This window comes from Roseibium sp. (genome assembly GCF_965232425.1).
GTDB lineage: Bacteria > Pseudomonadota > Alphaproteobacteria > Rhizobiales > Stappiaceae > Roseibium.
Map to the genome: position 1 here is coordinate 3,808,863 of NZ_OZ246971.1, position 115,343 is coordinate 3,924,205.

Annotated in this window: 94 protein-coding genes and 1 pseudogene (2 of these 95 cut by a window edge); 45 read left to right on the forward strand and 50 right to left on the reverse strand. The window is 60.5% G+C overall.

Annotated features, from left to right (window positions below):
• From ACO08A_RS17380 to ACO08A_RS17410, 7 genes are all read left to right on the forward strand, one after another.
• Positions 1–1,293, forward strand: the 3' portion of a protein-coding gene (locus ACO08A_RS17380) for a sugar ABC transporter ATP-binding protein (protein ID WP_422037234.1). Its footprint begins 261 nt before the window's first position; the window shows 1,293 of its 1,554 coding nt (coding positions 262–1,554); the start codon falls outside the window, past its left edge; it ends in the stop codon at positions 1,291–1,293.
• The gene (locus tag ACO08A_RS17385) at positions 1,290–2,273 is read left to right on the forward strand and encodes an ABC transporter permease (protein WP_422037235.1); all 984 of its coding nucleotides are present in this window, start codon (positions 1,290–1,292) and stop codon (positions 2,271–2,273) included. Before ACO08A_RS17380 ends, ACO08A_RS17385 begins: the two co-directional genes overlap by 4 nt.
• Complete coding sequence (locus ACO08A_RS17390; protein ID WP_422037236.1) at positions 2,270–3,286, forward strand: ABC transporter permease; 1,017 nt, start codon at positions 2,270–2,272, stop codon at positions 3,284–3,286. The genes ACO08A_RS17385 and ACO08A_RS17390 overlap by 4 nt, the downstream gene beginning before the upstream one ends.
• Before the next feature lie 4 nt (positions 3,287–3,290).
• The gene (gene rhaM / locus ACO08A_RS17395) at positions 3,291–3,605 is read left to right on the forward strand and encodes an L-rhamnose mutarotase (RefSeq protein WP_422037237.1); all 315 of its coding nucleotides are present in this window, start codon (positions 3,291–3,293) and stop codon (positions 3,603–3,605) included.
• 3 nt (positions 3,606–3,608) lie between these two features.
• On the forward strand, positions 3,609–4,997 hold the full coding sequence (locus ACO08A_RS17400) for an FGGY-family carbohydrate kinase (RefSeq protein ID WP_422037238.1): 1,389 nt from the start codon (positions 3,609–3,611) through the stop codon (positions 4,995–4,997).
• 269 nt (positions 4,998–5,266) lie between these two features.
• On the forward strand, positions 5,267–5,668 hold the full coding sequence (locus ACO08A_RS17405; RefSeq protein ID WP_422037239.1) for a rhodanese-like domain-containing protein: 402 nt from the start codon (positions 5,267–5,269) through the stop codon (positions 5,666–5,668).
• 717 nt (positions 5,669–6,385) lie between these two features.
• On the forward strand, positions 6,386–8,767 hold the full coding sequence (locus tag ACO08A_RS17410; RefSeq protein WP_422037240.1) for a putative bifunctional diguanylate cyclase/phosphodiesterase: 2,382 nt from the start codon (positions 6,386–6,388) through the stop codon (positions 8,765–8,767).
• Between the two features lie 8 nt (positions 8,768–8,775).
• Here ACO08A_RS17410 and ACO08A_RS17415 read toward each other — a convergent pair whose 3' ends face one another.
• Entirely contained in the window at positions 8,776–10,782 is a 2,007-nt protein-coding gene (locus ACO08A_RS17415; protein ID WP_422037241.1) for an alkaline phosphatase family protein, read from the reverse strand.
• A 190-nt stretch (positions 10,783–10,972) separates the two neighbouring features.
• Entirely contained in the window at positions 10,973–12,025 is a 1,053-nt protein-coding gene (locus ACO08A_RS17420) for a polyamine ABC transporter substrate-binding protein (RefSeq protein ID WP_422037242.1), read from the reverse strand.
• A gap of 590 nt (positions 12,026–12,615) precedes the next feature.
• On the opposite strand from ACO08A_RS17420, the gene ACO08A_RS17425 reads away from it, so the two are divergent.
• From ACO08A_RS17425 to ACO08A_RS17435, 3 genes are all read left to right on the forward strand, one after another.
• Positions 12,616–12,939, forward strand: coding sequence for a hypothetical protein (locus tag ACO08A_RS17425; protein ID WP_422037243.1), 324 nt, complete (start codon positions 12,616–12,618; stop codon positions 12,937–12,939).
• Positions 12,940–14,247: 1,308 nt separating this feature from the next.
• Positions 14,248–14,475 (forward strand): helix-turn-helix domain-containing protein, encoded by a 228-nt coding sequence (locus ACO08A_RS17430; protein ID WP_422041773.1) that lies wholly within the window; start codon positions 14,248–14,250, stop codon positions 14,473–14,475.
• A gap of 658 nt (positions 14,476–15,133) precedes the next feature.
• Complete coding sequence (locus ACO08A_RS17435) at positions 15,134–16,921, forward strand: methyl-accepting chemotaxis protein (protein WP_422037244.1); 1,788 nt, start codon at positions 15,134–15,136, stop codon at positions 16,919–16,921.
• 110 nt (positions 16,922–17,031) lie between these two features.
• Here the strand turns inward: ACO08A_RS17435 and ACO08A_RS17440 are convergent, their stop codons facing one another.
• Both ACO08A_RS17440 and ACO08A_RS17445 read right to left on the reverse strand, forming a co-directional pair.
• Positions 17,032–17,292, reverse strand: a complete 261-nt coding sequence (locus tag ACO08A_RS17440) for a hypothetical protein (protein ID WP_422037245.1) — start codon at positions 17,290–17,292, stop codon at positions 17,032–17,034.
• 545 nt (positions 17,293–17,837) lie between these two features.
• Positions 17,838–18,203, reverse strand: coding sequence for a hypothetical protein (locus tag ACO08A_RS17445; protein ID WP_421979280.1), 366 nt, complete (start codon positions 18,201–18,203; stop codon positions 17,838–17,840).
• Positions 18,204–18,970: 767 nt separating this feature from the next.
• On the opposite strand from ACO08A_RS17445, the gene ACO08A_RS17450 reads away from it, so the two are divergent.
• Positions 18,971–19,198, forward strand: a complete 228-nt coding sequence (locus ACO08A_RS17450) for a hypothetical protein (protein ID WP_422037246.1) — start codon at positions 18,971–18,973, stop codon at positions 19,196–19,198.
• Positions 19,199–19,320: 122 nt separating this feature from the next.
• Here ACO08A_RS17450 and ACO08A_RS17455 read toward each other — a convergent pair whose 3' ends face one another.
• Entirely contained in the window at positions 19,321–20,667 is a 1,347-nt protein-coding gene (locus ACO08A_RS17455; RefSeq protein WP_422037247.1) for a methyl-accepting chemotaxis protein, read from the reverse strand.
• Between the two features lie 850 nt (positions 20,668–21,517).
• Between ACO08A_RS17455 and ACO08A_RS17460 the strand changes: the two genes are divergently transcribed.
• The 4 genes from ACO08A_RS17460 (at position 21,518) to ACO08A_RS17475 (ending at position 24,934) form a co-directional block, all read left to right on the forward strand.
• Positions 21,518–22,930, forward strand: a complete 1,413-nt coding sequence (locus ACO08A_RS17460) for a pilus assembly protein TadG-related protein (protein WP_422037248.1) — start codon at positions 21,518–21,520, stop codon at positions 22,928–22,930.
• Positions 22,930–23,499, forward strand: coding sequence for a TadE/TadG family type IV pilus assembly protein (locus ACO08A_RS17465; RefSeq protein WP_422037249.1), 570 nt, complete (start codon positions 22,930–22,932; stop codon positions 23,497–23,499). Before ACO08A_RS17460 ends, ACO08A_RS17465 begins: the two co-directional genes overlap by 1 nt.
• 7 nt (positions 23,500–23,506) lie before the next feature.
• Positions 23,507–24,079 (forward strand): TadE/TadG family type IV pilus assembly protein, encoded by a 573-nt coding sequence (locus tag ACO08A_RS17470; protein ID WP_422037250.1) that lies wholly within the window; start codon positions 23,507–23,509, stop codon positions 24,077–24,079.
• Positions 24,080–24,586: 507 nt separating this feature from the next.
• Positions 24,587–24,934 (forward strand): hypothetical protein, encoded by a 348-nt coding sequence (locus ACO08A_RS17475; protein WP_422037251.1) that lies wholly within the window; start codon positions 24,587–24,589, stop codon positions 24,932–24,934.
• Positions 24,935–25,235: 301 nt separating this feature from the next.
• On the opposite strand, the gene ACO08A_RS17480 is transcribed toward ACO08A_RS17475, so the two are convergent.
• The 3 genes from ACO08A_RS17480 to ACO08A_RS17490 form a co-directional block, all read right to left on the reverse strand.
• Positions 25,236–25,688: a hypothetical protein gene (locus ACO08A_RS17480; protein WP_422037252.1), complete on the reverse strand. Its 453-nt coding sequence runs from the start codon at positions 25,686–25,688 to the stop codon at positions 25,236–25,238.
• Positions 25,685–26,272, reverse strand: coding sequence for a TetR/AcrR family transcriptional regulator (locus ACO08A_RS17485; RefSeq protein WP_422037253.1), 588 nt, complete (start codon positions 26,270–26,272; stop codon positions 25,685–25,687). The genes ACO08A_RS17480 and ACO08A_RS17485 overlap by 4 nt, the downstream gene beginning before the upstream one ends.
• Positions 26,273–26,411: 139 nt before the next feature.
• A complete protein-coding gene (locus ACO08A_RS17490) occupies positions 26,412–26,984 on the reverse strand; it encodes a tyrosine-type recombinase/integrase (RefSeq protein ID WP_422037254.1) in 573 nt (190 codons plus the stop codon).
• A 316-nt stretch (positions 26,985–27,300) separates the two neighbouring features.
• Here ACO08A_RS17490 and ACO08A_RS17495 point away from each other — a divergent pair, with 316 nt between their 5' ends.
• Positions 27,301–28,509, forward strand: a complete 1,209-nt coding sequence (locus tag ACO08A_RS17495; protein ID WP_422037256.1) for a porin — start codon at positions 27,301–27,303, stop codon at positions 28,507–28,509.
• Positions 28,510–29,475: 966 nt separating this feature from the next.
• On the forward strand, positions 29,476–30,042 hold the full coding sequence (locus tag ACO08A_RS17500; RefSeq protein WP_422037257.1) for a hypothetical protein: 567 nt from the start codon (positions 29,476–29,478) through the stop codon (positions 30,040–30,042).
• A gap of 52 nt (positions 30,043–30,094) precedes the next feature.
• Here ACO08A_RS17500 and ACO08A_RS17505 read toward each other — a convergent pair whose 3' ends face one another.
• The 8 genes from ACO08A_RS17505 to chvE all read right to left on the reverse strand — a co-directional run bounded on the left by ACO08A_RS17505 (position 30,095) and on the right by chvE (position 40,489).
• Positions 30,095–31,054 carry a 2-hydroxyacid dehydrogenase gene (locus ACO08A_RS17505; protein ID WP_422037258.1) on the reverse strand — a complete coding sequence of 320 codons (960 nt, stop codon included), beginning with the start codon at positions 31,052–31,054 and terminating at the stop codon, positions 30,095–30,097.
• Positions 31,051–32,760, reverse strand: a complete 1,710-nt coding sequence (gene ggt / locus ACO08A_RS17510) for a gamma-glutamyltransferase (RefSeq protein ID WP_422037259.1) — start codon at positions 32,758–32,760, stop codon at positions 31,051–31,053. The genes ACO08A_RS17505 and ggt overlap by 4 nt, the downstream gene beginning before the upstream one ends.
• A gap of 141 nt (positions 32,761–32,901) precedes the next feature.
• Positions 32,902–33,825 carry a Gfo/Idh/MocA family protein gene (locus tag ACO08A_RS17515; RefSeq protein WP_422037260.1) on the reverse strand — a complete coding sequence of 308 codons (924 nt, stop codon included), beginning with the start codon at positions 33,823–33,825 and terminating at the stop codon, positions 32,902–32,904.
• Entirely contained in the window at positions 33,825–35,567 is a 1,743-nt protein-coding gene (araD, locus tag ACO08A_RS17520) for an L-arabinonate dehydratase (protein ID WP_422037261.1), read from the reverse strand. The genes ACO08A_RS17515 and araD overlap by 1 nt, the downstream gene beginning before the upstream one ends.
• Before the next feature lie 4 nt (positions 35,568–35,571).
• Positions 35,572–36,567, reverse strand: a complete 996-nt coding sequence (gene araD1 / locus ACO08A_RS17525) for an AraD1 family protein (protein ID WP_422037262.1) — start codon at positions 36,565–36,567, stop codon at positions 35,572–35,574.
• A 4-nt stretch (positions 36,568–36,571) separates the two neighbouring features.
• Positions 36,572–37,825, reverse strand: a complete 1,254-nt coding sequence (gene mmsB / locus ACO08A_RS17530; RefSeq protein WP_422037263.1) for a multiple monosaccharide ABC transporter permease — start codon at positions 37,823–37,825, stop codon at positions 36,572–36,574.
• A 9-nt stretch (positions 37,826–37,834) separates the two neighbouring features.
• On the reverse strand, positions 37,835–39,349 hold the full coding sequence (gene mmsA, locus ACO08A_RS17535; RefSeq protein WP_422037264.1) for a multiple monosaccharide ABC transporter ATP-binding protein: 1,515 nt from the start codon (positions 39,347–39,349) through the stop codon (positions 37,835–37,837).
• 75 nt (positions 39,350–39,424) lie between these two features.
• Positions 39,425–40,489, reverse strand: coding sequence for a multiple monosaccharide ABC transporter substrate-binding protein (gene chvE, locus ACO08A_RS17540; protein ID WP_421979260.1), 1,065 nt, complete (start codon positions 40,487–40,489; stop codon positions 39,425–39,427).
• 151 nt (positions 40,490–40,640) lie between these two features.
• On the opposite strand from chvE, the gene ACO08A_RS17545 reads away from it, so the two are divergent.
• The 4 genes from ACO08A_RS17545 (at position 40,641) to ACO08A_RS17560 (ending at position 45,747) form a co-directional block, all read left to right on the forward strand.
• Positions 40,641–41,588 (forward strand): LysR family transcriptional regulator, encoded by a 948-nt coding sequence (locus ACO08A_RS17545; protein ID WP_422037265.1) that lies wholly within the window; start codon positions 40,641–40,643, stop codon positions 41,586–41,588.
• A 125-nt stretch (positions 41,589–41,713) separates the two neighbouring features.
• Entirely contained in the window at positions 41,714–42,649 is a 936-nt protein-coding gene (locus ACO08A_RS17550) for a hydroxyacid dehydrogenase (protein ID WP_422037266.1), read from the forward strand.
• A gap of 113 nt (positions 42,650–42,762) precedes the next feature.
• Positions 42,763–43,713 carry a Bug family tripartite tricarboxylate transporter substrate binding protein gene (locus ACO08A_RS17555; RefSeq protein WP_422037267.1) on the forward strand — a complete coding sequence of 317 codons (951 nt, stop codon included), beginning with the start codon at positions 42,763–42,765 and terminating at the stop codon, positions 43,711–43,713.
• 78 nt (positions 43,714–43,791) lie between these two features.
• A complete protein-coding gene (locus ACO08A_RS17560; protein WP_422037268.1) occupies positions 43,792–45,747 on the forward strand; it encodes a tripartite tricarboxylate transporter permease in 1,956 nt (651 codons plus the stop codon).
• Positions 45,748–45,802: 55 nt separating this feature from the next.
• Here ACO08A_RS17560 and ACO08A_RS17565 read toward each other — a convergent pair whose 3' ends face one another.
• A complete protein-coding gene (locus ACO08A_RS17565; protein ID WP_422037269.1) occupies positions 45,803–46,684 on the reverse strand; it encodes a polysaccharide deacetylase family protein in 882 nt (293 codons plus the stop codon).
• Between the two features lie 212 nt (positions 46,685–46,896).
• Here ACO08A_RS17565 and ACO08A_RS17570 point away from each other — a divergent pair, with 212 nt between their 5' ends.
• The 5 genes from ACO08A_RS17570 (at position 46,897) to ppk2 (ending at position 52,003) form a co-directional block, all read left to right on the forward strand.
• A complete protein-coding gene (locus ACO08A_RS17570) occupies positions 46,897–47,979 on the forward strand; it encodes a TRAP transporter substrate-binding protein (RefSeq protein ID WP_422037270.1) in 1,083 nt (360 codons plus the stop codon).
• Positions 47,980–48,053: 74 nt separating this feature from the next.
• Positions 48,054–48,560 (forward strand): TRAP transporter small permease subunit, encoded by a 507-nt coding sequence (locus tag ACO08A_RS17575; RefSeq protein ID WP_422037271.1) that lies wholly within the window; start codon positions 48,054–48,056, stop codon positions 48,558–48,560.
• Positions 48,560–49,885: a TRAP transporter large permease gene (locus tag ACO08A_RS17580; RefSeq protein WP_422037272.1), complete on the forward strand. Its 1,326-nt coding sequence runs from the start codon at positions 48,560–48,562 to the stop codon at positions 49,883–49,885. Before ACO08A_RS17575 ends, ACO08A_RS17580 begins: the two co-directional genes overlap by 1 nt.
• A gap of 195 nt (positions 49,886–50,080) precedes the next feature.
• Entirely contained in the window at positions 50,081–50,695 is a 615-nt protein-coding gene (locus tag ACO08A_RS17585; protein ID WP_422037273.1) for a GntR family transcriptional regulator, read from the forward strand.
• Between the two features lie 297 nt (positions 50,696–50,992).
• A complete protein-coding gene (gene ppk2 / locus ACO08A_RS17590; RefSeq protein ID WP_422037274.1) occupies positions 50,993–52,003 on the forward strand; it encodes a polyphosphate kinase 2 in 1,011 nt (336 codons plus the stop codon).
• 62 nt (positions 52,004–52,065) lie between these two features.
• Here the strand turns inward: ppk2 and ACO08A_RS17595 are convergent, their stop codons facing one another.
• The 5 genes and pseudogenes from ACO08A_RS17595 to ACO08A_RS17615 form a co-directional block, all read right to left on the reverse strand.
• Positions 52,066–54,498, reverse strand: a complete 2,433-nt coding sequence (locus tag ACO08A_RS17595; RefSeq protein ID WP_422037275.1) for a GcvT family protein — start codon at positions 54,496–54,498, stop codon at positions 52,066–52,068.
• Between the two features lie 8 nt (positions 54,499–54,506).
• Positions 54,507–55,382: a phosphotransferase gene (locus ACO08A_RS17600; protein WP_422037276.1), complete on the reverse strand. Its 876-nt coding sequence runs from the start codon at positions 55,380–55,382 to the stop codon at positions 54,507–54,509.
• Positions 55,383–55,385: 3 nt separating this feature from the next.
• Complete coding sequence (locus ACO08A_RS17605) at positions 55,386–57,371, reverse strand: ABC transporter permease (protein ID WP_422037277.1); 1,986 nt, start codon at positions 57,369–57,371, stop codon at positions 55,386–55,388.
• Positions 57,368–58,381, reverse strand: a complete 1,014-nt coding sequence (locus tag ACO08A_RS17610) for a quaternary amine ABC transporter ATP-binding protein (protein WP_422037278.1) — start codon at positions 58,379–58,381, stop codon at positions 57,368–57,370. The genes ACO08A_RS17605 and ACO08A_RS17610 overlap by 4 nt, the downstream gene beginning before the upstream one ends.
• 117 nt (positions 58,382–58,498) lie before the next feature.
• Positions 58,499–59,431, reverse strand: a pseudogene (locus ACO08A_RS17615) (ABC transporter substrate-binding protein).
• A 209-nt stretch (positions 59,432–59,640) separates the two neighbouring features.
• On the opposite strand from ACO08A_RS17615, the gene ACO08A_RS17620 reads away from it, so the two are divergent.
• Complete coding sequence (locus ACO08A_RS17620; RefSeq protein ID WP_422037279.1) at positions 59,641–60,414, forward strand: inositol monophosphatase family protein; 774 nt, start codon at positions 59,641–59,643, stop codon at positions 60,412–60,414.
• Here the strand turns inward: ACO08A_RS17620 and ACO08A_RS17625 are convergent.
• Positions 60,401–61,327, reverse strand: a complete 927-nt coding sequence (locus ACO08A_RS17625) for a phosphotransferase (protein ID WP_422037280.1) — start codon at positions 61,325–61,327, stop codon at positions 60,401–60,403. The two genes, ACO08A_RS17620 and ACO08A_RS17625, sit on opposite strands and share 14 nt — an antisense overlap.
• Positions 61,328–61,338: 11 nt before the next feature.
• Positions 61,339–63,756, reverse strand: coding sequence for a GcvT family protein (locus ACO08A_RS17630; protein WP_422037282.1), 2,418 nt, complete (start codon positions 63,754–63,756; stop codon positions 61,339–61,341).
• A gap of 137 nt (positions 63,757–63,893) precedes the next feature.
• Between ACO08A_RS17630 and ACO08A_RS17635 the strand changes: the two genes are divergently transcribed.
• The 3 genes from ACO08A_RS17635 (at position 63,894) to ACO08A_RS17645 (ending at position 68,150) form a co-directional block, all read left to right on the forward strand.
• Positions 63,894–64,655, forward strand: a complete 762-nt coding sequence (locus ACO08A_RS17635; RefSeq protein WP_422037283.1) for a DeoR/GlpR family DNA-binding transcription regulator — start codon at positions 63,894–63,896, stop codon at positions 64,653–64,655.
• Between the two features lie 209 nt (positions 64,656–64,864).
• On the forward strand, positions 64,865–66,022 hold the full coding sequence (locus ACO08A_RS17640; protein WP_319387699.1) for a 6-phosphofructokinase: 1,158 nt from the start codon (positions 64,865–64,867) through the stop codon (positions 66,020–66,022).
• A 244-nt stretch (positions 66,023–66,266) separates the two neighbouring features.
• A complete protein-coding gene (locus tag ACO08A_RS17645) occupies positions 66,267–68,150 on the forward strand; it encodes an SLC13 family permease (protein WP_422037284.1) in 1,884 nt (627 codons plus the stop codon).
• Positions 68,151–68,202: 52 nt separating this feature from the next.
• Here ACO08A_RS17645 and ACO08A_RS17650 read toward each other — a convergent pair whose 3' ends face one another.
• On the reverse strand, positions 68,203–69,057 hold the full coding sequence (locus ACO08A_RS17650; RefSeq protein WP_422037285.1) for a LysR family transcriptional regulator: 855 nt from the start codon (positions 69,055–69,057) through the stop codon (positions 68,203–68,205).
• 105 nt (positions 69,058–69,162) lie between these two features.
• Here ACO08A_RS17650 and tmpA point away from each other — a divergent pair, with 105 nt between their 5' ends.
• From tmpA to ACO08A_RS17665, 3 genes are read left to right on the forward strand one after another with little or no spacing between them, the layout of a single operon-like run.
• The gene (gene tmpA, locus ACO08A_RS17655) at positions 69,163–70,302 is read left to right on the forward strand and encodes a 2-trimethylaminoethylphosphonate dioxygenase (protein WP_422037286.1); all 1,140 of its coding nucleotides are present in this window, start codon (positions 69,163–69,165) and stop codon (positions 70,300–70,302) included.
• Positions 70,299–70,895, forward strand: coding sequence for a (R)-1-hydroxy-2-trimethylaminoethylphosphonate oxygenase (tmpB, locus tag ACO08A_RS17660; protein WP_422037287.1), 597 nt, complete (start codon positions 70,299–70,301; stop codon positions 70,893–70,895). The genes tmpA and tmpB overlap by 4 nt, the downstream gene beginning before the upstream one ends.
• Before the next feature lie 4 nt (positions 70,896–70,899).
• On the forward strand, positions 70,900–71,787 hold the full coding sequence (locus ACO08A_RS17665) for an alkaline phosphatase family protein (protein ID WP_422037288.1): 888 nt from the start codon (positions 70,900–70,902) through the stop codon (positions 71,785–71,787).
• A gap of 362 nt (positions 71,788–72,149) precedes the next feature.
• Here the strand turns inward: ACO08A_RS17665 and ACO08A_RS17670 are convergent, their stop codons facing one another.
• Entirely contained in the window at positions 72,150–72,596 is a 447-nt protein-coding gene (locus tag ACO08A_RS17670; protein ID WP_421979240.1) for an Lrp/AsnC family transcriptional regulator, read from the reverse strand.
• A gap of 123 nt (positions 72,597–72,719) precedes the next feature.
• Between ACO08A_RS17670 and ACO08A_RS17675 the strand changes: the two genes are divergently transcribed.
• Positions 72,720–73,559: a PhzF family phenazine biosynthesis protein gene (locus tag ACO08A_RS17675; RefSeq protein ID WP_422037289.1), complete on the forward strand. Its 840-nt coding sequence runs from the start codon at positions 72,720–72,722 to the stop codon at positions 73,557–73,559.
• Between the two features lie 102 nt (positions 73,560–73,661).
• Here the strand turns inward: ACO08A_RS17675 and ACO08A_RS17680 are convergent, their stop codons facing one another.
• The 13 genes from ACO08A_RS17680 to ACO08A_RS17740 form a co-directional block, all read right to left on the reverse strand.
• The gene (locus ACO08A_RS17680) at positions 73,662–74,753 is read right to left on the reverse strand and encodes a fatty acid desaturase family protein (RefSeq protein ID WP_422037290.1); all 1,092 of its coding nucleotides are present in this window, start codon (positions 74,751–74,753) and stop codon (positions 73,662–73,664) included.
• Positions 74,754–75,052: 299 nt separating this feature from the next.
• Entirely contained in the window at positions 75,053–76,231 is a 1,179-nt protein-coding gene (locus ACO08A_RS17685; protein ID WP_422037291.1) for a helix-turn-helix domain-containing protein, read from the reverse strand.
• Between the two features lie 174 nt (positions 76,232–76,405).
• A complete protein-coding gene (locus ACO08A_RS17690) occupies positions 76,406–78,169 on the reverse strand; it encodes a serine hydrolase domain-containing protein (RefSeq protein WP_422037292.1) in 1,764 nt (587 codons plus the stop codon).
• Positions 78,170–78,534: 365 nt separating this feature from the next.
• Complete coding sequence (locus tag ACO08A_RS17695; RefSeq protein ID WP_422037293.1) at positions 78,535–79,287, reverse strand: DUF1028 domain-containing protein; 753 nt, start codon at positions 79,285–79,287, stop codon at positions 78,535–78,537.
• 15 nt (positions 79,288–79,302) lie between these two features.
• The gene (locus ACO08A_RS17700) at positions 79,303–81,090 is read right to left on the reverse strand and encodes a gamma-glutamyltransferase family protein (RefSeq protein ID WP_422037294.1); all 1,788 of its coding nucleotides are present in this window, start codon (positions 81,088–81,090) and stop codon (positions 79,303–79,305) included.
• Positions 81,091–81,126: 36 nt separating this feature from the next.
• A complete protein-coding gene (locus ACO08A_RS17705) occupies positions 81,127–82,008 on the reverse strand; it encodes an ABC transporter permease (protein ID WP_422037295.1) in 882 nt (293 codons plus the stop codon).
• A complete protein-coding gene (locus ACO08A_RS17710) occupies positions 82,005–82,952 on the reverse strand; it encodes an ABC transporter permease (protein ID WP_422037296.1) in 948 nt (315 codons plus the stop codon). The genes ACO08A_RS17705 and ACO08A_RS17710 overlap by 4 nt, the downstream gene beginning before the upstream one ends.
• A gap of 61 nt (positions 82,953–83,013) precedes the next feature.
• On the reverse strand, positions 83,014–84,519 hold the full coding sequence (locus tag ACO08A_RS17715; RefSeq protein WP_422037297.1) for an ABC transporter substrate-binding protein: 1,506 nt from the start codon (positions 84,517–84,519) through the stop codon (positions 83,014–83,016).
• Position 84,520: 1 nt separating this feature from the next.
• Positions 84,521–85,648: an ABC transporter ATP-binding protein gene (locus tag ACO08A_RS17720; protein ID WP_422037298.1), complete on the reverse strand. Its 1,128-nt coding sequence runs from the start codon at positions 85,646–85,648 to the stop codon at positions 84,521–84,523.
• On the reverse strand, positions 85,645–86,670 hold the full coding sequence (locus ACO08A_RS17725) for an ABC transporter ATP-binding protein (protein ID WP_422037299.1): 1,026 nt from the start codon (positions 86,668–86,670) through the stop codon (positions 85,645–85,647). Before ACO08A_RS17725 ends, ACO08A_RS17720 begins: the two co-directional genes overlap by 4 nt.
• On the reverse strand, positions 86,663–87,373 hold the full coding sequence (locus ACO08A_RS17730; protein WP_422037300.1) for a FadR/GntR family transcriptional regulator: 711 nt from the start codon (positions 87,371–87,373) through the stop codon (positions 86,663–86,665). The genes ACO08A_RS17725 and ACO08A_RS17730 overlap by 8 nt, the downstream gene beginning before the upstream one ends.
• A gap of 229 nt (positions 87,374–87,602) precedes the next feature.
• Positions 87,603–87,857 (reverse strand): hypothetical protein, encoded by a 255-nt coding sequence (locus ACO08A_RS17735; RefSeq protein ID WP_422037301.1) that lies wholly within the window; start codon positions 87,855–87,857, stop codon positions 87,603–87,605.
• Positions 87,858–87,859: 2 nt separating this feature from the next.
• A complete protein-coding gene (locus ACO08A_RS17740) occupies positions 87,860–88,648 on the reverse strand; it encodes an aldo/keto reductase (RefSeq protein ID WP_422037302.1) in 789 nt (262 codons plus the stop codon).
• A gap of 97 nt (positions 88,649–88,745) precedes the next feature.
• On the opposite strand from ACO08A_RS17740, the gene ACO08A_RS17745 reads away from it, so the two are divergent.
• On the forward strand, positions 88,746–89,669 hold the full coding sequence (locus tag ACO08A_RS17745; protein WP_422037303.1) for a LysR family transcriptional regulator: 924 nt from the start codon (positions 88,746–88,748) through the stop codon (positions 89,667–89,669).
• A 72-nt stretch (positions 89,670–89,741) separates the two neighbouring features.
• Complete coding sequence (locus tag ACO08A_RS17750) at positions 89,742–91,076, forward strand: MFS transporter (protein WP_422037304.1); 1,335 nt, start codon at positions 89,742–89,744, stop codon at positions 91,074–91,076.
• 41 nt (positions 91,077–91,117) lie between these two features.
• Here the strand turns inward: ACO08A_RS17750 and ACO08A_RS17755 are convergent, their stop codons facing one another.
• On the reverse strand, positions 91,118–92,071 hold the full coding sequence (locus ACO08A_RS17755; protein WP_422037305.1) for a LysR family transcriptional regulator: 954 nt from the start codon (positions 92,069–92,071) through the stop codon (positions 91,118–91,120).
• Positions 92,072–92,482: 411 nt separating this feature from the next.
• On the opposite strand from ACO08A_RS17755, the gene ACO08A_RS17760 reads away from it, so the two are divergent.
• The 3 genes from ACO08A_RS17760 to ACO08A_RS17770 all read left to right on the forward strand — a co-directional run bounded on the left by ACO08A_RS17760 (position 92,483) and on the right by ACO08A_RS17770 (position 98,858).
• On the forward strand, positions 92,483–95,662 hold the full coding sequence (locus tag ACO08A_RS17760) for a beta strand repeat-containing protein (RefSeq protein ID WP_422037307.1): 3,180 nt from the start codon (positions 92,483–92,485) through the stop codon (positions 95,660–95,662).
• Positions 95,663–95,751: 89 nt separating this feature from the next.
• The gene (locus ACO08A_RS17765) at positions 95,752–97,491 is read left to right on the forward strand and encodes a type I secretion system permease/ATPase (protein ID WP_422037308.1); all 1,740 of its coding nucleotides are present in this window, start codon (positions 95,752–95,754) and stop codon (positions 97,489–97,491) included.
• On the forward strand, positions 97,488–98,858 hold the full coding sequence (locus ACO08A_RS17770) for an HlyD family type I secretion periplasmic adaptor subunit (protein WP_422037309.1): 1,371 nt from the start codon (positions 97,488–97,490) through the stop codon (positions 98,856–98,858). The genes ACO08A_RS17765 and ACO08A_RS17770 overlap by 4 nt, the downstream gene beginning before the upstream one ends.
• 100 nt (positions 98,859–98,958) lie before the next feature.
• Here ACO08A_RS17770 and rbsK read toward each other — a convergent pair whose 3' ends face one another.
• The 3 genes from rbsK to ACO08A_RS17785 all read right to left on the reverse strand — a co-directional run bounded on the left by rbsK (position 98,959) and on the right by ACO08A_RS17785 (position 101,491).
• The gene (gene rbsK / locus ACO08A_RS17775; protein ID WP_422037310.1) at positions 98,959–99,888 is read right to left on the reverse strand and encodes a ribokinase; all 930 of its coding nucleotides are present in this window, start codon (positions 99,886–99,888) and stop codon (positions 98,959–98,961) included.
• Positions 99,885–100,337 carry an RbsD/FucU family protein gene (locus ACO08A_RS17780; RefSeq protein ID WP_422037311.1) on the reverse strand — a complete coding sequence of 151 codons (453 nt, stop codon included), beginning with the start codon at positions 100,335–100,337 and terminating at the stop codon, positions 99,885–99,887. Before ACO08A_RS17780 ends, rbsK begins: the two co-directional genes overlap by 4 nt.
• An 83-nt stretch (positions 100,338–100,420) precedes the next feature.
• Positions 100,421–101,491 carry an ABC transporter ATP-binding protein gene (locus tag ACO08A_RS17785; RefSeq protein ID WP_422037312.1) on the reverse strand — a complete coding sequence of 357 codons (1,071 nt, stop codon included), beginning with the start codon at positions 101,489–101,491 and terminating at the stop codon, positions 100,421–100,423.
• Positions 101,492–101,754: 263 nt separating this feature from the next.
• Between ACO08A_RS17785 and ACO08A_RS17790 the strand changes: the two genes are divergently transcribed.
• The 3 genes from ACO08A_RS17790 (at position 101,755) to ACO08A_RS17800 (ending at position 105,460) form a co-directional block, all read left to right on the forward strand.
• Positions 101,755–103,368, forward strand: coding sequence for an extracellular solute-binding protein (locus ACO08A_RS17790; protein WP_422037313.1), 1,614 nt, complete (start codon positions 101,755–101,757; stop codon positions 103,366–103,368).
• A gap of 66 nt (positions 103,369–103,434) precedes the next feature.
• Positions 103,435–104,541, forward strand: a complete 1,107-nt coding sequence (locus ACO08A_RS17795; protein WP_422037314.1) for a carbohydrate ABC transporter permease — start codon at positions 103,435–103,437, stop codon at positions 104,539–104,541.
• 1 nt (position 104,542) lies between these two features.
• The gene (locus tag ACO08A_RS17800; protein ID WP_422037315.1) at positions 104,543–105,460 is read left to right on the forward strand and encodes a carbohydrate ABC transporter permease; all 918 of its coding nucleotides are present in this window, start codon (positions 104,543–104,545) and stop codon (positions 105,458–105,460) included.
• A 31-nt stretch (positions 105,461–105,491) separates the two neighbouring features.
• Here ACO08A_RS17800 and ACO08A_RS17805 read toward each other — a convergent pair whose 3' ends face one another.
• Genes ACO08A_RS17805 through ACO08A_RS17815 form a run of 3 tightly spaced genes read right to left on the reverse strand, consistent with a single transcriptional unit; the run spans position 105,492 to position 108,846 of the window.
• The gene (locus tag ACO08A_RS17805) at positions 105,492–106,979 is read right to left on the reverse strand and encodes an FGGY-family carbohydrate kinase (RefSeq protein ID WP_422037316.1); all 1,488 of its coding nucleotides are present in this window, start codon (positions 106,977–106,979) and stop codon (positions 105,492–105,494) included.
• Positions 106,976–108,046 carry a M42 family metallopeptidase gene (locus ACO08A_RS17810; RefSeq protein ID WP_422037317.1) on the reverse strand — a complete coding sequence of 357 codons (1,071 nt, stop codon included), beginning with the start codon at positions 108,044–108,046 and terminating at the stop codon, positions 106,976–106,978. Before ACO08A_RS17810 ends, ACO08A_RS17805 begins: the two co-directional genes overlap by 4 nt.
• The gene (locus ACO08A_RS17815) at positions 108,043–108,846 is read right to left on the reverse strand and encodes a BtpA/SgcQ family protein (RefSeq protein ID WP_422037318.1); all 804 of its coding nucleotides are present in this window, start codon (positions 108,844–108,846) and stop codon (positions 108,043–108,045) included. The genes ACO08A_RS17810 and ACO08A_RS17815 overlap by 4 nt, the downstream gene beginning before the upstream one ends.
• Positions 108,847–108,935: 89 nt before the next feature.
• On the opposite strand from ACO08A_RS17815, the gene ACO08A_RS17820 reads away from it, so the two are divergent.
• Positions 108,936–109,958, forward strand: coding sequence for an aldo/keto reductase (locus ACO08A_RS17820; protein ID WP_422037319.1), 1,023 nt, complete (start codon positions 108,936–108,938; stop codon positions 109,956–109,958).
• 22 nt (positions 109,959–109,980) lie between these two features.
• Here the strand turns inward: ACO08A_RS17820 and ACO08A_RS17825 are convergent, their stop codons facing one another.
• Genes ACO08A_RS17825 through ACO08A_RS17835 form a run of 3 tightly spaced genes read right to left on the reverse strand, consistent with a single transcriptional unit; the run spans position 109,981 to position 112,522 of the window.
• Entirely contained in the window at positions 109,981–110,829 is an 849-nt protein-coding gene (locus ACO08A_RS17825; RefSeq protein WP_422037320.1) for a PfkB family carbohydrate kinase, read from the reverse strand.
• Positions 110,826–111,797 (reverse strand): sugar phosphate isomerase/epimerase family protein, encoded by a 972-nt coding sequence (locus ACO08A_RS17830; protein WP_422037321.1) that lies wholly within the window; start codon positions 111,795–111,797, stop codon positions 110,826–110,828. The genes ACO08A_RS17825 and ACO08A_RS17830 overlap by 4 nt, the downstream gene beginning before the upstream one ends.
• Positions 111,794–112,522, reverse strand: coding sequence for a GntR family transcriptional regulator (locus ACO08A_RS17835; RefSeq protein ID WP_422037323.1), 729 nt, complete (start codon positions 112,520–112,522; stop codon positions 111,794–111,796). Before ACO08A_RS17835 ends, ACO08A_RS17830 begins: the two co-directional genes overlap by 4 nt.
• Positions 112,523–112,774: 252 nt before the next feature.
• On the opposite strand from ACO08A_RS17835, the gene ACO08A_RS17840 reads away from it, so the two are divergent.
• Together ACO08A_RS17840 and ACO08A_RS17845 are read left to right on the forward strand one after the other, a co-directional pair.
• A complete protein-coding gene (locus ACO08A_RS17840) occupies positions 112,775–114,157 on the forward strand; it encodes an FGGY-family carbohydrate kinase (protein ID WP_422037324.1) in 1,383 nt (460 codons plus the stop codon).
• A gap of 181 nt (positions 114,158–114,338) precedes the next feature.
• Positions 114,339–115,187: an alpha/beta hydrolase family esterase gene (locus tag ACO08A_RS17845; protein WP_422037325.1), complete on the forward strand. Its 849-nt coding sequence runs from the start codon at positions 114,339–114,341 to the stop codon at positions 115,185–115,187.
• Between the two features lie 113 nt (positions 115,188–115,300).
• On the opposite strand, the gene ACO08A_RS17850 is transcribed toward ACO08A_RS17845, so the two are convergent.
• On the reverse strand, positions 115,301–115,343 hold the end of the coding sequence (locus tag ACO08A_RS17850; RefSeq protein WP_422037326.1) for a YceI family protein. It continues 533 nt past the right edge of the window; 43 of the gene's 576 nt are visible here — the last part of the coding sequence; its start codon lies beyond the right edge, outside the window; it ends in the stop codon at positions 115,301–115,303.

Sequence of the window (115,343 nt, forward strand, 5' to 3'; positions counted from 1 at the left end):
TTCCCGACCGCGCAGGATGCGGGCAGGGCCGGCGTGACGGCGATCCATCAGGAGACAGTGCTTTTCGACGATCTGTCGGTCGCCGAAAACATCTTCATCGGGCACGCCCCCAGGACGCGCTTCGGCCTGATCGACAAGGCCTCGATGGTCCGGCAGGCGAGGGATCTGCTTGCACGGATCGGCGCGCAGATTGATCCGTCTGTTCTCCTGAAGGAACTGGGCATTGCCAACAAGCACCTGGTCGCCATTGCGCGCGCGCTTTCGATCGACGCCAGCATCGTCATCATGGACGAGCCGACGGCATCGCTGTCGCACAAGGAGATCGAAGAAACCTACGAGCTGGTCGAGCGGCTCAAGGCCGAGGGCAAGGCGATCCTCTTCATCAGCCACAAGTTCGACGAGATTTTCCGCATCGCCGACCGCTACACCGTTTTCCGGGACGGAGAAATGGTCGGCGCGGGCAGAATCTCCGACGTATCGGAGCCGGATCTCGTGCGCCTGATGGTCGGCCGTTCCGTCGACCAGGTGTTTCCGAAACGAACGCCCGAGCTCGGATCCGAGATCCTGCGGGTGGTCGGCTACAGCCATCCGACCGAGTTCGAGGATATCGGCTTCACGCTGCGGCGCGGAGAAATACTCGGCTTTTACGGACTGGTCGGTGCCGGGCGCAGCGAGTTCATGCAGGCGCTTTTCGGAATAACCAAACCCTCGAAGGGGGCGATACGGATCGACGACACCGTTGCCGTGATCCGAACGCCCGACGAGGCGATCAGCCACGGTATCGTCTATGTGCCGGAAGACCGCGGCAAACAGGGCGCCATCAAGGGGCTGCCGATCTTCCAGAACGTGTCGTTGCCGTCGCTCAGATCCACGTCGCGGAACGGGTTTCTGCGTCTTGCGGAGGAATTCAGGCTGACGCGCGACTATACCCGGCGCCTCGACCTGCGCGCAGCTGCGCTGGATCAGGACATCGGCGAACTGTCCGGCGGCAACCAGCAGAAGGTGATCATCGCCAAGTGGCTGGCAACGCAGCCAAGGGTGATCATCCTCGACGAGCCGACCAAGGGTATCGATATCGGTTCCAAGGCGGCCGTCCACGAATTCATGGCGGAACTGGCCGCGCAGGGGCTCGCGGTGATCATGGTGTCGTCCGAGATCCCTGAAATTCTGGGCATGTCCGACCGGGTCATCGTCATGCGGGAAGGGCGTATCGCGGCCGAGTTCGAGGGTGCGGACCTGACGCCGGAACGCCTTGTGCGGGCCGCGGCCGGTCTGTCCGGGGGGACGTCATGACAAAGTCGTTCCTGAAGTCGCGCGAACTGGTCCTTGGGATAGCGATCCTGGCGTTGCTCCTGGCCATTGCCAGCCGCTTTCCGGCCTTCATAGGACCGTCCAACCTTGCCAACGTGTTCAACGATACCGCGCCGCTGATCATTCTCGCGCTCGGTCAGATGGCCGTGATCCTGACGCGCTGCATCGACCTCTCCGTCGCAGCCAACCTGGCCCTGACCGGGATGGTCGTCGCGATGCTCAACACGCTCTATCCAGGTCTGCCGATCCCAGTCATTCTGGCGATCTCCATTCTCCTCGGCGCGATCATGGGACTGGCGAATGGATTGCTGGTCTGGAAACTCGATATTCCGCCGATCGTCGTGACGCTCGGGACGATGACCATTTTCAGGGGCATCATCTTCCTGATTTCCGACGGTGCGTGGATCAACGCCCACGAAATGAGCGATAGTTTCAAGGCCTTTCCGCGCGCTGTCGTTCTGGGGCTTCCGGTTCTTTCCTGGATTGCCATTCTTGCAGTCCTGGGTTTTACGGTTCTGATCGGCCGCACCGCGCTCGGACAGGCGTTTTATGCCGTCGGCGGAAATCCGCATGCGGCCGTCTATACCGGGATCAATGTGGGCCGGACCCAATGCGCCGCCTTTGTCCTGTCCGGCGCACTCGCCGGCCTTACAGGGTATCTCTGGGTTGCGCGTTACGCGGTCGCCTATGTCGACATAGCCGGCGGGTTCGAACTTGAGGTGGTCGCGGCCTGTGTCATCGGCGGTATCTCGATTGCCGGAGGCATAGGTTCCGTCGGTGGCGCCCTGCTCGGCGCGCTGTTCCTCGGCATCGTCAAGAACGCGCTTCCCGTCATCAACATCTCGCCGTTCTGGCAGCTGGCGATTTCCGGCAGCGCGATCATCATCGCGGTCGCCTTCAACGCGACGTCGAACAGGAGCAGAGGCCGGGTAATCCTCAAGAAAGCGGAGCACGCACAATGAGCGTATCGCGGGCCGACGAAACAGCACCCCTCCGGCAGGTTCCGGACCGGCTGCGCAGCCCGTTGCAGCGTCTCCTGGCGAGCTGGGAAATCCTGCTCCTCGGCGTGGCTGTCGCGGTGTTCATCCTGAACAGCTTCGCCTCGCCCTACTTTCTGGACCCCTGGAACCTGTCGGACGCCACGTTCAACTTTACCGAAAAGGCGCTGATCGCCTTCGCGATGGCGCTGCTGATCGTCTCGGGGGAAATCGATCTTTCCGTTGCCTCGATCATCGCGCTCGCGTCAACCGCCATGGGCTTTGCGGTGCAACTCGGCGCGGACACCCCGATGCTGGTTCTGGTCGGGCTCGGTGTCGGCCTCCTGTGCGGCGCCTTCAACGGAGCTCTGGTGACGGGTCTTGGCCTGCCGTCCATTGTCGTGACCATCGGCACGATGAGCCTGTTCCGGGGCATTTCCTACATCGTTCTGGGCGACAAGGCCTATACCGGTTACCCGGCCGATTTCGCCTTTTTCGGACAGGGCTATGTCTGGTGGGTGATTTCCTTCGAGTTCGTCCTCTTCGCACTCATGGCGGTGGCGTTCGGGGTTCTGTTGCACAAGACGAATTTCGGACGGGCCGTCTATGTCATCGGCAACAACCCGGTTGGTGCGCTGTTTTCTGGCATTCGCGTTCCACGCGTCAAATTCGCCCTTTTTCTCCTGACCGGCGTCATGTCCGGCGTCGCGGCGATCTGCCTGACGTCCCGGCTTGGCGCGACAAGGCCCTCGATCGCGTTCGGCTGGGAGCTTGAAGTGGTGACCATGGTGGTCCTGGGCGGTATCAATATCCTCGGCGGATCAGGAACGATACCCGGCGTCGTCATTGCCGCATTCGTGATGGGCATGGTCACGTTCGGCTTCGGTCTATTGAACGTGCCGGGGATCGTCATGTCGATCTTCATCGGTCTGCTCCTGATCGGGGTGATCGCGCTGCCGCGGATTGCCAGGCGCATGCTGGCGGCGAGAAGAGGGTGAAGCCATGGAAAAATTTGCCTTCAAGATGAAGCTCCATCCCGGGATGGAAGCGGAATACAGGAAGCGCCACGACGACATCTGGCCGGAACTGGTGGAGCTCCTTAAAGAGGCGGGGATCCGTGACTATTCGATCCATCTGGATCGTGAGACCGGGACGCTTTTCGGTGTGCTTTGGCGGGAGGATGGCCATCGCATGGACGATCTGCCGGAGCATGCGGTGATGCAGCGCTGGTGGGCCCATATGGCAGACATCATGGAGACCAAGCCGGACAACGAACCGGTCGCAACAGCTCTTGAAACCGTCTTTCACATGGACTGACCCATGCGCGGCGCACGACATGCCGGGATCCTGGACATCGGCAAGACAAATGTGAAAGTGGCAGTTGTCGACCTGCAGTCAGACCGCGAAGTCGGCGTGCTGACCTGTCCCAACGTGGTCTTGCCGGGGCCGCCCTATCCGCATTTCGACACGGCGGCACACTGGGATTTCATTTGCGATGCGCTCGGCCAGCTCAACGAAACACATCCCATCGATGCGCTGTCGGTGACGGCTCACGGCGCGTCGGGCGTGCTTCTGACCACCTCCGGTGATCTTGCGGCTCTGGTGATCGACTACGAGTTTGCCGGTCCGGACGACCTGGCGGCTGAGTACGAAGCACTTCGCCCCGGTTTTGCCGAAACAGGGTCGCCGCGGCTCGGCATGGGTCTCAACGTCGGGGCACAGCTGTACTGGCAATTCAGGTCGGACCCCGGTCTTCTGGAACGAACCGATGTGTTCCTGACCTATCCCCAATACTGGGCGTTTCGCCTGACGGGGGTGAAGGCCAACGAAGTCTCCTCGCTCGGGTGCCATACGGATCTCTGGGATCCGCACGAGAACCGGTACTCCACGCTTGTCGGCAAGCTGGGGCTTTCGGGAAAGATGGCCCGCTTGCGTCCTGCGAACGACTGTCTCGGCACGCTCGAGCCATACGTTTCCAAGCGAACCGGTCTGCAGCCCCGAACGCCCGTCTATTGCGGCATTCATGACTCCAACGCCTCGCTGCTGCCCCATCTTCTGAAGCGGGATGCGCCATTCTCGGTGGTCTCCACCGGGACATGGGTCATAGCGTTTTCGATCGGCGGACACCGGGTCAAACTCGACCCCGGACGCGATACGCTGATGAATGTGAATGCGTTCGGGGATCCGGTCCCTTCCGCCCGGTTCATGGGTGGCCGTGAGTTCGAAATCATCATGAAGGCGCGCAAGCATGCATTTGCGAAGCGTGATGCCGATACGGTCATTGACCGTCAAATCATGCTGTTTCCCGCCGTGGAGCCGCGCTCAGGCCCTTTTCAGGGTAGACAGGCACGCTGGAATATCGAAGAGAGCGGTCTGAGTGACGGGGAACGCTTTGTTGCGGTCTCATACTACCTCGCCCTCGTCACTGCCGAAATGCTGACGATGATCGGCGCAGATGGCCCGATCATCGTTGAAGGTCCCTTCGCGCAAAATGACTGTTTCCTGGCCATGCTGCAGGCCGCGTGCGGCAGGCGCGTCGAAGTCCAGGGCGCTGCGGCGACGGGTACGGCCATCGGAGCAGCCATGCTCATCTCCGGCGCGCATAGCGAGCGCGGTGCACCGGCGCACCAAGCGAAAGCGTACACCTTCTGCGAACCGTCTCTCAAAACCTATGCGGAAGCCTGGGGGGATCTGGTCCGCAAAGCGTGACTGTAAGGTCTGCCGGCCGGGTTCCTGGCCGTTCGTTCCAGTTCAATCGTTCTTCATGAACGGGTTGCTGCGGCAGGCGACGGTATGGACACGGGCGATGAGCGGTGCAACGGCAACAGCCGCGCGACCGGCCTTCAAGAGCGTTCGACCAATCCGGGTGGTCTCCCCACCCAAAGGGCCCGTGCGCCCCCCGGACGGAGCCACTTGCAAGTGTCCGCGCTGGCGGTCAACATGGGTGCGATCCAATTCCCGTTGAAGCATCAGGTATCATGAAGAAGCTCAAGAAGAACGCAGCTACGATGGTCGCCGAGGCCCGGAACCGCATAGAGGAAGTCGAGATCGGGGATCTGATCCGCCAGATGGACGACCCTGCCGTCGTCATCGTCGACATTCGCGACATTCGTGAGCGTCAGAGGTCAGGCTTCATTCCCGGAAGCGTCCACGCTCCACGGGGGATGGTGGAGTTCTGGGTCGATCCGGAGAGCCCGTATTTCAAGGAGGTTTTCGGCGAAGACAAGAAGTTCGTCTTTCATTGCGCGTCGGGATGGCGCTCTGCGCTGACGGTTGCGACCCTCCAGGACATGGGGTTCGAAGCAGCACATTTGCGCGAAGGCTTTTCCAAATGGGCCGAAAAGGGCGGTCCCGTCGAGATGCCGGCAGCAGACAGCTGAGCAGTCATCGAGACTTTCCACGGCCATAGCTGAATTTTGTTTCCAAGTAAGTGTTACAAGGATTGATAGAAATATTTTATATTTTATGCTCGTATTGCGGGTGGTCGGCCGTTTCCTTACTCGAATTAAATCTAGTCTATAAGCAACATGGCAATAATTTTATTGATTAGCGTCATCTCAAGTCGCGTTACATAGATGATCTGAAAGTAAATAAATCAAAGAAAAATGCAAATTAATTTTGCGAAAAATTCGATATTTCAGTATTTTGCTATCATGTTGCTGCAGTTTATTGATTTCTCCGCAATAATCGCCAAGTGGATAGATATCCTAGAGTAAGAATTTACTTTACATTCACAAATCTCGGATATATCAAAACCACGTGTGGGGGACGTCCAAACAGAGACGTCCAATGATGCCGAGTGCCGGTCTCCAGCATCCGCTGACGAATGTGTCAGTACTTTCTTTGTGTTTTACACAACCCACGCGGTTTTCTGCCCGCAATTCACGCTTGCCGACTGGTGACTTCTCCGGTCGCGCCGACTGTGTTTCCCGCCTCACCACATCCATCGTTGCCGGGTGCCTGATCACACGGACAGGAGTGGACGCGGATACACCCGGTCCGGCGGGTGCTTCAGTTGGAGGTATGGCTCAGTTCCTTGGCGGTCGCGGACGAGCGGCGGGCCGAGGCAACCAGCGAGACAGGCAAGGGAAAAGATAATGAAAACGAACCCGCCCAGACCGGATCTCCTTCCGGCAGCCGATGTGCCCTCCTGCTTCCCCGCCGGTGAACTCAAACGCTTCTTCCTCGACAGCAAGCCGACCAGCCTGGAATACGCGCGCGTGGTCGCGAAGGAGACCTTTTACGAGCTCGGTGTCGATCGCCTGAGTGTCTGGCTGTTTCCGCAGGACAGGGCACGCCTTGATTGCGTGGTGGGATACCCTCAGAAAACGTTTGATGAATTGCCGGTCCGACAGCTTTGCGCCGCGGACTGCCCGGATTTCTTCGAGGCCGTGCTTGCGGAGCGGGTGGTTGACACCTGCGATGCCGCCCAGGATGCACGGGTGTCGGCCTTCTCGATAGCGTGCCGCCGGCCGGCACCTGCGGTCTCGATGCTGGTTGCCCAGATCAGATCTGCCGTTGAACCGATCGGCATCGTCTGCGCGGAGACCGTTCAGGCGCAGAGGGACTGGTCCAGCGGTGAAATTGCGTTCATTGCCTCCATCGCGGAGCTGCTCGGCTTTTCCATAGACCGGAAAAACAGGCTGCCGATTGCCGGCAGAGAGGGACGCAGCGTAAGCAATCTTGACGAAGCCGCCCATCACACATTCGTCTCCAACCAGCGATACGACCTTGCGATCAAGGCTGCCTATGACGGCGTCTGGGATCTCGATTACAAGACGGGACAGGTATATTTTTCGGATCAGAATTTCGACCTGTTGGGGGAAAGCTACGATACCCCGCCGACGGAATTCGAGTGGTGGCAGGAACGGGTGCACCCGGAAGACATCGACGGCGTCCTCGCCTACTATGATGCATTGCTGCAGAATGACAGCCCTTACGATGTCACCTATCGCATGCGGCACAGGGACGGAACATGGCGCTGGTGGCGCTCGCGCGGCAAGGTCATCCGAAATCCCAGCTACGAACCTGTCCGGATCGTCGGAACGAACTCGGATGTCACGGATCTGATCGAGACGAAGATCGAGCTTGAAAAGCGTAATCAGGAATTGCTGCTCGCCAAGAAGAAGGTCGAACACGCCGCCCTGCACGACAGCCTGACCGGTCTTCCGAACCGCAGGTTCATGGAGCTGGTATCGGCCAAAAAGGCGCGCGGCAAGCCTGCCAGGAACAAGGCGCTCGCGTTTCTGCACATAGATCTCGACAACTTCAAGGAGGTGAACGACCTGCTCGGTCACGCGGCAGGCGACGAAGTGTTGTGTAGGCTCGCGGAAACCTTGAAAGACCTCTCGATCGAGGAGGACTTCATTGCGCGCAGCGGGGGCGATGAATTCATTGCCATCCTTCAGGACGACAGCACTGCGGAAAGGTCCATTGGCTTCAGCGAGGGGCTCATCAGGAAACTGGAACATCCGATGATCGTCGAGGGCCGCTCGATCAGCCTGGGAGCGAGTATCGGAATCGCGCTTTCGGAAGAATCGACAAACGATGCGTCGGATCTTCTGAGAAACGCCGATCAGGCCCTCTACAAGGCCAAGCGTGCAGGCAAGAACACCTACATGGTCTACGACCATCAAATGAGCCTGCAGGCGGCCTCGATTCGCAAAACAAAGGAAGAAATCCAGTTCGCTCTGGAGGATGGCGGATCATTCGTCCCGTTTTTCCAGGCGCAGTTTTACGCTGGCAGCCTGGAACTGGCCGGTGCAGAGGCGCTGGTGCGATGGCATCATCCGAAGAGGGGGATTCTGTCTCCGGGTGAGTTTCTTCAATACGCGGAGGAAATGAACTGCGTCGCCGAAATCGACAGGCAGGTGCTCCTGAAGTCTCTCGCCACGGTGAACGAGTGGCACGAAACGGGACTGGCCCTGCCGCGCCTTGCGGTCAACGTCTCGTCCGACCGTCTGGCAGATCCCAGCCTTCTGTTTTCACTTGAGAATTTTGAAGACAATGTCCCCAGTCTGTCGTTCGAGCTGATCGAGTCAACCTTCCTCGACGATACGAGCGAGCAGGTCAAGAAGACGCTCAGTCAGCTGCAGGATCTCGGCATCGAAATGGAAATCGATGATTTCGGCAGCGGCTATGCGTCCATCGCCAGTCTGGTGAACATTCGTCCGAAACGTCTGAAGATCGACAAAACCCTTGTGTCGAACGTCGATACCGACATGGCCATGAAGAGCCTGGTGCAGTCGATCATCGACATCGCCCGGACCCTTGAGGTGGAGGTGATCGCCGAGGGTGCGGAGACGCCGTCGCAAATCAAGACCTTGACCGCCATCGGGTGCGACATCCTGCAGGGCTACGGCCTTGCACGTCCCATGTCGGCGGAGGCGTTCTTCGAGACGTTCAGGCGCAACGGGATGCGGAAGGGTGCCGGGCACGGTGCAAGACCCCTTGGCGGGACGCTGGCACACAAGACTTGAGCGTTTTCTCAGTCCAGCCGGGCTTCTGCCTCCCTGCGTTCGAATGCATGGCTTTTTCCGTCGGCCGTGACCTGAAGGATCTGTGTCGGCGCACCCTGGTTGTCCAATTCCACGACACCAATGCCCGACGCATTCAAAATCCTTCTGCCGCCAGGCGTTCCGTGCGGCTTCCTCGGAATGATCCGCATGCCGCGGCGCTTCGTCAGCCAATTGAGCGGTGACCTTGGCGAAAAAGCCAGCCGGTTTCCACGGTCCAGTACCGCGATCAGCCTGTCGGGCCACTTGTTCTTGATCCCGCTGGAGCAGATCTGCCAGATCTTCGGACCAACTGGCGCAGTGCGATGACGCGCGGAATGGCCATTGCGCAGCTCCACGTCATAGACAAAGGAATAGTGCACATCACCGGACAGGATCACGAAATGCTTCGGCGTGTCGCGGTGCTGAAAGATGTTCAGGATCGCGCTGGCGGTGCCCGGGTGCGCCATCCAGTATTCCGCATCGACCATGAGGGGTTTGCCGATCAGGGTGAAGAACTTCTGCACCACCTCGATCAGCTTCACACCGAAGATGGGGGCCGCCGATACGAGCAGGACCGCATCCTGTCCCTTCAGGTGGGTCTGCAGGTCCGTTGCCGCCTCCCAGTCGAGAAGACCGGACGGGTAATGCGCGTTTCGTTCGGATCGCCAGCGCCGGGTGCGCGTGTCCAGCGCGATAAGCGGCGGGTCGGTCGGCCAGACGAAGTCCCATTTCTCGTAACCGAGGATCTGGTCGATCACTGCCTCGTGCGCGCCCGACCCGGGTTGTGCAAGCGCTGTCTCGAAGAGATGTTCAAGGTCCTCGCGGATCCTTGCAGGCCGGTTTCCCCAACCCTGATTGATCCCGTATGCGATCAGCGCATTGCCGATCACACGCCGCGACAACGGGTGTGCATAGGCGGCGTCTTCCCAGGCCAGCGACAGGTTCCAGTCATCCGTGACATCGTGATCGTCAAAAATCATTGCGGTCGGCAAATGGGCGAGCAACCGGCGCACGCCGGACAGGCCTTCGACAAAATCACGCAGGGTGTCCTGCTCCCGGGCATACATGTCCCTGTCCTTGTCGTCCAGGCTCTCGGGCACCGTGAAGCCGGGCAGGATCCGCCAGGCTGCCGGTGACCAGACCAGAAGATACATGCAGAGCATTTCGCCGAGTGTAATCAGATGATTGCGCGCATGCGCCGAGGTGAAGACCGGCTTGTTGGTGCCGCCAAAAAGGACGTCGAACACCGTGCTCTTCTGGTCGATCCTGGGCAGCAGCCGGTCCCGGTGATAGAGACATCCGCCGGTTTCGCGGAGCTGCGTGCCCGAGTTTGGCAGCCCCTCTTCGGGCCCGTCAAAGGTCTCGTCGGGCAGGCCGAGGGCTCCGGTAAGAAACATGATCGCCTGCAGCATCGGACCGGCGACGTCGTCGACGTAAACCTGGTCGCCACTCAGAACGAGCAATTCGGGCAGGGTGTTCGCGATGCGGTCGGCGGCATCCGGCGAAGTCAGGAGGCCGGCGACGAGACGGTCGGCTGCAACAAGTCCGTCCGAGCACCGGCTGTGAGGTTTCCGGCAAGACCCGTGCATGACGGAAGACACCTTGTCGGGAACCCGAAGGAAGGGCGTATCCCATCCCGGGTAACAGAGATCTTCCGCCCAGGCCTCGTGGTCCTGCCAGGCGCCGGCAGGATCGTCGCTCAGCTTCAGGCTCAGCCGGTAACCGACCAGCGTTTCCTTCGGTAGCGCCGTTTCGAGGTGCAGGTCGATCATGAGGTAGCAGAGCTGCTCCCCGGCCTTCAGGCACGCCAGCTCCTGCGAGTGGGGCTCCAACTCGTGGGTCTGTACCGGAGCGTCCGGAGGGAAGAGTTCCAGCCTGACAGACGCGGGTGCGCGCACCGCCAGCCAGAAGCACAGCCGGTCGGGGAGGGTCTTCCGCAGGATAGGTCCCGCCAGAACAGCCGGGACCTGGCTTTCAGCGGAGGTCGCAGTTTGCATCGAAAGTGCCGTCCTCTTTCAACAAGTCGTTCAGACTTATGTGCGCGCAATTTCCTTTCAAGTGCCCGAAATGTCGCAAATTGTCGTCGTCCTGCAAAACGGATTCCGAACGGTCCGCCCGCATCGCCTCCGGCGAGGAGACTGGCTATGGCCCTGAACCCAACGGCAGCGATCAGGGCCCGCCAAACACCTAGCTGCCCGTCTTGAACCGCGTCCAGCTCCTGGTCAGCAAGCGCAGGGTCCTGTGGTCGCGCGGAAGGTTGGGGAACAGTTTGTCCATCAGCTCTTCCGGCGGATAGACATTCGGGTCGTTCCTGACCTCCTCGGCCACGTATTCGAAAGCGGCCCTGTTGCCGTTGGGATAGAAGTACTGATTGGTGACCTCGGCGATGGCTGCCGGTTCCATCATGTAGTTCATGAACGCGTGCGCATGTTCAGGGTTGGGCGCATCCACCGGGATTGACAGGAAGTCGAAGAAGACTTCGGTTCCCTCCACGGGGATGGAATACGCGACTTCGACGCCGTTGCCGGCTTCGAGCGCGCGCGCGTGGGCAAGACCGGCATCACCGCTCCACCCCAGAACCAGGCACAGGTCGCCGTCCGCCAGATCATTGATGAGTGCACCGGTCCGGAAGTGCCGAATGTATGGTCTGACCGACGTCAAGAGGGCTTCCGCCTTTTCCAGGTCGGCAGGGCTGTCGGTGAAGGGATCAAGTCCCAGATAGTTCAGCGCGATCGCGACGACCTCCTCGGGAGAGTCGATCATGGCGATACCGCAATCGGCGAAATGTGCCGCAATCGCCGGATTGAACAGAATGTCCAGGCTGCCGACAGGCGCATTTTCCAACCGGTCGGACACGAGCGCCGGATTATAGAGTATGCCCGTCGTGCCCCACAGATAGGGAACGCCGTACCGGTTGCCTTCGTCGTGTTTTGCCAGAAACGCCAGAATGTCCGGATCCAGGTTCGCATGGTTGCCGAGCTTTTCCCTGTCCAGCTTCTGAAGCGCGCCCGCCTGGATCAGCCTGTTGGCAACGAGGGCGGACGGCAGGACCAGATCGTATCCGGAGCCACCTGTCAGGAGTTTCGTTTCCAGAATTTCCAGAGAGTCGAACGTGTCGTAGACGACGTCGATCCCTGTTTTTGCTTCAAAACCGGAAATGACCTCCGGCGGGATGTAGTCGGCCCATGCGGCAATCGTGACGGTTCTGTCCTGTGAAGCCGCTCCGCCGATTGCGGACAAGACTATGCATGCCGAGGCAATCAAGCCGTGCGCCAGCCTGGCGCAAACAGTTGTAGGGCGAAAGCGCCCGGGGGTGTGGATGGTCACGTCGTTTCCTCAACAATCGAGCCCGAGGGCGCCGAACTTGCTGTCTGCAAATTCCGGAATCCAATCGAGCCGGTCCGGTCCCACACCTTGCGTGCAGGATGTAACCGGGTTTTTGCGCGAGTAAAAGGCCTTTTCCCCGTTTCCCTCAGAAACGCAGACGTGGACGGGCCTGCCGGCCACACTGTGAACGTTTCGTGTCCGAGCAGATACTGCGCTTCTGCACGCAAGAGCGTGACCTGCCTTCTCTTACCGGTCCGTCCTGAATGAGCCGGTGCCGCCTCTGCCTGGCCCGCACGATTCACGCTCACGAAACGCGCTCCTGAGCATCGTTAATGTTGTGTTAATCTCAGAATTTCGCAATTCGCTCACGATAATTCTCAAGCTATTGATTTTAAACAATTAAGCTCAAGTGATGGCAGCGTGAGGCATTCGGTTTCTGCATAACGCTTCAACGCCGGAATCCCGTAAAACTTGGTCAACGTTTCACGAACTGGAGAGTGATCTTGTTGACGGCAGATGGCGCATTATCGCTGACGGTGGCAACAGTCGGGACGCCCTTCCGGATCCTGTCACCCAAATACGGAATTTTCGTCAACGCCGACGCCTGTGCCTTTCAAAGCTTGCTGGAGAAAGCAGTTCTTTCAGGCAGGCGGGAGAGATTTCAGGACAATCAAGGTCTCTCTCAGGGGCAGGCAGCCGCGAGCCGCGATGCGGAAAGCCTGCAGGCCTCGGAGCCGGAAACCTCGTCTTTTGTCTGTCGCGGATTGTCCGCCTTTCGGGCCAACGAGAAGGATCCCGTTTGGCGGGTTCTGGATGCTGTGGACTAGAAACACTGGTGCCTCTGCTCGCAACAAAGGCACCCAGCGTCAGTTCGTGTCGCGCCACTTGTGACGCGAACTGACGAAACTGCTCAAACGCGTGTGTTGCGGATGAGTGGTCAAAGACTTCCGGTGCGCCGGTCGCAATTGTCAGCAAGGTGCTACCCCTCGCTGACTTACGGTGATCGATCGTGTCGGACGAACCCACCCGCCCAGGAGTAACACGGGGTCTGGCGCAAAAGGTCCCCCACACCTGTTCAGCGCCGTGCCACCTGGGTGGGTGGCCTTATCGACCTTGGCACATCCTGGTTGTATTGGCAACATGATGTCGGGGGAGCGATGATGCCAAACGGCAGTGTTCCGGTGCGTTCGTCGTTCAACTTCTCCTTGTTTGCCAGATACTTGCAGATACGCGTTTCGTCAGCTGAAGACGCTGACGTGCGGCATCTCGTGCAAGATCCCAGTCGGAGTTGTGTCGCGATAACCAACTGACGCGGAAGAACGGCGATGAATGATCTGGTCATACAGGAAAACATGGGCTCTCTTGAGAGGATCGACCTGACGGACTTGACTGCCGAACGTTTCGAAACTGACGACTTCGACCATCATGCAAGCCTCTACAGTGGCATCGGCGCCAGATTGATGCAGCTGAGCGAAGGTGGTTTCAAGGGCCAGCTGGTACGGGTGGTGTCCGGAAAAGTGGCCGTTCAGCTGTCGGTTTGCAATCAAACCGTCGAGCAGCACATTGTCGCCGATGCAAACAACTTCGTCTTTTGCATCTGTCCGGACAGCGCCGGCGCGCATGCGGTTTTTGGACAGGCGGCAGAGGCTTCCTGGGTGTTCGTGTTGCCGCCACGCGGAGAGGCGGTTGCCGTTTTGCCGGCAAAATTTCCGCTGTTGATCGTGACTGTGGACCGTGAGACGCTGTTGCGGAGCGACAGTCTTCTGCCTGAGATCGCTGTCTGGTTCGAGACCCTTGCCTCCAACGGTGAAACAATCTGCTCGCAGGTTCTGGCCAGCCGGTTCGTGAGCGACGCGTTGCTGAAACTGCGCAATGACGCAGAGCAGTGCGCTCAGAAACACCTCCAAACCCTGGATCATCTTGCCGTCTCGAACATTGCAAATTCCCTGTCTCTTGAATGGCTGAAAAAGGGGAGCTTCCACGTCCCGAGAAGATCGGCTGCCCTCGAACGCTTTGCGAAAGCGCATCGTATCGTCCGGCAAAATCCACACAACCTGACTGGCAACAATCAGCACGCGATCTTCGAGCTCGGCTCGAAGCGGTCCGTTGAACAGGCCTTCGCTGAACGGGTCGGCATGGGACCGCTGTCTTATGCGCGCCTTGTTCGGTTGCACAACGCGCGGCAAAAACTCAGGGATGGAAAGTTTGATCGCGAGTCCATCGGAAACATTGCGGCACAGGAAGGATTTTGGGAGTGGAGCAGATTCACGTCCTACTATGGCAAACACTTCGGTGAACTGCCCTCGCAGACGCGCGAACATGCCACCCGGCTGACCGGGCCGCACCAAGCTCTTGCAGGATAACTGGCCGGCCGGCCTGAACAATCGACTGACCGGACCCGCAGCCGGTTCGAATGGGCCGGCCCGGAGCGAATGGGTGCCCCGGGCCGCAACGCTTTCACCGCCGCGGGAGCACGCTACATGGACCGGTCTGTTCCGCGTTCACGTAATGTTTTGCCGGCTTATTTTCACACGCGGCTGTCTAATCTTCCTGTTTCGAGACGAACGATGTGCTTCGATTCTGTCAACGGAACGGTTGCCGTTTCGCGCCGGACCTGGCCGGGCCCAAAGTGTTTACCCTATTTTCAGTATTCAAACGGTAGCGTGAATCCTGTGTGGGGGACGTCCAAGATACGAGACGTCCGGGAATGATCAGCGACAATCTGCTTCCTCCAAATGACCTGGTGTTCCAAGGGCGGCTGCGGGTACCCCCAGCAAATGCTCCATTGCAACCAGCACGTTTTTCCGGTTCCAACCCGATTCGAGAGCCAAGGCTGAGTGCCCGGTCGCACCGGTTGCCCTCCGGTTGCGCCAGCCCTTGACGGTCTCTTGTCACTTTCGCCCAGTAAGGCTCCCCGGCAAATGCTGCGGGGGCCGCTCGGAAATGTCTCATGCCTCCATCCCGTCCCTTCCAAAGTCCCGGTGATACCGCGACTTCTTCCAGAATTTTTCGGAGCGGCACATGCAGCAGTCTTCTGTTTCAAATCAGCCAGGTCACCTCGCACATAAATCGTCCTTGAGCATCGGAGCCAAGATCGTCGGGCTTGTCGCCATGTGCCTCGCGGGCCTGGTTCTCGTGTCCGGGATCTCGTTGTGGCAGCTCGTCAACATTGGCTCGTTGATCGACGACGTCGCAAACAGGGATGTGCCTCTGACGAATGCCGTGACTGAAATCACGACACATCAGTTGGAACAATCCATCAGCCTGGAGCGTTCGCTGCTGGCGGGATTCAGTCTTGAGCGAAATCTTGAAGCGCGGCAGGCGTTCGATGACGCGCGCAGGTCTTTCCTTGCATACGCTGTTGATGTGCATGAGGAGATCTCCCAAGCGCAAAAGCTTGCAAAGGCAGCCGAAGAATCGGCGATTTCGGACAAATCAAAACGCGAATTCCGGAGGATCCAGGTTTCCTTCGATGCAATCGCGGACGAACACAAGACCTTCAACGAACGGGCGCTACGTGCCTATGAATTGATCGACGCCGGACAGTTGGACGATGCCCTGAGCCTTCACAAGGACATCGAATCGATCGAGGACAACCTGAACCATGCGCTTGAAGCCATGGTCGCGGACCTCGCCGTCTTCACCCTTGAAGCGGCTCAGAGCGCACTGGAAGCCGAACGATTCGCCGTTCAAAGCATTCTGCTGATTTCGAGCATCGTCCTTCTTGCGTCGCTCGGCCTGGCGATGCTGCTGAGCAGGCGGGCAATCACCGGTCCGCTGAGCGAAGTTGTCGCGGGGATAGACGCCCTGATCGAAGGTGATTTTTCGAGGGAGGTCGCGGTTCGCCACCGCGACGAGATCGGCGCCGTCGCCACGGCTTATCAGACTTTCCGCGAGCGGATGATCCGGACCCGCGAACTCGAGGAGGCACAGGCGCAGGAGCGCGAGAACGAGGCTGCCCGACAGAAAAAACTTGCAGAGGCTTCGAACCGGTTCATTGCGAAAGTCGGTACGATCGTCGACACCTTGTCGCTTGCATCAGCGGAACTTGAAACGACAGCGCAGTCCATGTCGAGCATCGCGGAAGAAACCGGCAACCAGACAACCTCCGTCGCAGCCGCAACAGAAGAAGCAACGACAAATGTTTCTGCCGTCTCCGGCTCAACGGAAGAACTGTCCAGCTCCATTGCAGAAATAAGCGCGCGGATTTCGCGAGCATCGGAGATTTCCAGGCAAGCTGTCGACGAAGTCTCCAAAACAGAGGCACAAATCGATCGCCTCGCGCAGACTGCAGAAAAGATCGGTGAAGTGATATCGATGATTTCCAAGATCGCAGGACAGACGAACCTGCTCGCGTTGAACGCGACGATTGAATCGGCGAGCGCCGGTGATGCCGGGAAGGGGTTCGCGGTGGTTGCCAGCGAAGTCAAGGCGCTGGCAAATGAAACAGCGAAAGCCACGGACGGTATTGCCGGCCTGGTCAGGGAGATACAGGACCAGACGCGCGCTTCGGTCACCTCGGTAGCGGACATCGGTGGCACGATCTCGACCATCAATGAAACGACGCTCGAGATTGCCTCAGCCCTGGATCAGCAGAACACGGCAACGCGGGAAATCGCTCAAAACATCACCGAGGCTTCCAGGGGAACGGATGCCGTGTCCGAGACCGTGTCAGGGATCAGCATGGCCTCTCTGGAAACGGGGGCCGCGGCGAATGAGGTCACGATGAGGGCTGCCGAGCTCTCCGGCCAGGCGGCTCAGCTGAAGGTGGAAGTGGACGCGTTCCTGGAAGAAATCAAAGCGGCGTAACGGGCTGCTCTGGCGGATGCGCTCCGCCCCTAGTGCAACGGGACCCTGAACCCTGCGCAGAGCCGACGGGGATGTCCTTCCGGCTGCGGTTTCGGTGGTAAACCCGCGCATCACCTTGTTGCGGGTGTCTCCGTGTCGAGAGCAACGATTGGAACCATGGCAAATTCGGGGTGCTCTTCCTTGAAACGCTGAAACGCATTTTCCCGCGCCCGGTCTTTTTCGTGGGCGGAGACACCGTAGACACGTATGGCTGCCAGCTTGTCCATTTCGTTCTGACGGATAATGAACCAGAACAGAAGGTGGGCGTCCCGGTCTCCTTCGCGCTTGTGCGGCTGGAAAATACAGGTCGAAAAAATTTCAACGTCGCGCATCGGCGCCTTCCCTTGTCTCGTCCTGATCAAACATCCCTGCAAGCCGATGTCTGTCTGTGGCTGAACACCCGATCGGTTCACAAGTATGCAAGGCAGCTCAGTTGCATGCAGGGGCGCGGTGGGCACCCTGGAAACTGTGCTGCCAATGCCCGTTCTGGTGCGACAGTAGTTGGAAGAAATTCAGCCGGTTATGCGACTTGCGCAACAATTGGTTGCTGCCCGGTTGTGTCGAGATCTGTGGTGTTTTGGGAAAGTGATTCTTCATTCGCAGAGAGACAGGCTGACTTTCCGAGGCGTCCGCCACCCAGGTCGCACCCGATACGCAAGATCCGGCGCTGTGGCGAGGCGGACGAGCGGCAACGGATTCGGCGATCGCGTTTTGCCGGATGATTGCGCTGAATATCGTTTGCGGGCCGCACAGGCGCATCAAGGAGCTGCGCCTTTCAAATCAAGGGCGGTGAAAAAAACACCGCGTGCAATACATCGCGTATTGAATTTTCCGCCGTTTATCGTGAGGACCGGTTCCACCCGTGCAACTGACGGGGTTAGGCGACCTTGAGCCGTCTCATTGCCGCAAGCAGCGTCCTGTGCTTGTTCTTGGGCCTGTAACTGACTGATATTCCAGCTGTATAGGGTGGAAACTCTCCCATGACCTCATACTGTGCCTTTGTCGGGTCGAGGATCGCATCATTCGAACTGGCCACCCAGTAATGCGGCACGTTGTGCTGGTCGACGGCGCGCATCAGCCTGTAACCGCGTTTCTTTCCTCCAAGGTAATCGAGAAGCGCCCGCGCGGCGACATAGGATTTCCCGCGCGTCGGGTTTCGTGCTGATGCGAACCTTGCATCCGCGTTTGCGAAGTGGAGGCATTCAATGCACTTGCGGAGTGCGATAACTTCGGTTGCCTGCATATTTTGCTTTGGAAGTTTTCCATTCAACATTTGAATATCCAATAGTCATCATCGCCAGAGTTCTCAGGTCCGGACGAAGCCCTGAGAATGTCCGTGTATGCAATCATGGATAAATCACTGGTTGTTAATGCAGGTTGCGCAATATTATGTTGCGAATCCCCTGTAAAAACTGCGGGCGCTCCCGGCGATGCAAAACACAGCATACGTGTCCAGAATCCGGTGTCTCAAAATGCGTCCGCTGCTGCCGTCTCTGTTTCCGCAATCCGTTCACGTACCGGATGAACCGTTCGATTTTTCCGGTTCCATTTCATCCAATCTTAATCGCAGTCGACTATCCAGACCCTGTGTGGGGGACGTCTAAACGAAAGACGTCCATTGATGATCTGTTCATGTTGGCTGCTTTGGTGCCGTCCGCACAGAACGCGAAACCGCCGGCTCTCAACGAAGACCATTCCTGGCGAACCCGTTCCGGATCTGGATGCCGCTCGCCGGTTTCGCGTCCGGCCGGTTCCCTCTGTTTTCCCTTTTACAACCGCATGGGGCGCTGATCGAACAGCGAAGCGTTTGGGCCCGCTGTCACAACAGCGTTTTCCGCCGCCGGCCTCCGCAGTGGCAACCCAGCCCGGTCCGCCTTTCTGCAGCCCGGACGGCAAGCTCATCGCGAGGCGGGCTCATGACCCGCATTCCGCGTCTGCGCCGCGACCTGCTTTGCAGATGTCCGGTTCCCGAAAGCCTGCTTCCCCCGACAGCGTTGAGGAAAGACAATCGTGACCTACGCAAAAGGAATTTACGCTTACTGGGCGGCATGCTTCGGCCTTGCTGTGCTCAAGGCAGTCGGCGTCGTCAGTATCTCGTTCTGGTGGCTGGTCCTGCTCGGGGCTGCACCACTGCTGTCCTATCTGGTCTTTGTCTTCGGGGCGGTGTCCCTGGTGGCCCTGGCACAGGGACAAAAAGCAAGACAGGGAACTCCGCGCCGACCACGCGAACGGCCTTGAAACGATTGGGGAAGCGGCCGGGACGTTTCGAAGGAGGTGCAGACTGCCCGATCGGGTCTTGTTGGTCCGCGCGCGGTTGCGCATCCGGCAGAGAACGGTCCGCGGGTCGGGCGGCGTGAACCTCAGGCGGATCGAACCGATTTCAGGAAATTGTCGACCTCCACCTTCAGACTGCCGGACTGTTCCGACAATTGTGCGGCGGAGCCGGAGATCTGGCTGGAAGACATGCCGGTGGTCTCGGCGGCCTTGCTCACGGCCGAAACGTTGCGGGACAGGTCCTGCGTCCCCTTGGCGGCTTCCTCAACGTTTCGCGCGATCTCCTGCGTGGCCGTGTCCTGCTCCTCCACGGCCGAGGCGATGGCCGCGGAGATCACATGCGTTTCCTCGATGATCTTGCTGATGGATGAGATCGACGCGGCCGCATCGGTGGTGGCTCCCTGAATGCTGGCAACCTGTGTCTCGATCTCGGCTGTTGCCTTGGCCGTCTGTTCCGCCAGCTGCTTGACTTCCGAAGCGACGACGGCAAACCCCTTGCCGGCACCGCCTGCGCGGGCTGCCTCGATGGTCGCATTGAGCGCGAGAAGATTTGTTCTTTCCGCAATATCGCTGATGAGACTGACGATTTCGCCGATCACCTGCGATGACGACGTCAGCAGGTCCACCTTGCCATTGGTGGCCCGCATGCCTTCCACGGCCTTGGACGACAGATCCGTCGAGTTTGCAATCTGCCGGGTGATCTCGGTCACGGACGCGGCCATTTCTTCCGTCGCAGCCGCCACGGTCTGTACGTTCGACGCCGTTTCTTCGGCTGCGGCGGAAACAGCGGCAATGTTTCCCGAGGTTTCCTGAGCTCCGTCCTGGAGCTCCCGGGACGCGTCCGACAAGCCGCCGGCGGCACTGGCAACGCTCGAGGCGATTCCGCCAACGGACTCTTCGAATTGTGCTGCGAGGCGCTCCAGCGTTTCGTGCCGATCCCGGATCCCGGCCTTGAGGTAGACGTCGATGGCATAGTCCATGTCGAGCATGGATGCCCGGATCACAGCGGTCTGCAGCCGGCGGAGGTACGCCCGCCGTTTTCCCGCTGTGTATCCCACCGGCATCGTCCGTGAAATCGCGTCAACGACGCCGGTGACCAGGAAGTTGTAGCCGCCGATGTACCAGCGCGGTTCGAGGCCCAGCTGATTGTGGACTTCTCCGATGCGGGTCACGGAGGCAACATAATCGCTGTCGAACCGGCCTTCCGCGATGATTTGCCAGTGTTCCAGCTGCTTCTGTTTGGCATGCCGCATGTGTGCTTCATCACGAAAGAACGCTCTCGTTTCGGAAACTTCGCCGATATGGACGTAGAAACCGTCCAGCACGCCGGGGAGAATGCACAGGATTGTCGCCGCGTTCTCCCTGAGCAGTGTAATCGTTCCTTTGTCGATCCTGTTGAAGGCCAAACGTTCTTCCAGTGTTTCGTCTGTCATGTCGGTGCTTCCGTTGAGGCTGATGTCAGCAAAGAAGACCGTTTGTCGGTAAACAAATATATAAATCAAACTAATGATAATATAATTTTCGTTTATAACATCAGCATAACTTGCAGGATTAGCTTGTCCGGGCGGCTTTTGCGGAAAAAGTGGGCCAGGTACCTGGATATCGGCGAATCAACAACCGGTTCATTCGTGCGTGTCGGAGCGCCGGGGCTGCGCCGATGCGTGCGATTATCGTGTTCCGTTTTCTGCGGGAACCAGGTGGTGGGGCAATTCCGCGGCCTCCGCCATCAAGTTGCGCAAACGACATACCTGAATCGGCAATTTGCATGTTATCCGATGCAGCCAACCGGTTTCGATGGCGATGCGCCCGTCAGGCCTTCTGCCGGTGCCGGGAAGACTTTTTCTGCATAGATCAAGCGTATGCATTGCAGGTTGTGTTTTCTTCAGGCGTAAGCAAAATGAACTAGAACTCCTGAACGAAAGCTTAAGCGTCTTTCCGAACTCAGCCCCCCGAATGACCCTTGCGGGAGCGTGTTTCTCTGCCGGAAACATTGCAAGTGACTGAAAAAAATCGCGAAAACTTCAGCATTTCAGAAGCTTACCCTCGCATGGTGATCATGTCGCGGAGTGCAAGCCTCAGGATGATTTTCAGTGAGCGTATGAATACAATGAGGTAAGTTACTTGAAATTAGGATATTATTAATCAATTTATTTTGTTTTGTTTTTCAGGATTGATTTTTAATTCCATTAATCGACTTTTAATGTAATAAAAGTAAGAGTTATATTACAGGCGTTGAATGGGGTCTTCATCTGTACTTGGCAATACAATGCTGGTGAGATTGAGATGGCTCCATTTGCGAATTTTGCGCCGCGACTGGCACGGTTTCGTCGTGATGATTCCGGCAATGTCGCGATTCTGACGGCGCTTTGCGCCCTGCCTTTGATCGTTGCGGCCTGCGGCAGTGTCGATGTCCTGCGAATGACATCGACGCAGGAGCGTTTGCAGATCATGCTCGATTCCGCGACCCTCGCTGCCGCCGCGCTCTCGCAAAGCGGTGACATGGAAGATGTCGTCGATGCCTATATGGACGCCAACCTGCCGGACGGCACGGCTTGGAACACGCTTTCCTACACGACCAAAGTGCTCGAGGACACGGAGAGTTCCAGGGAGCTCGAAGTCACGGCGAGCGTTACCCTCAAGACGCCGTTCCTGTCGCTGATCGGCATGAGTTCCCAGACCGTGAATGCAAAATCGGTTGCCGTGCAGTCGCAGACCGATATCGAGATTTCCATGGTTCTGGACATTTCGTCTTCCATGAGCGGTGCAAAGGTCGCCGATCTCAGAAGCGCATCCAAGTCTTTCATTGACCTCATGCTGGCCGGCGATCTGGTCGATCACACCTCGATCAACCTGATCCCGTTCGGCGGGACAGTGAATATCGGCGCGGATCTCTTCGACGAACTGGCCGTCCCGGTTGCGTCCGATTCCTCCAACGTCGACCCGAGCGATGTGAATTATGCGCCGGCAGACACTATTCCGCATTCGGTTTTCAGGTTCACACACGGCAACACCTGCATCGAATACACGAACAGCGACTACAATCTTCTGGCCATCCCGTCCGGGTCACGGCCCCAGGTGCCGAATTTCACCCGGTACGGGGCGAAGAACGACTGGTGCCCGAGATCCGATACAGAAGCGCTTTTCAATTCCAACAGTGCATCCGATCTGAAAGACCGGATTGACGACATGACCCTGTCGGACGGCACGGGTTTGGACATCGGTGTCATGTGGGGAGCGAAAGCGCTGTCCCCCAGCCTGAAGGGCGACCTCGGTGGGGATTTCACCGACCGCCCCGCGGACTTCGACGATGATGGCACGATGAAGGTCGCGATCATCATGACCGATGGGGCGATAACCGGGCAGGATCGTCCGGTTTCGCCGGCGAGCGCAGAAAAACCGCACATATTGAATAATGCAGACCGTCAAAAAATCGTTGTCGGGGGAGGAACTGATGTCGATTCCTCAACGTCTTACAACGCGACCGCCTATTTCAAGAGAATCTGCGAGGCTTTGAGAGCCAACAGCGTCGTTGTCTATACGATCGGGTATCAGATTGCAGGCGGATCCGATCCGGATACCCTCATGAAATATTGCGCAAGCACGCCGAGCAACTACTATCACGTCGACGCTTTCGACCTCGACAGCGCTTTCAACGGCATTGCGGCGTCGATCAACAGCCTGAGGATTTCGGGCTGATGCGCGGGCGCGGGTCATGGCGGGGCAGGCGGGGGCTGTTCAGGGCGCTGAACCGTGACCGGGCCGGCGCGACCGCCGTGGAGTTCGCGCTGCTGGCACCCGTCTTCTTCGCGATGCTGTTTTCGCTGTTCGAAGTCGGGCTTCTGCTCACCCGCATGGCGATGGTCGATCATGCCGTCAATGTGGTTTCCAAGCAGGTTTATACGGGGGCAGTGTCGGCGGGCGTCGCGGATGGATCCATCACCCAGGCCGACATCGAAGCGGCTGTCTGCGGCGTGACGGCGGACGTGATACCGAACTGCACAAACGAAATCACGGTCGAACTCACGGAGATAACCTCGATGTCTTCCCTGCCGACCAGCGATGCGGCGTGCCGGGATTCCACGCTGGAACTGACGCCTGCCGTTAGTTTCAATCCTGGGGTGGGCAACAGCATCGTCTTCATGCGCGTCTGTCTGACGGTGGATCTGTTGACCCCGGGGCTCGGGTTTGGCCTGAACCTTGCGAAGACGACCAACGACCGCTTCGAGCTGATCTCCTCGACAGCTTTCCTGAACGAGCCATTCTGACATGTCCATGAACACGCTTTTCTGGTCCAAATCCTTCTGGCGCGACTGTGGCGGTCTAGCCGCCGTCGAATTTGCGCTCGTGTTTCCCTTTCTGATCCTGGTCCTGATCAACGTCGTCTCGTTCTATGACGGGTTCAGAGGCGACAAGACCCTGTCCAAGGTCACGGGGGTTGTCGTGGACCTGGTCACGCGCGACCGGGGCTCGATCGACGACGGTGACTTTGACGAGCTGGTTGCCATCGGTGAAGCGCTTGCGGGCAAATACTCTGTCAATTCGGAGTTCACCGTGGTGGTCGCGAGCATCCGCAACATTTTCGATGTCGACGAGGACGAGGATTTCGAACTCGTGTGGAGCCGCAGCAACGTGGACGAAGCCGTACTGGATCAGGCAGATCTGGATGAGCTGGATCTTCCGGACATCGGGGAGGGCGAATCCGTCATTTATGCCATGGTAAGCGCTGAATATACGCCGATGCTCATCAACGAGCTTATCGGCACTTTCACGCTCAGCGACAACCAGGTGAGACGTCCGAGGTTTGTTGCCGAGGTGACCTGCGAGAGCGACTCCGGCGCGTGTTGACGGCTTGGATGCGCAAAGCAGGTGCAGTGGCCGGAAACGCCCGAGATGTCCGTTAAGGGGTGCTTGCCCTGGCGGGGTTCTCGCTGTGTCGCGTGTTTTCATTCAATGCTTGCCTTGAGCTGTTGTGCTCGGCAGACACCTTTCTTTGCCCGGCACACTGCTTTTGCTTCAGTCAAACGGGATGGCGTTTGCGCAAAATGCGTAATCGTTAATTTTTGTTCATGAATTCAATGGGTTTCCTAAAGATTTCGTAAACCACCTTTTTCGGTTCAGGCATAACAGCGCTCTCCGTGCGTGTGCACATAATATGTATCGTCAGGTTTAGACGATTGGATTTGGAGTCTGCGCGTGCCCGATGATCGGCGGGCATTAAGGAGGATGTTTCGGCAACCTTTTATTCAAGGACTTGGTTGCCGGGTCAATCATCCCGGTCAATCAAGGAAAAGCTGCCTTGGGGTGTGATTCTGATCCGGGTATGCAGGCGTTGTGGTGTAAGGATTGATGAGAATGATTAGCCGGCTCCTTAAAAGCCTCGCGAATTCCAGGTCTTCTTCCTACGTGTTCTCGACCATGATGAACGCCCGGCCCGGCAGAGATGGCGACTTCGGATGTGGCCAAAGGGGTGTTTCTCAAGACACGCCCGGTATCTTCTCCGGCATTGTGACGCTTCCGTCTGCACATGCAAAAACGTCAAACGACGCCGTGCTTGAGGCGTGGCGCAAGGAATTGGGAACCGCGCCAAAGCACAATAACGGCAATGGCGACCTCCATTTTCTGCTGCTGAAGAACTTTCTCTACTGGGGTTCCGTCGCCTTGAGCCTGTATCTCATCTTCACCGTTTTCAGCTTTTTCTGAACACCTCCTGACGTCCTTTTTCAGGTTCGTTCTTTTCCAGATGAGCCCTCTGGCGGACAAGGTTTCTCGGTTCCAAAGCTTTCCGAAGTCCGCCATCCCAGCGCCCCAGCAGGACTGAATTGCGCCCGAACATCGCGCGCGGTGCTTCGCTGCAGCCGGGCAGGCCGGGAGCTCGACACCGCGAAAGTGATCAGGTCCCCTTAAATTTTCCGGCCGTTGGCTTTTGCAAGGCGTTTCAAGTGTAACGCCGCGAACCGGGCGGTTCGGCTGAAGTCCGGATGTGACGGTTTGTGCGCCCCGGTCACTGTGACCGGCGCATGGCGTAGGCAACCAGGTGAACGGCCACGAACATCTCAAGCCAAGCAAGCGGCAAGGCGACCAGCAGAACGCCGGGTGTCGCCAGGTTCATGTTGAAAAGGCCAAGCCAGAGAATGACAAAAATTCCGGCCCAGATGCCGGTGGCGATCCTGAAGATGTTTTTCGGCGAACCGCCCAGCCGCTCGAGCGCGAGTACGGCGACCAGGGTCACGGCAATCACCAGGATCGTGTCCCAGACCCCCCAGATCAGAAACACAGATACGCTCATCGGCGCGACATCGGGCAGCGTCGGGAGTGCTTCCTGCATCATCGGTCTTACGAAGACGAAATACCTGAACACCTCGGAGAGGTTGATCCAGACGAAGTTCAACAAAATGGCGAACCCTATCGTGCCGCCATCCGATTGCGCGGCCTGCAGCCTGCCTGGGAGATTCACTTGAGTGCTCCTTTCATCAGGGACAAAAAGGTGGTTGCGACCCGGCGCAATTGCTGCGCGTCCGAGGTCACGCGCGACAGCGACCAGAGGCCAGTGGCAAATACGAGGACGGTTTCTGCGAGGTGCCGCGACCGGCGGACCGACAGACCGTCTGCCGAGTTCCTGATTGCGGACGCAAATCCCTCCAGGAGACGCGTGTTGTGTGCATCGACCTTGATTCGGACGTCCGCGTCGTGCGGGGCGACCTCGGTCGCCGCGTTCGCGACAAGACAGCCGGGGCCGGGCAGCCCGTTCGCTTCGGCGAGCGAGATCTGGTGTTCGAAATAGGCCGCAATGTCTTCCAGCGTCGCGGTCCTTTTCTCGACCCGTTCGAAAGCCGGACTGACGATCGATGTCCGGTAAAGGTCGAACGACTTCAGGAACATGCCTTTCTTTCCGCCGAATTCCTTGTAGATCCCGTGGCGGCTGACCCCCGTGGCGTGCACCAGATCGTCCATCGATGTCGTGTGGTAGCCGCCCTGCCAGAAGGCATTGAGGGTTCTGAGGGCGAGCGTCTCGCTGTCATAAGTTCGGGGCCGTGCCATTTCCATAAATTACAGAACGTTCGTTCTGTAATCAAGGCCGATCCTTTGCGCGGCGGTTTTGATGACCTGGAAGCAAGTTGCATTTTGCCGGAGCAAAGCGGCGGATCCATGCGCAGTGCCACGGTGACATGTGCGCCACTCACGACCACATGCGCCCGGCGAATTCCATCTCTTCCTTGCCGACGGCATTGGTGTAGATGGCGGTGGTTTCGATCGAGGCATGACCCATCCATTTGCGCAGCATCGTCAGGGGGACACCGCAGCGGAGGGCGTAGACGCCATACCCGTGCCGGAGCCCCTTGGGGGACGCCTGGGCGCCGGAGATACCGGCGGCCGTCATCACCTTCTTCACCCAGCGATAACCGGTGATCCGGCAGACCGGACGGTCCGGATTCTCCGGCCAGAGGAAGCTCTCGCCGGCGCGGGCGTCCATCAGCGCGGCGAGGGTACCGGTCAGCACCGGGGGAATCGGGATCTCCCTCACGTGGTGCCTGTCGCGCTTCTTCAGGGTTCGGATCGAAACGAGGTGGCTCATCGTGTCGACTGCTTCCGACGTGAGCACAAGGGCTTCCGACAGCCGGCATCCGGTATGCAGGAGAGTGAGACAGAGGGCCTTTTGCGGCAGGCCCTGATCGTTGGCGACGGCGATGAAACGCCGGCGTTCTTCCGCGTTGACGTAGAGCCTGCGGTTGGTCTGGTCGTACAGCCGCATTTGCGCAGGCTGCTGATTGCACAAGGAGGTATTCATAAGACTAACACACCCATTCTCAGTCGTGTTTCTTTTCTGCAACACTATTATTCATATTGTTACAGTCAGAAATACTCAGCGAATTTCAGCGGTTAGAAGCGGCTGACCAAATGACTACTCAATTTTACCGGGGTTGACAAGCGCAGCGTCCTGCTAATTTCCTGCGTTTGTACAAAATGAATAATTTTGTTGCATCCCGGAGTTCGGAAAACCAGGCAAGACCAGCATTTCATCGGTTCCAGGAAGTGGGCAGCTGACCCCTTTCGAGGAGAATCTTTAAATGTCTGGAATGAAATTCAAAACACTCTTGCTTGGTGCGGCAGCGGCAGCCGCTGCCGCCACCGCACAGGCAGCCGACCTTCCGGTCGCTCCGGAGCCGGTTGACTACGTTCGCGTCTGTGACGCCTACGGCTCGCGCTTCTATTACATCCCGGGCACGGAGACTTGCCTTCGCGTAGGTGGTCGTCTGCGGACGCAGTTCGTTGTGAACAATGTGATGGATGACGGCGACTGGGCTGACCGTGGCGAAGATGGTTACACTTGGCTGACCCGCGGATACGCCTATCTTGATGCGCGGACTGCCACCGAATTCGGAACGCTACGTGCCTATGTCGCTCTGCGTATGCAGATCGAGAACGGCGCCAGCGGCTACAAGCTGGATGCCGGCTATATCCAGTGGGGTGGCCTTACGGCCGGTTATCTCGCGTCCAACTTCAACATCTACACTGGTCAGGTTTATGTGGGTGTCGTCACGCGTGATTGGTCCGACGCGTCGATGAACCAGATCGCATACACGGCGGCATTCGGTGATGGGTTTTCTGCTACGATCGCTCTTGAGGACCGCACTGCACGCGACGTAAGCTTTACCGATGCTGATGGCGACGCTTCCGTCGGTGGGACACGCGTTCCCGATCTGGTCGCGGCACTTGGTGTCTCGCAAGGCTGGGGTTCTGCACAGATTTCCGGTGCGCTTCACCAAGTCTATCCTGACTCGACTAGGAATGGCTTCTTTGGAGGTGGTGTAGATGCCTTGGGCTGGGCGATCGGCGCGGGTGTGAATGTCAATCTGCCGTTCGCAAACTCCGGCTCCAACGTCTATTTCCAGGGTTTCTATGCTGATGGCGCTCTGTCCTACATCGGCAACGGCATCACAGGCCTTACAATCGGCGACATCGGCTACATCTCCGATGCGACGGATGGCGATACAAATAGTGGGTTTTCACTGTCTTCCGGCGTCTACCTTCAGGCGACACCAACCGTTGGTTTGGCAGTCGATGGATCTTATGCGCGAATCGACATGGAGTATGCTGGCCTCATGGATGACGCCACATTCGAACGCTGGGCAATCGATGGCTCAGTCGTTTGGGAGCCTGTTTCAGGTTTCGGTATCGGTGCTGATGTTGGATATTCCAACTCCAGCGTGGATATCGACGGTGTTGATGACCTCGACGAGCTCCTCTTCGGTGTTCGCATGCAGCGGACCTTCTAAGGTCAGCACAACAACAAGTTCTGGCTGAGACCTCCAAAAATTTCAGTCAGTCAACGGCCCGGCTTTCTCCAAGTTGCCGGGCCGTCCCCCTTTGCAGATCTTGTTGCGCAAACTGGTGTAACAGTGCGTTCAAGACCTGTGTTTTCTATGCCGCTGCGGATGGGAGCGGCTAAATTCTCAATCCACATCAACGGACCTGTCCGGGCAATCGTCTCCGGTTGAGCCGGCTAAAGGTGCGCCTTGCAGATCGAGCGCAGACCCTTGCGCATGAACCAGCGATGGCAGGGCGGAAAAGGACCTGCCCGGTGGGCGGCATGCTTTCAGGGGTGGGGCGATTTCGTCCGAGGGATCAGGTGGTGCGCGTCAGACCCATGGTCCGGGGCCCAAATTCGGATACCTGGTTCCCGGCTGCCTGTTGTCGTCGGGAAGACTGAGGGTGCGTGATCCGGACAACTGCCCCGGAAAAGACGTCCTGTGCGTTTCGTGCGCCCCGCCGACAGCACCGGAAACAGGATTTGCCGGTTGCCGGCCGCCAAAACAGCCGCATATGTAGCAATCTCCGAAGTTCTTGTTGTCTGGGTTTTCGCGTTATGCTGCGCTAAACGTGCATCTTTTGCGCGGGTACTTCGTTTTCGCACCATCAGGGAAGCAGAGAGGAAACCGAAATACGTTCGGTTTCTGCATAACACTTCGCTCTCTAAAGTTTGTATCAATTAGGTGTTGCTCAGACACCATTGCCTTGACGCGAACGCATCAGTGATTTGAGCGCGGGTAGTCGATGCCCGGGATGCATGAAGAGCTGGTGCTGAACAACAAGCATGGAACCGTCGTCCCCTAATCGGAAACGGACATATCGCTCGGCTACCTAACACACTCTGCGCCGAGACAACTGCAGTCAGCATTGCTTCAACCCACAATGCTGACTGCATTTTTCTTTCCGAAATCAGAAAGTCCGTCAAAACCACCATGACAGTGCCGTTCAAACTCGTTTGCCAGAGATCGCCTGAAAGCCGGATCTGGCCGATGCTGCTGCGCGCATGTGCGCAGGCGGGCGTGCGCCCAGGCCAAGGGCCTGGCAAGTGGACGGGATTGTCGCTGCCGATGTGGCGAATCGACTGCGCTGGTTTTCTCGTGCGCGGGTTTGCAGTGCTGTTCCTGACTGCGTCCGCGTCACTGGCCGGGACCTGGCAAGAAACAGATGTCCCCGCCTATGCGAAGTCAGCGGAAATCCTCGCAATCGGAAATGACGGTGCGTTCTATTCCGTGAGTTCGAACAGGCACGGGTTTTTCTTTCAGGTCTTGCTGGAAACTTACAGGTTCGAAAAGGTCGACAGTGAGGGTCGAACCGGCGGGCTGCTCAGGCGGCAGAACGTGGTGTTCCTGGCCGAAAGCTGCGATGGCTACACGGCAGATGCGTCGGGCCGCTGGTCACTAGGCGCGGGAGGCAAGACCTACAGGCTGACCGTTGCAGGCGGTGAGGTCACGACCTTCCATCTTCTTTCCGGTGACCCGGACCCGCGCCATTCGTGCTGAGCGCCGGTCAATCCAAGGGCCCACGACCGCAGCGCGGCGGCTTTTCAGGCGCTCATACCACGACATCCCGGTCCGGCGGTTCACGGCCTTCGTGGAGGGCAAGCAGGTTGCCGATCATTCGCTTCACGGTCGGTTCGAACGTGTCGGCGGAGACGGCCGCAATATGCGGCGTGTTGATCGCCGTCTCCAGCCCGATCAGGGGATTGTCCACCGGGACCGGCTCCTCCATGTAGACATCGCTGGCGGCACCGCGCAGGTGGCCGGATGTCAGGGCGTCGGCGAGGTCCGCCTCCACGACGATACCGCCGCGCGCAACGTTCACCAGTAGCGCGCCGGTTTTCATCAGCGCGAGCGTGCGCGCGTTGATCATTCCGCGTGTGTCGTCGGTGAGCGAACAGTTCAGGCTGACGACATCTGCACGGGCGAGAAGGTCCTCAAAGGATGTGAACCGGACACCAAGTGCGGTTTCCGTCTCCGCGTCCTGACGTGTGCGCCCGCAATAGAGGATGTCGCAGCCGAAACCGCCGAGCAGGCGGGCCAGCGCCTTGCCAACATGCCCGAGCCCTACGATCCCGACCGTCTTGCCGGACAGGCGCATCGACGTCGCACCGAGCTCCGACTTGAGCCAGTGACCTCCCAGAACGGCGGTGTGCCCGCGAACGAGATTCCTGTTGAGGGCGAGGATCAGGCCGAGCGCTGTCTCGGCCACCGACACGGCGTTGGACCCCGTCGTGCGCAGGACGCGGACGCCGTGTGCCTTTGCAGCATCGCAGTCTATGTTGTCATAGCCGACGCCCCATTTGTGGACGGCGCGCAATCCGGGCACTGCCATCATGTCTGCGGTCACGGGAACGTCCGCGGTGATGGCAAAGCTGGCCCCTTCAAGAGCCGCGGTCTGATCCGCCGGCGCACGGGAGACCGCGTTCGCCAAAAACCAATCGTCCGGTAGATAGCCGGCAAAGCGTTTCAGCCGGTCTTCGGAAACGGGATCTAGAATGACCAGGCGGATCACGGTCTGGCCTCGCTGCTGTCCGTGCCCGGAGTACCGGCGTCGTCGTCATCAGGGGCCTTGTCCGGCCAGAAGCGGACGCCGGGACGAGCCAGGCCGCCGCCGATGCCCATTGCCGTTCCGTCCGCGCGCCAGCAGGCGGCACCGGTCACGCCGTTCTCTTCGAAGCCGATGGCATTCATGCCGCCGCCGATATGCGGGACGACTTTCACGTCGTGCCCGGCCTCTGCAAGCCCTTCGGCCATCGGTGCGTATGGTTTTTCGATTTCCACTTCCTGCCCCTGGGTCCATATCCGCGGTGCCTCGACAGCTTCCTGCAGGCTCATGCGGTGATCTATGAGGTTGACGATCGCCTGCATCGCGGAGGGGAAAATCCTGAGACCGCCCGGAAGACCGAGCGCGAAGCGCGGCGTTCCGTCCCGCGTGACGATCATCGGCGCCATCGACGTCGGCACGCGTTTGCCGGGGGCGATCGAGAGCGCCCGGCCCGGATGTGGATCGTAGTTCATCATGTAGTTGTTGGGAATGATGCCGGTTCCCGGCACCATGATCCGCGCGCCGAAAAGACCGTTGATCGTGTGCGTGGCGGTGACAATGTTGCCGTCCCTGTCGGCAACGGTGACATGCGTCGTGTCCGCGCTCTCGGGATAAGGAGCTGATTGTGGGTTGCTGCCGAGGCGCGTGCGGCAGTCGGAGGCATAGTCCTTCGACGTCAGACGTTCGACAGGAACGTCGACGAAATCAGGATCTCCGGAAGCGGCGCGCCTGTCTTCGAAGGCAAGCGTGATCGTGCGCGCCAGAAGATCCAGCGTTTCGACGCTGCCGAAGCCAAGCTCCGACATGTCGTAGGCTTCCAGGATGTTGAGCATCTGGACGATGTGAACGCCCGACGAGGCCGGCGGAGGCGGGCCGACGATCTCAAAGCCGCGATAGGTGCCGGTGATGACCTCACGTTCAACCGGGCGGTAGGTCCTCAGATCATCCTGCGTCACCCATCCGGCATCCGGTCCGCCGGTTGCGAGGCGCTCGGCCAGTGCAGCGCCGAGCGCGCCGCCGTGAAGCGCAGCGGCGCCTTCCTTTGCGATCAGCCGGAGGCTGTCGGCATAGTCGTGCATGAAGATCCGCTCACCGAAACGCGGTGGGCGCCCTTCCGGCATCAGGACCCTGGCGCAAGCGGGATCCTTGCCGAGATCGTCCTGGAATTCGTTCACGGCACCGCTGAGATAATGGGTTGCCAGAAACCCCCTGCCAGCAGCGCGAATGGCCGGCTCGACAAGGTCTGCAAAGGACAGTTTGCCATGGGATTCATGCAGGCGGCACCACCCGGCGAGATTGCCGGGAACGGCGACCGCCGACGGACCGACCGTGTTGCGCCGGTCCTTCACGTCCATGTGGTTCGGCGGCGTATCCGAGACAGGCTCGTATATCCCGGCATGCATGTCCTTCGCGGCGCAGGCGAGCGCATCCATGACGACATGCGTTCCGTCCTGAAGGCGGACATGCGAAAGCCCGCCGCCGACGATGCCGACCATCATGGGCTCAACCACGGTCAGGGTCAGCAACGCGGAGACGGCGGCATCAATGGCATTGCCGCCCGCTGCGAGCATCTCGGTTCCGGCGGCCGTTCCGAGCGGATGGTTGGTCACGACCATGCCGATGGAACCGGAGGCGGGGCGTTTTTCGCAGATAAAGGGGAGGGGACGAGCCATCAGTTTTCCATTCGCGGGGCGTGCATGTGCAGGTTAGCTGCAGGTGTACGGAACCGCCACAAGGGAATCGGTATCTGGCCGCTGTTCGCAGCCCCTCCGTCCGCATGACAGACGTGCGATTGGTTTCGATGCGCGGTCAGATCAGTAATGGAAAGGTGACGTTGTCACCCTGCGGCCAAGCGAACAGGCATCGCAGACATGTATGAAGGGGGAAAGGTCCATATCGCTGGACCGTGTCCGGATCAGATCCGACATTCTGGCATAAAGGTTCGGGTATTCATTGTCGGTGCCTTGCCTGATCAGCTCGCCATCGATTTCAAGCCGGCTGCCTCCAAGGGACAGCCGGGCGTTGCCGTCGGTGGTTTCAACTTCGATGTCCCAGGTCTGAGGCCCTTCCTGACGCCAATCGAACTGGGCGGACACATCGGCTCCCGCCGGATCGGTGAAGCTGAGTTCGGCAGCGATCGGGGTCGCGCGGTTTTCCGGATATTCGAGCGTTGCCTCCCGGACGTGAACGGCATGTGGCAGGATTTCCGTCATGATCGACAGCGCGTTGATCCCGGGATCAAACACGCCCATGCCGCCCGGCTCCCAGATCCATTCCTGTCCGGGATGCCATTGCCGGACGTCCTCCTTCCAGACAATGCGCAGGCGTCTGAGCTCACGCGAGGCAAGCCAGGATTTCAGGTCCGGAACGCAATCGGCGAAACGCGAGTGCCATGTTGCGAAGATCGTGACGCCCATCTCCCGTGCCAGGGATTCAAGCGCGAAACACTCCGCGAGGCTCTGACCCGGGGGCTTTTCGAGCATGACGTGCCTGCCGGCCCTGAGGGCTGCTTCCGCGTAGGCAAACCGGGGCTGCGGCGGGATGGCGAGCGAAATTGTCGAAATGTCCGGCCGTGCTTCCAACAGCGATTGAAGCGTTTCAAACGACTCGATGCCGTCGACTGAGGCGTGGCGGCTGACGGTGGCCTCGAGCGACCAGTCGGGGTTGGCGGAAATGGCCGGGATGTGCTGGTCCCGGGCTATCTTGCCGATGCCGACCAGAGCCAGTTTTTCAGTCATCAGTGGGAATCCTTCGGGACAGCGGAGCCGCGGCAGCCTATCAGAAAATCGAAATCCGCGCCTGTGTCCGCTCCCTGAACGTGATCGTGAAAGAGGCGGGCATAGCCGCTATCCGGGACCGCGTGGCTGGGTGTCCAGGCTTCCAGCCTTCGTTGCAGTTCCTCCTCGGAAACGTCCAGGTGCAGCCGGCGGTTCGGCACATCCAGTTCGATGAAATCGCCGGAGCGCACCACTGCCAGCGGTCCGCCGGCTGCTGCTTCCGGTGCCGTGTGCAGAACCACCGTTCCGTAGGCGGTTCCGGACATTCTGGCATCGGAAATGCGGATCATGTCGGTAATGCCCCTGCGCAGGACTTTCGGCGGCAGGCCCATGTTGCCGACTTCCGACAATCCGGGGTATCCCCTGGGACCGCAATTCTTGAGAACCATGATACAAGTCTCGTCGATGTCGAGATCCTCATCGTTGATCTTGCGCTTGTAGTCATCAATATCTTCAAAAACGACCGCACGGCCGCGATGTTTCAGGAGATGCGGTGAGGCTGCCGAGGGTTTCAGGACCGCGCCGTTCGGGGACAGGTTGCCCTTCAGAACGGCGATCCCGCCTTGCTCCGTCAGTGCCCTTTCAACCGGCCGGATGACCTCCTCGTTCCAGTTCTTCACATTCCTGACCTCATCCCAGATCGTCTTGCCGGAGGCGGTAATCGCATCCCTGTGGAGCAGTCCGGCCTCGCCGAGACGCTTGACCACGACCGGGAGACCGCCGGCGTAGAAAAACTCTTCCATCAGGAATTGCCCCGAAGGCATCAGGTTGACGATCGTCGGGATGTCACGTCCGAGCCGGTCCCAGTCGTCAAGGGTGAGATCGATACCGGCCCGTCCGGCGATCGCGAGCAGGTGGACCACCGCGTTGGTCGAGCCGCCGATTGCGCCGTTGGTTCGGATTGCGTTCTCAAAGGCATCTTTCGTAAGGATGTCCGATGGCTTCAGGTCGTCCTTGACCATCTGGACGATCCGGCGGCCACTCAGATGTGCCATCACGCGGCGCCGGCTGTCGACAGCAGGAATGGCGGCATTGCCGGAAAGCGCCATGCCGAGAGCTTCCGCCATCGAGGCCATGGTGGAAGCCGTGCCCATCGTGTTGCAGCTTCCGGGCGAGCGGCTCATCGACACCTCGGCTTCCAGAAACTCCTCCCGGGTCATCTCGCCGGCTTTCACGGCTTCGGAGAACTTCCACAGGTGTGTGCCCGAGCCGACCCGTTCCCCCTGAAACCAGCCATTCAGCATGGGTCCGCCGGAGACGACGATTGCAGGCAGATTGACGGATGCCGCCCCCATGAGCAGGGAGGGTGTGGTCTTGTCACAGCCCACGAGCAGAACAACACCGTCCAGCGGCGCTCCGCGAATGGCTTCTTCCACGTCCATGCTTGCGAGGTTGCGGAACATCATGGCCGTCGGCCGCAACGTGCTTTCACCCGTGGAGAAAACCGGAAACTCGACGGGGAACCCGCCCGCTTCGTAGATGCCGTGTTTGACGCGCTCTGCAAGATCCCGGAGATGGGCGTTGCAAGGCGTCAGCTGTGACCATGTGTTGCAAATGCCGATGACAGGACGGCCATCGAAAAGATCATCCGGCAAGCCCTGGTTCTTCATCCAGCTGCGATGATAGATATTGTCCCGGCTGGTGCCGCCGAACCACGCCGCCGATCTCAACTTCCGGGGCCAATTTGCCGGTTGGAAGGCCATCGCGTCAAAGCACCCTGACCGCGGTCATGCCGTCATTTTCCGCTTCGAAGGAAAGGCGGTTTCGCAAGGGCACGCCGAAGCCGCTCGCCGCAATCTCGACCACGTCTCCTTCCTGGCAGGAAATGCCGTCGGCAAAGGAAAGCGTCGCCGTTCCGAACATGTGAACATGCACGTCACCGGGCTGACAGAACAGATCATACTTGAAGTGATGATGTTCCAGATTGGCCAGGGTGTGGGACATGTTGCTTTCGCCGGACAGGAACGGCTTTTCCCACAAGACCGATCCGTTGCGGATGATCCGGCTGCTGCCTTCCACGTGCTCGGGGAGGTCGCCGACACGCAGTTCCGGCCCGAAGGATGCCGGGCGGAGCTTGGAATGGGCCAGATACAGATAGTTCTGCCGTTCCATTACGTGGTCGGAATACTCGTTTGCGAGCGCGAACCCGGCGCGGTGCGGTGTTCCATCCGGGCCGATAACATAAATCCCGGCGATCTCCGGTTCTTCACCGCCGTCGTCACAAAAGCCGGGACTCACCAGATCGCCGCCTGGGGCGACAGCGCTGGTGCCGTTGCCCTTGTAAAACCACTCCGGCTGAACACCGGCGTGACCGTTGGCGGGCTTGCCGTTCTCCAATCCCATGCGGAACATCTTCATTGAGTCGGTGAGTTGGGTTTCTTCGGTCTCCGTCTTGGCGTGCATGGCATCGCGTGTTGCCGCCGACCCCAGATGGGTGAGACCGGTTCCCGTCAGATGCATGTGCGCCGGATCGGGATGGTGGAGAGGCAGAAGCAGCCGGCCGTCCTCGGCAAGTTTCTCCAGGTCCACGGCAGGACCCAGTTCGTGGGCACGGATGCGTTCAGTCAGGCTCTGACCTCTCCTGATCGCGTCCATGACAAGTTCATAGGTCGAGGAGACCCCTTTCAGGACACCTGCTTCACTGCCGTTGCGCACGACGACGGCGCAGTTTCCCTGAGCGTCCAGGATCTGAGAGAGCAACATGTGACTATCCTTGCTTGTTCTTGTTGTAGACGTCGAAGATTACGGCTGCGAGCAGGACAAGGCCCTTGATCATCTGCTGGTAGTCGATGCCGATGCCCATGATGGACATCCCGTTGTTCAGGACGCCCATCAGGAAAGCCCCGACGACCGCGCCGATGATCGTGCCGACACCGCCGGACATGGACGCGCCGCCGATAAAGACGGCCGCGATCACATCCAGTTCCAGAGCAAACCCGGCCTTGGGGGTTGCCGTGTTCAGGCGGGCGGCGAAAACAAGGCCCGCCGCGGCTGCCAGAACGCCCATGTTCGTGAAGGCGAGGAAGGTCAGCCGTTCCGTCTTGATGCCCGACAGCTTGGCGGCCTTTTCATTGCCGCCGAGCGCATAGATGCGGCGGCCGACGGTGGTCGATTCGGTGATGAAGGCGTAGATGATCGTCAACACGCCCATGGTGATCAGCACGTTCGGCAGTCCGCGGAACAGCGACAGCTTGTACATGACGAAGATGAGTGCGGCCGCAACGATGACGTTTCGGGCGATGAAGAAGAGCTTCGGCTCATCCTCAATGCCGTAGAGCCGGTTTTGGGCCCGTTGACGCAAGCCGATCCAGACAATCATCGCCGCTGCAGCTACACCGGTGAAGAGCGCCAGCATGTTGACGTGCTTCACGCGCCGCATTTCGAGCATGTTTGCAAGGGAGTCGCCCCAGCTCATCGGAAAGATGTCCGGCACGAAGCCTGTGGCAAGGATCTGGAATTCTTTCGGGAAAGGACCGACCGACTGGCCTTCCAGCAACCAGAGCGACAGGCCCCGGAACACCAGCATGCCGGCGAGGGTGACGATGAAGGACGGAATTTTCCAGTAGGCCACCCAATAGCCCTGGGCTGCGCCGATGAGACCGCCGACGACGAGGCACACGACAATGGTCAGCGGAACCGACTGGTCCATGTTGACGATCATCACGGCCGCCAGCGCCCCTATGAAGCCCATCACCGAACCGACCGAAAGATCGATGTTTCCGGACACGATCACGATCAGCATGCCAAGCGCCATGATGATGATGTAGGAATTCTGCAGCAGCAGGTTGGTGACATTGACGGCCCGCAGCAGCGTGCCGTCGGTGACGATCTGGAAGAACGCCATTACCGCAATGAGCGCGAACAACAGGCCGTACTGCCGCAGATGCGAGGAAAGGTACTGGCCGATGCTCTTGGTTTTTGCCTGTGCGGCGGGATTGGTATCGCTTTGTGCCAAGTCCATGTTGAAACTCTATTCGTTGACGATGAGCGACATGATGCGCTCTTGGCTTGCATCCGCGGCATTCAGTTCACCGACAAGCGCGCCTTCGTTCATGACGTAAATCCGGTCGCACATTCCGAGCAGTTCCGGCATTTCGGACGAGATCATGACGACACCTTTGCCCTGGTCCGCCAGGTCGTTGATGATGGTGTAGATCTCGTATTTCGCACCTACGTCGATGCCCCTGGTCGGCTCATCGAGGATCAGCACTTCTGGCTCCGTGAACAGCCACTTTGCCAGCACGACCTTCTGCTGGTTGCCGCCGGACAGGTTCATGGTTTTCTGGAACACCGACGGTGTGCGGATAGCCAGGGCCTGCCGGAACCGTTCGGCAATCCGGGTTTCCTCGTTCTTTTTCAGGACGGCGCCCGAGGAAACACCGTCCAGGTTTGCCAGCGTGGTGTTGAAGCGGATGCTCTCATCGAGCACGAGGCCAAGCGACTTGCGGTCTTCGGTGACGTAGGAAATACCGGCACCGATCGCCTTGTCGACGGTGCTGATATCGATTTCGTTGTCGTTGAGCTTTGCCGTTCCGGAGATATTGCGGCCGTAGGACCGGCCGAAGATCGACATGGCAAGTTCGGTGCGGCCGGACCCCATGAGGCCGGCTATGCCGACAACCTCGCCGGCACGGACGCTGAGCGCGGCGTCGCGGATCACCTGGCGCCCGGTATGTTCGGGATGCCAGACATTCCAGTTGCTGATTTCCAGAAGGATTTTTCCGGGGGTGCGCCGATGCTCCGGGAACCGGTGCGTCATGTCCCGGCCGACCATGTCGCGCACAATTTCATCTTCGCTCAACCCGGCCCTGGCATCGAGGCGCGAAACGGTAAGGCCGTCGCGAATGACGGTGACCGTGTCGGCGACGTAGCGGACCTCGTTGAGCTTGTGCGAAATGATGATGCTGGTGACGCCCTGTGCCTTGAGTTCCAGCATCAGGTCCAGCAGCTTGCGGCTGTCGTTTTCCTGAAGCGCGGCCGTCGGCTCGTCGAGAATGAGCAGCTTGACGTCCTTGGACAGCGCCTTGGCGATCTCGACGAGTTGCTGTTTTCCGACACCGAGCGTGTCCACCAGCGCGGAGGGCGCTTCGGAAAGGCCGACCTTCGCGAGAAGCTCTTCCGTGCGCCGGTTGGTTTCGCGCCAGTCGATCACCCCGCTTCTGGCGCGTTCATTGCCGAGGAAAATGTTCTCGGCAATGGAAAGCTGGGGCACGAGCGCCAGCTCCTGATGAATGATGATGATCCCCTGGCGCTCACTGTCCGAAATGCCGGTAAACCGTGCCGGTGCACCGTCAAACACGATTTCACCATCGTAGGTTCCATGCGGATAGACGCCGGAGAGGATTTTCATGAGGGTCGATTTGCCCGCGCCGTTCTCGCCGACGACGGCGTGGATTTCACCTTGCTGAACATCGAGGTTGACCTGATCAAGCGCCTTGACGCCCGGAAAGGTCTTGCTGATGTCTTGCATGGACAGGAGTGCCATTTACCCCGATCTCCGTAATTCCAAAAACCCGCCCGCAACTGGAGTGTCGTGGACGGGTCTTTCGCTGGACCAGGCTTACTTGACTTGATCAGCCGTGTAGTAGCCGCTGCCGATGAGGACATCCTCCCAGTTGGAAGCATCGACCGCGACAGGCTCCAGCAAATAGGACGGAACCACCTTGATACCGTTGTCATAGGTCTTGGTGTCGTTGATCTCGGGTTCACCGTCGTTGAGGATGGCCTCGACCATGCCGACTGTGACGCGGGCCAGTTCCCGGGTGTCCTTGAAGACGGTCGAATGCTGCTCGCCCGCAAGAATGGATTTCACGGACGGAATTTCGGCATCCTGTCCGGACACGATCGGCATCTTGAGATCGCCGGATCCGTAGCCGACACCCTTGAGCGACGACAGGATGCCGATGGACAGGCCGTCATAGGGGCTGAGTGCGCCGTGAAGCTGTTTGTCCGTGTAGTGGGCGGACAGGAGATTGTCCATGCGAGCCTGCGCGACCGCACCGTCCCAGCGAAGGGTCCCGACCGTGTCCATGCCCATCTGTCCCGAGACGACATTGATCGTGCCGGCATCGATCATCGGCTGGAGGACCGACATTGCGCCGTCATAGAAGAAATAGGCATTGTTGTCGTCCGGCGATCCACCGAACAGTTCGACATTGTAGGGACCGTCGCCGAACCGCTCTTTAAGTCCGTTGACCAGCGAGGTTGCCTGCTGAACGCCGACCTTGAAATTGTCGAAGGTCGCATAGTAGTCGACATTGGCGCTGTCGCGGATCAGCCGGTCATAGGCGATGACCTTGATTCCGGAGGCGGCAGCGTTTTCCAGGGCGTTGGAAAGCGTGGTTCCGTCGATTGCCGCGATCACAAGAACATCGACACCCTTCGTGATCATGTTCTCGATCTGCGCAAGCTGATTTGGAATGTCATCTTCCGCATACTGCAGATCGGTCGAATAGCCTGCGGCTGTGAATTGCTCGACCATGGAGTTTCCATCGGAGATCCAGCGGGCGGAGGACTTGGTCGGCATGGCGATGCCGACCGCTCCCTTGTCTGAAGCGAAAGACGTGCCGGACATGAGCGTTGCCGTTGCGGCGACTGCAATCAGTGCCTTGGAAAAGAAATTCATGTGTTCCTCCCTGGCCGGTATAGGTCCGACCGCAAAATTGATGAGGCATCCGGGGATGCCGCCTTCAAATTTGCGAAAAGACACATGACCGTCAAATCATTGTTTGCTATCAATACTTACCGAAAACGGTATGTATTCGTGAGGAAGCGATTTGACCCTGGACCTTTTGCGGCGCGGCATGAAGATTTCACATCTGCGGCTTCTTGCGGAACTCAACCGGCACAGCCGACTGACAGACGCGGCCACTGCACTGGGTATCACCCAGCCGGCGGCATCGCGCCTGATGGCTGAAGTCGAGCATGTTGCGGATGCCGAAATCTACGTGCGCAGCGGGCGCGGTATCGAACTGACGGAAGTCGGCCGGACCCTGGCAGAACGATGTGTCCGGGTGCTTCAGGAGCTGACAGATGCCGCGGTCGACATCGAGCATCATGTCTCGGGACAAAGAGGACACGTGAATATCGGGTCGGTCACGGGACCGGCGGTGGAATACGTCCTGCCGGCCATTCGGCATATCCGCTTGAGTTACGCGGAAATCTCCGTTTCGGTCGAAATCGGGCCAAGTACGGTGCTGGCGCCGATGCTCGAGGACGGGCGGCTTGATTTTTCCCTCAGCCGCGTGCCCCTCGACGCGGATCCGGACCTTTTCGACGAACAGCCCCTGCGGCGGGAACCGGCATGCATGGTCGCGCGGCTGGACCATCCGCTGACCCGTCACCCGGTGCCGATCCCGGCGCATGCGCTCCTGGGCTTTGACTGGGTGTTTCCTCCGGTCGGTGCACCCATTCGCACGACCGCGGAAAGCGCGCTGCGTGACATGGAACTTCAGCTTCCCTCGAAGATCCTCACCACGTCCTCATTCCTGTTTACACTTGCGACCATACAACGGTCGAACGCCATCGGGCCTGTTGCCCGGTCGGTCGCAGACAGTTTTGCGCTCCTGCCGGACGGATCTCCGGGCTCTCTGGCCATATTGCAGACCGACCTGCCCCTGTCCGTGGAAACCTATTCCTTCCTGACCCGCAAGGGTCAGGTACAGACGGCGGCAGCACGGGTGGTGTCACGCGAAATTCTGCGCCGGTTCAACGGCGAACAGTAGCAGGACCGGGGTCACCGGCACCTGCTTAGGGTGTCCGATCGAGTGAGCAGTTCGGCTTGGCCGGTGCGGATCTGCAGGTTTAGTATGGACAACACTTGAACGGGATGCCGGGGGGAGGGGCGTAATTGGCGAAAAAAGTCATCGTATCGGAGTTCATCGCCGAAGCGGCGCTGGAGGCATTCGGACCGGCCTTCGAAATCCGGTATGATCCGGCGCTCGTCGACGACCCGGAACGCCTGCGGCTGGAACTCGCGCAGGCGGATGCGCTGATCGTGCGCAATCGGACGCGTGTCGATCTCGACCTCCTGAAAGCGGCGCCGCGGCTTCGCGTTGTCGGCCGTCTCGGGGTCGGACTTGAGAATATCGACCTCGACGCCTGCGCGGAAAAGGGCGTTGTGGTCAGGCCTGCGACAGGTGCCAACACGCAGTCGGTCGTGGAATATGTCATCGGGGCAATGCTGGTTCTGCGGCGGGGCGTGTTCGCATCAAGCGGAAACGTTTTGGCAGGCGACTGGCCGCGGGGACCGCTTGGACGCGGCGGAGAAGTCCACGGCCAGGTGCTCGGGCTCGTGGGGCTCGGAGCGATTGCCCAGGCGGTCTCGAAAGCCGCCCGCGCGCTCGGCATGAGCATCGCAGCCTTCGAACCCTATCTCACGCCAACCGATCCGGCTTGGTCGGACGTCCGACCCTGTGGCCTGGAAGAGCTGCTTGCGCTTGCAGACGTCCTGTCGCTGCACGTGCCGCTCACACAGTCCACGAGGAACCTGATCGATGCGGCTGCGCTTTCGAAGATGAAACCCGGTGCGGTGCTTATCAACACGGCGCGCGGCGGTGTCGTTGACGAGGCCGCGCTTGCGGCGGCGCTCAGGACGGGACGGCTGGCGGGTGCAGCGGTGGATGTTTTCACGGCCGAACCACTTGATGCCGCCGCCGCAGCCGTCTTCAAAGGGTGTCCCAATCTCATTCTGACGCCGCATATTGCAGGCGTCACAGAGCCTGCGAATGCGCGCGTAAGCCAGGTCACCGTTGAAAATGTCCTGCAGGTTTTAACGGACGACTAAACAGGAACTCAGGCGCATTATTGCGCAAAACGCGTGACGAACGCGGCGCGGAATGCCTAAGATCAGAAAAAAGACGACAAAAAAACATGCATTTCAACCGGGAGGAGACAAGCATGAAATTGAAGTCCGCCATTTTGGCTATGACACTGGCCGCATTTGCCGGCACCGCGACTGCAGAAGATTTTCCGAAAGGCAGCGTCGACTACATCATTCCGTTCGGACCCGGCGGCGAGTCCGACATTACCGCCCGCTTTCAGCAACCCTTCTTCGAAAAGCTCTTCGGCGAACAGATGGTGGTGAACTACCAGCCGGGCGGCGGCGGAGCCGTGGGCTGGTCCCAGCTGAATAACATGGCAGGCGACGGTTCGGTGATCATGGGGATCAACCTGCCCCACATCATCATCAAGCCCGAGCAAGGGGATGTCGGCTTCAAGACCGAGGATCTGGCAGCCGTCTACATGTTCCACTACACGCCCGATGCCATCGTGGTAACGGCGGACAGTCCGTACATGACGCTGCAGGACCTCATCGATGATGCCAAGGCCAACCCGAAGCAGGTGATCTTCTCGGGCTCCGGCAAGGGAACCGCGAACCACCTGGCGCAAGTCCAGTTTGACGACATGGCGGATATCGAGAGCACCTACGTGTCGTTCAAGGGCACCGGGGCTTCTGTAACGGCGCTTCTCGGCAAGCAGGTCAAGGCGGCGTGGGGCTACACCACGGTTGGAGCAGCGCAGGGCGACAAGGTCCGGCTGCTTGCTGTCGCCATGGAGGAGCGCCACCCGGCTTTCCCCGACGTTCCGACCTTCCGCGAGCTGGGCTATGACATGGTGTCCGGTGCCTATCGCGGGATCGCGGTGCCGAACTCCGCATCCGAAGAGGTGAGAACGCAGGTTTCCGACGCAATCAAGGCCATCAACGCGGATGCCGAGTTCCAGCAGAAAATGCTGGATGGCGGTTTCGCTCTTGTCGACGTGGGTTACGGCGATGACATGAACGCCTTTATCGCCGAAAAGGCCGAGGGATACCTGAACGCCGCACGCTCGGCAGGTATCATCGAGTAACACAGCGGATAGAGGCGCGCTGCGCGCCTCTATCCTCGCATCCGTGACGCGCTTCGCCGTCTCTCCCGGGAGGACCTGATGCTCGATTTTGTGGTCGGTGCCCTGTCACCGCTGAACCTTCTGCTTGCCCTGTTGGGCGTGGCGGCGGGCACGATCATCGGCTCGATCCCGGGTCTGACCGCAACCATGGCGGTGGCCGTTCTGGTGCCGCTGACGTTCACGATGTCTCCGGACAGCGCCCTCATCCTCATGGGGGCGATCTATACCGGGGCAATCTACGGCGGCGCCTATGCCGCCATTTTGCTGAATACACCGGGCACGCCGTCGGCTATCGCGACCACTTTCGACGGCTATCCGATGGCCAAGCGCGGCGATGGTGATCTGGCCGTGTCGGTGGCCTGTATCTCGTCCGTCATCGGTGGGCTAGTCGGTGCCCTGGCTCTTCTACTCCTGGCGCCGCCGCTGGCAGAGGCCGCCCTGGCCTTCGGCCCGGTGGAGTATTTCTGGCTCGCGGTCTTCGGTCTTTCGCTGATCGCCGCGCTGTCCACGGGCGACTTTCTCAAAGGGGTGATCGGCGCCTGCTTCGGACTGCTGCTCGCGATGATCGGGATATCCGAGACCAGCGCGGAGGTCCGTTTCACGTTCGGGTCAAACGTGCTCCTGGGGGGCATTGAGACGGTGTCCGCCCTGATCGGGCTCTACTGCATTCCGGTTCTGATCGATCTCGTCGCCACCCCCGACCGGCATTTGAAGGCGCCGGAACAGACCCGCGGTTTCCGGCTGCCGGAAGCCTTTGGCCTGTTGCTCAAGAACAAGATCAACGTCATGCGCAGTTCCGTGGTGGGCACCATGGTCGGCGCACTTCCAGGAGCAGGCGGTTCGATCGCAGGTCTCGTCGCCTATTCCGAAGCCCGACGGACCAACAAGGGCAAGCCGCCCTATGGCGAAGGCAACCCCGGCGGGATCGTTGCAACGGAATCGGCAAACAACGCAACGGTCGGCGGCGGCTTCATACCCACGCTTGTCCTCGGAATTCCCGGAACGCCGCCTGACGCGGTCATTCTCGGTGCCCTGCTGGTTCAGGGGGTGCGCACCGGCCCGAGCCTTTTCGCAGACGGGGCCAGCATCGTCTACACGTTCATCTTCGGGCTTTTGCTGGCGACCGTCCTGATGCTGCCCGTCGGGCTGATGATCGGGCGCTTTGCCTACGGGGCCATCGTGCGCGCGCCGAAGGCGGCGCTTGTGCCGGTCGTGGCCTTCATGACCGTGATCGGTACCTTCGCGATCCGCAACAGCCTGTCGGACATCACGATCATGATCGTCCTTGGCGTGGTTGGATGGATCGCCGGCAAACGCGGCTTTTCGGTTTCACCCATCGTGCTCGGCCTGATCCTCGGACGCATTGCCGAGCAGGGCTTCGTTCAAAGCTGGACGATCGGTGACGCGATCGGCAACCTCTGGGGACAGTTCTTCGGGCGGCCCCTGTCCATGGCGATCATTGCGCTGACGCTGCTGACGTTCTTCTACCCGTTCCTGCCGCGTCTGAAGCAGATCGTGTCCCGAAGCACGGACAAGCCCGCGACCCCGCGCGAACATGCCCCCAAACCTGCCATCCTGCGCGACGGTATTGCGCTTGTGATCGCCGGCGGGATCGCGCTACTGGCCCTGCAACAATCGGCACATCTCAATCCGGAGGCGGCCGTTTTCCCGCGTACCATCGCGATTGCGATGGCTGTGCTCGTCTGCCTGGCGTTCGTTCGTCTGGCGCTGACCAGACATGTGACCGAAATATCCGTCGAAGGCTCCTGGCTCCGCATGAGCGCACTGCCGCTGGTCATGCTGGCCGCCGTATCCGCTTTTCCCGTTTTCGGATTTGCGGCAACCGCCGTCGCACTCGGGGTCGCTCTGACGGTCATCGCGCAGCACGACAGGTACTCGGCGAAGAACTGGGCGATCCTGCTCCTGAGCGTCACCGGCGTCATCGTCGCCTGCACGCTGCTTTTCAGCGAAGTTCTGTCGGTGCCCCTTCCGTAGCGTGAAACATGTCGCCCGCTGGGCCGCAAGAACGCGCGAGCCCGTCCCGGAACCCCTAGAGATTCACGGAATTGCGGATGTGGTCATTGATCGCGCCCGCGGTCGTCCACCAGACCAGATCAGCGGACCTGGTTTTCATGTAGGCCAAGGCGCGCTCCAGATGCTTGATCCTGTGCGGGTGCCCCATCAGATAGCCGTGGAGTGCAATACCCATTACGAGAGGCCGCGTCTTTGCCTCCTCAAGCATGACGTCGAACGCGTCGGTGATCATGTCGGCAAACTCATGCCCCTCACGCTTGCGGCCGACGATCTGGGGGATGTCGTTCAGTTCCTGCGGATAGGGAACCGACAGAATGCGGCCCGAGCGCGTCGTCATCCAGGTCGGCTGGTCGTCGTGACACCAGTCTAGAAGATACTCGTAACCGGCTTCTTGCAGCAGGTCCGGGGTGACATGACTCTGGGATATCCAGGGCCCGAGCCAGCCTTTCGGCGACTGGCCGTGGCGTGCTGCCAGGACCCGGGTTGATTGCTGGATGAGCGTCCTTTCTTCGTCTTCAGGCAAGATCCCCTGCCTCTCGGCATTTGTGCGTCCATGGCCCGCAATCTCGTCTCCGCGGGCGGCGAAGGCCTCGGCCAGTCCCGGAGCTTCGGTGTAGATCTGCGAATTGACGAGTGCCGTGCATGGCACGTCCAGCCTGTCGAACAGCGCGAGCATGCGCGGGGCGCCTACCCGATTGCCATAGTCCCGCCAGGCGAAATTGAGAATGTCGGGTTGCGGGCCGCCCGGCGCGAGTTCCGCACCCAGACCCTCGCCGAAAGAGAACACCTCCAGGTTCATGCCGAGGTAGACCGCAAGGCGCTTACCGTCGGGCCAGTCATAGTCGGCCCGATCATGAATCGCGCTGAACCCGTAACGGCCGTGACGGTTGATCTTCATCCCGGTTACTCCTTTTCGAGACTGCCTCTGCTGCCCACCGGCCGATCATCTCATGCAAATTTTGCTCAAATAAATAGCAAAACAAGCCTGCCGCCAAAAAATAGGCAAAAATCTATTGAAATGAATTGCATACAATTTATGTCAATCCCAGAGCTCAAACTCATAAAAATCATCTATTACGCCAAATTTTGTATACAAACAGGAGACAGCACATGGATAGACGTTCGTTTCTTACAACTGCCGGTGTGGCCGGTGCCGCCACACTCGCCGCACCCGCCGTTGCGCGGGCCAACACCGTTGAATGGAAGATGACAACGGCCTTTCCAGCCGGTCAGCCGTTCTACTCGACGGGGCCGGGCTCGCTGTCCGACTTTGCCGACCGGGTGCGAGCAATGTCCGGCGGCCGGCTCGATATCCAGGTCTATAACGGCGGTGAACTTGTCCCTGCCTTCGAAGGGTTCGACGCCGTGCGCCAGGGGATCGTGCAGATGAACGGCTGGGTGAGCTATTTCGGTGCGGGCAAGGTGCCGGCCGCCCAGTTCTTCGGCGCTGTCCCGTTCGGCATGTCGACCCAGGGCCAGAATGCCTGGTTCTATATCGGCGACGGCATCAAGCTGTGGAACGAGGTTTATGAACCCCTCGGCCTGGTTGCGATGCCAATCGGTGCGACCGGCGTGCAGATGACCGGCTGGTTCAACAAGGAAATCAATTCAATCGACGACATGAAGGGTCTACGGTTGCGCATTCCCGGTCTTGCCGGCAAGGCCTATTCGCGTATCGGCGTCGACGTGAAGGTGTTGCCGGGCGGCGAAATCTTCCCGGCTCTGGAACGCGGCGTAATCGACGCGGCCGAGTGGGTCGGCCCGGCACAGGACAAGATCCTGGGTCTGAACAAGGCGGCGAAATACTACTACACCACCGGCTGGCACGAGCCGACGACGGTGACCGAACTCACCATCAACAAGGCTGCATGGGAAACGCTGGACGCGGAATTGCAGGCAATTGTCACCAACGCCGCCGCGGCCTGCAACGTGATCTCGCACAGCTGGGGAGAAGCCAACAACGCGGCGGCGCTGAAGGAGTTCGCTGCATCGGGAACCGAACTTCGCACGCTGCCGACGGAAGTCGTGGAATCACTTCGTGTCGAGATGGATGCCGTCTACGAAGAAATGGGTGCTGCCGATCCGCTCTTCAAAAAGGTCATGGACAACTACTTCGCCTTCAAGGCGGAACATGATGTCTGGGCGGACGGTTCGGAGAAGGTCTGGCACTCCGAATTGCGCACCGCATCGTGACTCTCGTTACGTGATCAACCGGACCCGGCCGCGCCGCGCGGCCGGGTCATCTCCCTCTCAAAACAAGTATTCCAATGACGTTCGTTCTCAAGTTTGCCGATCTCATCGACGGCATGACGCGCATCATTTCGCGGGTCGCATCGGCTTTGCTGCTCTTCATGGTGGGCCTGGTCTTTTTCAACGTGGCGGGCCGCTATGTCTTCGGCAATGCCACGGTCTGGATGCAGGAGCTGGAATGGCACCTGCTGGTGCCGATTGCGCTTCTCGGTATCATCGTGCTGATGCGCGAGAACGGTCACGTGCGCGTCGACATGGTCTACGACAAGCTCGGTACGCGCGCCCGCCGCTGGATCGACCTTGTGTCGATGCTGCTCGGGGCTGCGGTCTCCGTGCTGTTCATCAAGTATTCAATGGGCTTCGTCGACAGCTCCTTTTCGCTCCTGGAAGGGTCGCCTGATCCTGGAGGGTTGCCGGGCCGATGGCTGCTGAAGGGTTTCATTCCATTCGCCTTCGGACTGCTGGCCCTGCAATGCCTCGCAAATGCGGCCCGACACGCAGCCAGTCTGAGGAGTGGCGCCTGATGCCCCTGATGGAACTTCTCGCAATCGGGCTCATCCTCGGTTTCATGCTCCTACTCCTTGCCGGTATCCCCGTCGGTATCGGAATTGCCGTCGCGGGTTTCGTCTTCGGCTGGATGGGGTTCGGTGATTTTCTGTTCAACCTGACGCCATCGCGCATCTACGGCGTCGTCACGAAGTACGAATTCATTGCGATTCCGCTGTTCGTCTTCATGGGTGTCATGCTCGAGAAATCGCGCGTGGCCGAAGACATGCTGGAAGTGGTCGGGCGTCTTTCAGGCCGGCTCAATGGCGGGATGGCGATCGCGCTCATCATTGTCGGTGTGCTGATGGGCGCCTCGACCGGCATTGTCGGCGCAACCGTTGCCACCCTCACGATGCTCACGCTTCCGGTGCTGCTGCGCCGCGGCTACGACGGCGGTCTGGCGTCCGGTGCCATTTGCGCGTCGGGCACCCTTGGCCAGATCATCCCTCCGTCCCTGGTGCTGATCCTGCTGGCGGATATCATGGGCGAGAGTGTCGGCACACTTTTTGCCGCTGCAATGATGCCGGGGCTGATGCTGGCAGGCCTCTACGTGGCTTTCATCCTGCTTTATGGAAAAATGCGTCCCGACCTGATGCCGGCCCTGCCGGCCGACGAACGATCCGACCTGACCGGCTGGCCGCTCGCGCTGAAGGCAGTGCAATCGCTTGCTCCTCCGCTCGTTCTGGTCGGCGGCGTTCTGGGGTCCATCATCGGAGGCATTGCCGCGCCAACCGAGGCTGCCAGCGTCGGTGCGGTTTTCGCGATCCTGATCGCCGCGCTCTACGGTCGCCTGCGCCTTTCCATGATCTGGGACGCCGCACAGGGCACATTGCGGATTTCCGCCATGATCTTTTTCATCCTCGTGGCTGCGCAGGTCTTTGCCATCGCCTTTCGGGGCCTGGACGGGGAAGACCTCGTCAAGGACATGCTCTACGTCCTGCCCGGGGGCGAATTCGGCGCGCTCCTGTTCCTGATGGTTCTGCTGTTTATTCTGGGTTTTTTCCTCGAGTGGATCGAGATCAGCTATATCGCGCTGCCGCTTCTGCTGCCGTTCTTCGTGGAACAGGGGACGGACATGGTGTGGCTGGCCGCACTGATCGCGCTGAACCTGCAGACCTCGTTCCTGACGCCTCCGTTCGGCTGGGCCCTGTTCTTCCTGAAAGGCGCCGCGCCCCCCGGCATTTCCACGGCCATGATCTACCGGGGCGTCCTGCCGTTCATAGCCCTTCAGGCGGTGGCACTCGTGTTGCTTTTCAGTTTCCCGGCCATCGCAACGTGGCTGCCGCAGGCGATCGGCTGGTGATGCAACGGATTGGGCCGCGCTCGCTCGGACTTGGTCATCGGGCGGCGACGTCAAACCGGGGCATATGACTGCCGCGCATGAATCGGTATGCTATGGGTTGAAGGATACGGACCGAATTGCGGTTTCCGGCAAGGGGGGCGCCCGGGCGGGTGCAGAACAGGGGATGATCAGACATTGAAGGGTGTGCACAGCGCCATGATATCCGAAACCCTCGAAGACGAGATCGTCCGGGGCAGCCTGGCTCCCGGCACGCGGTTGAGCGAGGCCGCCATCGCGGAGCGGTTCGGAGTGTCCCGGACACCGGTACGCGAGGCGCTTCAGACGATCGTGTCCCGTTCCCTTGCAGAACGGTCGCCCTACAAGGGGGTCATCGTCCGCAGTTTCGACACCGTGCGCCTGGGATCGATGTTCGAGGCCATGGCGGAAATGGAAGCCGCATGCGGCGGCCTCGCGGCCCAGAGGATCTCGGAAAGTGACCTTGCCCGCTTGCAGGCCATGCACAGCCGCATGACCGACTTCGCCGGCAACAAGGCCTTCCGGGAATATGAGGCGATGAACCTCGACTTTCATTCGCTCATCTATGAGGCGAGCGGCAATGTCGATCTGGCCCAGATGGCGTCCGACCTGCGATTGAAGCTCGCCCCCTATCGCAGATCGCAGCTGTTTCAGATCGATCGTCTCAGAGCGTCAAACCTTGAACATGAACTGATTGTGCGCCTGCTTGCCGCCGGAAACAGGCCGGGTGCCGAAGAAGCGCTGCGCACGCATCTGAACGGCGCTCGCCATGCGGCGCTGAAGGTGCGCGAGTGATCGCGTACGCCGATTTGAGGCATGGTCACGGTTTGTGATTGCGGCCGCGCTGCCATCGAAAAAAGAACAATACGAGGCATCGCAATCGGGCTGTGCGATCTGGCGCACAAGCGCTGCGAGCCGCAGGTGACAATGCTTGCAAGTCTGCAGAAATCGCTGTGCCGTTTGTCTGAGGTCAATGCGCGATGATCCGTCTTGGGCTTGGGTCGTGTCCGGGCGCGCTCCAGAGACCGGACCGGTTCCGGGATCAAGGGTGCGTTTCGGCAGAATGCTCACTTTACCGACGGAAAGCACACCATGGACCAGACACTGAACCAGGCCCGCGCATCAGGCCGGACGGCGGCGACTTCCGGCGCTGAACCTTCCCTCCCGGATACGTCCGAAACGGCTCGCAAGAGTCCGGCGAAAGCCAAGGCCGGTCACAAATCGGCAGTCCACAAGAGCCATTCCCTGCTGCTGCACGAGCGTTCGATTTCCAAGGGCAACAGCGCACGCCTGCCGGCGAATTATCCCTACAAGCGGCGCATGAACCGGTCGCAATACGAGGCGCGCAAGCAGGAACTCCAGATCGAGCTCTTGAAGGTGCAAAACTGGGTCAAGGACAGCGGTCAGCGTATCATCGCCATTTTCGAAGGCCGGGATGCGGCCGGCAAGGGGGGCACGATCAAGCGGTTCATGGAACACCTGAACCCGCGCGGTGCACGCGTCGTCGCCCTGGAAAAGCCGACGGAAGAAGAAAGGGGGCAGTGGTACTTCCAGCGCTATGTGCGGCACCTGCCCACCAAGGGTGAGATCGTTCTGTTCGACCGCTCCTGGTACAACCGTGCGGGTGTCGAAAAGGTCATGGGTTTCTGCTCACCGGCCGAATACATGGAATTCATGCGCCAGGTTCCCGAATTTGAGCGCATGCTGGTCAGAAGCGGCATCCGGTTGTTCAAATTCTGGTTCTCGGTCAGCCGGGAGGAGCAGTTGAGACGGTTTCAGTCGCGCAACAGCGACCCGCTGAAACACTGGAAGCTCAGCCCGGTCGATGTCCAGTCGCTGGATATGTGGGACGACTATTCCGAGGCGAAGGAGAGCATGTTCTTCTATACCCATACCGCGGACGCGCCCTGGACCGTCGTGCGTTCCGACGACAAGAAACGCGCCCGGCTGAATTGCATGCGGTACTTCATCCGTTCCCTGTCCTATCCGGCGGCGGACACGGAAATCAATCTCGACGCGGATCCGAAAATCGTCGGTCCGGCGGACACGTTTTATCAGACGTTGCAGGACTTCGACGCGAGCCGGCAGTTCAAGGTTGAATAGGTGCGATGCCGGGCGGCGGGGCGCGTAACCGGATCTCTTTCAGATCCGGTCGCGCCTTAATGTCAGCTTTTGACCCGCTCCATTTTCGGATCGTAAAGCGGTGCGAGCGTAACCTCGGCCCTGACCCGTTCGGTGCCGACTTCAAGTTCATAATCCGCGGACAGCACGTGGTCCTTCGTGACGCCGTCCGGATGGCGGACATATCCGATCCCGATGCTCTTGCCGAGCGTGTGGCCGTAGCCGCCTGAACTCAGCCATCCGCACCGTTCGCCGTTGCGGTAGATGGTTTCACGGCCGGACAGGATGACGTCGCCGTCGGTGGTGAAGGTTGCGAGCATCTTCTTCACGCCGCTCTCGCGCTGGGCCTGTACGGCGGCGCGGCCCTTGAAATCGGCATTCGTCTTCATCTTGACGGCCCAGCCGAGGCCGGCCTCGTCCGGTGTGTGGTCCGGTCCGATATCGGATCCCCAGGCGCGATACCCCTTTTCCAGGCGCAGTGTCTCGATTGCCCGGTACCCGGCGTTGCGCAGGCCGTGCTGTTCCCCGGCCCTGTGCAGGGCGTCATAAACCGTCTGCGCGTATTCGGTCGGAAGGTGCAGTTCCCAGCCGAGCTCACCGACATAGGTGATGCGCAGCGCGAGGACCGGACAGCCGGCGATCCCGATCCGGTGCGCCTGTGCGAAGGGAAAGGCCTCATTGCCGACATCGGCACGGGTGCAGGCGGACAGAATGTCGCGCGCTTTCGGTCCGAACAGCGACAGCACCGAGTTTGACGAGGTGACGTCGACGAGCTGGGCGTTGAGACCGTCCGGAATGTTCCGCCTGATCCAGTCGAAGTCGTGGGTGGCAAAGCCGGTTCCGGTGACGATGTAATATTCATCGATGGTCGTGCGCACGCAGGTCAGGTCGCACTCGATGCCGCCGCGGTCGTTCAGCATCTGGGTATAGATGATCGAGCCGACCGGCTTGTCGACGCGGTTGGCGGCAATCCAGCTCAGCGCGGCCTCGGCGTCCGGTCCCTTGAGGATGAACTTCGCGAAGGATGTCTGGTCGAACAGGACGGCCGCTTCGCGCGCGGCCGTGTGTTCCCGGCCGACCGGACCGTGCCAGTTCGGCCGCTCGAACGTGTAGATGTCCCGCGCCTCTTCACCGGCGTCGGCGAACCAGTTCGGCCGCTCCCAGCCGAGCTTTTCGCCGAAGACCGCGCCGGACGCCTTCAGCCGGTCATAGAGCGGCGAGCGGCGGCAGGGGCGGCCGCTGTCATGCTCTTCCGACGGCCAGGCCATCGTGTAGTGTTTGCCATAGGCTTCCAGCGTGCGGGTGCGCACCCAGTCCGTATCGGTGTGCGGCCGTCCGAAGCGGCGGATGTCGACCGGCCAGAGGTCGTAGGGCGGCTCGCCCTTGGCGACCCATTCGGCCAGGGCCATGCCCGCGCCGCCACCGGCCGCAATGCCGAAGGCGTTGAAGCCTGCGCCGACGAAGACATTCTCCATTTCCGGCGCTTCACCCAGAATGAAATTGCCGTCCGGCGTGAAGCTTTCCGGTCCGTTGACCAGCTGCTTGACGCCGACCTTTTCCAGATCGGGCACGCGCGGCAACGACAACTCCATCAACTGCTCGAAATGATCGAAATTGCTGTCCAGAAGCTGATAGTCGAACGGGTCCGGGACACCGTCGACGGCCCAGGGAATGCCATTCGGCTCATACCCGCCCATAACCAGTCCGCCGACTTCTTCCTTGTAGTAGGTCAGCCGGTCCGGGTCGCGCAAGGTCGGCAGGTTGGACGGAACACCAAAGGCCTCCGTGATCATGTACTGGTGCTCGACGGAAATCAGCGGCACGGTGACGCCGATTGTCGCGGCGAGTTCGCGTGTCCATTGCCCGCAACACAGCACAAGTTTTTCGCAGGCGATCTCGCCCTCAGCCGTCCGCACACCGGTCATCCGGCCGCGTTCGGTCAGGATCTCGAGCACCGGTGTGTTCTCGACCAGTTTGGCACCGGCAGCGCGCGCACCCTTGGCGAGCGCCTGGGTGATGTCGGACGGACTTGCCTGGCCGTCCGTCGGAAGATAGGCCGCGCCGACAACATCGCTGATGTCCATCAGGGGCCACAGCTCCTGCGCTTCCTTCGGTGTCAGCAACTGCATGTCGAGGCCGAAACTGTGCGCTGTCGTCGCCTGGCGCTTGACCTCCGTCCAGCGTTCCTTGTTGCAGGCGAGCCGGAGACCGCCATTCATCTTCCAGCCGGTTGCCTGACCCGTCTCTGCTTCCAGCCTGTCATAGAGCGAGATCGAATAGCCCAGAAGCTGGGTGATGTTGGCGTTGGAACGCAGCTGGCCGACAAGACCCGCGGCGTGCCAGGTGGAGCCGGATGTCAGGGCGGCCTTTTCCAGAAGCAGTACCTCCTGACCCATCTGCGCCAGATGATAGGCCGTTGAACAACCGACGATACCGCCGCCGATGATGATGATCTTCGAAGAGGAAGGCAGTGTCATGAGAACTCTCACAATTCACGGAATTCGGACAGGGCGGCGTTCAGCCGGTCCATGTTTTCTCGGGTGTAGGCGGCGTAGTCGAAGTCCAGATCGGAATGAATTTCCGATGTCATCGACCAGAGGGTTTCGCGCATCAGGGAGGCGCATTTCATGGCCTTGTAGGCGCGCCAGCGGGTCTTTGCCGGCGCTTCGAAATACTGTTCGAGCATCGACAGTTCCTGCGCCTCGCTGAGGCCATTGTTCGAGGCAAGGCCGGCCAGATCGAACAGCGGCGAATTGAAGCCGCCATATTCCCAGTCGATCAGCCATAGCCTGTCGCCGTCATCGAGCAGATTGGCGGCGAGCAGATCATTGTGGCCGACGGCAAGATCGACGGGACCGACCGCCTTTTCCAGGTCGGCCAGCGTGTCCATGAGACCGGGCAGGGCGTCCGAATGCGCCGACCCGTCGGCTTTCAGCCGCGTTGCGTAGGTGCGGTTCACCTGAAACGGCCAGAAGGCGAGGACTGGTCCGGTGAGATGGCAGCCCAGATCCCGGTGCGCCCTGGCGACCAGCTCGATGATTTTCGCCAGGTTTGACGGATCACGGACATCGGCTTCCTCGAAGGTTCTTGCCTCTATGAAATCCAGCACGAGAACGCCGGGTTCCTGATGAAAAACCGCCGGGGAAATGCCCGCCATCTCGGCCGCCCGGCTCAAGGCGAGCTCGTTCCAGCGCAGGACCCCGTGCTCGGGAATGTCGTCACCCAGGCGCACGACAAAGCGGCGGCTGCCGTCGCGAACGAGAAGATTGACGTTGGTGATGCCGCCTCCGAGCGGGGTTATGTCCTCAGGATCGGAAAAGCAGGCAAGCGCGGCAGCGCGGGCAATTGCGGTTTCGCTCATGTGTCACATCCCCAACCTTTGACGCTGGCCCGAAGCCAGCGCGTTGATGACCCTGTCCGCGATGATCGCGATGAAAGCGACGGAGAGACCGGCAACGATGCCCTGTCCGGCATTGGCCTTGGTCAGCGCGATATAGACTTCCTGGCCAAGATCCCTCGTCCCCACGAGGGCCGTGATCACCAGCATGGACAGCGCCAGCATGATGGTCTGGTTCAACCCCAGGAAAAGATGCGGTGTCGCCAAGGGCAGCTTGATGCGCCAGAGCAGCTGCCGCCTGGTGCAGCCTGACATCAGCCCGGCCTCGATCAGGGGCGGCGGAACCTCCTTGAGACCGTGCGCCGCATACCGGACTGCAGGGGCGAGGGCATAGAGGATCACCGCAATCATGGCGCTGAAGTCTCCGACGCGGAACAACATGACGACCGGGATCAGGTAGACGAAGCTGGGCAGCGTTTGCAGCGTGTCCATCAGACCGAGAATGATCCGCCCGGCCCGCGGGCTTTCCGCAGCCCAGATGCCGAGCGGGATGCCGATCAGCGTTGCGATCAGCACCGAGACACCGCACAGGTAGATCGTCACCATCGCCTTGGGCCACAGGCCCGATGCGGCAATGAAACTCATCAGGAGACCGGCGAGCAGGCCGATTTTCCAGCCGCCGACGCGCCAGGCCATCAGGGCGGTGGCGACGATGCCCCAGGCCCAGGGAATGCCGGTGAAAAACTTCTTCACCGGGAGAAGCAGCCATTGCAGGATGACGGTCTTGATGGCCTCGAACGTGTCGAAGAAGTTGACGTTGATCCATTCCATCGCGTTCGACCAGAACGGGCCGGTCGTGATCGTCAGGGCGTCCGGGTAGGTCTGGATCGCCGGGACGAAGCGGCCGAGGATCAAAGTCGAGGCAATCATCAGGAAGACGGTTCCTGACCAGGGATGGCGCTGCAGAACATTGCCTTCCAGGGGGTGACGTGCGCTTCGCTCCGCGAAGGCCTGGCTCGCCCGGTCAAGCGCGATCGCCATGGCCACGATGCCGAGACCTGCCTCGATGCCTCCGCCGATATCAAGCCGGCGCAGACTGGACAGGACGTCGAAGCCGAGGCCACCCGCGCCGATCATGGACGCGATGATCACCATGTTCAGCGTCAGCATGATCACCTGGTTGACCCCGACCATCAGGGTCGGAACCGCAGAGGGCACGAGAACCTTCCACATCATCTGCCGGTTGCGGCAACCGGCCATGCGGCCCGCCTCGATCACCTCCTTCGGCACCGAGTTCAAGGCAACGATGGTCACGCGCACCATGGGCGGCATGGCGTAGATCACCGTTGCAACAAGCGCGGCGACGGGGCCGAAGCCGAACAGGATCAGGATGGGAACGAGATAGGCAAATACCGGAACGGTCTGCATCAGGTCGAGAACCGGGCGCATCATCCGCTCGACCCAGCTGACCCGATAGGCCAGGATACCGAGCAGTAGCCCGCCAACGACGCCGATCGGAACGGAGATCAGCACGGAGGCGAGCGTGACCATGGCGCTTTCCCATTGGCCGAAAACGGCGAGATAGAGAAAACACGCACCCACGAGGACGGACAGGAACCAGTCGCGGGCATAATGCCCGATTGCCATGATCGTCACGATCACGGCGATCCAGCTGAGCGCTGGCGCGACCTGCACGGCCGCATCCCCGACACCGCTCGTGAACCCCTCGACAAGCAGGTTGCGCAGGACCTGATAGGGGGCTTCGATCAGCGCGGAAATGGCGCGGGTCAGGTCGCGGAACGTGAAGAAATAGAAGCTGGCGCTTTCGACCAGCCAGTCGAGAAACGCGCTGATCCGATCTTCAAGCGGCAGCTCCCAGCCCTTGGGGTAGCGGACGATCCAGCGGGCGTCGAGCGCCTTGTACAGCTGGAAGGAATAGGTGGACAGCAGCCAGGTTGCCGCGAACAGGGCTCCCCAGAACATCCAGCCCGACCTTGCCGCCCGTGCGATCATCTGCGGCCCACCAGCACGTCGATGACCGCCTTGCGGGATATCTGCCCGACGGGTTTTTCGCCCTCCATGACCTTGTGGGGAAGGTCAGAGGCTTCCACCGGATCGGCAATCGCTTCGATCACCGCATCATGGGAGACCTCGCCGGCAAAACTGTCGCCGTTGATCGGCTCCATCACCGATGCGGCACGGATCACCTTCGCGCGGCTGACGTGGCGGGTGAATTCAGCAACGTAGTCCGTTGCAGGCTGCAGGACGAGGTCTTCGGGGGTCGCCACCTGTTCGATGATGCCGTCCTTCATCACGGCGATCCGATCCGCGAGACGGATGGCTTCGTCGAAGTCATGGGTGATGAAAACGATCGTCTTGTGCAGGATGTTCTGAAGGCGCAGGAACTCGTCCTGCATCTCGCGCCGGATCAGCGGATCGAGTGCGGAGAACGGCTCGTCCAGGAACCAGATTTCCGGTTCCGCCGCCAGGCTGCGGGCAATGCCGACGCGTTGCTGCTGGCCACCGGAAAGTTCACGCGGGAAATAGGCTTCACGCCCCTTGAGGCCCACCAGTTCCACGACTTCCCGGGCCCGGGCTTCGCGTGTCTTCTTGTCGACACCCTGAATGTCGAGCGGGAATGCGGCGTTTTCCAGGACCGTCAGATGCGGCAGCAGGGCGAATTGCTGGAACACCATGCCCATCTTCTTGCGCCGGATCTGGATCAGTTCCTCTTCGCTTGCGCTGAGCAGGTCCTTACCCTCGAAGCGGATCTCGCCCGCCGTGGAGTCCACGAGACGTGACATGCATCGCACCAGCGTCGACTTGCCGGAGCCGGAAAGCCCCATGATGACGAAAATCTCTCCCTTCCGGATCTGCACGTTCACCGCGCGCACCGCCCCGATGAGATTCGCAGCTTCCAGATCGGCAGAAGAGGGGGCGGGGTTGGAGGTCAAAAACGTATCGGCCTGCGGTCCGTAAAGCTTCCATACGTTCCGGCAATCGAGAATTACGGGCGTCGTCATCCAGTCCTCGGTGGAGGTTCTCTTCCCGGTATCGGGAAACTGTCTTGCCAGTCATCCGGACTGGTGTCCTGCACGCATCAAGATCGGATTGCTGCGTGCAGGAAGTATGGAACGGCCTTACTTGGCAATCCAGCCCGACCATGTGTCCTTGTTGTCGGCCATCCAGGCGGCAACCGTGTCTTCCACGGACTTTCCGTTGAGATCCACTTCGGTGACCATGGCGCCGTAGTCGGCATTGGAGAGCTTGAAGTTCTCGATCGCCTTTGCCGCCCCCGGCCACTTGTCGGCAACGCCCGCCCAGCTGACTTTCCAGATCGGACCACGCGGCTTGCCGCAGTCATAGGCAGCGTCCGGGTTCACGCCGACCGACGGGTCGCTGTAGCACTCGGGCGAGAACGGCGGGAACTCGACGAATTCACCGTCATATTTCGCAGGAGCCCAGTGCGGTGCATAGACCTAGAGCACGATCGGATCCTGGCGCTGGTAGGCCGCTTCCAGCTCGGCGAACAAAGCTGCATCGGTGCCTGCATGGACCACTTCGAAGTCCAGTCCGAGCGCTTCCACGCGCTCCTCGTCAAAGCCGCCCCAGGTGACCGGACCGCCGAGATAGCGGCCGAAGGGGGCGGTTTCGGGGGTGGCGAATTCCTCGGCGCAATCCTTCAAGGCTTCCCAGTTGGGAAGACCCGGGCAGCGCTCCTTCATGTAGGCGGGATACCACCATTCCTCGATCGCCTGCAGACCGGTTTCCCCGAGATTGACGACATCACCTGTTGCGAAAGCCTCATCCATCGCCTCGCGTCCGGTGGTTTCCCAGATTTCCATGGCGACATGCAGGTCGCCCGTTTTCAGGCCCGCGAACTGGGCGATGTAGTCGGCCTGAACGTATTCGACGTTGTAACCGGCTTCCTTCAGGATTTCTCCCATCAGCTTGGTCGTGATCAGCTGTCCCGACCAGTCATGAAGTGTGAGCTTGATCGGATCGCTGGATTCGGCTGCGAGCGCAGGCGCGACAGCCAGCATCGCGGACAGTGCCAATGAAACGCGCTTCATATTTTTCTCCCCGTCTGAAATTGCCAATGCATGACTGCCCGGGCATGACCCCGTCTGCAGCTGCCAACTCGGCACGACACCCTCATAGACTGCCAGCATAAATCAACAAAAAGCAACATTTAGCTTCGAATTTTGTGGATTTTGGATACATTTTGAGCATTACGTGTTCATTCGACAGACAAAAACACCAGACATGCGGGGCTCGAGGGATGTCGGACTATTCAGCCAGACTGGAGAAGGCACGGGAGATCACGGCAGCCGCCGCCGCGGTCAGCCTTTCCTTTTTCCGGAACGATCCCGAGACCGAAATCAAGGCCGACCAGAGCCCGGTGACGCTGGCCGACAAGGCAACCGAACAGTCTCTGCGGGACAGTCTCCAGGATCAGTTTCCAGGCGAAACGATCTTCGGCGAAGAATTCGGCCGAACCGGAGAAGGCGCTGCGATGTGGATCATCGATCCGATCGACGGCACGCGCTCTTTCATTGCCGGATTGCCGCTGTTCGGGATGCTGCTCGGTTATCTTGAGGACGGGCACCCGAAACTTGGCGTGATCCACATGCCGGCCCTGGGCGAAGCCTATGCCGGGGGCGAAGGTTTGCCGGCCTCATGCAACGGAACTCCGATCAGGACCCGTGCCTGCCGGTCGCTGGACGACGCCCGCCTGTTCATCAACGAGGGCGACAAGCTGGCCGTCTCGGAAGCGGACGTTTTTCGGCGTCTGGTCCGGGCAGGGCAGTTGCGCAGGCTGGGAGCCGATTGCTATCCGCACGCGCTGGTGGCGCGCGGTCTTGCCGACGCCGTCGTGGACTACGACCTGCAGCCTTACGACTATCTGCCGGTCTCTGCCGTCGTTGCGGCAGCCGGCGGGATCATGACCGACTGGCAGGGCAAGCCGCTGTCGATGACATCGGACGGGCGTACGGTCACAGCGGCGACACCCGAATTGCACGTGGAACTTCTGGACCTTCTCAACCGGCCCTGACGGCAGCCACGTGTCCGTCGAAGGACGGGTCCTGCATCAGCTTCCGGCACCGGTCGAAGCGGCCGGTGGCGTAGGCCCAGAAGTCTTCGGCCGGATTGTCGTCGGCCAGCTGGATCAGTCCCCACAGGGTCCAGAGCAGATCGCACATGGCCTTGTAGATCACAACACGTCCCGTCTCCGCGGCTGTCGGTTCGCGGCCGAAATAGGCCCGGAGCATCTGCGCATCCTGTTCCGCGGTCATTCCGGCTTCGACCGAGAGGTCGCCGAGATCCCAGAGCGGATCGTTCATGCCGGAATACTCCCAGTCGACGATCCACATCCTTTCGCCGTCATCCAGGAAGTTCTCGCACAGCGGATCGCAGTGGCAGGGCGCAAGCGGGAGATCCGCCGCAGCCAGCACTTCGCCAACGGGCGTCGCCGCAGCAACGACGTCCTCATACCCGTCCGGCAGGGAAACGTCCTTGGTGGACAGAACCTTGAGGTAGTCGTCAATCATCGAGAACAGTTCGAAGCGGAACTGAAAAGTCTCTCCCGAGGCATGCAGCCGGGCGAGGGCGGCACCGGCGCGGCCTGGTGAGCCATGACGAGACTTGAAAAGATCGGGCGTCATGGTCTCGATTGCCTCGATCGTGCGGGTAATCATGATGCCGGATGCTGCGTCGGCATGGAGCACTTCGGCGGAAACACCGGCTCGTGCCGCTGCCTCCGCATTGTGCTTTTCCACGCCGCGATCAATATATTCCTCGGTGTTTTCGCCCGGGATGCGGACGATGACCGACTGGTCCTCAAGGTCGACGCGGTGGACGAGATTGGTCAGTCCGCCCAGCCGGGTTATGTGCAGTGCCGATGTCACATGAGCAAATTGAGGTGCGGTGCGCAGGGCTGCGAGTACCTTGTCAGCGTGTTCCGTCATGTGTCCCCCGTTCATCCCTTGAGCGCAGTGTTTTCCCGATCGTAGAGCGGGCTTTCCGTCTGCGTGACCGGATAGCGTTCGCCGAAGACCTCGAGACTGAAATCTGAACAGTCCCAGTGAGCCTTGTCCAGATAGCCACGCACGATTGTCCGGCCTACCGTGCAGCCATAGCCGACCGAAGTCGCGGAGGAGACGACGCGATCACCGCGCAGGATGGTCTCCCCGCCGGTCAGCGGCAAATTTTCAGGTGTCACGAAGGTGCAAAGCCTGCGTTTGACGCCCGTGGTCTTCTGACCCTCAAGGACCGCGCGTCCGAGAAAGTCGCCTTTCGACTTGAGATGTACCCGGAAGCCGAGACCCGCCTCGACCGGCGTGTAATCCGGGGTGACGTCAGCGGACCAGTAGACATAGCCCTTTTCCATTCTGAGGCTCTCGATGGCGCGGTAGCCGACATTGGCGATGCCGTGCGCACCGCCCGCTGCCCACAGCGTGTCATAGACATGCGCTGCGAACTCCGTCGGAATGTGCAGTTCATAGCCGAGCTCGCCGACATAGCCGATGCGGGCGGCCCTGATAGGGGCGGCGCCGACAACGATTTCCCGCATCGTCGCGAACGGGATCGCCTCGTTTGACACATCGCTTTCGGACGCCGCAGCCAGCAGGTCGCGCGACCTTGGGCCGACAATATTGATCACGGCATATCCGCTGGTGACCTCCGTCATGTAGACCGAAGCATTTTCGGGCAGATTGCGGCTGATCCAGTCGCTGTCGTGAACGCCGAAACCGGATCCGGTCACCAGGTAGAACCGGTCGCGAGAAAGACGGATGATCGTTACATCCGCTTCGACGCCGCCGCGGTCATTGCACATCTGCGTATAGATGACCGAGCCGGCCGGCTTGTCCATGTTGGAAACGGTCAGCCGTTGCAACGCGGCAAGAGCATCGGACCCGACAATCTCGAATTTGGAAAAGCTCGACTGGTCAATCAATGCGACCCGCTCGCGTACCGCCTTGTGTTCTTTGGCTGCATATGTCTTCCAGCCCGGATCCAGGAAATCCAGCTGGTCCACGGGTTCAACGCCTTCAGGAGCAAACCAGAGCGGGCGTTCCCAGCCGTTCTTCGAGCCATAGACCGCACCCTGGTCCTTCAGCTTCCGGTAAAGCGGTGACAGGCGCAGCTGCCGCGCGCTTTCATGCTCCTGGCCGGGATACCGTTTCTTGTAGTGGTGGGCATAGTGCTCGACGGCGCGCGGATACATGAAGGTCCTGGTGCCGTGATGCGGTCCGAAGCGGCGCACGTCGAGCGGCCACAGATCGAGAGAGGGGCGGCCCTCGACGACCCATTCGGCGATCATTTCCCCGGCGCCGCCACCTGCGGCAATGCCGTAGAGAAAGCCGGTTGCCATCATCAGGTTGTCGAAGCCGGGCTGCCAGCCCATGACGAAATCGCCATCGGCGGAGTAGGGGATCGGCCCGTTGATGACCTGGCGGATGCCGACGTCGTTGACGACGGGTGTCACCCGGCTGGCGAGATCCGCGAGCGGCAGAAAGCGGTCCAGGTTTTCCGGCAGCAACTGGCGCACGAAAGCACCGGGAATGCCATGATCCCCAAAGGGAAGCGTATCTTCCTCATAGCCGCCTATGACCAGCCGTCCGGCAACGTCGGGCTTATAGTAGACCAGTCGCTCCGGGTCGCGCAGTGTCGGAAAATCGCCGACGTCGGTCCCGGTGGGCTCGGTCACGATATACTGGTGTTCGACCGCGCAGGCGGGGACGCGAATGCCGAGTTTCGCGCCCAGTTCCCGGCTCCACATGCCGGCGGCAAGGATCACCGTGTCCGCTTCGAAGGACCCTTCACTTGTCTCAACCGCCGTGATCCGGCCGTTCGAGACGGTGAAATCCCGCACTTCGACGCCCTGACGTATGTCTGCGCCCTGGCGTCGGGCCGCACCCGCGACGGCCTGGCAGAGCGAGGCCGGGTCGACATGGCCGTCGGTGGGAATGAACGCCGCGCCCTCGAGCCCGTGCGCATCGATAAGCGGAAACAGGTCCCTGGCTTCTTCAGGCGTGATGATCTGCATGTCGAGATCGAAGCTGCGCGCCATGGTCGCCAGCCGTTTTGCCTCCAGCAGGCGTTCCCGGGTTGCGGCCAGTCTGAGCGAGCCGGTTTTCTTCCAGTCGAACTGCATGCCCTCTTCATTCTGCAGCCGATCGTACATCTCCACGGATTTTTTCAGCATGCGGGTGGTGTTGCGGGACGAGCGCAGCTGTCCGACCAGACCGGCGGCATGCCAGGTTGCGCCTTCGGTCAGGGCAGCACGCTCCAGCAGCACCACGTCCTTTTCCCCCATCCGGGTCAGATGATAGGCAATCGAGCACCCGATAATGCCGCCGCCGATGATCAGGTGTTTGGCCGAATGTTGGATCATTTTGCAGGTCCGCGTGATGTCAGTCGGCTCAAATGCTAACAAAAAACAACATCTTGACAATGGAAATGTTGATTTTTGTTGAAATGCAGGTGCAAAATAGACTTATTCGACCAGAAACTTTGGTGTAAACAGGCTTCATGTCGAAATACGAAACAACGCTCCTGCAGACCGTGGATATGCGTGGCACCGTCAGCGTGCAGGAACTGTCGCGTCTTCTCGGTGTTTCGGATCAGACCATCCGCCGGGTTTCGCGGCCACTGGTGGACCGCGGCGCATTGCAGAAGGTGCATGGTGCGCTGGTTTCGACCAAGTCGGCGGCCGATCTGCCTTACCTCGCCCGCATGAATCTGAACCGGGAAGCCAAGGTGGCAATCGCCGAAGAGGTCGTGAAAATCATCCAGGATGGCGACAGCATCGCCATCGATACCGGATCGACGTCCGGTTTCGTCGCGCAAGCGTTGCGAAGCCGCCGCGAACTTACCGTGGTCACCAATTCGGCCTATGTGGCGAGCACACTTGCAATGATCCCGGGCAACAATGTCTCCATGGCGGGAACGCAGCTCAGGGATCATGATGGTGCGTCTTTCGACCGGTCGGCGTTCGAGGTCATCGACCGGATGCAGGTCGACTACGTGCTGTTGTCGGCATCACTTGTCGATGCCCGGAAGGGCTTCCTCGTCCACGAGCAATGCGAAGTCGATATCGCGAGCGCCATGCTGGCGAATGCGGGACGGGCGATCATGGCGGTCGATCATTCCAAGTTCGAGCCGCAAATGCGCAAGCCGGCGCTGCGCCAGCCGACGCTCAAACCCGGCGATTATCTCGTGACCGACAGAACGCCGCCGGCGGATTTTGCCGGATTGTTCGCGGACCTGGAAATCCGCGTTCCCCCTCACTGAGTCGCATGGGTGCAACCACTCCCCCGATCCGCGATTGTCCTTCCGGCAACAAATGATCCAACACGCAATTGATTTGCTCTGGGCGCTTGTCCTCTGACCATGATTGGTGCGAGGTTCTAGGGTCAGGAATTTAAAGGAGATCTTTTGTGTTTCACGGCAAGGTACTTGTGGCCCAGGGGGGCGGTCCGACCGCGGTTATCAATCAGTCGATGGTTGGCGCGGTCCTGGAGTCACGAAAGTTCCGCTCCGTCGAGTTGATCTACGGTGCCGTACACGGTGTGCGGGGGATCCTCGACGAGGACTTCTACGATCTGACCCAAGAGACGACCCACAATCTGGAAATGGTCGCCGATACGCCGTCTTCGGCGCTTGGCTCGACGCGGGACAAGCCGGATCTGAAATATTGCCAGGAACTCTTCAAGGTCCTGCGTGCGCACCAGATCGGCTATTTCTTTTACACCGGCGGCAACGATTCCTCGGACACGGTCCGGATCGTGAATGAAGAAGCGCGCAAGGCCGACTACAACATGCGCTGCATCCACATTCCGAAGACCATCGACAACGACCTTGTCGAGAATGACCACACGCCCGGTTTTCCGTCGGCTGCCCGCTACGTCGCGCAGGCGTTCATGGGCATCAATCTCGACAATGCGGCGCTGCCCGGTATCTATATCGGTGTCGTGATGGGACGTCATGCCGGATTTCTCACGGCCGCCTCGGCGCTGGGCAAGAAATTCTCCGATGACGGCCCGCATCTCATCTACATGCCCGAGCGCACGTTCGAGATCGACAAGTTCATCAGGGACGTCAAGGATGTCTATGACCGGCACGGGCGCTGCGTCGTAGCCGTGAGCGAAGGTATCCATGACGGCTCCGGCACACCGATCATCGCAAAGCTGGCCAGCGAGATCGAACGCGACGCCCATGGCAATGTGCAATTGTCCGGAACCGGCGCCCTGGCCGATCTGCTGACACAGAAGGTCAAGCAGGAATTGAAGATCACGCGGGTCCGGGGCGATACGCTCGGCTATATCCAGCGCAGTTTTGTCGGATGCGTGTCCGATGTCGACCAGAACGAAGCCCGCGAAGTCGGTGAGAAAGCCGTTCAATACGGCATGTTCGGCGATCGCGACGGATCGGTGACGATCAAGCGCACCGGTCACTACTCGGTCGACTACGAACTGGTCCCGCTGGAGCTGGTTGCCGGAAAGACCCGGACGATGCCCGACGAATTCATCACCGCCTCCGGGCATGACGTGACGGACGAGTTCCGCCTGTATCTGCGCCCGCTTCTGGGCAAAGGCATGCCGGATGCCCATCGTCTGCGGCCGAACAAAGTCCCGAAGATCCTTGCGGGATCGCAATAACGAGGAAGCCTGACCGGGGTCGGGCAGACGTCACTGCGTCCGTTTCCCGCCGCGACCGGCGAGCGGCGGAACGCACGCAGACACACAGGACCACATGTGGCCGCTACGGGATGGATTACGGTCTTTCAGTTTGCTAGCCTGCCTGCCAGCCACGGACACGCGAACACGCCGGTCCGGTGGCTGAGGCAAAAAAGGGCCGATCCGCTTCGGTCTGACAAAAACAAAATGCCGGGGGGCACACAAGGTGGAGGCAATCACTCTAACCTATCCGATGATGGTGGTTCTGGGGCTGCTGGTTTTCACGGTCGTCCTGTTCGTCTCGGAGGTCGTTCGTATCGATTTTGCGGCCATATTGGTCATGGTGCTGCTCGGCCTTCTCAGCCAGATGCCCGGTCTTCATTCCCTCGCGGATGTCAGCACGCTGTTCAACGGTCTCGCGTCCAATGCCGTCGTCTCGATCATAGCCGTCATGATCATCGGCGCCGGGCTCGACAAGACCGGCCTGATGAGCAAGGTCGCAGCCCTTATCCTGAAACACGGCGGCAGTTCCGAGGCACGGGTTGTGCCAATCGTCTCGGGCACGGTCGGTGTCATCTCCTCGTTCATGCAGAATGTCGGTGCCGCGGCCCTGTTCCTGCCCGTGGTCAGCCGTATCTCGGTGCGCACGGAACTGCCGCTCAGCCGTTTGCTCATGCCCATGGGATTCTGTGCGATCCTGGGTGGAACGCTGACAATGGTCGGTTCCTCGCCGCTGATCCTGCTGAACGATCTGATCGTGACAGCCAACCGGTCGCTTCCCGACACGGCGCAGATGGGCACCTTCAGCCTGTTTTCGGTGACACCTGTCGGCGTCGCCCTCGTCGCCTCGGGCATCTTGTATTTCATGATCTTCGGCCGGTGGATCCTGCCGGGGGAACAGGCAGCCGGCGATGCCACCAGCGCGCAACCGATGAAGGAGTATCTCAAGAAGATCTACGGTCTGAAAACCGACATCTTCGAGATCACGATCCCTGCGGGACATCCCGTTGAGGGACAAACCTTCGATGACGTCATTGAGCGTTACCATGTCTACATCATCGGCAGCGCCTTCCACGGGAAAACCTGGTTTGCGCCGGTCATCACGACCAAGATCACGACGCCCTGCAGGCTGGCCGTGCTCGGCCGTGCGAAGGAAGTCCGGCACATGGTCGAGGATGCAAAGTTCATCCTCCACGACAAGCTGGATGTCTTTGCCGAGGATTACGCCCCGACGAAATCCGGCGTGGCCGAAATCGTTGTGACGCCGGGCTCTTCGATCATCGGCAAGTGCGCCCATGACGTCGTTTTCCGGAAAACCTATGGTGCGAGCATGCTGGCCATCCACCGGGGCGAGGAAACGCTGAGCCTGGTGTCGACGGAAGACCATGAACCGACCCAGATCGCCGAAGTTCCGTTTCGCGCCGGAGACACGATCGTGGTTCACACGACGTGGGAGGCACTGACGAGACTGACGCAGAACCGCGACTTCGTGGTCGTCACGACCGATTTTCCCCACGAGGAACTCCGGCCGAAAAAGGTCGTCTGGGCCCTGTTCTTCTTCCTTGTGTCCCTGTCCCTGATCCTGCTCACGGATTTGCGCCTGTCCCTGTGCCTGCTGACCGGTGCGGCGGGAATGATCCTCACCGGGGTTCTCGACATCGATGACGCCTATGAGGCCGTGAGCTGGAGCACGGTCTTTCTTTTGGCCAGTCTCATTCCCCTCGGGCAAGCGGTACAGACATCCGGAACCGCCGAGTGGATCGCGCAGCAGATCCTTCTGCTCTTGCACGGCTGGCCGGTGTGGTTGCTGCAGGCGGGCCTTGCCGTTCTGGCCACGGTGTTCACGCTCATCATGTCCAATGTGGGGGCGACGGTCCTCCTGGTGCCGCTCGCGGTCTCCATTGCCGTCGCCGCGGGCGGCGACCCGGCCATCTTTGCGCTCACCGTGGCCATTTCGACGTCAAATTCCTTCCTGATCCCGACCCATCAGGTCAACGCGCTTATCATGGGGCCGGCAGGTTACAAGGTAACGGATTTCATCAAGAGCGGCGGGATCATGACCGTCCTGTTTCTGGTCGTGTCGCTGGTGGTCATGAACCTCGTGTTCTAGATACCTTTGTGATTGCATCGGGGTCTATTGGCTGGTTCTGTTGCTCCCTTGATCACGGTGATACCAGTTCGCTGGAGAGCGCGTCCCATTGCCGCCCGCCGATCGCATTCCGCGAGGCGAGCAACCAGTAGGTTTCGCTGTGCTCGTAAACATCGTTGCCGAGGCGGATCAGAGTGCCGGCATTGATCTCCTCTGCGCAAAGTGCCAGCGAGCCGAGCGCGACGCCCTGTCCGGCCTTGGCCGCGGCGATTGCCCCGTGCAAGGTGTCGACCCGGATCCGGGGTATCGGCGTGGAGGAGATGCCAAACCGCCCGGAAAATTGACCCCAATCAGGGCGCGGTCCGGTGCAGGCGATCCGCGGTAGCGTGGTCCAGTCTTCACACGCCAGCTCCGGCGCGCACACGGGAGCGAGCGCTTCCTTGTAAAGCGGGCGCTGAAAGTGATGCGGCCAGTCCCCGGAGCCGTATCTGATCTGAATGATTGTGTCCGTCGTCGCGGTCTGGCCGCCCAGGACATAGGACTGCACGGAAATCTGCGCGCCGGTTGCCACGCAGGCCCTGGCCAGCCGCGGGGCCAGCCACATTGAAATCACGGACTGGCTGGCCGAGATGGTCAGGCGAAGCCGGTGGCTGGCAAACAGCAACTCGGCGCTTTCGCTCAAGGTGCGCAAGGCCGCCTGAACATGCGGCAGCCAGGTTTCGCCATCGACCGTCAGTGAAATCGTGCGCGCCTGGCGCAGGAACAGTTGCGTGCCGAGGTGTTTCTCCAACTGCCCGATCCGCTGGCTGATCGCCGGCTGGGTCAGGCCGGTTTCGGCTGCGGCCGCGGTAAAGCTGCCCAGGCGGGCAGCGGCCTCGAAAGCACGGACCCACTCCAGGGGCGGGAGTTTGTAGAAGGACTCATCCATAAGGAAAACCACTGCTCAGTTTGGGTTTTTATGATTTGAATTTATGCAGCTTTTTACCTCAGATGGAAGAAATCACTTCGTGCGGCCGGTCTGGAAGGAAACGCCATGCATACGACGCTCAGCCAGGACGGTGCTGTCCTGACCCTCCACTCCGATGAAGGGTCCGCCCGCTTTCATGCCATCTGGCTCCGGGACAATGCGCAGGACCCGCAAACACGTGCTTCGGGAAACGGCCAGCGCCTCATTGCCTTGCGCGACATAGCCGCCGACACCAGGATCGTCGCTGCGGTCGTGGAGGGCGATACCCTGAACGTGACGTTCGCGCCGGAACAAAAGACAATCGGCTACAATTTGGCCTGGCTTGACGCCCACAAGTATGACGTATCCCGTTCACCCGAACGCGGCTGGCTCCCGGACGAGGTCACGCCCTGGAATTCCAGCTTGCAGGAAAATGTCCCGGCCGGAAACTACCCGATGCTCACCCGGCGCGGCGCAGCGTTTCAGGACTGGATCGAACAGGTTGCGCGCTACGGCTTCGGCAAGATCGAGGGCGGGCCTGTCGAGGAAGGGGCGCTGTTCAAGGTCGTCGACCTCTTCGGCTATGTGCGCGAAACCAACTACGGCAAGCTGTTCGAGGTCCGCACCGAGGTCAATCCCACCAATCTGGCCTATACAGGCCTCGGTCTGCAGGCCCATACCGACAATCCCTACCGGGACCCGGTTCCCACGATCCAGGTGCTGTACTGCCTGGAAAGTTCCGCGGCGGGCGGCGAGAACATGGTGGTGGACGGTTTCGCCTGTGCCCGCCGGCTGCAACGGGAAAATCCGGACTATTTCGATGTGCTCGCCGACCACTGTGCGCGCTTTGAATATGCGGGCGAGGACGGTGTCTGCCTGACGTCCCGCCGTCCGCTCATCGACCTGGCTCCCGATGGCGAACTGATCGGCGTGCGCTTCAACAACCGCTCGCTGGCGGCCGTGACGGATGTGCCGTTCGACCGGATGGATCTCTGGTACGTGGCCTATCGGCGGTTCGGCGAGATCATCGACGATCCGGCGATGGAGGTGGTGTTCCGTCTCGATCCGGGCGAGGCCTTCGTGGTGGACAACACGCGCGTCCTGCACGCCCGCAAAGCCTATTCGGGTGCCGGCAAACGTTGGCTTCAGGGCTGTTACGCGGACAAGGACGGTCTCCGTTCGACACGCGACGCGCTTCGCCGCAGATCGCTGGAGGCCGCAGAATGAGGCCATCACCGCAAGAGCTGACCGCCGATACGATCGTGGAATTTCTCGCCTCGATTTTCGAACGCCGCGGATCGGAGGAATACCTGGGCGAACCGGTGACCATGGGTGAGCACATGCTGCAGGGGGCCACCCTGGCCGAACGGAGCGGACAGCCCGACGAGATTATCGTCGGCGCGCTGTTGCATGACATCGGCCATTTCACGTCCGAATTCGGTACCTTCACGATGGACGATACCGAAGACCGGCATCACGAGGACGCCGGCGCGGACATCCTGGAACGCTTCTTTCCAAGCGTCGTCACCGATTGCTGCCGCTACCACGTCGCAGCGAAACGGTATCTTTGCGCGACGAAACCTTCCTATTTCGAGCGCCTTTCGGAGGCATCCGTTCATTCGCTGAACCTGCAGGGCGGCGCCATGAGCGCGGAGGAAGTCGCCGAGTTCGAAACGAATCCCAACCTCAAGGAGATCATTGCCGTGCGGTACCTGGACGAAGCGGGCAAGGTGGCAGGCATGGAAACGCCGGGCTTCCGGCATTTCGCGCCGAGGGTTCAGCGCCTGGTGGATCTTCACACGGGGCGCGATCCTGGTTAGTCCGATGCCCGCCGGAACCGCCGGTTTGCCGGTCATGCCCAAGGTCTGCCTGATCGTGATCGACGGGTTGCGGGACGACACCGCGCGCGCGGCGTGCAGTTACCTCATGTCCTCTGTTACCGGAGGCGAGGCACGGATCTGGACCATGCGTGCCTGCCTTCCGACAATGTCCGCCCCGCTCTACGAGACACTCCACACAGGCCGTGCCCCGGCTGATCACGGGCTCATGGACAATGACGGCCTGCGCCCTTCGTCCGGCCCGAGTGTCTTTTCCGCAGTCAAGGCGGCGGGGGGACAATGCGGCGTCGTCGGTCATTGCTATTTTCACACGCTGTTCGGCGGCACTCCGTTCGATCCGTTCGCGCACGTCGAAATCAATGACCCGGATGCCCCGATCGCCCATGCGCGCTATTACAGCATGGACGGATACGATGCCGACAACAGTGTTCAACCGGCGGAGGTCGACCTGTGCGCACAGGCCTGGTCGATCGCCGACCGGCATGCGCCCGAATACCTGCTGCTGCATTCTTCCAGCTGCGACACCCTGGGGCATCTGCATACCGGTCTGGGCCGGGGTTATGTCCGGCAGGCCGAAAAGGTGGATGCAGCATTGGCGCAGCTCATTCCGCGGCTGACCGCCCGGGGATATCATGTGCTGGTGACGGCGGATCACGGCATGGACGACGCGGGCAACCATGGCGGCGACGCGGCGTGTGAGCGTCATGTGCCGTTCCTGTCCTTCACCGATAGGCTGCATGCCGGACCGGACGAGATCCTGGACCAGCGCTGCGTCGCCCCGACCATCCTCGCGCTTCTGGGCATTCCCCACCCGAAAACGATGAAGGCCGCACCGCTCTGCCGGGCAGAGCCCCGGACTGGAAAATTGTGTTGATGACCGACGCGGGCTGTTTCGTATCGACCTTTTCAAGCGAACGATGAGCCTGTTTCGAACGCGCCCGGATGGAAAGCGGTGGAATGGAGCTGTCCTCTAGGCCATACCCTCATAAACCAGGCCGCAATGGCGCTGCAAACGGCGATGAGATGCAAGGAAATGTGCGAAAAGCGGGCTTTCTGCCCGGTTGAGCGCATTGACGCAGCAGGTCGAAGCCGTTTCTGCGTCCCTTCGGGATAAGGTGAATTTGCCCGGATACTTTGTTGCGAAGCTTTGAAAACCGGACGGTTTCCTGCAGCTTCGCGCCGCGTATCCGAACAAATTCATCCATACCATTGTGGCCTGGTTTATGAGGGTATGGCCTAGTCCAGAGGCGGCAGTCTGTTTTCGAATACGAAAGACTTCACGATGGAAGTGTTGGTTTCCGCCCGGTCGTGGAATGGCAGCAGGATATCGTCCAGCTCGGCTACGTCTTTCAGCAGCAACCGGGCGACATAGCAGTCATCGCCGGTGACCCGGTCGCAAGATGTGAAACGCGGTTCCTCGCGGATCATGTTTTCGACGGTGTGAAGCTGGCCGCTGCGCGGTTTGATCCTGACAAGCGCCTGGATCGTGTAGCCGAGCCTGCGCAGATCGAGCCGCGCACCGAACCCGACGACAAACCCGCGGTCCTGCAGACCGCGCAGCCGTTCGCCCACCGCCGGACCGGAAAGACCCACCTCCTTGCCGATATCGGCAAGACTGGTGCGGCCCTGGGCTTCGAGAATCTCGACAATCCGACGGTCTGTTTGATCCAGCTCTTTCGACATGAAAACAGGTTAGGTCAGACAGAAACGATACGAAAGAGAAAAAGCCGAATAGCCATCGCAATCACGGGGACAGCCAGGGCGTCTGGTGATTAAATTCCCCCCAGCAAAAGACAGGAGTTACCGATGGATATTCAACGAATAGCGGCATTCAGCCAAGGGTCCGAGGGCGGTAATCCGGCAGGCGTGGTGCTGTTACCGGAGGCGGTGAGCGCCGACGAGATGGCGCGGGTCGCGGCCGATGTCGGATACTCGGAAACAGCGTTCGCTGTTGCTCAGGGCAATGACGGCAGATCCTGGCGTGTCCGTTACTTCTCCCCGGAATCCGAAGTGCCCTTTTGCGGCCATGCGACCATCGCTCTTGGTGCAGCATTGGGAAAACACAATGGTGCCGGCACCTATATGCTCGAGCTGAACGACGCCACGATCACCGTCGACGCGGAGGAGGGCCCGGACGGAATGATGGCGACGCTGTCCTCACCCCCCACGCGGAGCCGTGCGATGACCGATGCAGAGGAACAGGACGTCATGACCCTGTTTGCTCTGACCCCGGAGGACCTCGATCCGCAGCTCGCGCCCGCGTTCATCCACGGCGGTGCCAACCATGTCGTGTTACCGTTGAAAGACCGTGCCCGGCTTTCGGCCATGTCCTATGAGCTTAACGAGGGACGCGCCGTGATGCGCAAGCACGATTTGGTCACTGTGATGCTGGTTTACATCGAAGGAAACCAGACATTCGTTGTGCGCAACGCTTTCGCGTCCGGTGGTGTCCTTGAAGACCCGGCAACCGGCGCCGCCGCGGCGGCGTTCGCTGGCTACCTGCGTGACAGTCAGTGGCCGCATAACGGCAGCTTCACGATCCGCCAGGGTGAAGACATGGGCAGTCCCTCACTGATCAAGGTCACGCTGGACGACACGGCGGGTGCGTCCGTGCGGGTTTCCGGCGGCGCGCGCGACATCAAGTGAACGCGCGCCGGCAGATCGTGTCGAAGCCGTGTCGCCGGGGCGGGCCATGCCGGGTCCGGGACGGGGCCGCCGACAATCACGCCCGCGAAACCGTGATGGGTGTCACCGACCGCCGATGCTGCTGCCGTTAAGAATCCGTGGCGGCCGGGACATCTTGTAAAGGTGTGCCATATGTGCGCGCACGACCTCCCAGGGGGCGAGTATGTTGAGTTTCACACCAAACTCACGTGCGGTCCTTATCACCAACCTGCTGAGCGCCCGATTGTGCGAATGCGCGAACCGGGGAAACAAGTGATGCGCACAGTGCGCATTTGCCCCGCCTGTCAACGCAATCGCCAATCTGGACGTCGGTGCCCAGTCGACCGAGGTACGGATTTGATGATGGGCCCAGTCCAGCGGGAGCGTTCCGCCTTCGTTCGGATCAAAAAACTCGGCCTCTTCGCTGATATGACTGCCGACATTTATCGCGACAAACAACAAGGACGCGGAAGAGACGAATACGATGTAGTAGCCCGCGAGAAGAATAATCCCGTGTTCGGACAAGAAAAGCGGCATCACCAGGAAAAGGCAGACGTGAACGATTTTCGCCGCGGCGAATTCGACCAGTGGCCCGACACCGGAAAACTTGCCGGGCCAATTGCGTCTGGCCTTGCGCAGATGCTCGAAATCCTCGGCAAAGGCCAGGTGCGGCAGAACAAGCGCGTAGAGGAAAATGGCATACCAGCATTGAAATCTGTGCCATGCCCGCCACGGTTTGGACGGCGACAGTCTCAACAGGCTTGAGCCGTCAGCATCAATATCGGTCCCGGCAATGTTCGGGTACATGTGATGAAGCCGCAGGTGCCTTTCGGCCCAGAGCTTTCCTGAAATGCCGACGAGTGAGAAGCCGGCGGACAGGCAAACTTGATTCACCCATCTGGACGCTGCAAATGAGCCATGGGCGGCATCATGACAGACCGTCGCGACAAGAGTGTAGATGCCTGCGCCCAGGACGGCAGCTGAAACCAGGAGAATCCAGGGGCCTGGATCGATATAGATCAGGCTATAGACCGCGGTGCAAAACAGAAAGAGAAGGCTGGATCTGAACCATTGGCCAGCACCAGCGAAGCGGCCTGTTTTGCTGCGCGACAGGTATCTGCCCGCACGCGCATTGAGCTGCGATGAGAACTCGCTCTTTGGCTGAAAAGTCGGCATTGTCTCACAACACGGTTTGAGTTTGATTGTTCGTGGCGCGACCGCTGGACGAGCAGGGCCGTGCATCTCGTTGGCAAGGCTGACGAGGCGGACCTCGCAACGCTTTGCCCAGCTTTGCTAGCCCGAAGTGCTTCCGGTATCGTCCTGTCCGGCAGGCAAGGAACATGATTATTGGCCGGGACAACGTAGCGGTACGTTTGCCAGGCGTGGAAACGTGGCTTCAAGCTGAGAGACCAGGAGCCCGTGCGTTTGCGGACCCGCGCCCGAGTGAGAATGCGTGAAGTTGAAACCCGTGTTCTCTAGTTTCCCGCCCGGGCCGACTTGTAGGCGGTCGGTGTCTGCCCGGTTTCGCGCTTGAACGCGGAATAGAATGCCGATCTGGAGTTGAAACCGACTTCATAGGCAATGGCGAGGACCGTTGTCTCGCCCTTTTCGACAAGCGGCATCGCTTCCTTTATGCGCCAGCTGTTTATGAATTCGAAGAAGGATTGACCAAGGTTCTGATTCAGGGTTTGCGAGACATGGTTGAGGGACACCCCTACGTGCTGTGCCAGCATGCTGAGCGTCAGGTTCGGGTCGCGATAGAGGCGGTCCTGATCCATTGCGCGCACAAGCTTTCGGGCGATGCGCTCGGCCTGTGCCGGATCCAATGCGCTTTTTTCATACTTCCGGTCTTTCGGGATATCGATTTTGGCCAGCGTTCTGGTCGCACTATCCAGGTCCGGAGAAGGGCGCAAACTCCACAGAGCCAGCGAAAAGACAACCACCAGGACCAGGACACTGTCGAACAGGGGGCCTACAAAATCCTGCCCGCCCTGGAGGATCATGATCTGCCCGATCAGATGTTGCAGGACATAGATACCAAGCGCACACGCCAGAATGGACACCCAACGCAGTTCCAGGCCTTCGGTGCTTGCATAAACCTGTTTCAAACGGTCGACATGCCGGGCCTGCGTGAGCAAAACCCAGGCGACATAAACAGCCCATTGCACGGCGAGCGCGATGCTCAGAAACATGAACCCATAGTGCAGGAACGTGAGGAAGAATGCCGCAAGTCCTGAGGTTCCGCGTTCATTCCAGGTGATCTGCGCGACATCCAGATAGAGAAACGCACCGATCGCAAACACCGTGGCGACACCGGGCAGCAGGAAATGCAGCCAGTTTCCCGTTTCGCCGCCGGTTTTCGGGGTCAGGCCCGCAATACTCCTGACATAGGCAAAAAAGAGCGGTCCAAGCCAGAAATTTGCAGCGAAACCGGCCAGCTCGGATCCGGCCCGGACAACTTGCGGTGCCGTTTCGATCAACACGCTGAATACGGAGTCGATCTCGCTGATCACAAAGACCGCAAAGAACGCAGTCAGGAACGTGCGTGACGGATCGATCCGTCTTTGCTGCCAGCCAAGCAGGGTGGCCAGAGCGGCAACGGACAAAGTGGCCGCGACCGTCGCGGCGTGTATTGTCTGGGTGTCGAAAGTCATTTCCAGCACGTGCCCGGGGCAAATGTAGCGCGTTTCGCACCATGACTATCCGCAAGACCGATCCAGCTCAACGGTAGCAGGTCCGGTTTTGTCCGCGCCGGACGGGAAGGACAATTTGACTGAACATCCGGACGACACGTGGCCGGTGTGATGGAGAGATCGAAGGCGGGGCTGTCACCAGGTCAGGGCAGCCGTTGGCAGGTTCCACTTCCAGGCGGCAAACAACGACCAGACAAAGAACGGTACTGCCGCGAATACGGCGAAGCGCTCTCCCATGCCGGTGTGCCGCTTGCCGTTGGTCGACGAAAGCCAGACTGTGACCGGCAACAACGATACAGCGCCGACCCCATAGAGGACTGTCATGGTCCACAACCCGGCGCCGGGCGAAGCGGCCATGGACAGATCATCGCCGTGTGTTGACTGATCGAGCACCTCCGTAACTACGGTGATGATGCCGATCCAGGTCAATCCCTGCCACAGTGGCAAGCTCGAAATCCGTTGTCGCGCCCGCCAACCGGAATAGGCACTTGCCAGACATAAAAGCGCCCCGGCCAGGGCTGTCCAAAGGGCCGAGTCCAGCGAAGCTTGCGTGTGCCAGAAATGCAGCCTGTCAAAGCTGTGAAATCCGCCGTCGAGATGGGCGCCGGTGATGTGTCCGTGATTGGTGCGCCGGAACCCAAGGCGTGTGTCGCCCTCAGGGGTTTCAAAATAGTCCTCTCCAATCGCCTCGAACCGGCGTGTGTGACCCAACCCGGTAACCAGGAGCGCGTGGTTCTCCTGGGCTGTGACAGTAAATGCAGTCTGATAGGGCACGACAACACGGTCCAGACCGGTGTCATTGCGCCGCGTGGTCAGGTAGCGGCCCTCGTAGGCGTGAAGGCAGGTCATGTTGCAGGTCGTGTACGCGGCCGACGGTCTTTCGTGCGGCGCGGCAATCTCGCGAAGAAGGCGGCGCGGCAGCGCCATCAACCCGTCGCCGCCCGGGCCGTTGGCGGCGACAAAGATCCCGATATCGAGCGCAGGCACGAGCGTCATGCCGGACTGAAACCCGAAATGTGAGCCGCCGTGATGATAAACCCGGTGCCCGGCCCAGGTCCCGGTCCAATACCCGAGACTGCGCCCCGCGAAGGCCCGACGGCCCGGCCAGGCGGTGCGTTTCATGTCCGCAGCCAGGTTGGCAGATGATATGGCACCTGCGCTGCCAGAACCGGTACGCAGCAGGAACTGCATGGCACGCGCCATGTCGCGCCCGGTCAGCGCAAGCCCCCCGGACGGTGTGTGGATGGCTGCGAAAGGTTCCGGGTCGATGGCATGATAGCGACCGTCCCGCCAGACGTGAAACGGGCTGACGGTGCCTGCCTTCCGGGGGGCATGCATAAAATGAGGGTCATCAATCCCCATCGGGGTAAGGACCGCCTCCGCAAGATAGGTTTCGAAGGGCAGACCAGAGACCGCCCGGACGATCGCGCCGAGCAGGACAAAGCTCGCATTCGAATAGGCAATCACATCTTCCGGCGGGCGCACCTGTTGCGGCAGAACCTTTGAGATGTGGTCAAGTTCGGTCGTGGCTGAAAGCTTGTCATGCGCAGCGAAGTAGCCGCGATAACGATCTTCAAGTCCGGCCGTATGGCTCAGAAGATGGAGGATGCGGATGTCGCCAAACCGCTGGTTCAATTTCAAATCCGGCAAGTGCCTTGCAACCGGCTCGTCGAGCGCAAGCCGTCCCTCCCTTGCAAGCTGCAGGATCGCGAGCGCCGTGAACACCTTCGTCACGGAGGCCAGCGGAACCTTGTCCTCATCAGGTGTCATCAATCGCCCGGTCCTCGCGTCGGCCAGTCTGTAGCCTTTCGAGAGGATGACATTGTCGCCGGAGACGATGACCACAACCGCGCCGGCAACGGCATCCTGATCCAGCACGGTGGTGACCAGTCCATCCACGAAACCCTCCAGATGGGGCTGCTGGAAGGGCGTTGGCTCGGCTTCGATCGTTTGAACAGAAAGACATAAAACAATGCCCAGACACAGAACAAGCCGCACGAGGCCGCATGCACGCTGACCCTGAATACGGATCAAATCGATGGATGTTCTGAACATTTTCAGCGCAATCGGAGCCGGGAAAAGTTGTCAATGGGCCAGCAAGATACATCGAAGTATTCTTCGCGCGTCGTCCTGCCGTATCGGCGGAGACAGCGCGGCAGTGGCTAAAGCCCGCCCGAAAAGGTTCCGGACAATGGAAGCCGGCCGCCGGACTCGGTTTTCCCAACTCGGCTTCGTCGCTGCAGTGGCCATTGAACAGGCTACCTTTAGGCCGCCGGTGTCGCAAATGATGCGCTGGGTCGTCCGGTCCTTTTTCTTTCGGCCTCCAGTTCGGCGATTTTGCGGTCGATTTCGGTGCGGTCGAGAAGGCCGTGAATGTTGCCGCGTGTCGGCATCAATTCGGCGAAGTGAAGGTAGCGTTCCTGGGCAACCGCGTAGAGGCGGCGCAGTTCTTCCAGCGGGGCTCCATGGTCGTCGGCGCGGATGTCGAGCCATGGATAGTCTTCGTCATGAACGATCCTGAGAGCGGCCGACTGACGCCCGCGCTTGTCGCCGCCGGCCGCCTCTGCGGCGTCCATTGCGGTCAAAAGCCGCTCTTCGAGAGGCAGGCCTGCGTTTGCCAGGCAGCTTTCCATGGCGGCATCCACCACTTGCGGTCCGGCCAGCATGTTTCCGGCGACAGTGACGTTGTCTTCGATGAGGTGACCGCACCAGTCGATGCATTTCTCACCGGTGAAGGCGGCGGCCCGCCCCTTTGCATCAATGAGATGGATCTGGCGCGAATGGCGTCCCTCGTCGCGGTCAACGATGGTGTCGATCACCCTTTGCGCCGAAACGCCGGAGCGCAGGAGGGTCAAACCTTCAGTCCCGTAGAGAGGACTGACCAGTGCCTGGGTGGCGATCGCGCCGACCTGTCCTGCCAGGTGCGGCACGACGGCCCCGGCGGCGAAGAAACGGCTCGCGACAGCGATACCGAAATATCCGGTTGCCTTGTCACGGGCGACAATCGAAAACGTCATCCGGCGTCCTCCTTCTCATCGGCCTGCCGCGTAGGCCTGCATCAGGCGCGGCGTCGCGCCGGCGCGCAGCAAGCCTGCCGGGTCGCGCGCGGCGACGGTCAACCGGCCGATCGTCCATTCATCGGCCACTTCGACTGAATGTCCCCGGTTCCTGAGGTTCGACAGCGTGTCTGCGCCGAAGCTCTCTTCGGCCATGATGTGGCCTGGTTGCCGCTGGCGCGGATGGAAAGACGCCGGGAAATGGGTCGTGTGAAAGAGCGGCATGTCGAGCGCGGCCTGAAGGTTTCGTTGGTGATGCGCCAGCCGCAGGAACAGGGACAGCTGCCACTGATCCTGCTGGTCACCGCCGGGAGTGCCGAAGGCAAGTGCGGTTCCGTCCTCATGAAACGCAATGCTTGGCGTGAGCGTTGTGCGCGGACGTTTGCCCGGTGCAAGCGAACCTGGCAACCCGTCTTCAAGCCAGAACATCTGTGCCCGGGAATTGAGCGCGAAGCCGAGACCGGGGACAATCGGAGACGACTGCAGCCAGCCGCCGGAAGGCGTGGCGGAAACGATGTTGCCCCAGCGGTCGATGACGTCGATGTGGACCGTATCGCCGCGCTTTTCCGACAAATGCGCCATTGTCGGTTCATAGACGCCGGTTTCGGAGATGCCCGCAGCTTCGATGACGCTCAGCGTGCGTGCGACCTGGTCCTCGAAACCGGGAACGAGGCCCGGACGCAGATCGGTGGAGGCCGTTTCGGAAATGAGCGCGCGGCGGTCCGCATTATAGCTCTCCGACAAGAGCACGTTCAGCGGGACATCGCAGAAATTCGGATCGCCGTAATAGGCTTCCCGGTCCGCATAGGCGAGTTTCATGGCCTCGGCGACAAGATGCACGAATTGCGGTCCGGACGGGTCAAGCGATGCAACGTCGAACCCGCGCAAGAGCGACAGCGACTGCAACAGGACGGGTCCCTGACCCCAGGGGCCGGTCTTCAGGACCGTCCAGCCGTCATAGGCGGCGCTGACCGGATCTTCGTAGGCCGCCGCGTAGCCGGACAGGTCGTCGGCTGTCAGGACAGCCTTGTGGCGGGCTCCGGAGGCATCCATGACCTCGGCGGTTTCAAGATACCGGCCGATCGCTTCGGCGATAAAGCCGCGGTAGAAACAGTCGCGTGCGGCGTCGATCTGGTTTTCGCGGCCGGTGACGGCTTCGGCTTCGTTCAAAAGCCTTGTCCATGTTTCGGCAAGTACCGGGTTCCTGAAATTGGAGTCCGGCGCCGGGACGCTGCCGCCCGGAACCCAGGTCTCATAGGACGTCGGCCATTCGGTCTCGAAGAACTCTTCCAGGCCCGCGATCGTTGCGCTGACCCGTGGCAGCAGGGGATGCCCGTGGGCGGCGTAGTGTATCGCCGGTTCAAGAACGGTTCTGAGCGGCAGGAGGCCATGATCACGCAGGAGCAGCATCCACCCGTCAAAGGCGCCGGGAATGACGGTCGAAAGGAGACCATTGCCGGGGATGAGGTCCAGGTTTTCGGATCTGTAGTGACTGATCGTTGCACCTGCCGGCGCAGGCGCCTGTGCGCAGAGCACCTTGGTTTCGTTCTGGCTAGCATCGTGCAGCAGGACCGGCAGGTCGCCGCCGGGGCCATTGAGATGCGGTTCGACAACCTGAAGGACCAGACCGGTGGCGACTGCGGCGTCGAAGGCGTTGCCCCCGAGTTCCAGCATCCGCATGCCCACCGCGGTGGCAATCCAGTGGGTCGACGTGACGACACCGAAGGTGCCTTTGATTTCGGGTCTGGTGGTAAAGACTGTCATTTGGAATTCCGGGTTTGAGCGTTTCCTGGGTGTTTTTTATGTTTCCCGGGGATCGAGCGCGTCGCGCAGCCCGTCGCCGAGTAGATTGAAGCCGAGGACGACCAGAAAGATCGCGATGCCTGGCCACATCGCCATCCAGGGAGCCTGGGTCATGAAGTTTTTGGCCACGTTCAGCATGGATCCCCAACTCGGTGCCGGGGGTTGCTGGCCGAGCCCGAGAAACGAGAGGCTCGCTTCGGCAATGATGGCTGTTGCAATGGTCAGGGTTGCCTGAACGAGAATGGGCGCGAATACATTCGGCAGGATGTAGCGCGCCAAGAGGACCGGTGTAGACAGACCGATGGCATGGGCGCCTTCGACGTAGTCTTCCGTCTTGACCGCCAGAACCTCGCCCCGGGTCAGCCGGATGAAAATCGGCATTGCGGACAGGCCGATCGCGATCATGGCGTTGGTGAGGCTCGGTCCGAGAAATGCGGCAAGCGCGATCGCAAGGATGAGGAATGGCGTTGCCAGCAGGGCGTCGGTCGCGCGCGAGATGATCTGGTCGATCCAGCCGCCGAAGTAACCGGATACAAGGCCGAACGGGACCCCGATGGAAACGGCGATCAGCACCGATACCACGCCGGCCAGAAGCGACGCCTGTGCGCCCCAGATCATCCTTGAGAGAATGTCGCGTCCCAGTTCATCCGTTCCGAGCCAATGGGCCAGAGAGGGGCCCTTTCGAATGGCACCCCAGTCGGTCGCGGTGGGGTCGGCGATCGGCAATACCGGTGCGAGAACGGCAATCGAGACAAAGAAGACGACCAGCAGAAAACCAACAAAGGCACTCTTGTTGGCCCTGAGCTTCTTCCAGGCGCGGTTGCCGGACCTCGGTTGTTCGCCGGATCCGGTCGCGGGGAGATCGGTAACGACGGTCACAGGGCAGTCCTCATGCGTGGATTGAGGAGGAAATAGAGGACATCGGCAACAAGGTTCATGAGAATGAAGCCGACGGCCGTGCACATGACCACACCCTGGACAACGGCATAGTCGCGGGTGAAAACCGCATCGACAATCAGCTTGCCGAAGCCGGGGATGGTGAAGATCTGTTCGGTCAGCACGGCACCGGCCAGCAGTTCCCCGAACAGGAGAGCGCTCAGGGTGACGATCGGAAGCAGCGCATTCCGGAAGGCGTGTTTCAGAACGACCACCTTTTCCTGCAAGCCTTTTGCCCGTGCTGTGCGGACATAATCCGCCCGCAGCACGCCGAGCATTGCCGAGCGCGTGTGGCGCATCAAAGTGGCCGCCAGGGCGGTTCCGAGCACGAAGGCCGGCATGATCATCGTCTCGAGCGACCTGACGGGATCGACGAACGGTGACTCGTACCCGGATGCCGGCAGCCAGCCGAGATGAACCGAGACAAGCATGATCAGCATGATGCCCAGCCAGAAATTGGGGATCGACAGGCCGGACAGCGCGACGATATTGGCCGTGTAGTCGACGGCGGTGCCTTTCCTGACCGCGGATACGATGCCGGCCGGTATGCCGATGATCATGGCAATCAGCATGGCCATGACAGCGAGCTGGATCGTAACCGGCAGTTTTTCACCGATGAGTTCCAGAACGGGCTGGTTGGTTCGCAGCGATATGCCGAAGTCGCCCTGCAACATGCCGCTGACCCAATAGAAATACTGCACCAGGATCGGCTCGTTGAGGTGATACTTCTCGCGGATGAATGCCAGCGTGTCGGGATCGCGCTCCTCGCCCGCCAGAACCAGCGCCGGATCTCCGGGCAGAAGTTTCTGCAGGAAAAACACGAAGACCGAGACCAGGAAAATAGTCGGAATGGCTATCGCGAGTCGTCTTGCGATGAAAGACAGCATGGTCGAGATCCGCCGGTGAGCGGACCCCGGCGGGAATGCCGGGGTCCGCAGTGTTCGGGACTTACTTGAACTTCACGTTCTCCAGACGGATCATGCCGTCCGGGTAGGGCGTGAAGCCCTCGAGCTTGTCGGAGAGCGCCCAGATCCAGGTGACGTGGTAGAGATAGATGAGCGGCATGTCCGCGTTCAGGATGTCACGGGCCGCATCGTATTTCTCCTTGCGGATTTCCAGATCCGTGGAGGTGCGGGCCGCGTCCAGCAGAGCATCAATCTCCGGGTTGCAGTACTTGCTGTCGTTGATACCGCCTTCACACGTCACGAACTGGTGGATGTTGCCATCCGGGTCCACGCGTCCCGACCATCCGATCTGGCTGGCCTGGTAGTTGCCCGCGGACTGGTCCGACAGAAGGCTGGCGAATTCCATCGACTTCAGCTTGACATTGAAACCTGCCTCGGCGGCCATCGACTGAACAACCTGCATGAGCTGTGTCTGCACCGGGTTGTTGGCGACCTGGACCTCCACATCAAGACTGTCAAATCCGGCTTCTTTCAACAGGGCCTTGGCCTTCTCGACGTCTCTCGCCGGAACCGGGTGGTCCTTGTCATACCAGGGGCTGGTCGGAGGATAGGGCTGGTTGCCGGGAGCAAAGGCGCCTTCGAAGACAACCTGGTTGATCGCGTCGCGATCCAGCGAAAGGCTGAAGGCTTCGCGTATCTTGGCGTCCTGGCCGAGCGGATTGTCGGCGCGGTCACCGTTGCCGACATTGACGGTGATGCCCTGATAGCCAAGGCTCACGGCTTCCTCGTACTGAAGCGATCCGTCATCCTTGACCGAAGCGGCATCCGTTGCTGCGAGGCGCTCCAGCATGTCAAGATCGCCCGAACGCAGGTTTGCGAGACGGACGGTCGTGTCCGGGATGGGCAGGAAGGTGACCTTGTCGAAATTGATGGCGTCCGCATTCCAGTAGTCACTGAATTTTTCCAGGACGATCCTGTCCTGCGCAACCCTTTCGACGAATTTGAACGGACCGCTGCAGATCGGCTTTGCGCCGAAATCGACACCGGCGGCAGCCGCGGCTGTCGGTGACAGCATCATGCCGGAACGGTCCGCAAACTGAGCCAGAAGGGTCGCATCGGGGCCCTTCAGCTTGAACTGGACCTGATGCGGTCCGGTGACCTCGACGGACTCGATGTTCTTGACTTCACTCTTGCGCCGGCTTTCGGGCAGGTTCTGGGAGCGGTCGATATTGGCCTTCACCGCTTCGGCATCAAACGGCGTGCCGTCATGAAAGGTGGCATCGTCACGCAGGTCCATCGTGAGGGTCAGGCCGTCGTCGGACCACGACCATCCCGACGCCAGCTGGGGAATGATCTCCAGATCCGGCGTGATGTCGACCAGCTTGTCGCACAGGGATGCATAGACGATACGTCCGACAAATGTCCGCGACTGATCCGGGTCGAGAACGTCCGGATCTTCCTGGAGGCCGATGCGAAGGTCGGCAGCTGTCGCCGGCGCGATTGCCGACGAAACACCGAGAAGCAGTGCTGCTAGGAGAGATTTACGCATTTCAGTCTTTCCTCTGGGTGGTTGTGCTACCGGGGGCGGGGGCCTGGTTCTTCGACTTCTTCTGGCTCCACTCCCGGTATAGGGAGAAGCGTTTTTCAGTGGCCGCACTTCGGGTCGGCTCTTGTTCTTGTCCGGTCCGTGTTGCCGCTATCTGCCGCCAGTGATGGCAGGCGACCTGGCGTGTTCCATCGGCGGCTTCGAGCGCGGGACGCCTTGTTCCGCAGGCCTGGTCGGCGTGACGGCAACGGGTGTGGAAACGGCATCCGGATGGCGGGTTCAGCGGTGACGGGATGTCGCCCGGAAGATCGGCGGTCATCGCCCGCAGGCCCGGCGCCGGCACCGGGATCGCGCGCATCAGGGCCTGTGTGTAGGGGTGCCGGGGTGCGCCATAGACGGTTTCCGTATCCCCGATCTCGACGACCTCACCGAGATACATGACCGCCACCCGGTCGCTCATGTGCCGGATGACGGCAAGATCGTGAGCAATCAGGATGAGCGTGAGACTGAACTCCGCTTTCAGGTCCTCAAGGAGGTTGATCACCTGGGCCTGCACGGAGACATCAAGGGCGGAAACCGGTTCGTCGGCAACAATGACCTTCGGCTCGCTCGCAAGCGCACGGGCAATGCCGATGCGCTGCCGCTGGCCGCCGGAAAATTCGTGCGGATATCTGTCCGCCATGCTTGCGCGCAAGCCCACCCTTTGCAGCAGAGCGGTGACCTTCTCCCGTCGCTGCGCCTTGCTGTCCTGCGTGTGAACGGTCAGGGGTTCTTCAACGATGGCCCCGACCGTCATTCTCGGATTGAGCGACGAGAAGGGATCCTGGAAGACGAATTGCAGATCCTTGCGCAAACTGCGCATCTCGCGGGCCGGAAGGTGGGCAATGTCGCTGCCTTCGTAGAGTACCTGGCCCCTTGTCGGCTCCAGGAGCCGGACCAGGGTTCTGGCCAGCGTGGACTTTCCGCATCCGCTTTCGCCGACGATCGCAAGGGTCTCGCCGCGCCGCACAGCCAGGTCGACACCATCGACGGCCCGGACAATCGTCTTCTGCTGGAAGAGACCGCCGCCGCGCGTGAAGATGCGCCCGACATCGCGGGCTTCCAGGATCGTATCCTGCGCAAAATGCTTCATACCGCTTCCACCATATGGGTCTCGAGCGGGGCCAGATGGCAGGCGGCCAGATGCGCCCCGGACATGGAAGCCAGTTCCGGCGCTTGTGCTCTGCAGGTCTCTTCGGCAAAGGGACAGCGCGGCGCGAAGCGGCAACCGGGCGGCATCGCGTCGATCGTTGGAACCATGCCGGAGATCGTGGTGAGGCGGCCCTGCCTCTGCCCGAGGGAGGGCAGGGAACTCATGAGCCCGATGGTGTAGGGATGCTGCGGATCGTCAAAAATGGCCTGAACCGGACCTTGCTCGACGATCCTGCCGGCATACATCACGGCAACCTGATCAGCGACCTCGGCAACAACGCCCAGATCGTGCGTTATCATGATCAGTGCCGTTCCCGTTTCCTGCTGAAGCGTTCGCATGAGATCGAGGATCTGGGCCTGGATGGTTACGTCGAGTGCGGTCGTCGGTTCGTCCGCAATCAGGAGATCCGGATCGTTGGCAAGGGCCATTGCGATCATCACCCGCTGACGCATGCCGCCGGACAGCTGGTGCGGATAGTCGTCGAGCCGTTCGGCGGCCGCCGGAATCTTGACGCGATCGAGCATCTCCAATGCCCGCCGGCGCGCATCCGCTTGACTGATCGCCCGGTGGCGCAACACGCCTTCGGCGATCTGATCTCCTATGCGGAAGGCAGGGTTGAGCGACGTCATCGGTTCCTGAAAGATCATCGCCATGCGGTCGCCGCGCAGATCCGCACGGGTCTTGGTCGGCAGTGTCAGCAGATCCCGCCGATCGAAGGAGATCCGGCCGGACGAGATTTCCGCAGGCGGCATGGGGAGAAGACCCATCAGTGCGAGCGCGGAGATGGACTTGCCACAGCCGCTCTCACCCACGATGCACAGCGTTTCGCCGCGGTTGACGCTGAAGGATACTCCATCGACCGTGTTGGCAGGTGCATTCTTGAAGCGGATCGAAAGGTTCTCGACCGTCAGCAGTGGCGGGCTGTCCGGGAGGGATTCCGGATTTTCCGAGCGCTCACTCATTGTCGGCGCTTTCCGGGGTCTGGAAGAGAAGCCGTTCCTGCAGGGAAAGCAGATGCTGACGCATCAGCCGCTCGGCGGATACGGGATCATGGCGTTCGATCGCGTCCACGATGTCGGAATGCTGCGCCTTGTACTGCGTGACCGTCTCGCGGGTGCGCAGGGCTTCACGGACGTGGCGCCAACTGTCGTTCTGACGCATGCGGTCAACAACATCGAACAGCGCGAGAAACAATGTGTTGCCGGCGGCCTTGGCAATGGCCCGGTGCAGCGCGCCGTCCCACAGCTCACGTCCGTCCATGTCGTCTGCCTCGCCGACCTTGTCCGCGACATGACGCATCTGGACGATGTCCTGCGGGGTTGCCCGAATGGCGGCCAGTTGCGCCAGGGCCGGTTCCAGGCGCAGGCGCACTTCCATGACCTCGAGCATGTTGCTCATCTCGGGCAGCTTACTGAGTTGGGGTTCGCCGTCGCTCGGCCTTGATCCGATGAAGGTGCCCGCTCCCTGCCGCCGCCAGATGAACCCTTCGGTTTCAAGAACCTCCAGCGCCCGGCGGACCGCACGGCGACCGACACCAATTTGCTCGGAAAGGTCCCGTTCCGTCGGGAGCTGGCGAACACCGTCCAACGCCAGCTGATCCACCAGAATTCGCAGACGTTCAAGTGCCAGGCTGGAGTTTCTTCGGGTTGGCCGGTCTTCTGTCATATGGGATCTTTTATGGAACCAATTTAGATTGGTTACATTATTTGTCCCTTTTTAAGCGCTTGGCAACAGCTTCGGCAGCATTTTTTCAAAGAAGCGGCTGTCTTGGCGGCAATTTGGGCATTCCGATCCCCGGCCGTGCGCCGGATTTTCTCGAAAGGTTTCCGCCGGTTTTCGTCGCGGGCCCGGGTCGCAAAAGGTGCCCGGATCACATCCCGAGCCTGCCGTTTCCTCAAACCTCCTGTTTTTCCGCCCCGGGCAAACCCGGGCCGGAAGTCTCATTTAGCCACCTGCTCAGGCGCGTGGTGGCAAAGGGCATCGCGCCGTAGACCATCGCGGGGACCATGATCAGCGACAGAATCAAGGTTCGCAGCGGCATGGCCGCATTGCTCAGCACCGGTTCAAGCACGGCAAGCAGCACCGTGATCATCGGATAGACGACCAGCCATGTGAGCAAGGCCATCTTGTGTCTGTTGGGTTTTGTCATCTCTATCTCTCCTGACCGGCTTGTTCTGCGATCTCCCAGGCGCGCCAGTTGTCTTCGAGGTGCGCGATGGAAGTCGTTCCGGGAATGACGATGATGTTCGGTGCGTGTGCAAGCAGCCATGCGATCGCCTGTTTCGGCTCAAGCCTTGCGCCCGCCTTCATGGGATTTGCCCCAAGCGGACCATAGGGAATGAAGGCAATGCCGCGTTCGGCCGCAAATGCAACAAGATCCTGTTCGCCGGTTTCGGCCATGTTGAACCGGTTTTGCACGCTCGCGATCGGGGCGACGGTGAGCGCGCGCTCCAGGTCCTTCAAGGTCACGTTGGACAGGCCGATGTGACCTATGCGTCCGTCCGCCTGCGCTTCCGCAAGGGCGGCGACCGAGACTTCGACCGGCGTTTCGGGATCGACCCGGTGAAGCTGGAACAAATCGATCCGGTCGCGGCGCAAATTGACGAGCGCCTTGTCGATCTGGCGCAGAAGCGTGTCCCGCGACCCGTCCGTGATAATGTTGCCGGGCGCTGGCTTGTCGACGCCACCCTTGGTCGCGATGACCGCGGACCGGCCTTCCAGGGCTTCACCGACGATCCGGTCTGCCGTTTCCGGCCCATAGGCCCAGGCGCTGTCGAAGAAGTCGACGCCCAGATCACTGGCGCGGTGCAGCAGGTCAAGACCCTGCCGCCAGTAGGGGTAGGGACCGAAGTTGCCCGGTTGTCCGGTCAGGCGCATCGCGCCGTAGCCAAGGCGGTTGACGGTAAGCTCGCCGCCGATCGTGAAGGTTCGATTGATCATTGCTCATCTCCTGATGCCGTGTTGATGAGGACAAGATGATCGTTTGACGTCTATTCGTGTAGCCAATTAACGAGAGTATCTGTTATACGTATTGCGTATGAGTAAGACTCTCGACCGCCTGTCGCTGCTGGAAACCTTCGTTCGCATCGCCGAGCGGGGATCAATCAGCAGTGCGGCGCGGGACCTCGGCCTGTCACAGGCCTCGGCAAGCCGGCACCTGCAGGAACTGGAGCGCCGGTTCGGGTTGCAACTGATGCGGCGGACGACCCATTCACTCGCGTTGACACCGGCCGGACAGGACCTGTTGCACGACGCGCGGAGCCTCTTGTCCGGCTGGGATGCGATCCGGGAAAAGCATGCGGATGCGGACGGTGCCGTCCGCGGCCCGCTGAAGGTGGTTGCTCCTGTGGCGCTCGGTCAGCTTTTTCTTGCCGACATCGCCGCAGACTTTCAGATGGCGCATCCGGAGGTCTCGCTGACCTGGGACCTGAACGACCAGCCGATCCGTTTTGCCGAAGTGGGATGTGATTGCTGGATCCGGATCGGCGGCGTGCCGGACGAGACCCTGGTCGTGCGGGAGATCGGACGAGTCGAGAGGCTGGTCGTGGCAAGTCCCGGTCTCGTGGCCGGGTTCTGCCCGGTGACGCAGAGCTCGGTTTCCGACCTGCCGTTCGTCGCCCTTTCGCCATTCGAGGGTGGCCGCATAAGCCTTCGGGACGCACAGGGGCATGACCTGATCTTCGAACCACGCATCAGTGTCGCGACCAACAATATCTTCGCCGTCCACAGGGCTGTCTTGAAGGGGGCAGGGGCTGCCATTCTGCCGCGCTGGTTTGTGCAGGCGGATCTCGACGCAGGCCGGTTGACCGACATTCTGCCTGCCTTGCGCGCGGCGGAACTCAGAATCAACGCGGCCTTCCTCCCCGCAGGACGCCAGCCGAACCGGCTGTCATCGTTTCTGCAACATGTGACGGAACAGATCGCCCTGGTGCCGGGCATTGACGCACCCAAGCCACGTTGATTTTCCGGTGCAGTGTGCGACCATCCGGGACGGGCAACCGGTTGATGGCCCGGAACAGGCAGGCGATCCGACATGGCAGATACCGTTTCCGAATTGACGCCGCCACGCTTGCCGTCGATCCTGCCCATTCTCTCGGTAAATTTCGTCGGAACGCTGGGCTTTTCCATCGTCGTTCCGTTCATGGTCTTCCTAGTCACCGACTGGGGCGGCAATGCGCTGGTTTACGGGGTGCTTGCCTCGACCTATTCGGCGTTTCAGCTCATCGGCGCGCCGATCCTGGGCAGATGGTCGGATCAGATCGGCAGGCGCAAAGTGCTGCTGGTAAGCCAGCTTGGCACTCTGGCGTCCTGGGTGGTGTTCCTCATCGCCTTCTACCTTCCGGCGGATGCGATCGTCAGCGTTGATACCACCCTGCTGGGGCAGTTCTCGCTGACCTTGCCGCTGATCGTCCTGTTCTTTGCCCGCGCGGCAGACGGTCTCACCGGCGGAAATGTGTCGGTCGCAAACGCCTATCTTGCCGACATCACCGATGATGACCACCGCACGGAGAACTTCGGCCGGATGGCCATGTCGACAAATGCTGGCTTCATTCTCGGACCGGCGCTTGCCGGCCTTCTGGGCGCAAGCGTTCTTGGGGAAATGCTGCCGGTGATCGCCGCGCTGTTGATTTCCGTCATCGCGAGCGTGCTGACGTATTTCGGGCTGTCGGATACACATGCGGCGATGCTGCGGACCAAGCCGGGCCTCTCCAATGCCTGCAAGGTGTTCGGACAGGAAACCAAGGAGGTTTACCGCCTGAAGGGATGCCGTCAAACGCCGAAGACGGATCTCATGCGCCTGCCGCGGATCCCGCAACTGATGCTCGTCAATTTTCTGGTCATGCTGGGCTTCAGCTTTTTCTACATCGCCTTTCCGGTCCACGCGGCCACGCGTCTAGGCTGGACCGTGACGGACACCGGTGTCTTCTTCGCCGTCCTCAGTCTTTTCATGATGCTGGTCCAGGGACCGCTGCTCGCCCGTGCTGCCAAGGTGGTCTCGCAACGCCTGCTGGTCACCGGCGGGGGACTGATCCTTGGCCTCGGCTTCGTGTCTCTCTTCTGGAACACGACGCCCGGCATCTATCTTGGGGCACTCCTGATCGCTCTGGGGAACGGGCTCATGTGGCCGACTTTCACCGCCGTCCTGTCCGAATTCGCAGGCAAGGAACACCAGGGCGCCGTTCAGGGACTGGCGAGTAGCCTCAGCGCCGCGGCAAGCATCATCGGCCTGATAGGCGGCGGCCTGCTTTATGACTGGATGACGTCCTGGGTGTTCCTGCTGTCAGCGGCGACGATCACGCTCGCCGCCCTTGTCGCGTTCGCCCTGCCGGATACAGGATCGGGGCAAAGCGAACGTGAATTGGGCTAAAGGGAGGTCAACGACGACAGGGAGGAGACCCCGGGCGTGGATCAGCATGTTGGACTGTGTGCCAGATTGACGGTGCCGGTTGGCGGCTTCGATTCGATGAAGGATCTGATGGAGTCGATGACGCCGAAGCGTGAATAGTCCTTGCGCGATATCGCACCCAGTTCACGGAAGCTGCCGTTTCCGTGGAAGGGAACGAACGTCAGTCCCATGTTGTCCCTCTTGAACTGTTCGGCCGCGATGCCGTTCACGATCGTGCATGCATCACTATGGGCCAGGTGGCGGCACAGGGTTTCGAAACGGGCGGATCTGACGTCGATGCCGAGGCGCTCGGCCGCTCCGGAGGAGGAAGCCGGCAGCTCCTTTTCCAGGTCATACCCGAAGGGTGTGTCGAAACGCACGATGAATTCGGCCGGGACCTCCGAGGCCTGTATGTCCCGTCTCTTCGACAACACGTGCCCCTGCCGCATCCCGAGATAAAGCGGCTCCAGCCAGAGCGGCGTAAAGGTCGGAAGGTCAAGCGTTTCGTCGCAATAGATCATCTCGTAGCTGTTTCTGGAAATCAGCGCGGTGTCGAGTTGCATCTCGCTGATCATCTGCGACAGTTCCCGAGGCTTTTCTTCCACGATGACCAGGCGGATGCCGCTATGGATGCTTGCGAGCATGTCGAGAAAGTAGCCGGACAGATACGCGGCAAGTGTCGGTGTCATGCCCAGCCTGAAGGGCGTGGCATCCAGCTTCTGGAAATGCTGGGCGGTGTTTGCAATGTCGTCAACGATCGTATTGATTTTGGTCGCACCCGCGACGATGTGCTCACCGAACTCCGTCAGCAACACTTCGTTCTTTGTCCGTTTGAAGATCCGGACACCAAGCTCCAGCTCAAGCTTCTTGATCTGATTGGAGAGTGCGGGCTGGCTCACGTTCGAGGCACGTGCGGCGTGCGTGAAGTTTTTGTGTCGCGCGACTGCGACGACATACTGAAGATCGCGGAGGTTCATCCGAAGCTCTGATACGTGTTGCTGGCAGCACGAGATTTAAGGACGAAGCGAAGAAGGTGAAATAACAATCGTTCACAAGTTGTTGGAGGCACCCGGCCGGTGGCCAGCGTGGTCTTTCGCCGCTCAAGCTCAAAAAAAGGGGCGCGAAAAATCGGGTTATTTTGTTCACGTTTTTTCCATCGGGAGTGAGGGAATAATCTGCCCCCGCTAGAGTGACCTTGTTTAAATATCAGAAAATAATAAGGAAAAACGAAACGCGCCGGTAAAGAAGGGCGTGATTATTGCAAAAGGTTATGGCCCGTATTGGCAATATGAATTTCAACAACCAGGGCTCGAGCAACAGATCCATGAGTGCCGGGCGCCGTCATGCAGAGGGCGTACCCGGGCGACAAAATTCATGGAGATTTCCAAATGCTATCTGGGATGCTTGCCGGTCTTCGGGCGCGATTGCTCACGACGTCCACACTGGCACAAGAAACCGTCCGCGACGGCCAGTCGCTGACGAATGGCGTATTCAACAATGCGGTCGTCGACAACACGCCGGCTTTCGTTCTCGACAACGACTTCGCACGCTTCCTGAACTTCGGTCAGGTCACGACCAACAATGCAGCTGCCGCGGTATCGGTGGGCGGCGAAGACGCGCAGGTTTTCAATTTCCGCAACGCCCGCATCGAGGCCAATAGCGGTCCCGACGCCCTTGCGACCGGTATTCAGGTCAGTGGCAGTGCCGTCATAAGGAATTTCAGCAGCGTCGACGGCGATTTCAACGGTGTCCAGTTCGCCGGTGCGCAATCCTCTGGCAGGCTGGATAACTTTCGTGGCGGCGTGATCTCCTCCGACAGCCGCGCGGTCGACATCCAGGGTGAGGGCGTCAGCGTCCGGAACTTCGGAGACGTCGTCGGCACGGGCGATCAGCGCAACGGCACGATCTACACCAACAGCACGGCGGAAGACTTTTCGATCGGCAACTTCACGGGTGGCACGATCGACGCCGGTGAAGGCAACCAGGGTGCCGGTATTTCGCTCCAGGTCGGCGACGAACTGAACGACGTCGTTCAGGGCACGATATTCAACGGTTTCGGTGCCGTCATCCAGGGCCGCGGCGACAGTGCCGCCTCCAACACCCCTCTTGCCGGCGACGGTATCCGGATCGACGATGGTGCGGAAGGTGCGGTCCTTGAGACGGATATCTTCAACAGCGGTCTCATCAGCACGGAAAGCAACCAGGGCACGACGGCTGGAATCCGGATTGCCGACGGTGTTGCGGCCGAGGGCCGGATCTTCAATTCCAGCACCGGTACGATCGAAGGTCCGCGCAACGGCCTTTACATCGGCGATGCCGAGCACGACCTCAGCGTCCAGAACTTCGGCACGATCCAGTCCGGGAGCCGGGCGGTCAACATCGATGGGTACGGTGTCGATCTCATCAACGGTGGCGACATTCTCGGAACGGGCGATCAGCGCAACGGCACGATCTATGCCGACGACACGGCGCGCGACTATTCGATCAACAACCTGCCGACCGGTGTCATCGACGCGGGCGAGCACAATGACGGTGCCGGCATTTCCCTGTCGCTTGCGGAAAACGGCAATGGCGATGTTGAGATCGAAAACGCCGGAGAGATCAACGGCCGCGGTCAGGCGTCCGCCGGTGCGGGAACGGCCGGCGACGGCATCCGGCTGGAAGGCGTGCGTCTGCCTGAAGGCGGTTTTGCCGCTGCACTCTTCACCGGTGCGATCGCCAACTCCGGAACCGTCACTGCGGAAAGCCAGCAGGGCACCGTCGGCGCATTCCGGGCGGTCAACGGCGTAAATTTCCAGGGGTCCCTTGTCAACGAAGAGGGCGGTGTTTTTGCCGGCGCGCAAAACGGCGTCTATTTCGGAACCGGCGATCATTCCGGTGGTTCCTTCGTCAACCGGGGAACCGTGTCGTCCGACAGCCGGGCGCTGAACATCGACGGCGAAGGTCTGGATGTCGTCAACCAGGGCACAATCCTGGCGACCGGCGCGCAGCGTAACGGAACCGTCTACGCCGACGGCACCGCGGACAATTACACGTTCACGAACCAGGGAACGGTCGACGCAGACGGCAACAACGCCTCGGGTGTTTCGCTCCAGACGGGGGATGTCGACGGGGATATCGTCTCGGCGTCCGTCATCAACCAGGGCGCCATATTCGGCGGCGGGGATGCGACGGAAGGAAACACGGTCGGCGACGGGCTGCGCCTGTTCTCCAACGTGGAAGATGCCGGGTTTGCCGGCCTTGTCGAGAACGAGGGCGTCATTGCCGGGTCCGAAGACTCTGACGCGGCTGCCGGTATCCGGATCGACGGTGGCCTGGATATTCTCGGGGCCATCATCAACGAAGGCGAGATTTCCGGCAAGGTCAACGCCATTGATGCCCGCGAGGCAGGCGACGTCACGATCGTCAACGACGGCGGCATCATCAGCGGCAATGTCCTGCTTGGCGACGGCGACGATATCTTTGTCGATCTCGGCCTCGTGGACGGTGTTCTCGACGGCGGCGCCGGACGCGACGTGCTGATTGCGGGTGACGGCGACAACATCCTTGTCGGCGGTCTCGGCAACGACTTCCTGGACGGCGGAGAGGGCACCGACACGGCAGACTTCTCGGACCTGGATGTCGCGGTCAAGGTGAATCTCGGTGCAAACGGCAACGGCACGGCAACCCGGGACACCGGCTTCACCGTCCGCGTCGACAACGCCGTCGTTGCGGCTCCCGCCCAGTTCGGGTCCGCGATTGCCGATGGCGCGGCGTTCGTTGATCAGGCTGTTGCCGGCAACCTCTATTACAACATCCATACGTCGGACTTCCCCGGCGGTGAGATCAGGGGGCAGCTGCTTGTCGACAGCGACGTCACGGAGCACGGCATCCGCACGATCGAGCTCTCCGGCGGACTGGACGCCGCTCAGGAACCCGGACCGCTGTCCGACAGTGAGGCGACCGGCGAGGCAAGCGTCACAATCGTGCAAAACCTGGCAACAGGCGAGGTCACCTATTCGAGTGTGCTTGACGTGTCCGGCCTCAACGAGGCCGATCTGCAGACGCCAATCACCGGTGTCGTGTCGGCCATCCATCTGCACAATGCACCCGCTGGTCAGAATGGCCCGGTTGTCCAGGATACGCTCGTGGATGCCGGCGCAACCCTCGACGTGGCGGAACAGGTCACCAACACGGGTGTCGTCGGCGAAGACGTCATCGAAAACCGGGTTGAGACCGATGTGCTCAGCTCGATCGAAAACGTGATCGGGTCGGACGATGGCGATGTCATCACCGGGAGCGATTTCGACAATGTCCTGAACGGTGCCGGTGGTGATGACCTGCTCGAGGGTGGATATGGCTCGGACATCTTCGTTGCGAGCCTCGGTGCCGATACCGTCAGTGACTTCGAACTGGGCTCGGATCTGATCTCGGGCGGCGATTTCGCACCTGATTTCGACGTTGCCGAGGTCCTGTCCGGCGCGGTCCAAGATGGCTCGGATGCAGTCCTGTCCTTCGGGTCGGACAGCACGCTGCGCCTGGTCAACATCGACGCGTCGCAACTGAGCGAAGACGACTTCCTCGTCTGAGCCGGTTGCTCAGGGTGGCGGTGGCCGCTGTCGCCACCCTGTTGCTTTCCCGAAAACCTGACCCGAACCCCTCGATATGGAGCAAGCACATGTTCCGCAATCTCTCTCCCGTCCGGCAGGCCTGGTCCTCACTCAGCGCCGGTTTTGCCGCAATTGCGCTCTTCAGCATGGCGCTGAACATTCTCGCTCTCGCAGCCCCGCTTTACATGCTTCAGGTCTATGACCGCGTTCTGACCAGCCAGAACATGGATACGCTCATCGCACTCACGCTGCTGCTCGGCGGCGTCCTTGTCGTCACGGGCCTGCTGGACTGGATCCGGCAGCGGATGCTGAACCGGTTAGGCGCAAGATTTGAACTCAAGGTCGGTGTTCCCGTCTTGAACGCAGCGATGCGGCGGAAGGTCCACGGCGGCCGGTCGGACGGCGACAATACCGTCGAAGATGTCAACGGCTTCCGGGACTTCGTTTCCGGAAGCACGCTTCTGGCATTCTTCGATGCGCCCTGGATCCCGGTCTATATCTGCGTGCTTTACATCCTTCACCCGTATCTGGGTCATCTGGGTCTGGCAGGCGCGACTGTTCTGACCGTTCTTGCGCTGATCAACAATGCGCGCAGCCATGACACGATGATCGAAGCCGCCGAAGCCCGCAGGCGCAGCGATGCGCTGTACAGGTCAGGCGAGACGAATGCCGTAATCGTCCATGCCATGGGCATGCGCGGCGATCTTGCCCTCAGATGGCGCGAGCTTCAGGTCGAGGCCCATCAGCTAAAGACCAGGGTCAACGACCGCATTTCGACCTTTTCCGTTTTTTCCAAGACGATCCGGGCGGCCTTGCAGTCCGGCATCCTCGGCCTGGGTGGTGCACTTGCCATCTCCGGTGAAAGTTCGGCCGGCATCATGATCGCGGCGACGATCGTGCTTGGCAGGGCGCTTGCACCGATCGACCAGTTGATCGGCCAGTGGCGCAGCTTTCTGGCGGCGACCGGATCCTACGCGAAGCTCAGGAAACTCGTGCATGAATATCCGGCGGACCAGCAACGTCTGCGATTGCCAAGGCCGCAGGTTTCCGTGAGCGTGGCTATCCAGAAGGCCGGGCCTCCGACCGCGCAGACCGCGACCCTATCGGATATCCGGATGAACCTTCAGGCAGGTGATGCTGTGGCGGTTATCGGGCCGAGCGCGTCGGGCAAGACCACACTCGCCAAGATGCTTGCCGGCGTGTGGGCACCGCAACGCGGCTCGATCCGGCTCGACGGCAGCCCGACGGCCAAATGGGACCCGGAGGACCTGGGCAGCAATATCGGCTATCTGCCTCAGGACATCGCCCTGTTCGACGGCACGGTCAGGGAGAACATCGCCCGCTTTGCAGCAGATATCGACGATCGTCTTGTGCTGGAGGCGGCTCTGGCGGCCGATGTGCACGATCTCGTCTCCAATCTGCCGGACGGCTACGAAACCCGCATCGGCAACGGCTATTTCCTGTCCGGCGGGCAACGGCAACGGATTGCGCTCGCCCGCGCTCTTTACGGAAATCCGTTTCTCCTGGTGCTCGACGAGCCCAATTCCGACCTCGATTCAACGGGAGAGGCAGCGCTTCAAAAAGCGGTGCGCGCCACCCAGGCGCGCGGCGGTGTCGTCGTGATGATGACCCATCGCCCGAGCACCCTGCAGGTGGTCGACAAGGTGCTCGTGCTCAATCAGGGCGTCCAGACCGCCTTTGGCGCCCGGGATGACGTTTTGCGCGACACGAAGCGGAACGTCCTGCCTGCTAGCCGGCAAAAACGGAATGTAATCAGCGAAGACAGCCAGGAAAGGGCAGCCCAATGAAAGACCTGACACTTTCTTCCCAAAGCCGCCACGTCTCTCATCTCGAGCGTCCGGAAAGACCCGGTCAAAACTCTGCCGAACCGCGTATCGGTGTACTGGTCTTCTTCGGGTTCCTGGTCATGACGGCCTTCTTCGGCGGCACGGCCTACTGGGCACATCAGGCAAAGCTCGACGGTGCCGTGGTCGCGCAGGCGTCTTTCGTCGTCGACGGGAACCGCAAGACGGTTCAACATCTGGATGGCGGCATCGTTCGCGATCTTCTGGTGACGGATGGCGACTTCGTTGAGGCCGGACAGCCGCTGGTCGTCTTCGATAGCACCGAAGCGGATGTCGACCTCACGGTCCTCAGCAGTCAGATCGGTGACCTGGCGGCACGGCGCGCAAGGCTGCTCGCCCAGATCAACCAGGCCGGCATGTTCCGCAGGAGCGATGTCGCCATTCTGATCGGGGACAGCGTTCCCGAGGTGCTGTGGGAAAGTTCCTACCTGACCCAAAAGCGGGTTTTCGATACTGAAGCCAGGGCGCGGGCCAGCGAGAAGACTGTGCTCGATCGCCGGATCACCGCACTTGAAGACCAGATCCGGGGTCTTGAGGAGCAGCGGCAATCCAACACCCGGCAGATCGAGATTTCCAATGGTGAGCTGGAGACGCTGCAGCCGCTGTTCGAGAAAGGCCTGGTGACGGCCGTCAGAATGAATTCCATCCGTCTGGACATCGAGCGCCTTGTCGGACTGGACGCCGGTCTCAGGACCGACCAGGCCCGCGCCCGAAACGAAATCGGTGAGCTGGAGCTCAACGCGTTCAGCGCAGAGCAGCAGAGACTTGAATCGGTTTCGGAAAACCTTGCGGCCGTGGAGGCACAGATGGCCGCGGTCGAGCCTCAGTTCAGGGGGGCTGTGGAACGTCAAAAACGCGTGGTCGTCAACGCACCCGTCAGTGGCACGGTGGTCAACATGGCACTGCACACGCTCGGGGGTGTCGTCCGTCCCGGTGAGGACATACTGGAGCTTGTTCCGCAAAGTGAAGAACTCATCGTCGAAGCCCGCATAAACACTTCCGACATCGAGAAACTTTGGATCGGACAGCCTTCCAGGGTCAGGTTGAGCGGCTTCGATCTGGAAGAGGTGCCGGAAGCGAACGGCAAGGTCTTCGATGTGTCCGCCGATGCGGTCACCGACGAGAAAACCGGCAACGCCTTCTATGTTGCCAAGGTCAGGCTCGACGCTCAGCAGCCCTCCGGCGTGGCCGGGCTGGATCTTGTTCCGGGAATGCCGGCGGACCTGTTCATAACGACCGGGGAACGCACCGTGCTGAGTTATCTGGCCCAGCCGCTCAGCAACAGACTGGTCAGGACCTTCACGGAGTAGGCTGAGGCAAAGGCGCGCTGGTCGCGGACACCGTCGGACCACCGGCAGGGCCCTTCATGGAGGGCCCCGTCCTGTTGAAATCCAGCAAGACCAGGTCCGGTCAGCCGGGATTTTGCCGCAACAGGGCCTCAATTTCCGCGCGAGCAGGCATCGATGGGGCCGTGCCTTGCCTGGTGACGGAAATGGATGCCGTTGCGGTTCCGAACCGGATCGCCTCCAGGGGAGACATGCCCTGTGCCAGGCCGGCCGCGAAGCCGCCGTTGAACGCGTCGCCGGCACCTGTCGTCTCAAGAACCGGCCCTGCCGACATGGCGGGAACGTGTACCGCGTCCTTGCCGTCATGAAACAGGCAGCCGTTTTCGCCCAGCGTGATGATCGCAGCCCGTGCGCCGCGTCTTATCAGTTCTTCGGCAGCCTTGGTCGTGTCTTCGACGGTTTGCACGCTCAGACCGGTGATGGCCTCGGTCTCCGATTCGTTCGGCGTGACATAGTCGCAAAGCGCGAGCATGGAATCCGGCAGTTCGGCCGCCGGTGCCGGGTTCAGGATCGTTGTCGCACCGGCATTCCTGGCCACGTCCAACGCATATTCGGCGGTTTCCAGCGGTTGCTCGAGCTGCGTGAGAAACACCTTGCAGGACTTGAGCGCATCCTTTTGGGCATCAATGTCAGATGGTCCCAGACTGGCCGCGATGCCGGGGCACACGATGATGGCGTTGTCGCCGGTGACGTCGTCGATGAAGATATAGGCGGCGCCGGTGTATCCGTCCGCATGCTGCGAGGCCAGCGATGTCACCCCGGCCTTCGACCATGTTGCCAGGGCCATGTCCGCGAACGGATCGATGCCGAGTTTGCTCAGCATGCCGACTTTGGCACCGGCCATGCCGGCTGCAACCGCCTGGTTGGACCCTTTGCCACCCGGTCCGAGTGCAAAGGACTTGCCCAGGATGGTCTCACCCATCTTGGGCGGCCGCGACGCGCGATAAGCGGTGTCCGCGACAAAGACACCCAGAATGACGATGTCCAAGCTCATTGATCCGGTCCTATGACGCCCTTGCGCAGCACGAAGCAGCCGTAAAAGCGCCGCTCCCCGGTCTGGATCACGGCATAGCTCTGGCGCGCCAGATCGTAAAACGCGAAACGTTCGACCCCGATCATGGGGCGGGACCCGCCTTCGGCCGTGTCGATCTTTTCCTGGACCTCGCTCTGCACGTCCGGGATTTCATCCGGCGCGTCGACGATTTCCATCCGCATCGCGAAGTCGTCGACAAAGGTATCCAGCGGGAGCACGGACAGGATCGCTTCTATCGCCTCGGCGGCACTGAGATTGTCCATCCGCAACAGCGACCCGTAAACGGTGTTTCTGGCAACGCTGTCCGACGGGAAATTGGTATCGGAGATGACGATCGCGTCTCCATGGCCCATGGCCCGCAAACAATGCAGGACATCGGCATTCAGTCTCGGATCAATCCCTTTCAGCATTCCTGGCTCCTCTCTGCTGATACCGGTCTCCGCGGCGCCGCGGATCAAGTCGGGCTATCGTCCGGCCCGGAAACGACCTTTCTTCATGGTTCGATCCTTAGTCCGTCATCGGTCCCGAACAGGTGAAAGTGGTCTGTGTCGATGCCGAGATGGACCTGATCTCCCGTCGACAGGGCGTGCCGTTCCCTGAAAACCGCCGTCAGTTCCCCGTCCCCGAACTGGAAGACGACATGGATTTCCGGGCCGGTCGGCTCGACAACCCTGACGGTCGCAGGCAGCCCCTGGTCGGCCAGCTGCAGATGCTCCGGGCGCACGCCCAGCCTGACGGCACGACCGGGTTCCAGTCCGCCAAATCCGGGCAGATCCAATACGTTTCCGCCAATGGAGACCTGAACGCCGTTCGTGCCAGACGTCTCTACCTTGCCATCAATGAGGTTCATTGCCGGCGACCCGATGAAGCTGGCGACGAAGCTGTTCTTGGGCCGGTCGTACAAATCAAGCGGGCTTCCGATCTGCTCGACATTGCCGCCGTTCAAGACCACGATCTTGTCGGCCATCGTCATGGCTTCAATCTGGTCGTGGGTGACGTAGACGGTGGTGGTCTGCAGCCGCTGATGCAGTTCCCGGATCTCCGTGCGCATCTGCACGCGCAGCTTGGCGTCCAGGTTCGACAGCGGTTCGTCGAACAGAAACACCTGCGGATCGCGAACAATCGCGCGGCCCATCGCCACCCGCTGGCGCTGTCCACCCGAAAGTGCGCGCGGATAGCGTTCGAGATAGGGCGTGAGACCAAGGATCTCCGCGGCGTCCGCGACGCGTTTCTTGATCGCTGCCTTGTCCATTTTTTTCAGCTTCAGCGAGAACCCCATATTGGCCTCGACCGTCTTGTGCGGATAAAGCGCATAGGACTGGAACACCATTGCAATGTCGCGCTCGTTAGGCGGCAAATGATTGACCCGGCGCTCCCCGATGTGAATGTCACCGGAGGTGATTTCCTCCAGGCCGGCGATCATGCGCAGAAGGGTTGATTTCCCGCATCCTGACGGTCCGACAAGGACCACGAACTCGCCATCCGTGATCTCCACGTCGATACCGTGAATAACTTCGGTATTGCCATAACTCTTGCGCACTTGCTTGACAGCGACTTCAGCCATTGAGCCTCACAAAGCCGATCCTACCCTCTTCACCGGGTAGCTTATTGTCAGGAATTTGTCCACCTCTGACCTTACTAACATGTTAGCTACTTGACAGCACGTACGCGAATTGGGACGTTACTCACCGGAAGTCTGCTCCGATTGGAAAAGACCTGCCTGCTTTGGAGGAGAGCGCCCGGCAACAAGGGTGCCTTTGCAGGGGTTGGCCAACTTGACGTGTAATGGGAGGAAGTGACGTGAAAGTTAGCGATTACAATACGATAATGCATCGTCAGCTAAACCGGCGCGGTTTGCTCAAGGGTGCCGCGAGCGTCGGTGCGATTGCTGCCGTGAGCTCGGTTGCAACCGGTATCCCTTTCAGTCCGGCCAGAGCCCAGTCGGATCTGCGCGCTGAAATTCTGAAAATTCCGGGCGTCGGCCAGGGGTCGCCAACGGATGCCGACTGGCAGAAGGTCGGCGAGATGTGTCTCGGCCCGACGAAGGAGCGCGTCGCCGAAGGCGAGTTCGAAGGGGTCGAGCTGACCTTCATGGGGCTGAACAACCAGAACCTCCACAATTTCCTGTTTCGCGGTTTCCTAAAGCCGTGGGAAGCCTATACGGGCGCGAAGATCAACTGGGTTGACCTGGCCCAGGCCGACTACAATCCGCGTCTGCAGCAGGCGATCGCCACCGGCACCGTCGACTTCGACATCATCGAGATGGGTGCGCCATTCGAAGGCGACACGGCCGGCAAGGGCCTCCTCGACGAGATGCCCGACTGGGTCGAAGAGCAGATCGATGCGGAAGATCTCGTGAGCTATCTCAAGCCGCCCGTCGGCACGTGGGATGGCAAGAAATACCGGGTCACCATCGATGGCGACTGCCATACGTTCGCGTACCGGACCGACTACTTCGGCGACGGTGCGATCGGCGGCGCGTCCGTTCCCAGGACCTGGCAGGACGTCAATACCGTCACCAAGGCTCTGATCGGCAAAGAAGACCCGCTGACCGGGCTGCCCGCGCACGGATATCTGGATCCACTCAAGGGCTGGGGCGGCTTCGGCTTCTACTTCCTGGAAAACCGGGCCGCGGTCTATGCCAAGCACCCGGATGATCCGGCCTGGCTGTTCGATCCGGACACGATGACGCCGCTGGTCAACAACCCGGCCTGGGTCCAGGCGATCCAGGATGTGCTCGACCTCATCGAAGCCGGCGCCTACCCGGCTGATCAGATCAACGCGGACCCGGGAACGACCGGCTTCCAGCAGTTCCTTGCAGGAACGGGTTCCATGCTGATGTGGTGGGGCGATATCGGTTCAAGTGCACGCACATCCGACACGTCGGTTGTCGGCGACGTTGTCGGCTTCGGCATCAATCCGGGTTCCGACCGCGTCTACAACAGGAAGTCTGGTGCGTGGGAAGAAACCTATAACGAAGCGCCGAACATGGCCTATCTCGGCTGGGGCATTTACGTGACCAAGCGGGTGTCGGGCGACGAGAAGAAGCGCAAGGCCGCGTGGAGTGCGGCAGCGCATCTCGGCGGCAAGGACATCAGCCTCTGGATGTCGGCCTACCCGTCGGGCTTCCAGCCTTACCGCAACTCCCACTTCCAGTTCGACGAGTGGGAAGCAGCCGGATACGACCGGGCCTATATCGAAGACTATCTGGGTTCGAACGCGGACAGCTACAATCATCCGAACGCGGCCATCGAGCCTCGGATCCCGGGCATCTTCCAGTACTACTCGGTGGCAGAAGACGAACTGGCCAAAGGCTACGCCGGCCAGTACGGATCGGCTCAGGAAATCGGCGATGCAATCGCGGCTGCCTGGGAAAAGATCACCGACCAGATCGGCCGGGAGAACCAGATCAAGCTGTACAAGGCTTCGCTTGGGCTGTGATTTGAACCAGCGGGCAGGCGCCAGGCGCCTGCCCGCACATCCATGGAATGGCGGGGCAAGACTTTTATGAGTTCCGAAGGCGATCGGCTTCATGTTGTAACCGCCGACGACATTTCCGAACAACGCAAGCGTTTCGGCAGATTTCTGGTCTGGGGTTCAGCGGGCCTGCTGGCGCTTGTCGCGATTCTCCAGGCGGCAGATCAAGGCGGCTGGATCGACCTTGGGTTCGCGAACTGGCGGCCAACCCTTTATGCCTATATTTTCTGGGGCATCTGCCTGTGCGCGTCGCAGGTAATCACGCGTGGAGAGCATGGCAAGCGCACGCTGTTTGTGCTTCCGGCCACGTTGTTCGTGGTCTCGATGGTCGTGTTTCCGCTCCTTTTCGGGCTGGTCATCGCCTTCTCCGACTGGAACCTTGCATCGCCCGACGGCCGGAAATTCAACGGGATAGACAATCTGCGGCAAATGTGGAGCGACCCGTTCTACTGGAACGCGCTGCGCAACATGGTTTGGTACACGCTCGCGATCATCGTGGAGTATGCCATCGCCTTCGGTCTCGCCCTGCTGCTGAACGCGGAAATCAGGGCGCGCAAGTTCTTTCGCGTGGCATTCCTGCTGCCGCTCATGCTGTCTCCGGTTGCGGTGTCCTGGATGATCGGGAAATCGATGCTGGAAAACCGGTTCGGACCCGTGGCCAGGCTGTTGCGGGAGCTCGGGGTGGACAACCCCTCCTTCTTTTCGTCTCCCGAAATCGCCCAGCTGATGATCATGCTGATGGATGCCTGGACGTATATTCCCTTCATGATGATCATGATCCTGGCGGGCCTGCAGGCAATCCCGCGAGAGCTCAACGAGGCGGCGCGCGTTGACGGGGCGGGCGCGTGGACCCAGTTCTGGGAAGTGACATTCCCCCTGATGCTGCCGGTTTCCATCACCGCGATCCTGATCCGGATCATCTTCAAGCTGAAGCTTGCGGACATCATCATCAACGTTACGTCCGGAGGTCCCGGCGGGGCGACGGACAGCGTGACGAGCTTCATTTTCAGGGAGTACCGCGACCGGTCGAATGTCGGCTACGGAACGCTCCTTGCCATTGTCTATCTGGTCATCATCGTCATCGCCATGACCCTTCTGATCAAGGCGGCGGACCGTTGGATGCGCCCGAGGTACTGAGATGACGACCCAGATTTTCCACGACACAGAGGCTGACCGGACATTCAGGGCCAAACGGATATCGGGACGAATTCTGATTTACGGGATCCTGATCGTCTGGGCGTTCATTTCGATCTTTCCGATCTACTGGACGATCACCACGAGCTTCAAGATGGCGCCAGACGTCATGAAGGGGAACATGGTGCCCTGGTGGGACTATATCCCGAAGTGGCTCGGATGGCGCTCGCTCGGACTGTCGCCCGACACCATTGCGAACGAGAGCACGGTGCGCGAAGAGTTCCTGAAGCGGTTCTGGAATTCGACCGTCGTCGCGGTCTCCGCCTCCACGCTCGCGGTCATGCTGGGCAGCATGACCGCGTATGGCCTGTCGCGGTTCAACTACCGTTTCGGCTTCATGCGCAACCCGGACATTTCGTTCTTTTTCCTGAGCCAGCTGATTTTGCCGCCGGTCGTGCTCGCGCTGCCATTTCTGGTGCTCTACAAGTCGCTCGCAATGCTGGATACGCGTATCGGCCTCATTCTGCTCTATACGCTGACTGTCCTGCCCATCGTGATCTGGATCATGCGGGATCAGTTCGGCTCCATTCCGACCGAGCTCGAAGAAGCGGCGCTCGTTGACGGCCTGTCCATCTGGGGGGCGTTCCTGACCATCATTCTGCCCATCGCGGCGCCCGGCATGGTCGCGTCGTTCATCCTGTCGCTCGTTCTGACGTGGAACGAATATTTCTTCGCGGCGCTCCTGACGTCGAGCCACGCCACCACCCTGCCGGTGATGGTCGCGAGCCAGACCGGATCGCAGGGCATAAGCTGGTGGTCCATGGCGGCCCTCAGTTTCGCGGCCATTCTGCCGCTGATCATCATCGGGATCGCGCTGGAGCGCTTCATTATCAAGGGCATGGCTGCCGGCGCGGTAAAATGACCGGCAGTTTCACTCCTGCCGACGCACCCGTCTAACCGAGTTCGGCGGCGATGTCCCTGGTTTGCTCGTAGAGCCTGCGGAACAGCGGATAGGCCTTGCGGTAGCTTTGAACCTCGTTCGGATGGATCGTCTGCGAGACCGGGTTCCACGCGGCTATGTCGTCGATCTGTGCTTCGCCGATTGCCAGCCGTGCCAGGAATGCGTCGCCGTAACTCGCGCCGACGGTTTTCTGGCAGACGATCTGGCTCAGCCCGGACGTGTCGGATGTGCCCTGCAGCCACACGGCGTTTTTCGTTCCGCCGCCGACGGCGAGGATGCGCGCCGGTTCGACACCGGCCTCCCGGTATGTCTCGACAACATGGGCCGTTCCAAAGGTGATCCCCTCAAGAAGGGCCCTGTACATGTGCCCGCGCGTATGGGTCAGGTTCAGACCGAAAAAGGTTCCCTTCGCATGCGGATCGTGCAAGGGCGTCCGCTCCCCGGAAAAATACGGCAAGAACAGCAGCCCGTCCGCGCCGGGGGCAATCGCCTCCGCTTCCTGCGCGAGTGTCAGGAATGCCGTCTCCTTCGGCAGTTCGCGCGCGAACTGATCGCGAAACCAGTGCGTCAGCGTTCCGGAGGTCGCAAGCCCCGCCATCGACGCGTGCTGACCGGGAAACAGCCAGGGCGCGTACCAGAGCCGCCCGTCCCGAACACGGTCCTCGGTCAACGTGATGATGAAGATGGTCGATCCGTACATCATCATCATGTCGCCGTTCGACCGGACACCCACGCTGAGAGCTTCCGCGGCCGCGTCGATCGTTCCCGCTGTGACGGGCGTTCCTTCGGCAAGACCTGTTTCGGCGGCGGCTCTTGAGGTCACGCGGCCGGCGATTTCGGATGACCACAGCAATCGCGGCAGCTTGTCCGGCTGGAGGATTTCAGGGGCCAGATCGAAGCACCAGTCTTGCGTGGTCACATCATAGAGCGGAGAAAAATTCGCGGCCGTGTAGTGGTCGATCACATAGTCACCGGTCAGCCGATGCACGATGAAGCTGGTCGATGTCAGTATCTTGTGCGCCTGTTCGTAGATATCCGGACGATTGTTTTTCAGCCACAGGATCTTCGGGCCGACCGACTGGGACGTGAGCGCGTTGCCGCACCGTTGCAGCAGAACGTCATTGCCGATCCGGTCCGTGAGAGCGGACACTTCGCTCATGGCCCTGGTGTCGACGCCGTAAAGCACACCGTTCATCAGAGGTGAGCCGTCCTTGCCGACCGGCAGCATGCAGGGGCCGATCGCCGAGCAGGCAACGCATTTGATCTGATCACCGTTGACGCCCGCTTGCCGGATGAGCTCTCTGGTGACCGTGACGAAGTCGCCCCACCAGTCCTCTTCCGGCCGGTGTTCCGCCCAGCCGGGCTGCGGCACGGTCATTTCGTGGGCATGGCGCGCGGTGGCTGCGACGTTGCCCGCTGCATCAACTAAAACGCCCTTTGTTTCATAGGTGCCGATATCCACGCCGAGGGTGTAGGTCATGCGCCGCGCTCCAGCCTGGTATCCGGTGTGATGTGGTCCAGCGCGGTGCACAAAAGCCTGGCCAGGTCCTCAAGATCGCTGATCTGGCACACTTCCAGCGAAGAGTGGCTGTACCGCATGGGAAAGCCGACATCGATCGACGCCACGCCTTCTCCCACCAGCTGCACGTAGCTGAGATCGGTCAGAACGCCGACCTGTGCCGATCGCTGCAGAGGCATTTGCAGGTCCTTGGCGGCACTTTCGAAAACGGTGACGAGCGCGGGATGCGGCAGCACGCCGTTCAGCGTTCCGCGTCCGTGAAAACTGTAGAGGCTGATACCGGGGCCGCCGCCGAGACGCATCTCGCCCACATCGGACATGTCCGGGGTGTCACACGCCAGCATGAGATCAATCTGTATCGCGATATCCGGCTTCAGGCTCTGGGCGGCCACGACGGCGCCGCGCAGATTGAATTCCTCCTGCGTGGAGAACACGACATGCACGGTCGGTCCGTCCTGCCGTCCTGCGAGCGACCTGGCGACCTCCAGCAGCACCGCGCATCCGGCCCTGTCGTCGATCGCCGTGCCGGCAACGCGGCCGCCGGCAAGGTGCATGCAGTTTGGTGCGTAGGTGACCGGTGTCCCGATCTGGATGCCATCCGCCTCCGCGTCAGTCTTGCTCGCATAGCCGGCGTCGATGTAAAGGTCCGCTGCCTTGGGAACCGTGTATTTTTCGTCGGGTTGAGTGGCATGGTGGCTCTTGTTCGCTATGACGCCGGGGATGTCCCTGCCGTTGGGGACGGACAGGACGACGGCCTGCGACAGCAGGGCACGCTCGGGCACGCCGCCGAGCCTTTGAACCCTGATCAGGCCGGTCTCCTCGACCTTCCTGACGACGAAGCCCAACTGATCCATGTGGGTGAACAGCATCACCGACGGCCCGGTTCCCGGGAACGTCGCGATCAGGTTGCCCAGGCGGTCCGTCCTGCACGGGACCGGCATTCTCGCGGAAATCTCGGCAGCGACGCGGTCTTCATGGCCGGACAGCCCCGGGATCATGACAAGTGCCTGGAGGTCTTCGCTGATCATCGGGCGGCCCTCGCGCGATCCATGAACTGCTTGGCGCGATCCGGGTCAACCGGGTTCCAGGTGTTGCCGTCCACCTTCAGGCTGGAGCCGACGACACATCCGTCAGCAATGCGAAGAACGTCGGCGACCGTGTGAAGTTTCACGCCCGTGTTGGCCAGAACGGGGGTGTCCGGAAGAGCGGTTTTGACGGCTTCAAGATCCTCCATGCGCGCTGCTTCCCCGGTGATCTGGCCTGACACGAGAATGGCGTCCGGGATCGAGGAAAATACCGCGGACCGGGCGCGATCGGCGAGCGAGCGACGGTCGAGACTGTCGGCAAATTCAGCGCAGACATTGTAGAGCATCAGGAGGTCGTCTTTTTCCAGGCGCTTTCGATACCGCAACGCCTCACCGGCGTCGGGTGCCCAGTGCCCCATGTCGCTGGCATAGGTGCCGGTGAAGATCTCACGGCAGAAGGTTGCACCACACGCGGCAGCGAGCGCGATCGTGCTCTTCGGATCCCAAAGAACGTTGACCCCGAAAGGAACGGTAATCTGGTCCCTGAGACGGCCGATCACATAGGCCATCGTGGCCGTGCTCGCCGGGTCCACGGCAAACTCGTAGGGGCGGTCATTCTCGTTGCCGAACATGACGGCATCCACGCCCGCTGCCTGAAGGGCGTGGAGATCCGCTTCAGCGCCGCTCAGCAGGCCGGAGAGACCGCGTTCCGCGTCATAAAGCGGCGTTCCGGGCAACGCGCCGAAATGAACCATGGCGATAACGGGTTTGGGGGTTCCGAAAACAGTCTCGAAATTCGCCATCAAGTTTCCTCCACGCAGTCCTGCAGCCGAATTTGAGGGTGCAGTCTAACTCAATTGATACTAGCATGTCAGTTAAAAGGAGGCATGCCATGGGGTTACAGACACGACATTGGGACAGGCTCGGCAACGGTGGCGTCACCGTAACAGGTCTCGGTTTCGGAACGGCACCGCTCGGTAACCTGTACCGGGCGATCCCGGACCGGGACGCTCAGGAGATACTGGCGGCTTCCTGGCACGCCGGTGTGCGCTACTTCGACACCGCTCCGCTCTATGGACTTGGGCTCTCGGAGACCCGCCTCAATCCGTTTCTACGCGGCAAGGATCGGGACAGTTATGTCCTGTCGACGAAGATCGGCAGGATCCTGGCGGCGACACGCCCCGAGGACCGGGACGGGTTCGGAAAATGGTTCGACGTGCCCGCCAGACGGGAGATCTACGACTACACCTATGACGGGGTGATGCGCTCGATCGAGTTCAGCCTGGAACGGCTCGGAATTGACCGCATCGACATCCTGTTTGCCCACGATCTGGATATTTTCAATCACGGCACGCGGGACGCGCTCGATGCCAAGCTGAACGAGTTCATGGACGGGGGCTACAAGGCGCTGCTTTCGTTGAGGGACCAGGGGACGATCAAGGCATTTGGCGCAGGCGTCAACGAATGGCAACCCTGCCAATGGATGGCCGAACGCGGCGATTTCGACATCTTCCTTCTGGCAGGGAGATACACGCTGCTCGAGCAGGAGGCCCTGACCAGCTTTCTGCCGCTTTGCGAGACGCGCAGCATCGGCGTCGTCATCGGCGGCGCCTATAACTCCGGCATCCTGGCGACGGGAGCGAAACCGGGCGCCTTTTACAACTACGACCCGGCTCCCGAAGACGTGCTCGCAAGGGTTCGCGCGATCCAGGATATCTGTGACCGCCACGGCGTTCGCCTGGTGGACGCCGCCTTTCAGTTTCCACTCCGGCACCCATCCGTGATTTCGGTCATCCCGGGAGGACAGGGTGTCAGCGAAATGGAGAGCAATCTCAAGGCGGAAAGCGCCGACATCCCCGAGGCGCTTTGGACCGACCTGAAAAGCGAGGGTCTGGTGCGCGAAGACGCCCCGTGATCGATCAGGAAGTTGCCCGGTTCTAGCGGTTTCCGGATACGTGCCCGACCGCCGCTTCCTGCGCTCTTGCGATCGCAGCACCGAAAGGCGCACCGTCGACGTATGCGGCGGCGAAGGTACCGACAAAAACGTCCCCCGCGCCGTGGGTGGAGCAGACAGTCGTTTTCCTGGCAGGTTGATGTTCCGGTGTTTCGCCGCTTTGCGCGAAGATCACACCGTCACCGCCGAGTGTCACCACGATGTCCGATCCGGGGGCAAGGCCCTGAAGTGCGCGGATACTTTCGGGCGGATCCAGTTCCGCCGGATCGCGGCCCAGCAGATCCGACGCCTCGACGCGGTTGACGATCAGCACCTTCACGCTTTCCAGGTCCGCGCCGGTGAGGCCGAGGGCCGGGGCAGCATTGAGAACGACCGGAACATCGGCCTGATGTGCTTTCTGCTTGATCTCAAGCAAGGCGGCATGGGTCAGCTCATTTTGCATGAGCACCATTCGGCATCCGCCCGGGATGGTCAGCAGACCGGTGTCGAACTTGTGGTTTTCCGCGGAAACGATCACGGCGCCGTAGTTGCCGTCTCCGTCGACAATCGCTGCACTCATTCCCGAAGCGTCCGGCCCGACCTGAAGCGCCGATATGTCGATCCCGGCGTCCGTCAGTCTGCGTTTCATCTCCGCACCGGCCTGATCCGATCCGATCCGCCCCGCGAAGGCGACATCTGCCCCGGCTAGGGCCGCCGCGATGGCCTGGTTGCCCCCCTTGCCGCCGAATTGATAGGCGACCGATGAACCTCTCAAGGTTTCGTCGATATGCGGCAGCCTGGGCGCGTGGACCACGACATCCCAATGCAATGCTCCCGTTACCAGGATCGTCATGTCCCGTACAACTTCCGCGCAACGATCCTCTGCGAGATCGCGGCGTCCTGCCGGCTGATCGCGTCGCTGAGTTCGGCGTCGTCCGACAGGCTCTCGGCCACATCCAGCAGCCGGTCGGTCATGATGACATTCGTGCGCGCCTCCTCGATCGGATTCAGGCCGCCCATGTCGGGAAACGTGTCGAAGTAGATCACATCCGTCTGGTTCGCCCGCAGCATTGCGATCAGGAGTTCGACCGTCTGGATGGCGTGAACGGACCCGACCATCAGGCCGTCGTCGCGTTTGCCGTAGCCGTCGTTCAGGTGCAGACCGATCATCCGGGAATGGCGCGCGATCAATGCGGCTGAACAGGCGGGCATTTCGTCTGCATACAGGACATGGGCGAAATCGAGCGTCACGCCGAGATTGGCGGCATTCACTTCCCTGCAGGCAAGCAATGTCGTGCCGATGTCCGGCATGAGGGAAAACGCCCGCGGTTCGTTGGGTTTGTATTCTATGGCGATATCAAGTCCGGGGTTGTGCGCACAGACGTCCCGGATCGCTTCTATCGTATGCTCCCAGGCCGCGGCATAGTCCATCTGGAAGGCGTAGTCGAAGCCGTCCTGTCCCATCCAGAGCGTGACGACCCTGCCGCCCATCCGGGCACAGGCGTCCATTCCCCTCTTGGTGATGTCGATGGCGGCCTGCCGGACCGATGGGTCTGGATGGGTAAAGGCTCCGAGCTTGAATGCCGGCTCGGAATAGTAGCGCATCGCAATGCCGTTCAATTCCAGTTCCGCATCGTTCAAGGCACCCTTGACGGCGTCCTCGCCGTGTTTCGAAACGTGATCCGGATAGTTCAGGTCGGCTGCACCAAGTCCTTCGACCTGTCCTGCGGCAGCGATCCAATCGCGTATATCGGATCCCGGCGAGAGCTGTTTGAAGGCATTCAGGCGGGCGGCGTAGCGGGGACGATTGGGGCGTGTCATGGTCGAGAAAAAAGCTCCGGCCGGTCGCGTTCCACCGCCTCCAGGTGGCGGATGAGCTGGCTCAGGTGAAACTCCGTTGCGGCTCTGGCAGCCTGCGGGTCGCGTGCTGCAAGCGCGTCGACGATCGCGGTGTGTTCTTCAAGCGTGTCTGAAACCCGTCTCGGGTTGGGCAAGACAAGCTGGCGGGCCCGGTTGACATGCAGCCAACTGGTTTCGGCGATGGATGCCAGGCGTCTGAAATGGGTGAAGCCCATGATCAGATTGTGCATCGCGGTGTCGGACTTGTAAAATCCCTGAATGTCCTGATCCTCCACAAGTCCCTGCTGGACCTTAAGGTTTCGTCGCAAAAGCGTGATCTGGTCGTCGGTGATGATCTGGGCGACATATTCGACGGCCGCCAGTTCGAAAGCCTCCCTGATAAATGCGCCCTCGCGCACCTCGTCCATCGACAGTTGAGCCACATAGGTGCCCGACTGCGGCATGACCCTGAGCAGTCCCTCCGCGGCCAGTCTCGCCACGGCTTCGGAAACGGGGCTCCGGGAGATGCCGAGCTGGTCACATATCTCGGCCTTGCGCAGGACCTCGCCGGGTTCGTAAGCCAGCGTGAGGATCGCGTCTTTCAAGCTCATGTAAACGCGGGACGACAGACTGCCCTCGTACTCTGACAAAGGTGTCAGCAGAACGGTGCCGGAGGTCTCCATATCTGTGGCCGTCGTTTCACTCATTGGTATACTAACATGCTACCTTTCGCTCGAAATCCGGGCAAGGGTGTTTGTCGACAGATTGCCGAAGCGTTTTGAATGCGGGCGTGCCCCGGCGATGATCTCTGCAACGGCTTCGATGTTGTCTGTGATCACTTCTCGGCGCGGCGCATGCGTTGAGATGACGAGGGGCGTGAAAGGTTTGAAAAAAGCGCGTCGTTCCACCGGTCCGCAAGCGGACGCCAGGTGACGCCGTTTCCATGGGGAACCAAGCGAGTGAGACACATTGCGGTCATAGACATCGGCAAAACGAACGCCAAGGTTGGCGTGGTGGACGCCATCCATGGCGCCGAAATCGACATTGCGACGCAGCCGAATACCGTCCTCTCCGACCCGCCCTATCCGCACTACGACATTGCCGGGCTCTGGAGCTTCATCATTGATGCCCTCGCAAGGCACAACGGAAACTACGGTATCGACGCGATCTCGATCGCGACCCATGGCGCCAGCATCGTTCTTCTGGGCAGGGACGGAAACCTGGCTGCGCCGATGCTGGACTACGAGTTTGCCGGGCCCGATGACTTGTCGGTAGACTACGATGCCATTCGCCCGGACTTTCAGGAAACGGGATCGCCGCGCCTTCCGCTCGGACTGAATGTCGGTGCCCAGATCTACTGGCAACTCGATCGCGATGCTGACCTGCTGGACCGGATCGCCAGCGTCGTCACGTATCCCCAGTACTGGTCGTACAAGCTGACGGGTGCGAAGAATACGGAAATGACGTCACTCGGCGCCCACACGGATCTCTGGAACCCGCAGGACCGCCGCTTCTCGTCCCTGGTCCAGCGCCTGGGACTTGCCGACAAGATGGCGCCGGCTCAGATCGCGGCCAGATGCACGCACCTGCTGAAACCGGACATCGCCGCTCTCACGGGTCTTCGGGCGGGCATACCGGTCGCCAGCGGCATTCACGATTCCAATGCGTCTCTCTATCCATACCTACTCGCCCTGAAGGGGGCTTTTTCAGTCGTATCGACTGGAACATGGGTGATTTCCTTTGCGGTCGGCGGACACGGGAAGGACCTGTCTCCGGAACGCGACACCCTGTTGAACGTGAATGCGTTCGGAGATCCCGTCCCGTCGGCACGGTTCATGGGCGGACGGGAGTTCGACCTGGTGATGAAGGAAGGAGCCCGTCACGCCTCCGAAGAGGATGTGTCCCGCGTCCTGGCGAACCGGATCCAGCTTTATCCCGCGGTCGACCCGCTCTCGGGACCCTTTCAGGGCGCCCGGGCTGGCTGGAGCGTGGACGAAAGCGCACTCACCGACGGCGAACGGTATGCGGCCGCATCCTTCTACCTTGCGCTGGTGACCAGCCGGTGCCTGGAGCTCATCGGTGCTGAAGGGCCGACGATCGTGGAGGGCCCGTTTGCAAGGAATGATCTGTTCATGAAGATGCTTGAAGCTGCGACCATGCGTGTTGCCGCGGGTTCGGACGTCTCGACAACCGGCACGGGCCTCGGCGCCGCATTGCTGGTCTCAGACACGTTGAAGAACCCCGTTGAACCACTGGCCAGGACCGGAATTATCACTGCGGATCCCGCATATCAGGCCTATGCGCGAAGCTGGTTTCACAAGGTCGGCACGAGCCGGGCCTGACATGAGACCCATTCCGGTGTGTGTCCGGACAGTTTCGGAGCGGCTCATACAACTTAGTGATTTGCATCCATCCGGCGTCTGCCCGACAAATCTGGGGCCGGGCCGACGGGCGTGAACCCTTGCGAACGCGTACGGCGGCGAAGGCAAGCATTCGGATCGCGTCATGTGGTGGGAAACAGACATGCAGAGCAGGGGATTGCCTCACGTTGCCGGCTTGATGTTGGCATTTTTCCTTTTTCCGGGCGCGGCTTCCGCCCAGCAGGTGTGCGGTGATGCAGAGACCCCGTGCCGTGTTGAAAGCGGAAGCTATCACCTGATCCTGCCCGAAAGTGAGCCTGCCGGCATTGTCATGCACCTTCATGGTGGCGGCAGCACCGGGAAGGCAATGCTCAATTCCGATCTCGCGCGCGTCTCGGTCGCGCGTGGTTATGTGTTCGTTGCGCCCAACGGAGAACATCCCGAGGCGCGCTGGACGAAGGACTGGTCCGTGCGGGCGGACAACACGCGTCATGATCGCGACGACGCGGTCTTCCTGCAGACCGTGATTGCCGATGTCCGCGACAGATTCCGGCTGGCGGACGCACCCTTCGTGCTCGCCGGTTTTTCGCGCGGCGGATCCATGGTCTGGGACATGGCCTGCCGGCTGCCTGAGTTTGCGGATGCCTATGCGCCTGTCGCAGGCGCTTTCTGGGACAGCCTGCCGGAACGTTGCGCGGGCCCGGTGCGCCTGTTTCATGCGCATGGCTGGACGGACCGGACGGTTCCCCTGGAGGGCCGGTCCTTCAGGGACGGTACGGTTGTGCAGGGCGACGTCTGGGCCTCCCTCAAGGTTTTGAGGGAAACGAACCGTTGCGGCAACCGGCAGCCGGAAACCAGCAGTTTTGAAGGGGAGTACTGGCTACGGCACTGGACGGACTGCGAAGCGGGGCAGATCGACCTTCTGCTGCACAAGGGCGGTCACACCGCACCGACAGGTTGGGCCGATACCATTCTAGACTGGTTTGAGGGGCTTTCGCTCAAACAGCTTTGAGATTTCCTTTCCCCGATCATCGGAGGCCTGAGAATGCTGCCGACTTCTCTGATGGCGAGAGAAAACGCCGATGCTCAATTTCCCCCGCTAGGCAAGCTGCAGCGGCCGGAGCATCACTGGGCCCGCATTTCCGTCGAGATATCGATGGAGAGCGGA

What these genes read in the sequence shown, in the direction of transcription:
- ACO08A_RS17445 (WP_421979280.1), bottom strand. Translation starts at nt 18,203, where the DNA reads ATGCAGGCAACCGAAGTTATCGCACTCCGCAAGTGCATTGAATGCCTC.
- ACO08A_RS17730 (WP_422037300.1), bottom strand. Translation starts at nt 87,373, where the DNA reads ATGACAGAAGACCGGCCAACCCGAAGAAACTCCAGCCTGGCACTTGAA.
- ACO08A_RS17835 (WP_422037323.1), bottom strand. Translation starts at nt 112,522, where the DNA reads ATGAGTGAAACGACGGCCACAGATATGGAGACCTCCGGCACCGTTCTG.
- ACO08A_RS17720 (WP_422037298.1), bottom strand. Translation starts at nt 85,648, where the DNA reads ATGAAGCATTTTGCGCAGGATACGATCCTGGAAGCCCGCGATGTCGGG.
- ACO08A_RS17500 (WP_422037257.1), top strand. Translation starts at nt 29,476, where the DNA reads ATGACAGTGCCGTTCAAACTCGTTTGCCAGAGATCGCCTGAAAGCCGG.
- ACO08A_RS17575 (WP_422037271.1), top strand. Translation starts at nt 48,054, where the DNA reads ATGACGTTCGTTCTCAAGTTTGCCGATCTCATCGACGGCATGACGCGC.
- ACO08A_RS17745 (WP_422037303.1), top strand. Translation starts at nt 88,746, where the DNA reads ATGAGTAAGACTCTCGACCGCCTGTCGCTGCTGGAAACCTTCGTTCGC.
- ACO08A_RS17515 (WP_422037260.1), bottom strand. Translation starts at nt 33,825, where the DNA reads ATGACTGAAAAACTGGCTCTGGTCGGCATCGGCAAGATAGCCCGGGAC.
- ACO08A_RS17605 (WP_422037277.1), bottom strand. Translation starts at nt 57,371, where the DNA reads ATGATCGCACGGGCGGCAAGGTCGGGCTGGATGTTCTGGGGAGCCCTG.
- ACO08A_RS17385 (WP_422037235.1), top strand. Translation starts at nt 1,290, where the DNA reads ATGACAAAGTCGTTCCTGAAGTCGCGCGAACTGGTCCTTGGGATAGCG.
- ACO08A_RS17805 (WP_422037316.1), bottom strand. Translation starts at nt 106,979, where the DNA reads ATGACCTACACCCTCGGCGTGGATATCGGCACCTATGAAACAAAGGGC.
- ACO08A_RS17790 (WP_422037313.1), top strand. Translation starts at nt 101,755, where the DNA reads ATGCATCGTCAGCTAAACCGGCGCGGTTTGCTCAAGGGTGCCGCGAGC.
- ACO08A_RS17715 (WP_422037297.1), bottom strand. Translation starts at nt 84,519, where the DNA reads ATGCGTAAATCTCTCCTAGCAGCACTGCTTCTCGGTGTTTCGTCGGCA.
- ACO08A_RS17640 (WP_319387699.1), top strand. Translation starts at nt 64,865, where the DNA reads ATGGTTGGCGCGGTCCTGGAGTCACGAAAGTTCCGCTCCGTCGAGTTG.
- rhaM (WP_422037237.1), top strand. Translation starts at nt 3,291, where the DNA reads ATGGAAAAATTTGCCTTCAAGATGAAGCTCCATCCCGGGATGGAAGCG.
- ACO08A_RS17565 (WP_422037269.1), bottom strand. Translation starts at nt 46,684, where the DNA reads ATGAAGATCAACCGTCACGGCCGTTACGGGTTCAGCGCGATTCATGAT.
- ACO08A_RS17460 (WP_422037248.1), top strand. Translation starts at nt 21,518, where the DNA reads ATGGCTCCATTTGCGAATTTTGCGCCGCGACTGGCACGGTTTCGTCGT.
- araD (WP_422037261.1), bottom strand. Translation starts at nt 35,567, where the DNA reads ATGGCCTTCCAACCGGCAAATTGGCCCCGGAAGTTGAGATCGGCGGCG.
- ACO08A_RS17785 (WP_422037312.1), bottom strand. Translation starts at nt 101,491, where the DNA reads ATGGCTGAAGTCGCTGTCAAGCAAGTGCGCAAGAGTTATGGCAATACC.
- ACO08A_RS17585 (WP_422037273.1), top strand. Translation starts at nt 50,081, where the DNA reads ATGATATCCGAAACCCTCGAAGACGAGATCGTCCGGGGCAGCCTGGCT.
- ACO08A_RS17670 (WP_421979240.1), bottom strand. Translation starts at nt 72,596, where the DNA reads ATGTCGAAAGAGCTGGATCAAACAGACCGTCGGATTGTCGAGATTCTC.
- chvE (WP_421979260.1), bottom strand. Translation starts at nt 40,489, where the DNA reads ATGAATTTCTTTTCCAAGGCACTGATTGCAGTCGCCGCAACGGCAACG.
- ACO08A_RS17750 (WP_422037304.1), top strand. Translation starts at nt 89,742, where the DNA reads ATGGCAGATACCGTTTCCGAATTGACGCCGCCACGCTTGCCGTCGATC.
- ACO08A_RS17455 (WP_422037247.1), bottom strand. Translation starts at nt 20,667, where the DNA reads ATGACAGACGAAACACTGGAAGAACGTTTGGCCTTCAACAGGATCGAC.
- ACO08A_RS17635 (WP_422037283.1), top strand. Translation starts at nt 63,894, where the DNA reads ATGTCGAAATACGAAACAACGCTCCTGCAGACCGTGGATATGCGTGGC.
- ACO08A_RS17765 (WP_422037308.1), top strand. Translation starts at nt 95,752, where the DNA reads ATGTTCCGCAATCTCTCTCCCGTCCGGCAGGCCTGGTCCTCACTCAGC.
- ACO08A_RS17760 (WP_422037307.1), top strand. Translation starts at nt 92,483, where the DNA reads ATGCTATCTGGGATGCTTGCCGGTCTTCGGGCGCGATTGCTCACGACG.
- ACO08A_RS17630 (WP_422037282.1), bottom strand. Translation starts at nt 63,756, where the DNA reads ATGATCCAACATTCGGCCAAACACCTGATCATCGGCGGCGGCATTATC.
- ACO08A_RS17595 (WP_422037275.1), bottom strand. Translation starts at nt 54,498, where the DNA reads ATGACACTGCCTTCCTCTTCGAAGATCATCATCATCGGCGGCGGTATC.
- ACO08A_RS17470 (WP_422037250.1), top strand. Translation starts at nt 23,507, where the DNA reads ATGAACACGCTTTTCTGGTCCAAATCCTTCTGGCGCGACTGTGGCGGT.
- ACO08A_RS17570 (WP_422037270.1), top strand. Translation starts at nt 46,897, where the DNA reads ATGGATAGACGTTCGTTTCTTACAACTGCCGGTGTGGCCGGTGCCGCC.
- ACO08A_RS17400 (WP_422037238.1), top strand. Translation starts at nt 3,609, where the DNA reads ATGCGCGGCGCACGACATGCCGGGATCCTGGACATCGGCAAGACAAAT.
- ACO08A_RS17620 (WP_422037279.1), top strand. Translation starts at nt 59,641, where the DNA reads ATGTCGGACTATTCAGCCAGACTGGAGAAGGCACGGGAGATCACGGCA.
- ACO08A_RS17490 (WP_422037254.1), bottom strand. Translation starts at nt 26,984, where the DNA reads ATGCGGCTGTACGACCAGACCAACCGCAGGCTCTACGTCAACGCGGAA.
- ACO08A_RS17600 (WP_422037276.1), bottom strand. Translation starts at nt 55,382, where the DNA reads ATGAGCGAAACCGCAATTGCCCGCGCTGCCGCGCTTGCCTGCTTTTCC.
- ACO08A_RS17845 (WP_422037325.1), top strand. Translation starts at nt 114,339, where the DNA reads ATGCAGAGCAGGGGATTGCCTCACGTTGCCGGCTTGATGTTGGCATTT.
- ACO08A_RS17495 (WP_422037256.1), top strand. Translation starts at nt 27,301, where the DNA reads ATGTCTGGAATGAAATTCAAAACACTCTTGCTTGGTGCGGCAGCGGCA.
- ACO08A_RS17625 (WP_422037280.1), bottom strand. Translation starts at nt 61,327, where the DNA reads ATGACGGAACACGCTGACAAGGTACTCGCAGCCCTGCGCACCGCACCT.
- ACO08A_RS17485 (WP_422037253.1), bottom strand. Translation starts at nt 26,272, where the DNA reads ATGGCACGGCCCCGAACTTATGACAGCGAGACGCTCGCCCTCAGAACC.
- ACO08A_RS17665 (WP_422037288.1), top strand. Translation starts at nt 70,900, where the DNA reads ATGCCCGCCGGAACCGCCGGTTTGCCGGTCATGCCCAAGGTCTGCCTG.
- ACO08A_RS17560 (WP_422037268.1), top strand. Translation starts at nt 43,792, where the DNA reads ATGCTCGATTTTGTGGTCGGTGCCCTGTCACCGCTGAACCTTCTGCTT.
- ACO08A_RS17700 (WP_422037294.1), bottom strand. Translation starts at nt 81,090, where the DNA reads ATGACAGTCTTTACCACCAGACCCGAAATCAAAGGCACCTTCGGTGTC.
- ACO08A_RS17435 (WP_422037244.1), top strand. Translation starts at nt 15,134, where the DNA reads ATGCAGCAGTCTTCTGTTTCAAATCAGCCAGGTCACCTCGCACATAAA.
- ACO08A_RS17405 (WP_422037239.1), top strand. Translation starts at nt 5,267, where the DNA reads ATGAAGAAGCTCAAGAAGAACGCAGCTACGATGGTCGCCGAGGCCCGG.
- ACO08A_RS17810 (WP_422037317.1), bottom strand. Translation starts at nt 108,046, where the DNA reads ATGATCAGCGAAGACCTCCAGGCACTTGTCATGATCCCGGGGCTGTCC.
- tmpB (WP_422037287.1), top strand. Translation starts at nt 70,299, where the DNA reads ATGAGGCCATCACCGCAAGAGCTGACCGCCGATACGATCGTGGAATTT.
- ACO08A_RS17825 (WP_422037320.1), bottom strand. Translation starts at nt 110,829, where the DNA reads ATGACGATCCTGGTAACGGGAGCATTGCATTGGGATGTCGTGGTCCAC.
- ACO08A_RS17780 (WP_422037311.1), bottom strand. Translation starts at nt 100,337, where the DNA reads ATGCTGAAAGGGATTGATCCGAGACTGAATGCCGATGTCCTGCATTGT.
- ACO08A_RS17675 (WP_422037289.1), top strand. Translation starts at nt 72,720, where the DNA reads ATGGATATTCAACGAATAGCGGCATTCAGCCAAGGGTCCGAGGGCGGT.
- ggt (WP_422037259.1), bottom strand. Translation starts at nt 32,760, where the DNA reads ATGGCTCGTCCCCTCCCCTTTATCTGCGAAAAACGCCCCGCCTCCGGT.
- tmpA (WP_422037286.1), top strand. Translation starts at nt 69,163, where the DNA reads ATGCATACGACGCTCAGCCAGGACGGTGCTGTCCTGACCCTCCACTCC.
- ACO08A_RS17415 (WP_422037241.1), bottom strand. Translation starts at nt 10,782, where the DNA reads ATGCAAACTGCGACCTCCGCTGAAAGCCAGGTCCCGGCTGTTCTGGCG.
- ACO08A_RS17430 (WP_422041773.1), top strand. Translation starts at nt 14,248, where the DNA reads ATGGGACCGCTGTCTTATGCGCGCCTTGTTCGGTTGCACAACGCGCGG.
- ACO08A_RS17795 (WP_422037314.1), top strand. Translation starts at nt 103,435, where the DNA reads ATGAGTTCCGAAGGCGATCGGCTTCATGTTGTAACCGCCGACGACATT.
- mmsB (WP_422037263.1), bottom strand. Translation starts at nt 37,825, where the DNA reads ATGGACTTGGCACAAAGCGATACCAATCCCGCCGCACAGGCAAAAACC.
- ACO08A_RS17755 (WP_422037305.1), bottom strand. Translation starts at nt 92,071, where the DNA reads ATGAACCTCCGCGATCTTCAGTATGTCGTCGCAGTCGCGCGACACAAA.
- ACO08A_RS17695 (WP_422037293.1), bottom strand. Translation starts at nt 79,287, where the DNA reads ATGACGTTTTCGATTGTCGCCCGTGACAAGGCAACCGGATATTTCGGT.
- ACO08A_RS17475 (WP_422037251.1), top strand. Translation starts at nt 24,587, where the DNA reads ATGATTAGCCGGCTCCTTAAAAGCCTCGCGAATTCCAGGTCTTCTTCC.
- ppk2 (WP_422037274.1), top strand. Translation starts at nt 50,993, where the DNA reads ATGGACCAGACACTGAACCAGGCCCGCGCATCAGGCCGGACGGCGGCG.
- ACO08A_RS17610 (WP_422037278.1), bottom strand. Translation starts at nt 58,381, where the DNA reads ATGACGACGCCCGTAATTCTCGATTGCCGGAACGTATGGAAGCTTTAC.
- ACO08A_RS17410 (WP_422037240.1), top strand. Translation starts at nt 6,386, where the DNA reads ATGAAAACGAACCCGCCCAGACCGGATCTCCTTCCGGCAGCCGATGTG.
- araD1 (WP_422037262.1), bottom strand. Translation starts at nt 36,567, where the DNA reads ATGTTGCTCTCTCAGATCCTGGACGCTCAGGGAAACTGCGCCGTCGTC.
- ACO08A_RS17680 (WP_422037290.1), bottom strand. Translation starts at nt 74,753, where the DNA reads ATGCCGACTTTTCAGCCAAAGAGCGAGTTCTCATCGCAGCTCAATGCG.
- ACO08A_RS17440 (WP_422037245.1), bottom strand. Translation starts at nt 17,292, where the DNA reads ATGCGCGACGTTGAAATTTTTTCGACCTGTATTTTCCAGCCGCACAAG.
- mmsA (WP_422037264.1), bottom strand. Translation starts at nt 39,349, where the DNA reads ATGGCACTCCTGTCCATGCAAGACATCAGCAAGACCTTTCCGGGCGTC.
- ACO08A_RS17580 (WP_422037272.1), top strand. Translation starts at nt 48,560, where the DNA reads ATGCCCCTGATGGAACTTCTCGCAATCGGGCTCATCCTCGGTTTCATG.
- ACO08A_RS17815 (WP_422037318.1), bottom strand. Translation starts at nt 108,846, where the DNA reads ATGGCGAATTTCGAGACTGTTTTCGGAACCCCCAAACCCGTTATCGCC.
- ACO08A_RS17465 (WP_422037249.1), top strand. Translation starts at nt 22,930, where the DNA reads ATGCGCGGGCGCGGGTCATGGCGGGGCAGGCGGGGGCTGTTCAGGGCG.
- rbsK (WP_422037310.1), bottom strand. Translation starts at nt 99,888, where the DNA reads ATGAGCTTGGACATCGTCATTCTGGGTGTCTTTGTCGCGGACACCGCT.
- ACO08A_RS17800 (WP_422037315.1), top strand. Translation starts at nt 104,543, where the DNA reads ATGACGACCCAGATTTTCCACGACACAGAGGCTGACCGGACATTCAGG.
- ACO08A_RS17820 (WP_422037319.1), top strand. Translation starts at nt 108,936, where the DNA reads ATGGGGTTACAGACACGACATTGGGACAGGCTCGGCAACGGTGGCGTC.
- ACO08A_RS17650 (WP_422037285.1), bottom strand. Translation starts at nt 69,057, where the DNA reads ATGGATGAGTCCTTCTACAAACTCCCGCCCCTGGAGTGGGTCCGTGCT.
- ACO08A_RS17555 (WP_422037267.1), top strand. Translation starts at nt 42,763, where the DNA reads ATGAAATTGAAGTCCGCCATTTTGGCTATGACACTGGCCGCATTTGCC.
- ACO08A_RS17830 (WP_422037321.1), bottom strand. Translation starts at nt 111,797, where the DNA reads ATGACACGCCCCAATCGTCCCCGCTACGCCGCCCGCCTGAATGCCTTC.
- ACO08A_RS17770 (WP_422037309.1), top strand. Translation starts at nt 97,488, where the DNA reads ATGAAAGACCTGACACTTTCTTCCCAAAGCCGCCACGTCTCTCATCTC.
- ACO08A_RS17685 (WP_422037291.1), bottom strand. Translation starts at nt 76,231, where the DNA reads ATGACTTTCGACACCCAGACAATACACGCCGCGACGGTCGCGGCCACT.
- ACO08A_RS17725 (WP_422037299.1), bottom strand. Translation starts at nt 86,670, where the DNA reads ATGAGTGAGCGCTCGGAAAATCCGGAATCCCTCCCGGACAGCCCGCCA.
- ACO08A_RS17710 (WP_422037296.1), bottom strand. Translation starts at nt 82,952, where the DNA reads ATGCTGTCTTTCATCGCAAGACGACTCGCGATAGCCATTCCGACTATT.
- ACO08A_RS17390 (WP_422037236.1), top strand. Translation starts at nt 2,270, where the DNA reads ATGAGCGTATCGCGGGCCGACGAAACAGCACCCCTCCGGCAGGTTCCG.
- ACO08A_RS17735 (WP_422037301.1), bottom strand. Translation starts at nt 87,857, where the DNA reads ATGACAAAACCCAACAGACACAAGATGGCCTTGCTCACATGGCTGGTC.
- ACO08A_RS17740 (WP_422037302.1), bottom strand. Translation starts at nt 88,648, where the DNA reads ATGATCAATCGAACCTTCACGATCGGCGGCGAGCTTACCGTCAACCGC.